Genomic DNA, 113529 nt, shown 5'->3' with positions numbered 1-113529 from the left:
CTGAATTTCTGGGCGCCGCAACTGATCCGCAGTGCCGGCACCGAGAGCCCGGTGATGATCGGCCTGCTGACGGCGATTCCGTACATCTGCGGGGCGATCAGCATGGTGGTCATCGGACGCCTGTCCGACGCAACCGGCGAGCGCCGCAAGTTTGTCGCTGGCCTGGTCGCGGTGGGCGCTTTGGGCTTCTTCTGTGCCGGGATCTTCGCCAGCCACACGACTTTCCTGATCGTCGCACTGGGGCTGCTGGGGGCGGGGATCGTTGCTTCCATCCCGAGCTTCTGGACCTTGCCGCCCAAATTGCTGGCCGGGGCGGGTGCGGGGGCCGCTGGCGGGATCGCGGTGATCAACACCCTCGGCCAGTTCGGCGGCATCGTCAGCCCGGTCATGGTCGGGCGCATCAAGGACCTGACAGGCAGCACCACGCCGGCGCTGTACGTCATCGGCGTCTGCGCGCTGATCGCCGTAGCACTGCTGTTGTGGGGGTTGCCGCAGAAGCTGCGTACGCTCGATAAGATCTAGGGCACGCATAGAACCGCTGTAGGAGCGAGCATGTCGAGGCGTCGAACCGTCGCGATGGTCGTCAACGATGACGCTGACTGCCTGACACTCAGCGGTGTCTGTGCCTCCATCGCGAGCATGCTCGCTCCTACAGGTGAAATGCGTTAACCGCAGCGAAGTTCTTCGACGAGCAGTGAGTCGGTTTTCCGTGACCTGATATAGACTTGCCGCCACTCACTGATCAGTTCAAAAGGACTCCTCCGATGACCCCCTCGCTGCTGATGGCCGTTCTCGCCTCGGGTTTCATCTATGGCATTACGCCAGGTCCCGGTGTGCTTGCGGTGTTTGGCATTGGCGCGGCACGGGGGCGACGGGCGGGGGCGGGGTTCCTGTGCGGGCATTTGCTCGGCGATGTGATCTGGTGCAGCACGGCGTTGATCGCGATTGTCGGCGCGCGGGAAATCGGCAGTACCGCTTTTGACGTGTTGGGCGTGCTCAGCGGCCTGTACCTGTTCTGGCTGGGGATGCGCGCGGTGCGGGCCAAACGCAGCAGCGTCGAGGTGCCTCAGGGGCCTGCACGGCAGCCATTCTGGCACGGCGTGCTGTTCGGCCTGACCAACCCCAAGGCGTACCCAGTGGCGGTGGCGACGTTTACAGCGCTGCTGTCGAGTCGGGCCGAGCTGCTGAACTGGGCGATGTTGCCGTGGCTGATCGTCCTGAGCTTTGTCGGAGGTCTGATCGCCTACGCTATTCTCGTGGGCATCGTTGGTGCGCGGCAGGTGCGCAGTTTGTATCAACGTCATGAGTTGCTCATCACCCGCTTGTGCGGGGTGATGTTCATCGGTTTTGCCATCAACGCTCTCCTGCACGCGCTGCCGGGGCTGATGCCGAACAAGGCTTGAAGCATGACAACCAGAAACCCGGCGCCGCAGGCGAGTTACTTCGATCTTTTGCTGGATGCCGTGTGTGCCGTCGACAAGCAAGGCCAGTTTGTTTTTGTCAGCGCGGCGTGTGAGCGCATTTTCGGATACACCCCCGACGAGCTGATCGGCCAGCCCATGATCGAATTGGTGCATCCCGCCGACCGCCAGCGCACCCTCGATGCCGCGCGGGAAATCATGGGCGGAGATCCCAAGCTCAATTTCGAGAACCGCTACGTGCGCAAGGATGGCCGCGTGGTGCATATCCTCTGGTCGGCGCGTTGGTCGCAGGTCGATCAACTGCGTATCGCCGTCGCCCGCGACATCACCGAACGCAAGCAGGCCGAGTCCCGGCAAGCGGCGTTGTACGCGATTTCCGAAGCAGCCCATGCGGCCGAGGACTTGCTGGCGCTGTTCAAACGCATCCACCTGATCATCGGTGAATGGCTGCCAGCGCTGAATTTCTCCGTTGCGCTCTATGACGAGCACTGTGCGCAGATCAACTTCCCCTATCACGTCGACGACCACGAACACCAACCCGAGCAGCCCGGGACGGTCACCGGGCAGTTGTGCGCCGAAGTGATCCGCACCGGCCAGCCGATCTTGCTGACACCGGGGCAGCAGGGTGCCCCGCAAGGCTTCGAACGACTGGTCGCAGGCCAGCAGTCGCCGTGCTGGCTGGGCGTACCGTTGAACTCGCAGAACGGCACCATCGGGGCGCTGATCGTCAAAAGCGTGGCCGGCGGCGAACGCTACACCGAGCAGGATAAGGAGATGTTGCAGTTCGTCTGCGCGCAAGTGGCGACGGCGATCGAGCGCAAGCAGTTGCACGCCCGGCTGCAACGCATGGCCCAATACGATCAGTTGACGCAATTGCCCAACCGCGAATTGCTGCGCGATCGCCTGAAAGCCTCCCTGACCCAGGCCCGTTTGGACGGTGGGCGCATGGCGTTGCTGTATGTGGATCTGGACCGCTTCAAGGAGGTCAACGACACCCACGGTCATGCGGTTGGTGACATGCTGCTGCAAGCCGTGGCCAATCGCCTCAAGGGCTGCGTGCGCGAGACGGACACCGTGGCGCGCATAGGCGGAGATGAGTTCGTGGTGTTGCTGCACAGTATCCAGGCGGCTAAAGACGCTGAGAGTGTCGCCGGCAAGATACGCCTGGTCCTGGCGCAGCCATTGCGCCTGGACGGCCACAGCCTCAACATCCAACCGAGCATCGGTGCTGCCATCTTCCCCGAGCACGGTATCGAGGAAAAGCAATTGTTCCGCCATGCCGACGAGGCCATGTACAACGCCAAACGACAACATCACCTCGATTACAAGATGTGATCGTTGCCCGCCGTTCGTCGCATCCCTCCTGTTTTTTCTAAACCTTTGTCGTGATGAAAATTCTCACATTAGGCGGGCTCCTGCTCGCCGCGATCATCACCAAGAGGTAGAGAATCATGCCTAACTCAAGAAACTCGAACTCAGGAAATTTCGCCAACGATCGAACGAAGGCGTCCGAAGCGGGTCGCAAAGGTGGGAAAACTACCACCACGACCGTCGATAAAGAACCGTCGAAACCCGAGACGGACCGCAAAGGCGGTCAGAAATCCAAGTAGTGATTGTGGGTAGTTTTGATTGAGAGACGGGAGCGAAAGCTCCCGTTTGAATGTTCACAAGAGGAGGGCGCGACCATGAGCCGGATGGCCACCCGAGTACGCAACGCCGGTTTTGCCACATTAGTGGGCCTGTGTGCCAGCAGTGCCTTTGCCCAGTCACCTGCCGAATTCATCAACGACGCATCCGCCAAAGGCATGGCCGACATCGAAACCAGTCGCATGGCGCACCAGAAGTCCGAGTCCAGAGAGGTCAAGGACTACACCATTGTCGTCATCAACGACCGCACCACGGCCAACCAGCATCTGGCGAAAATCGCCAAACAACTGGATTTGCCGGTGGCGCCACGGGAAGAAGTGGTCGACAAGGCCAAGGCCCTGATGCCAGAAGTGAAAGAGGGCGATACCTTCGACCAGGCCTACGCCGCCAGTCAGGTCCAGACCACCGAGGAAGCGATTGAGCAGCTGCAGCAGCAGGCGCAAACCACCGACATCCCGGAGATCAAGGCCTACGCCGAAGAAACCCTGCCCAAACTGCAAAACCACCTGCAGATGGCCAGGGCGCTTCAGGCGAGCCGGTAAGCCTGTAGCGCTGTCGCTTCCATCGCGGGCAAGCCCGCTTCCACAGATCTTGTGAATGCCTCAAGCCCCTGTGGGAGCGGGCTTGCCCGCGAAGGGGTCGACGCGGTCAACAATCATTCAAATCAATCTTCTTCTTACTCGTCTCAGCCAACCCTGCCAATGCATGCACCTCGCCTTCGCCCATCTTGCGATAGTGCTTGCGCAGCGCCTCGAGTTGCTCCAGATCGAGCAGCTCCAAGCCCAACATGGCGTTCTGCGCTTCCTTGTTCACCCGCAGCAGTTCATCAATCTTCAGGTGCAGGATGTCCGTATCCCGGTTCTGCGTGTTCTGGATCAGGAACACCATCAGAAACGTGATGATCGTGGTCGAGGTATTGATGATCAGTTGCCAGGTATCGTTGTAATCGAAAATCGGCCCGCTCAACCCCCACAACCCAATCAATATCAAAGCGCCCATGAATGTCTTGGGGCTGCCGGCCCACAGGGCTAGCTTTTGCGAGATTTTTGCGAATTTCATTGCCGTGTTCCTTATTGGGATGCGTCTGAAGGTGTGACAGCGCGGGCGGCATGAAAATTCTGCTTACAGTTTTGCCTACCAAAGGAATGAGGCTACGGAGGGTAAAGGTGACTTTTCACAAATTCTTGATGGGATCTTTCTTTGTCTCGGTTTGTGTCTAGTATCAATGGCAGTCAATTTGCCAGCATGGAAAAACTCGGATCGAAACTCGGAGAGGATTGCACATGGAATTTTTCGAAAAATTGGTGAGTTTGGCGGCTAAGGTGCGTTTACAGAGTGCGGCGATTCAGACGGAGGAGGCGACGAAGAATGCGTTTGTCATGCCCTTCATCAGCACAGTGCTCGGCTACGATGTTTTCGATCCGACGGAAGTTACCCCCGAATTTGTCTGCGACGTTGGAACCAAGAAAGGAGAGAAGATCGACTACGCGATCATGAAGGGGGGCGAGGTTCAAATCTTGATTGAGTGCAAGAAGATCGGCGAGCCGCTGCACATCAATCATGCTTCGCAGCTGTTTCGGTACTTCCATGTCACCAGTGCTCGCATCTCCATCCTTACCAATGGCCAGGTTTACAAGTTTTTCACCGATTTGGACGCGCCAAACAAAATGGATGAGAAGCCATTTTTGGAGCTCGATCTCCTGGACATTGACGAGTATTCCGTCCCTGAATTGGTAAAGCTCACCAAATCTGCATTTGACGTGGATTCGATAATCAGCGCTGCAGGTGAGCTGAAATACGTCAGCCAAATAAAAAAGGTCATAGCTTCACAGGTCAGTAAACCTGACGATGATTTCGTGAAGGTCTTCGCATCGCGTGTCTACGATGGAGTGATCAGAAAGTCCGTGAGCAGTTCCATGAGCTGACTAGAAAGGCCGTGGTGCAATTTCTCAACGACCAGATAAATGAACGTCTCAAGTCGGCCATGAGTGGTGCAATTCAACCGACCCTGACCTCGCTACCGGTTTCTTCCAATGATGCCGAGCCGACTGATCTTCGGGATGAATCTGAAGATAAGGTACTCACGACCTTGGAAGAGCTGGAGGGGTACCACATCGTTCGTGCCGTGGTCCGTTCAGTTGTAGACGCCAAGCGGATTGTGCAGAGAGATACCCAGAGCTATTTCGGTATCCTGCTGGACGACAACAATCGCAAACCAATCTGTCGTCTACATTTCAATCGTTCACAGAAATACATCGGTATTTTTGACGAAGAAAAGAACGAGACTCGGCATGCGATCAATTCAGTCGACGACATTTACGAGTACTCGGATCATTTGAAGAAAACGGTTGGGTTTTACAATTGATTCACCCTGTATAAAAAACCGGCCCTTAGGCCGGTTTTTGCATTTTTTAGCCTGAAAGAATCGAATCAGCGAGCCCTGATAAACTGCGCCATCGATCCAAGAGGAGAACGCCATGACCTGGTCCGCCAAACAGTACGTCGCTTTCGAAGATGAACGCACCCGCCCGGCCCGCGACCTGCTCGCGGCCATCCCGCCCCGGGAGGTGCGCAGCGCCATCGACATCGGTTGCGGCCCGGGCAATTCCACTGAGCTTATGGTCGAGCGCTTCTCCGGTGCCACGGTGCGCGGCGTAGACAGCTCACCCGACATGATCGAAGCGGCCCGCAAACGGCTGCCGCACATCCCGTTCGACACCGTCGACATCGCCAACTGGAACGACAGCACCGCCTTCGACGTCATCTTTGCGAACGCGGTGCTGCAATGGCTGCCCGACCACGCCACATTGCTGCCGTCGCTGGCCGCACGCCTGACCCCAGGCGGCAGCCTGGCCATCCAGATGCCCGACACCCTCAACCAGCCGTCCCATCGCCTGATGCGTGAAATCGCCGCTGATGGCCCATGGTCCAGCAAACTGACCGGCGCCAGCGCGCAACGCACCCAAGTGGCCGCCGCAAGCGACTACTACGCCATGCTCAAACCTCATTGCAGCCGCGTCGATGTCTGGCACACCACCTATCACCACCCCTTGGCGGGCGGTGCGGCGGGCATTGTCGAGTGGTTCAAGGGCAGCGGTTTACGGCCGTATCTGCAACCGTTGAGCGAGGCCGAGCAGGCGCAGTACCTCGAGCGCTACCTCGCCGCCATCGAGCAGGTCTATCCAACCCAGGACGATGGCTCGGTGCTGCTGCCGTTCCCACGCCTCTTTATCGTCGCGACCCGCTGAAAGCGCATCAGTCTTTCCTGCGGGTGCTCAGGAACTCAAAGAGAAACGAAGCAAAGCCGAACAGCCCGATGATTGAAACGATCATGAACCCCAACTCTGAGTTTTCCATGCTGATCTCGGTGTGGAAGGTGAGCGGGCAGGGTAGGGGAGTTTTGGGCGGGTTTGGCGTGGGGTTACGGGTTCTTTACTGGGAAGTGGGGATCTATACGCAAGCTTTATGAGGAGCAGTGAGAAAAAGCGTGTTTCGATTTTTTTGCGTCTTCTTCACGTGCTCAGACGCGGTGCAGTGTAGGTTTTCACGAATCAAAACGTTAACGCGTGATGAAATTTGATAATAAATCGGTGATTTCACTCGAAAACGTTAACGCTAACGCAGCTTTTTGAAACGACTATGGATTTGACATCAGCGACACCCTTGTTCAAAGATCACCGCAAGAGCGCGAAATCTGTTGCCTTGCAGGGCGATAGCAGACGTAGGTACCTCAGCGATGCTGCAACATCGGTATAAGGTGAGACCTCTTCATCCCATTTCCTGAGGATGCAAATATCAGGATTCAAATGTAAAAGGGCAGCCTCAAAGCTGCCCTTTTTCTTTGCTACCCAAAAGACCTAGGGGTGTCGCAGTTTCGCTGCTGACCGTCGGTCTTCATCGGCGGCCATCGGCTCAGCACTTTCTGCACATCATCGATAACCGCCTTGCTCATCGACGTTAAATGGTGCGCGGCCCAGGCGTGGCGGTCGCTGTCCCGCGAGTACGCAGCGTCGACGGTCAGCAGCCTGGCCAGGTGGAGCAGATCCGATACTTGCTCCAGGGCATCGACGATGGGCACACCGCGGTTCACTCGGAACAGCGGTTCGTTATTGCAGTAGTGGAAAGGGGTGAGGCCGATAGTCGTCAGTCTGGGGTCGTCGCTCATACGTCACCTCCTTTCGAAAAGCTGCTCAAGGTTTGAGCTGCGATTTGGGAGGGCGCGGTGGAATTGATTTCTTTGGAATGGGGTGTTGGCTTGGGCATAGATGGAACTCCGATGCTATTCGAAAGGGACCATCGCCATCTCGCTACCAAACGGAGGGTGGTGGCCATACGAAGGTTGGTAGACCGGGCATCGGAGCCGGCGCCCCGGAAGGAGCCCTGCGCATGGCCACCATAAGATGCGACCCAGAGAAGGGCCGAAACAGGTGACGCTATGCGTCGATGCGGAGGGTCTACCAAACCCCGATCACTGATTTTGTCAGTGACGGAAAAACGATAAATCCCACCCCAAAAACGCACAAGCCGGCGGATTCTCACGTACCCGTAGGCAACGACGCAAGGTGTTGTAGCTTTCACGAGGTGTCTGGAGGGTGTGCTTAAACAGAAGTGTTTGAGGCAAATTGCGGACACAAAAAAACCGGCCATTAGGGCCGGATTTCTTGACTTGAATCCCCTCGTCATAACGACGTTGGAACGTGGTCTGAGTGGCGCGGTTGAAGGAAAACTACGGAGGTATGTCAGGTAGCCGCTGCGTTCAGGTGAGTCTCGAGTTCTTCACATGCAACCATCAGGTCATCGAACTCCGGAGGGGGACTGTCGAACATTCCACCTTCGAGCATCTTGTCGTAGTCCTTCGCCAGGTTATCGCGAGCCTTTCCAACTGGCACCAGCCGAAGATTGCCGCCCACTGCATGCCGGTAGTCGATCGTTGTGCCATCTGCAGACTTTTCTACAAAGAAGCAGGACTTATGCTCTGCGACGCGTGCGGCAATGTCTCGCCGTGAAATAACCTGCTTGAACTCGTGATTTTGCACAATGGCGGTCAGGTCATGCCAATGCCGGGCAAATCGCTCGCTCTTCAAGCGCTCCTGGACGCAGTACACATGCGCCGCTGTCGCTTTCTCCCAGAACGTACGCGCTACATCCATTACAACGGGGTTTGCTTCAGGAAAGATGACGCCTTCCAAATTGGCGTGAACCATATCGCACACGACATGATTGCGGCGGTGCGGCTCCCCTGTAGATCGAGCACCAAACTCAAGCATGACCTTGGGCGTCACGTAATCATGGACCGGTGTTTTCGCAGGATAGTGCAAGTACAGTTTGTCCCCATCTTGAACAAATTCTGCCCCCGGCGCCTCCGCCGCCAGCGCATCGGCCAGAGCCGGAAAAACCGACTGTTCTATCCAGCCTGGGAGAAGATCGCGGGCCTTGCTGCTCCACTTTCTGGCTTGACTACCACTGGGGGGAATTTCGCTTTGCACCTCGGGCAAAAGCTGGCGAATGTCGTAGGTCAGATCAATGTCTTCCGAAAATCGATCAATCAGGCGGTACACCTTGGAAAGTGAGGTGCCACCCTTGAACGTCAGATGATCGCCCACGGGATCTGAGAAGATTTTCCCCAAGGTCCAAACCACCCACAAGTCTTTTTCCAACAGGTACGCAGGGCGACCAAGGTCGGAGGCTGCCTGGAGAATGACTTCCCTCTGGTCAGATGAGGACAGCGAGAAGAAATAATCAGGCAATAAGAGCCACCTTCCCAATCATCGCTCCCATCCAGGAGGGTAGAACGGCTCGAAGGCTCATCAACCGCGACCACTCATGGTCGCAAAGCCGCCGATGCAATGTCGGGATCAACTTGCTCGATTGTGACTCGCCGAGCCAGGCTAGGGCTCGAACGGCCTCACCAGCGGCTGATGGTGCAACCATCCACTTTGGCGCATGTTTGATCTGAATCTCTGCCTTGCCAATTCTCAATGTGCGGGCACGACCACTGGTGAGAAACACCTGGCGTACGGGCACCTGCTGCGTCAACCCGAGGTTGTTTGCAGCCTGCGCCCCGCTCGACGTCACCGTTTCGCTGGTTTTTTCAGCGAGAGCCTGAACAACTTTTTCCGGCTCTGGCGCACGAGTTCCGAACCGGCTCTTCACCGGCGCCACATACATGCCGCGGCAGACGCGCATCAACTTCCCCGATTTCGCCAGGCGCGAGAAAGCTTGGTCGACAGCGGCGCGACTCCCAAGGCTCAGGAATTCTCTCGGCGACAGGACTTCGCCTTCGGGCAAGGACTGGCTGCGCTGGTAAATAACTTCAGGAAGTTTCGACATGACGGCACCGCTGTGGGGGGGATACAATGTCAGAAACTTATCATTGTTTCTGACATTTGTTCAAATTTTAGCCAATTTCAGCAGGGATGGTTCGGGACAGTAATGGCGCGCTTAAAAACGTCGCGATGAGTCGTGTGAGAGACGGCTACCGGACCCGATCATTGTTTTTTCAGCGGCCGACTAACGATAAAACTCACTTCAAACACACACACAAGTCGGCGGGTTCTCATGTAACCGTAGGCAACGACGCAAGGTGTTGTAGCTTTCATGAAGTGTTTGAAGGGCGTGCTTAAACAACAGCGTGTGACGCAAATCGCAGGCACAAAAAAACCGGCCATCGGAGCCGGTTTTTTTGATTTGAACCCCCCGTCATTACGACGTGGGAACCTGATCTGAGTGGAGCGGGTAGAGGGAATCGAACCCTCAACTAAAGCTTGGGAAGCTTTCGTTTTGCCACTAAACTATACCCGCTCAGAGCGGGTGACTTTGTACCAGATGTGCGCCCGGAAATGAAGTTTTTCTTTTGTCTTGTACGTCAGAAATCGAGTCGCGGCTATCGCGAGCGAGCTCGCTCCTACAGAGGGCAGAGCTGCTCGCGATGGCGCTGGGTCAGATGGCAAATGCAGAGTGCTCCTGTACGAAGTGGTAACGCGTTCGGCTGGTTTGTGCCTCAGGCTTGAGGAAACCCAGCAACGCGTTGCGACTGTCTCGGCAGGCGGCTTTGTGTTCCATGTCGAGGAAGTGGCCGGTCGCTTCCACCGTGCTGAATGTGGCATGTCGCACGTGGTTGCCGAACAGGCGGGCGTCGCTGGCTGAGGTGTACTCGTCCCATTCGCCGTTGAGGAAAAGCACCGGCACGTCGATTTTTTTCGCCGCATTCAAGTAGCACTGCCGATCATTGTGCAGCACGTCGTTGATGTGGAAGTGCATCTGCCCGTATTCGTGCTCGGCCAGGGAGCTGACGTGGCGGTAGTTGAAGCGCTTGAACAACGATGGCAGGTGTTTGCCGATGGTGTCGTTCACCAGGTGTCCGACGCGGTCGCGGTCGCAGTTGCCCAGGTGTTTGACGCCGCGCTCCAGGTAGTCGAGCATGTGCGCGTTGATCACCGGGGAGAATGAGCTGATCACGGCTTTTTCGATGCGCCGTGGCCGCTGCGACAACGCAGTCAGGGTCGCGGCGCCTCCCCAGGAAAATGACAGCACGTGTTCGGCTGCGAAGTGGTCGATCAGTTCCAGGAGGATCTGCCCTTCGATCTCCTTGGTCAGCATTTTCTCATGCCGATTGTGGGCTTTTGACTTGCCCGCGTAGGGCTGGTCGTAGCACACCACGTTGAATTGTGGATGCAGGTTTTTCACGGTCTGTGCAAACGACGCAGTCGTGGCCATCGAGCCGTTGACCAGAATAATGGTCTTGTCTGCGGCGTCTGCGCGATAGAACTCCGTGTAAACCCGATACTGACCCTGTATATCCAGCACAGCGATTTCTGGCCTCATGTCATAAGACTCCTGGCAAGCGGGTATGCGCGCAAATGAGATTGCACGAGCTTTGTGACAGGTAGGCATATGCCTGGAATTTTGCGGGCCCATGTCGATCCATTGCAGTCCGGTCGACGGGTGTTGTTATTGGCGGGCAGTCTGCCGGTCTGAGGCGGAGCCTTGTGGCTCTCTAACCGACAAAAAGTTTCTTGGATGTACGCGGTGACTAATCGGTCACATTTCGGCCGACGTCCTGATTCAAGCAGGGGACCTGTGATCGCGCAAGTGCCGTTGGTAAATTGTTCGACAACATCTGCTGAGCGGTCGTCTGCTTAGATCAATTGAATCTCTTCGGTGCGCAGGGCGCGGTACTCGCCCGGTTTTAGCGCAGGATCGAGCACCAGCGGGCCCATGGATTCGCGGTGCAGGCGCAGCACTTTGTTGTCGAAGTGGCCGAACATGCGCTTCACCTGGTGATAACGACCTTCGACGATGCTCAGGCGCGCAGACTTCGGCCCTAGAAGCTCCAGTTGCGCCGGTTGGGTGGTGAGATCTTCGAACGCAAAGTACAAGCCCTCCGTGAATTTCAGCGCGTATTGCGGACCGATCACCTCTTCGGTCTCGACGTAGTAGACCTTGGGCAGTTTGGTCTGCGGCTGGGTCAGGCGCCGTGACCAACTGCCGTCGTTGGTGATGATCATCAGGCCGGTGGTGTTGAAGTCCAGGCGGCCGGCGATGTGCAGGTCGTTCGTGTCCTGCTCAAGGATCAGGTCAAGCACGGTGGGGTGCTGCGGGTCGCGGGTGGCGCTCACGTATCCGGCGGGTTTGTGCAGCATGAAGTAGCGCGCCGGCTTGCCGCTTTGCAGCACCTCATCATCGACTTCGACACGACTGAATTCCAGCACCTGGGCGTGCGGGTCGCTGACGATGTGTCCGTCAATGCGCACGCGCTTTTCCACCAGCAACAGGCGAACCTGCTTACGGTTGAAGCGTGGAAGGTTGCTGAGGAAACGGTCAACGCGCATGAGTGGGGACCGACAGGAAAGGGGCGCGCATCTTACGTGATTGGCCGCGCGACGGCTTAGAGCTGCGCGTCGACCTGCGCACAGCGCGGGCACAGGCAGGACTTGTCGCGCACCTCGGCCGGCAGCGCTTCGAGGACCGCAGGGTCGATGCTGACGCCATAGCACCAGCAAGGTCGATCGGCGGTGCGCGGGTCGGCCAGGGTGCAGTCGTTGGCGGCGCCGCAGGCTGGGCAGAATTCAGGTTTGTTCATGTCAGGTCATGCATAACTGGTGTGGGGCATTTCGGCGCACGTACGGTTTCGGCCCGATTGCTTGGCGCGGTACATCGCATGATCGGCCCTGGAGATCAAGGTATGCAAGGTTTCATTGGGTTGCAGGGTGCTGAGGCCGATGCTGACGGTCAGATGCAAGGAGTGGCCGTTGTAGGCATAACGCTGTTGTTCGACATGCTGGCGAATTTTCTCGGCGATCTTAAGACCTGTCTCACCGTTGGTGTCCTTGAGCAGCACGATGAATTCTTCGCCCCCCAGCGGCAAACGATGTCGGCGTGGCGCAGGCAACTTTCCAGATCCCGGGCGAAACCGGACAGTACCTGATCACCGGCCAGGTGACCGTAGGTGTCGTTCAATGCCTTGAAGTGATCCAGGTCCAGCAGCATTGCGGTGAGCGGTTGCGGTTCGCGGTGGGCTTCCTGCAGGGCTTGTGCCGCCAGCAGGTCGAAGCCACGACGGTTGGGCAACTCGGTCAGGCTGTCCAGTGTCGCCTGGGTCTGGATCCTGCCCTGATAGCGACCAATGACCCGGTTGAGCAAGGCCAGCACGCTTAGCGTCACCACCAGGCAGATCAGCAGGTTGAGATACAGCGATTTGCGGATATCACTCAGGGCACCGTCTTCGCGTTTGTCGACGAACAGGTACCAGTTCAGCTCCGGAATGAATCGCACGTTGAGGAAATGTCCCTGGCCCTGGCCGGAATATTCGTAGCTGCCGCTGTGCGGGTTGGGCAACTGGCTGACCAGGCCCTTCATGCTTTCGAGCTCGCTGAGTGTTTGGCCAATATGTGCGCCTTGCGGGCCTCCCTCGGCGCCAGTCAGTACCAGTCGCCCGAAGTTGTCGACGAAAAACACGCTGCGCTGGTAACGCTGCTGGTATTTGTCGATCAGCTTGATCACCGCATCCACCGTCAGCCCTACGCCTGCCGCGCCGATGAAACGGTTGTTGTAGTCGTAGACTTTGTAGTTGATGAAGAAGGTCAGGTTGTCGCGGTTGGCCAGGTCCGGGTCGACGTTGATTTCGTAAGGATCGGCCATGTCTCGCACGCGGAAATACCAGGCGTCGCGCGGCTCATCGACCCGGACCTGCTTGAGTACGCCTTGGGCGTGGTAGTAGGTCAGTGTGGCATTGGAGACAAAAAACGCGGTATAGGCACCGTAGTGGGTCATGACCTCGTTGAGGTAGCGGGTCATTTGCTCGGGGTTCTGTTCGCCACCCACCACCCAGTCGCGCATGAAGGTGTCGCGGGACATCATCGACGAAATCAGGATCGGTCTGACAAGGTCTTTCTGGATTTCCGAGTACACGGTGTCCGAGGTAAGCGGCAGTTCGGTGTTGACGATGCTGTCGCGTATCGAGTCGCGCGAGGCGTAGTAGCTGAGCAAGGAGGTGGCGAGGAAGCCGGCACCCAGTAGCGCGATCAGCGTGAGAACCAGCGAACGTTGCATATACAGCGGCGAGTGAAGCGGCATGGCAAATCCGTTGGCAGTGACCCCGTGAAGAGCATTCTAGTGGCACTGCGGTGAAAAAACTGCGGGATTTGCAGGGTGAATCGGCACGGATCAGGTATGAACGATCCGTGCCGACGAGTGAGTGATGCGTCCGATCGGGTTTCAATCGAGTTGCAACACCACGACTCGCTGTCCGGCCCGCACCGCCGAGCCCGGTTGCACCCGGATCTCGCGCACCACACCCGCCATCGGCGCCAATAGCGGGATTTCCATTTTCATCGACTCCAGAACCACCAGCACCTCACCGGCCTCGACACGGCTGCCAACCTGCACTTGAACCTGCCAGAGGTTACCGGCGATGTGGCTGTCGACGCTCATTTCGCCGCTGGCCAGCGTGGCCTCTTCGGTGGCGTCGGCCACCGCTTCCTCACTCTCGAAATGTGCCTGCCCACTGGCGATCCAGCGCTCGCGCTCGGCGTTGAAGGCGCCTTGTTGCTGCGCGCGAAACGCGGCGATGGTCTCGGCTTCCTTCGCCAGGAATGCCTGGTAATCGGCGAGGTTCAACTGGCTGTGTTCGATGTCCAGATCGAAACGTCCCAGGGGGAAATCTCGACGGATGCGCAGCAGTTCTTCGGCGCTCACCGGGTAGAAGCGGATCTGGTCGAAGAATCGCAGCAGCCACGGCTTGCCTTCGAAGGCTGCGACGTCGCGGTAGCGGTTCCACATCTGCAGGGTTCGACCGACGAACTGATAGCCACCGGGGCCTTCCATGCCATACACGCACATGTAGGCGCCGCCGATACCCACCGAGTTCTCTGCGGTCCAGGTCCGGGCCGGGTTGTACTTGGTGGTCACCAGGCGATGGCGTGGGTCGAGCGGGGTGGCCACCGGCGCACCGAGGTACACGTCGCCCAGCCCCATCACCAGGTAGCTGGCGTCGAACACCGTGCGCTGCACTTCATCGAGGTTCGGCAAGTCGTTGATGCGGCGGATGAACTCCAGGTTGCTCGGGCACCAGGGCGCGTCCTTGCGCACGGTGGTCATGTACTTCTCGATGGCCAACTGGCAGGCCGGGTCATCCCAGGACAGCGGCAGATGGACGATACGCGAGGGCACTTGCAGGTCCCTGGCGGCGCACACCGCGTCCCATTCACCGGCGACGATGCCCAGCAGGTCGGCCAACGGCAGTTGCTCGGGTTGGTAGTGCACTTGCAGCGAGCGGATACCCGGGGTCAGGTCGATCACGCCGTGCAGGCGTTTGCTTTCCAACGCCTGCATCAGGGCATGGGCGCGAAAGCGCAGGACGAGGTCGAGTTCGGGGGCTCCGATTTCCAGCAGCAGGTGAGTGTCGCCGGACAGCCGTGCGACGAGGCGAGTGTCGGCCTGGCCAATGTCCAGCACGATAGGCGATACCAGCTTCTCCTGTAGGAGCGAGCTTGCTCGCGATTGTGGTGTGTCATTCAACAGGTGTGTGTCTGATACACCGCCATCGCGACGGTTCGACGCCTCGACAAGCTCGCTCCTACAGGTGGTGTTCCATTTCAGGGCGAGGGCTCGCGCGGTGGCGAGATCAACCGGCAAAAACTGCACCTTGTCCCCCGCCTTGAGTTGCCCCAGCTGCCAAAGGTCCGCCTCGATCACCGTCACCGGACACACGAACCCGCCGAGGCTCGGGCCATCGGGGCCGAGGATCACCGGCATGTCTCCAGTGAAATCCACCGCGCCAATCGCGTACGGGTTGTCGTGGATGTTCGAAGGATGCAGACCCGCTTCGCCGCCATCGGCGCGCACCCACTCCGGCTTCGGCCCGATCAGGCGCACACCGGTGCGGCTGGAGTTGAAATGCACCTCCCACTGGGTGTCGAAGAAGGTGCCGATGTAATGTTCGGTGAAATATTCCGGCGCGCCGTGGGGGCCGTAGATGACGCGGATCTGCCGGACGGCCGGCAATGGCGTGATCTGTTCTGCGGCCAGTTGTTGCCCGGTGCTGCGATCGCTCAGGGCCGGCACATGCAGCACGTCGCCGGCACGCAAGGCGCGACCGCCGTGGCCGCCAAACTGGCCGAGTGTGAAGGTGCTTTTGCTCCCCAGATAGTCGGGCACTTGCAGGCCGCCGCGCAGGCACAGGTAGCTGCGCGCGCCGGCTCCGGCCAGTGTGCCGAGGCTCAGGGTGGCGCCTGCCGGGATCAATAATGCCGTGTTCATCGGCACCGTTTCACCGTTCAACGTCAGCGGGATTTCGGCGCCGGTCACCGCGACCACGGCGTCGCAATTGAAGCGCAGCAACGGCCCGCTCATGGTGATTTCCAGTGCGGCAGCGCCTTCTTCATTGCCCAGCAGCCGGTTGCCCAGACGCAGCGCGCGGCTGTCCATCGGCCCTGACGGCGGAACGCCTACGGCCCAGTAACCGAGGCGACCGGGGTAGTCCTGGACGCTGGTCTGGGTGCCGGCGCTCAGCACTTCGAAGGTGTTGGCGTGGTAGTGCAGGTTTTCAAGGCAGCGGGTCCAGGGCTGGCCGCTGGCGAACGGTGCATCGAGCACAATCTGCCGAAGGTAATCGCGGTTGGTTTCCACGCCGTAGAGCACGCTGTCGCCCAGGGCCTGATGCAGGTCGGCACTGGCTTGCTCGCGGGTCGGCGCCCAGCAGATGACCTTGGCGATCATCGGGTCGAAATACGGCGGGATCTCGCAACCGGCCTCCACCCACGTGTCGATGCGCAGTCGTTTGCCGTCGGCCGTCGGAAATTTAACGGCCGTCAGCAGACCCGGGCTCGGCTGGAAATCGCGACCTGGATCTTCGGCATACAGGCGCGCCTGAATGGCATGGCCCTCGGCCTTGAGGCCCTGGTGCAATTCGTTCAATGGCGGCAAATCACCGGCCGCCAGTTCGACCATCCAGCGCACCAGGTCAACGCCCCAGACTTGTTCGGTGACACCGTGTTCCACCTGCAACCGGGTGTTCACTTCCAGGAAGTAAAAACGCTGGTCTTCGCTGTCGAAGACGAACTCCACGGTGCCGGCGCTGCGGTAGTTCACCGCTTTCGCCAGTTTGATCGCCGCCGCGCACAGCTCATCCGCCATGCCGTCTGGCAGGTTCGGCGCCGGGGTTTCTTCGAGGACTTTCTGGTTGCGCCGCTGCACCGAACAGTCGCGCACGCCGAGGGCGATCACCTCGCCGCGACCGTCGCCGAACACCTGCACTTCGAGGTGGCGAGCGCGCTGGATGTATTTCTCGATGAACACACCGGCGTCGCTGAAATTGTTCTGGCCGAGGCGTTTGACCGCGTCGAAGGATTCGCTCAGTTCGGCGGCGTTGCGGCACACGCGCATGCCGATGCCACCACCGCCGGCAGTGCTCTTGAGCATCACCGGGTAGCCGACCTGTTCACCCGCGCTCAGCGCCGCGTCGAGGCTGTCGAGCAGTTCGGTGCCTTCGAGCATCGGTACGCCGTGCCGTTTGGCCAAGGCGCGGGCGGTGTGCTTGAGACCGAACACCCGCAGTTGTTCCGGCGTCGGTCCGATGAAGGCGACACCTGCCGCTTCGCAGGCTTCGGCGAACGCGGCGTTTTCCGAGAGGAAACCGTAGCCGGGATGGATCGCGGTGGCGCCGCTGGATTGGGCGATGGCGAGGATTTTTTCCACCGCCAGGTAAGTGCCGGCCGCCGCGCCCTCACCCAGGCTGTGGGCTTCATCTGCTTGCAGGATGTGCAGACTGGCGGCATCGGCTTCGGAATACACCGCCACGCCACCGACGTGCAAATCATGCAGGGTGCGCAGGATGCGGCAGGCAATGGCACCACGGTTGGCAATCAGGACTTTTTCGAACATGGCATAACCCCCGGAGGCGATTGCACATCAGCCTCGATCTGGGATGCGGGCCGTCCCGCAGTTTTTCGATCAGCGCCGGGGTCGTCCCCGGCGGGAAAATCACAATCTCCAGAACACCATCAATCCCTGTGGGAGCGGGCTTGCCCGCGATCAGGGTGTGTCAGGCAGAAATGAGGTATCAGATGTACCGTCATCGCGAGCAAGTCGAGCCGTCGCACCGCCGCTCCCACAGTGGAGGGTGGCGTTTTCACTTTTTGAGGCACTGCCCCGCTCGCGCCTGGCACAGCGCAAACAACCACCGCCGCAACCGCATCAATTTCAGTTCCATACCAAAAGCTCCGCAGGTGTCGGGTTGTAGGCGTTGCACGGGTTGTTCAGTTGCGGGCAGTTGGAGATCAGCACGATCACGTCCATTTCGGCACGCAGGTCGACGTACTTGCCCGGTGCAGAGATGCCGTCTTCAAAGGTCAGCCCGCCGTCGGCGGTGACCGGCACGTTCATGAAGAAGTTGATGTTCGGGCCAATGTCGCGCTTGCCCAATCGACCGTCGTGGACGCAGGCGCGCAGGTAGTTGTCGCGGCAGCTGTGCATGTAGCGCTTTTCCAGGGCGTAGCGCACGGTGTTGCTCTCTTGCGCGCAGGCGCCACCGAGGGTGTCGTGGCGCCCGCAGGTGTCGGCGACGATGGTCAGCATGGGCTTGCCGAGGTTGGAATAAAGCACGCTGCCAGTGCTCAGGTACACGCTGTTCTGCCGGCGCAAGGTGCGTTGCACGTCGTAGCGTTCCTTGGGGTTGGCCACGCTGTAGAACAGGGTGTCGACAGCCTGGTTACCTTCCAGGTCGAGGATGCGCAGGGTCTGGCCCGCCTTGACTTCCATCAGCCAAGGTTCGCCTGCCGGGATGGTGGCGCGGTAGACCGCTGTTTCCGGGAGCTTTTGAACGGTAGCGATTGCGAGTGACATGGCAGCGATCCTCAGGCGAACAGGCGGTCGGTATTGATGAAGCCGCGCTCGTTTTCCGGGCGCGAGGTGCGGCAGTGTTCGGCGACGCTGGCGTCGGCGTTCATCCAGGAAAGCTTCAAGGGTTTGGGCGCGTATTGCGGCGACGGGTCCATCGGGTGTTGCAGCGCGGTCAGCACCACCAGGGTGTCCATCGGTGCGTACAACTCGATGTAGTCGCCGGCCTTCGAGTTGCCTTCAATGAAATGAAAATGTCCGGCCTCATCGACGTCGACACGGCTGAACAGGTTGAGGGTCATCAGCAGGTCCGACAGCTCCAGGCCCCACTTGCCCAGCTCCACCAGCAGGTTGTCAGTGCCGTTGCGGAAAAAGCCGTTGCGCAGTTCCTGGTAACGACCGGCGCCGTATTTGTGCGCCACTTCTTCAGCGCACAGCACGCCGCCGAAGCTGTCGCTCCAGCCGCAGGTGTCAGCGGTGATCGCCGCCAGCACCCGGCCCATGTCCGAATACAGGCAGTGGCCGCTGGTGAGCTTGGCGGTGTGCTGGCACTTGAGGCTGTCGGGCAGGTTCAGGCGCTCGGTTTTTTCGTGGGCGTTGAGCAGCGTCAGGCTGACATTGGCGCCACCGCGCAGGTCGGTCAGGCGCAGCAGTTGGCCGCGTTTCAAGACAAAGGAGCGATGGCCGCCGCCGGGCAGGGTTTCTTCGGCGAACGGTGGGAACAGTTGAATCGAATCAGTCATGGCAAAATTCCTCTCAAGCGGTACGAAGCGCGCCTGCCAGTGATTGCGGCAAGGCGTCGACGGCGGCACGTTGGGCGCGGCGGTCGCTGTTCAAAGGGATGTCGTAGGTGATGCGTGCGCCATAGGCGCCGGGGGCGTGCGGGTCGAGGCGAACCTTGTCGAACACCAGCAGGCGTGTGCCCAGGCTGAAACCTTCGGACAGGTCATGGGTGACCATGAACACCGTGAGTTGCGTCTCGCGCCACAGCTCCAGAAGCAGGGCATGCATGTCCTTGCGGATGCCGGGGTCGAGCGCGCCAAAAGGTTCGTCGAGCAGCAACACCCGGGGTTTCATGATCAGCGCCTGGGCGATGGCCAGCCGTTGTTGCATGCCGCCAGACAACTGCGCCGGGTACTTGTCCAGCGCGTGGCCGAGGCCGACTTTGTGCAGCAACACCGAAGCCTGTTCGCGAGCGTCTTTTTTCGCACTGCCAAACAGCCGTCCGAGCAAGGGTGAGCGCGGCAGTTCGAGGCCGAGGGCGACGTTGTCCAGCACGGATAAATGCGGGAACACCGAGTAACGCTGGAACACCACGCCACGGCTCGCGTCCGGCTCGCTGGCCAGGGCCTGGCCATCGAGCAGGATCTCGCCACGACTGGCGCGTTCCTGGCCAAGCAACAGGCGCAGGAAGGTCGACTTGCCGCAACCGGAGGCGCCGACCAGGGTGCAGAACTCACCCTCGCTGACGTTCAGGTTCAAGCCTTCGAGCACCACCTGGTCGGCGTATTGCTGCCAGACATTCTTGACGGTGATAAAGCTCATGCTCGCGCTCCTTCATACCAGGGAAACGCGCGCTGGGTCAGGCGCTTCAGGCCCCAGTCCATCAGCCAGGCGAGCAGGGTGATCCACACCACGTACGGCAGGATCACATCCATCGCTAGGTAACGACGCACCAGGAAGATCCGGTAGCCCAGGCCGTCAGTCGAAGCGATAGCCTCGGCGGCGATCAGGAACAACCACGCCGAACCGAGCATCAGTCGCAACGAGATCAACAGACGCGGCAGCAATTGCGGCAGCACCACGCGCAGCATCAGGGTCCAGGTCGAGGCGCCGAGGGTCTGGGCCTTGATCAGTAACTCCACGGGGATTTCCCGCGCCCGTTGTTCCAGGTCCCGCGCGAGGGCCGGGGTGATGCCGATCACGATCAGCATCACCTTCGAGAGCTCGCCCAGCCCGAACACGATGAACAGAATCGGCAGGATCGCCAGCGGCGGCACCATCGACAGCACCGTCAGCAGAGGCGACAACGGCGCACCGAACAGCGGCAGGGTACCGGCGGCAATGCCCAGGCACAGTGCTGCCAGCGCGCTGATGCCCAGGCCAATGGCCAGGCGTTGCACACTCGAACCGGTGTCCTGCCACAACAGATATTCACCGGTGCGCGTGTCGGCGGTGAACGCCAGGCGCTTGACCGCATCGACCATTTGCACGGCGCTGGGCAGCAGCTTGTCGTTGGGGTTTTCCGTCAGCCGTTCGGCCGAGCCCATGAAGTAGGCGAACAGCACCAGGGCGAACGGCAGGATCACCAGCAACAGGCGACTGGCGCGATCCGGGTGACGATTGATCAGGCGCATGGCCAGGTCCTCTTCTTACAGCTTGGCGTCGGCGGCCATTTGCACGTAGCTGGGGTCGAAGCGCAGCTTGAGATTGCCTTTGTCACCACTCGTCACGCCGTTGGCGAAGGCCATGCCGACCGCGCTGGTGTCTTTCGCGCCTTCACCCAGCAGGCCGTGCTGGAAGGAGAACTCGGCGACCCGGCGCATGGTTTCGGGCAGTTGTTTGCTGGTGGCGAAGGCAAGCGCTTCCTGCGGAGTGGCGAACAGCTTGGTGGTGTCCAGTTGCGCCTGGAACCCCGGGAGGTCGGTGCCCGAGGCCTTGGCCATGTGCTCGAGCGCAACCTCGCTGGCGGCGTTCTTCGCGTTCATCAACTCAACCACTTCGAACCAGGCGCCGGTCAGGGCCTTGCCCAGGGCGGGGTTGTCCTTGAGGGTGGCGCTGTTGACCACCATCATGTCCATGATTTCGCCGGGTATCTGGCTGGAATTGAACACTTCGGTCACACCAGGCTTGGCCTTGATGTCCGAGAGCATCGGGTTCCAGGTGGTCACGGCGTTGACCTGATCGGTGTTGAAGGCGGCGGAAATGTCGGCGTCGGACGTGTTGACCACTTTCAGGTCTTTCTCGGTGAGGTCCACCGAGTCCAGCGCACGGGCCAACAGGTAGTGCGACACCGACAGTTCAACCAGGTTGACGTCCATGCCCTTGAGGTCGCTGACCTTCTTGCCTTCGCCCTTGAGCACGACGCCGTCGTTGCCGTTGGAGAAATCGCTGACGATCAGGGCGGTGCTGTCGACGCCACCGGCGGCCGGAATGGTCAGGGCATCCATGTTAGTCATGGTGCAGCCGTCGAACTGGCCGGCTGTGTATTGGTTGATCGATTCGACGTAGTCGTTGAGCTGCACTACATCGATCTTGATGCCGTACTTCTTCGCCCACTTATCGACGATGCCCTGGCTGCCGGCGTATTCCCATGGCATCCAGCCGGCGTAGATGGTCCAGCACACGCTGAAATGGTCTTTTTGGGCGGCTTGCGCCTGGAAACTCACGACGGCGGCGAAGGCGGCGGCAAGAAGGGCGGGTAAACGAAGCTGGGGCATGGTGGTTCTCCAGTTGATCATGGGCGGACAGGACGGCAGCGGCACCGTGAACGGTGGCTTGTCTCCCGGGCTTTTGTCCCGCCGTGTAACCTCAACTGGAGGTCGCCAACTCTCGGACCAGCCACTCGTATCAACGAGCCGGAACCCTAGTCAGCCATTTGCAAATTGTGGTGCCGCGAACCTGTGATGACTTCCTGCACGGGTTTGCTAAAGCGAGAGGCGTGCCAAGTTGTGACGGGCCTTCTGGCGCGCGGGATTGAGGCGGGCCGACACGGTGGGGGGAATGATGCTTTGCGTCGTGATGGTGCGCGCACGCACCGGCATGCAGCACGTCAGCGCGTGCCGAAGATGAAAAACCTTTCATCGGACAGATGTTTCAAGTTGTTGCCGGGCCGCACCAGATTTCGGAATCGATGTCTGATGTTTCGACAGCTCCCGAATAATGGGCTGTCGCTCGCCAGCGTCGCTGGTGTGGCTCACTCGCGGTCCAGGAGGCCGCCATGTATCGCCGACTACTTCTCATCGCTGTGCTTGGATTGTCTGTAGGTGCCTGCGTGCCTTATGCCGATGGCGGGGGGCGTTACTACAGTTCCGAGGTCTATTCATCCCCGGCGTACTATTCCGGCGGCGGGGCCTATTATTCCAACGGCGGCTACTACTCATCACCACGCCGCTACTATGCGCCGCCTGCGCGGTATTACCAGCCGACGCCGCGCTACTACACCCAACCGCGGGTCTACCAACCGGCCCCGCGTTATTACCAGCCTTCACCACGAAACGATTATCGCGCGCACCAGAGTTGGGACAACCATGGCCGCAGTGGCTGGGACAACCGCAACCGCGGTGGGTGGAGCAATGACTACCGGGGCGGTGGCCGTGATGGCCATCGGGGTGGGCGAGGTGGTCATGATGGGCGGGGCGATCATGACGGGCGGGGTGGGCGTCGGTAATTGCCTTTGACAAATGTTTGATAAAACGGCGCGATCAGCGCCGTTTTTTTGCCTGCATGAAATTTCAGGCTCCTTATCTCCTTCTCCTCGGAGCTTCGACGAACCCTCCTACATTTTCCCCTCTGCAAGTTTGTTAGCGTTCAGGCAGTCGCGTGAATACTCAGGGAGTGGAGGCATCATGCTGTCTGGATTGATGATGGGATGGCTGTTATTGGCACAGGAAATCGGCTTCGCGCCTGTTGCGGCGGATGAAGTGGTCATCGAGCACAAAAACGCTACGGGGTTCATTCGGGGGAGGCATTTATTTCCTGCTGAAAACTTCGAAAGCGGTGAGCAGGGCCGGACAAGGTTTGGTGTACGAGTCACTACGCAGACCATCAGGCACCAAGTGGTCAAAGGCGACCAAACCGGTGGCAGGGTTGACCTTGAGCCAGGCAACATCTTCCAGGGCGGATCGGGCGATGATCTGGTCGTCACTTACGGGCGCTTTCTTGCCAACGATGAAGGTCAGGCGTTCATGCCTGGGGTGTTCCTTATGGGGGAGCGGGGCGACGATATATTGCTCGGGGCGTCAGGGGCGGACTATCTGGTCAGCGGTAGCGGATACGATCGACTTTATGGTGAGCGTGGTTCGGACACCTACATCATCATTGCTCAACCTGGCGCGACGACTATTATCGCTGACAGGGTCAGCCCCCTGGCCCCGTCCCTGGAAGTGAAAGCAGCAAACGATCAGAACACCATCAGGCTTCCGGCAGGCGTCACACCTGAGCAACTGCGATTGAGTCAGGGCACTGCGTGGGTTGAGAGCGTGACTCGGCACAATCACGCTCTACCCCTCCAGCGGATGCAGTATTCAACGGTCGATCTCACCTGGGGGACTGCGCAAAAAGTCAGTATCGTACTGACCGATGCCACCGATCTGAACAGCTCTGGCATCGAGATCATTGAGTTCGTGGATGGTGCAAGCATTGGCCTTGATCAGATCATCGCTGCCAGCCAACTCAAGCCGTTGCGCAATCCTGCTCGTCCGCGATAGGCCTGATGACGGCGCTATCGCGAACAACACCCCATCAAAACTCCGAAAGATCCGCCAACGGATGCCGCCCCTCCCAGACCTTGTGGAAATGCGCCTCTACCACCGCCTCCGGCACCGTATTGATATCCGACCAATGCCAATGCGGTTTCTGATCCTTGTCGATCAACCGTGCACGCACCCCTTCGCTGAATTCCGGATGACGGCAGCAGTTGAGGCTCAAGGTGTATTCCATCTGGAAAACCTGGGCCAGTGACAGGTGTCGGGCGCGGATGATCTGTTCCCACACCAGGTGCGCGGTCAGGGGCGAACCTTCGGTCATGGTCCGGGCGGCGCGGCTGAGCAGCAGGTCGCTGCTGTCGCGATGTTGACTGATGGCCTTCCAGGCACAGCGCACGTCGCTGACGTCCAGCAGTTCGTCGATCTGCTGGCGACGAGGCAACCATTGGGCCTGGGGCATTTGCGCCGTTGCTTCCTGCTGCAAGGCCTTGAGCAAACTGTTGAGCTGCATCGCGGTCTGTTCCTGCCAGTTCAGTTGCAGCAAACCGTCAATCAACGCCTGTTGCTGCTCATCGAGCAGGAAACGATCAGCCAGGCCGAGGTCAATCGCATCGCGGCCGTTCATGTGCGCGCCGGTCAAACCCAGGAACAACCCGAGCTTGCCAGGCAGGCGTGCCAGGAACCAACTGGCACCGACGTCGGGGTACAAGCCGATGCTGATCTCGGGCATCGCCAGGCGACTGCTGGGTGTGACGATGCGAATGTTGGCGCCTTGCAGCAGGCCCATGCCGCCGCCCAGCACATAGCCATGGCCCCAGCAAATCAGGGGTTTGGGATAGGTGTGCAGGTTGAAGTCCAAGCGGTATTCTGCCGCGAAGAAGTGCGCGGCCAAGGGCGGCACTTCGCCGGGGTGTGCGCGACAGGCTTCGACCAGACTGCGCACATCACCGCCTGCGCAGAAGGCCTTGGCGCCGTGGCCGCGCAGAAGGACGCAGACGATCTGCGGATCCCTGGCCCAGGCGTCCAGTTGGTCTTGCAGGGCGTTGATCATTGGCAGTGACAGGGCGTTCAGGGATTTCTCGGCGTCCAGGCTGGCGATGCCCAGGCGTGCGCCGTCGGTGCCGGTGAGTTCTTCGAAGTGCAGATTCATCGTGACCTCGCTCGGGAATTTGAGGGTTAAGTATGATCGCTGTGTGGGGAAAGTGCCGGATCTGCGTCAGATCAATTGACAAGCGCGATGGGCTTTCCTAGGGTTCGCCCCATTGTTTTTGCCGGGTGCATCCATGACTGCTGACGACCGTATCAAACTCGAACCGAGCTGGAAGGAGGCACTGCGTGCTGAGTTCGACCAGCCTTACATGGCAGAGTTGCGCAATTTCCTGCAACAGGAGCGCGCGGCCGGCAAGGAGATCTATCCACCGGGCCCGTTGATTTTCAACGCTCTCAATTCAACGCCACTGGACAAGGTCAAGGTCGTCATCCTCGGCCAGGACCCGTACCACGGCCCGGGTCAGGCCCATGGCCTGTGCTTCTCGGTGCAGCCGGGCGTGCCGGCGCCGCCGTCGCTGGTTAACATCTATAAAGAACTCAAGCGTGACCTGAACATCGACATTCCCAGCCACGGCTATCTTCAAAGCTGGGCCGATCAGGGCGTGTTGATGCTCAACACCACCATGACCGTCGAGCGCGCCAACGCCAACGCGCACAAGGACAAGGGCTGGCAGTTTTTTACCGATCGGATCATTGAGGTGGTCAGCGAGAAACAGCCGCATCTGGTTTTCATGCTGTGGGGCTCCCATGCCCAGAGCAAACAGAAGCTGATCGATGCCACCAAGCACCTGGTGCTGACCTCGGTGCACCCCTCGCCGCTGTCCGCCTACCGAGGCTTTCTCGGTTGCGGGCATTTCAGCCGGACCAACAAGTTTCTTGAGCAGAATGGCGAGACGCCGATCGAGTGGCGGTTGCCGCCGCTGTAGGAGCGAGCATGAACTGGTCAAGTAATCTTGGACACTGATTACGGTTCACGCCGCCAACCTTTCCTTCACGACCGGCGACCTGTAGTCGTTATAGCTGTGAGGCCTGCTGATGTTGTAGCGCGAGACATAGCGCTGCACATCTGCCCGGGCCTCATGCTCCAGTTTGTAGCCCGTTTCAGGCACCCACTCGGACTTCAAACTACCAAAGAAACGCTCCATCGGGGCATTGTCCCAGCACTCGCCTTTACGGCTCATACTTTGCCTGAACCGATGTTTCACAAGCGCATTTCGGAATTTATGGCTGGTGTACTGGCAACCTTGATCAGAATGAAACAACACATCCTGGGGATGGCCGCGCAGCTCAACCGCCATGCGTAGCGCTTCGCAGGTCAGGTTGGCATCAGAAATCATCGAAAACGACCACCCTACGATCCTGCGAGCGTACAGATCCAAAACGGCGGCGAAGTACATCCACCGCTTGCCGACCTTGATGTATGTCACGTCGCCACACCACACCTGATTAACCGCCGTCACATCAAATTTTCGCTTGAGCACGTGCGGCGCCACCAAGGCCTCCACACCCGGCGACTTGTACTTATGGCGCCGGCGCTGACGACTAGCGATGCCAGCTTCGCGCATCAAACTGCGAGCCATATAACGCCCGATACGATGCCCTTTGGCTTGTAGCTCCTTGGACAAAGTACGTGCGCCGGCCGACTCTCTGGACGCCTTGTGGTGCCTGACCAGCGCGGCTTTGAGCTTGTCCCGTTCAGGATTTGCTCTGCCTTGGCGCTGGCGCCAGGCGTAAAAGCTACTGCGGTTGACCCCAAACGCCCGGCAACACTTTTTAACGCCGTACTGCTCGTCCAGCTCATCGATCAGCGTGAATGATCTTTGGCGTCCAAAAGCAGGAGAGCACTGGCCTTTTTTAGGATTTCGATATCCAGGTCTTTCTCTCTGAGCAGAGCTTTGAGTCTCTGGATTTCTCGTTGATCAGCGGTAATCGCCTTGGCCCCCACCGGAGTCGAGCCCAAGCGCTCTTTTTGCACTTGATCAACCCAACGGCGCAGGGCTGTGGGGCCGATATCCAGGCTGGCACAGACTTCGGTAACCGGCTGACCTTCATCCAACACCATGCTGGCAGCCTTGAGCTTGAACTCACTCGAATAGGATTTACGCATATCCAAACACCTCAGATTTGGGCGCTATCATAGCGCCCGATTGAAGTGTCCAAAATCATTAGGCCAGTTCAGCATGCTCGCGATGGAGGTTTAGACGCCACGGGGCATCAGATTTCCCGCGTTATCGTTGACGACCATCGCGGGCAAGCCCGCTCCCACAAGAGCACTGCTGACCCTGTAGGAGCGGGCTTGCCCGCGATTGATTCACCCAGGTTTTCAGTCCGAAGCGCTATCCCGATTCCAGTACCGAAACAACGGCTCCGCCAGAAACAGCACAAACAGCAACCGCATCACCTGCATCGCCGTCACCAGCGGCACCGACAACTGCAAGGTCTCCGCGGTCAGGCTCATCTCCGCGATTCCGCCGGGCATCATGCCCAGGGTCAGTGAGCGCAGATCCAGATGGGTCAGTGCGCTCAACCCCAATGCCGCCGCCGTGGCGATCAGCATGGTCAGTACGGTGCCAATCAGCGTCCGCCCCATGAACGACGGGGCACGGCGGAAAAACTCCCGGTTGAAGTGACAGCCCAGACCGCTGCCGATCAACCACTGGCCGATCTGGCTGCCGCCGTTCGGCAGGCTGATGTGCAGATCCCAACCGATACTGACCGCTGCACTGACCAGCAGAGGGCCAAACAACCAGGGGTTGGGCTGTCGAAGACGTTCCCACAGCCAGGCCGCTAAAGCGCCGGCCGGGAAAAGAATGGCCAGCCACCACCAGTTGACGGCGGCAGGATGCAACGCCGGTGCGCCGTCACCCAGCAAATACTTGAAGGCAGCCGGTACGCACAACACGACCACCAGCACCCGTAGGCTCTGGCCAGCCGCGACACGGCTGAGCACCGCGCCGTTGCGTGCGCCGAGGTTGACCATCTCACCGGAACCGCCCGGCATGCTGGAAAAGAATGCGGTGGCGCGATCTTCACCGGTGCGCCGCATCAGCCAGACGCCGACCACGGCGGACAGGCTGGTGATCAACGCACCGAAGAAGATCAGACCGAAGTGGCTCATGACCTGCTCGATCACCACGGGGGTGAAGTGCAGGCCAATGCCAATCCCGACCACCCACTGGCCGCACTTGCGACCGCCGGGGATTTCCGCCAACTGCCATGGCGTGAGGCACCGCACCAGGATGATCGCGAGTAACGAGCCGACCATCCAGGGCAGCGGCCAGCCCACCAGGCTGGCCAGGTAACCGCCCAGCGCGCCGACGAGCGGCGTACCCCACCAGGCGTTGAAGGACGTTCGATCAGACATCGGCTACCGCGCGACGAGCGACCACACGCTTACGCCAGATACGCAGCAGTGGCAGCGACAGCATCAACACGGTCAGTACCCAGACACCCATGGTGATCGGACTTGACCAGAGGATTTCCAGCGCACCGTTGGAAATCGACAGGGCGCGGCGCAGGTTCTGCTCCATCAGGCCGCCCAGGATGAACCCCAGCAGGACTGGCGACAGCGGGAAGTCCAGCTTGCGCAGGATGTAGCCGAAGATACCGATACCGACCATCAGGAACAGGTCGAACGTGGTCGCATGGACGGCGTAGACGCCGATCCCGGTAATGATCGCGATCACCGGCACCAGGGCCCAGTTCGGCACGGCGAGAATGCGGGTGAAGATGCGGATCATCGGGATGTTGAGGATCACCAGCATGATGTTGGCGATGAACAACGAGGCGATCAGGCCCCAGACAATGTCCGGTTGCTGTTGGAACAGCAGCGGGCCGGGCGTGATGTTGTACAGCGACAGGGCGCCGATCATCACAGCAGTGGTGCCCGAACCCGGAACGCCAAGCGTCAGCATCGGTACCAGCGCACCGCAGGCCGAAGCCCCGATGGCGGTTTCAGGTGCGGCCAGGCCACGCATGTCGCCCTGGCCGAAGGTGCCCTTGGCGCCCGCGATGCGTTTTTCGGTCATGTAGGCCACGGCGCTGGCCAGCGTTGCGCCTGCGCCGGGCAGCACGCCCATGATGAAACCGAACAGGCCGCAACGCAGGTTCACGATGAACACCGCCGACGCTTCCTTGAAGTTGAACATCATTCGCCCGGTGGCTTTCACCGCCTCTTGGCCGCGATGGGTTTTTTCCAGCAGCAGGAGGATTTCGCTGATGGAGAACAGGCCCAATACCAGCACCACGAACTGAATGCCGTCGGTGAGGTGAATGTTGTCCCCGGTGAAGCGGTACACGCCGCTGTTGGCGTCGATGCCGACCGTCGACAGGAACAGGCCGATCAACGCCGCAATGAAGGTTTTCAGCGGTCGATCACCGGCCATGCCGCCGAGGCAGACAATGGCGAATACCATCAGTACGAAATATTCCGCCGGTCCGAAGGCAATCGCCCATTTCGCCAGCAGCGGCGCAAACAGCACCATGCCGCAGGTGGCAATGAACGCACCAATGAACGAACTCCACGCCGACAGCGACAGTGCCACGCCGGCCAGGCCTTTGCGAGCCATCGGGTAGCCGTCGAGGGTGGTCATCACGGTAGACGCTTCGCCGGGAATGTTCAGCAGGATCGAGCTGATCCGCCCGCCGTATTCGCAACCCAGGTACACCGCTGCCAGCAGGATCAGTGCCGACTCCGGTGGCAGACCCAGTGCGAAGGCGATCGGGATCAGCAACGCCACACCGTTGATCGGACCCAGGCCGGGCAACAGGCCGACGACCGTACCGATCAGGGTGCCGCACAGTGCGGTCACCAGGTTGTAAGGGCTCAGCGCAACGCCGAAACCCTGGCCCAAATAGCCAAAAGTATCCATATCAGTTCTCCAGGACGTCGAGCAGGCCAAGCGGCAGCGGCACGTCCATCAACTTGTCGAACAGCAGGTAGAGACCGATTGCCATCAGCGTGGTGACCACGACGCTAGGCAACCAACGACCGCCATACAGGCGCGCCATCGGGATACCGATCAACATGCTGCTGAGAATGAAACCCAGCGGCTCGAACAGCCCGGCGAAGATCAACAGCAGCACCACGCAGATGCCGATCTTGTTCAGTGTTTCACGGTCCAATTGCGGGTCGTCTTCGCTGTGCACGATCGGTGTCGGCCGAATCACCATGTAGACCAAGGCAAGGCTCATCAGGCCGAGCATCAGCAACGGGAAGGCACGGGGTCCTACGGGTTCATAGGAAAAAGCCGCTTGATACGGCCATGCCATCAGCGCCAGGCCAACACAGACCAATAGCAGCACCGAGGCAAAAATACGTTGAAAAAGCATGGCAAGCTCCTGGGCCGCGACCCCGTCGAGCGGGGCCGCAACCGCTAGAACAGAGGCGATCACTGAATCAGGCCGAACTCTTTGGCCAGCACTTTGTAGTCCGCGACCTGCTTCTTCACGTAGGCGTCCAGTTCCGGGCCAGTCATGGCAAACGGGAACAGTTCACGCTGATCGCGCAGCTTGGCGAACTCGTCGGACGCCAGCAGTTTGTCGAAGGAGTCTTTCCACCAGGCGTAGTCTTCATCGCTGACTTTTGGCCCCAGGTAGAAGCCGCGAACCACTGGCCAGACGATGTCGTAGCCTTGCTCCTTGGCGGTTGGAATGTCTTTCATTTCCGGCTCGTCCAGGCGCTTGTCGGAGAACACGGCCAGCAGGCGCATGTCACCGCTCTGGATGTGCGGCATGGAGTCGGAGATGTCAGTACTGCCAACCTGGATGTGACCACCGAGCAATGCGGTGGCGATCTCGCCGCCGCCTTCGAGGGCGACATAACGCAGGTCGCGCGGGTTGATCCCGGCGGCCTTGGCGATCAACGCGGTTTGCATCCAGTCCTGGCTGCCCACGGTGCCACCCGAACCGATGACAACGGAGCTAGGATCTTTCTTCAGTGCCTGAACCAGATCGTCCAGGGTCTTGTAGGGTGAATCGCTCTTCACCGCGATGGCACCGTAGCTGGTGCCGACCGCTGCCAGCCAGCGCACGGCATTTTCATCGAAGCGGCCGAACTTGCCTTGGGCCAGGTTCAGCAACGAGCCGCTGGACCACGCCACCAGTGTGCCGGCATCGGCCGGACGCTGGGCAACGACCGCGTTGTACGCCACGGCGCCAACGCCACCGGGCATGTACGTCACGCGCATCGGTTTGGTCAGCAGTTTTTCGTTGACCAGCGCGCTCTGCGCCAGTTTGCAGGTCAGGTCGAAGCCGCCGCCGGGCGAAGCCGGAGCAATGCATTCCGGGCGTTTGGGTTCGGCCATCAATTGGCCGGCAAACAGCATGCAACTGGCGGCGAGGGCGAAACGGCGCAGTGAGCGATTCATGGTTATCTCCACGGGAATTGTTGTTTTTGGGGATGTTTCAGGTGCGGCGATTTCGCGAGGCGCAGCCGAGATCGGTGCTGACACGCGCAAACAATAGGGTTCGGACAAAGGAGGGCGGCGTAGAAGCCTGAAGCTGTTTTGACAGCATGGCGCGATACCTCGGTTATTGTTCTTATTGGCGAAAACGCTTCGTGGCGTTTTTCGGGCGCTGCATTCAAAAGCGAGAAGCAATCGATGATCGGAATGGTCTGGCAGAAACATTCCGTAACTTGACTCTAACCAGCGAACCTTTCGCTAACCTTTCAATTGGCTTTCACCAGCCTTTCACTGTTTTTAGGGCTTCACAGCGACGGATGCGGCGGTAAACTCCGCGCGGTCGAACATCCCTGAATGAGGTAAAAATCCATGCGTGTTCTGCTCGTCGAAGACCACTTGCAGCTTGCCGAAAGTGTCGCTCAGGCGCTCAAGAGCACGGGACTGACCGTGGACGTGCTGCATGATGGCGTGGCCGCAGACCTGGCGCTTGGCAGCGAGGACTACGCCATGGCGATTCTCGACGTCGGCTTGCCACGCATGGATGGTTTTGAAGTGTTGGCGCGTTTGCGCGCACGCGGCAAGAACCTGCCGGTGCTGATGCTGACTGCCCGCAGCGACGTCAAGGACCGGGTTCATGGCCTCAACCTCGGCGCCGACGATTATCTGGCCAAACCTTTCGAATTGACCGAGCTTGAGGCCCGGGTCAAGGCTCTGTTGCGCCGCAGCGTGCTCGGTGGCGAACGCCAGCAAACCTGCGGTGTGCTCGCTTATGACCTGGATACTCGCCGTTTCACCCTCGCCAATGAACTGCTGACGTTGACCTCCCGCGAGCAGGCAGTGCTCGAAGCGCTGATCGCCCGTCCGGGGCGGGTGATGAGCAAGGAACAGTTGGCCTCCCAGGTGTTCGGCCTGGATGAAGAAGCCAGCCCCGACGCCATCGAAATCTACGTTCACCGATTGCGCAAGAAACTCGACGGCCAGCCGGTTGCCATCGTGACCTTCCGTGGGCTGGGCTACCTGCTGGAAAGCCGTGATGCATAAGCCCAGCAGTCTGCGCTGGCGGTTATTGTGGAACCTCGCGCTGTTGCTGGTGGTGTTGATGCTGGCCAGTGGTTTGAGCGCCTATTGGAACGGGCGCGAAGCCGCTGATACGGCGTACGATCGGACCTTGCTCGCCTCGGCGCGAACCATCGCCGCCGGTGTGTCCTCGCGCGATGGCACCCTCAGTGCCGATGTCCCTTATGTGGCCCTCGATACCTTCGCCTACGACAGCGCGGGGCGGATTTTCTATCTGGTCAACGACATCAATCAGAAGCTGATTTCCGGCTATGAGAATCTGCCGCCACCACCGCCGGGTACGCCTCGCACCGATGATTATCCAGCGCTGGCACGCTTCTACAACGCGACCTACCAGGGGCAGAACGTGCGGGTGGTCAGCCTGCTCAAACCGGTCAGCGAGCCGAACATGAACGGCATGGCAGAAATCCGCGTGGCTGAAACCGATGAAGCACGTGTCAGCATGGCTCGCAGCCTGGCGGCCGATACCCTGCTGCGTTTGGGCATGCTGGCGGTCGGTGCGCTGTTGATGGTGTGGTTTGCCGTGAGTGCTGCGTTGCGTCCACTGGAACGATTGCGCACGGCGGTAGAGGAGCGGCAACCCGACGACCTGCGGCCGTTACCGCTGGTGGAAGTGCAGCACGAATTGTGGCCGCTGGTGCGAGCGCTCAATCACTTCACCGAGCGCCTGCGCGGACAGTTTGAACGCCAGGCGCAGTTCATTGCCGACGCCGCCCATGAACTGCGCACGCCACTGGCGGCGCTCAAGGCGCGGTTGGAACTGGGGCTGCGTGCTCACGACCCCGAGACCTGGCGCACCACCCTGGAAACGGCGGCCCAGGGCACGGACCGCTTGACCCACTTGGCCAACCAGTTACTTTCGTTAGCGCGGGTCGAAAACGGTGCCCGAGCGATTGCCGAGGGTGGCGCGCAGTTGCTGGACCTGAGCCAGCTGGCTCGCGAACTCGGCATGGCCATGGCGCCGCTGGCCCACGCCCGTGGCGTCGCGTTGGCGCTGGAGGCAGATGAACCGGTCTGGCTTCGCGGTGAGCCAACACTGTTGAATGAGCTGCTGAGCAATCTGGTGGACAACGCCCTGGCCCACACGCCACCGGGCGGCAATGTGATCCTGCGGGTTTCGGCGCCTGCGGTGCTGGAAGTCGAGGACGATGGGCCAGGAATCCCTCTGGAAGAGCGCGACCGAGTGTTCGAGCGCTTTTACCGGCGCAACCAGCAAGTCGCCGGTTCGGGGTTGGGGTTGGCGATTGTCGGTGAAATTTGCCGGGCGCACCTGGCGCAGATCAGCCTGCATGATGGCGAGCAGGCGGGGCTGAAGGTGCGGGTGAGTTTTATTGCCGGTTAAAGGCGCGGCAGATCAATAGAACATCGACCTCGATTCTTCGAGATCGTCGCACATGGCCTTGTTTTGTGGGTCAATCCCCAGCTTTTTGAACGCCGGCACGCTGAACGCATCGATCCGAGCGATTGGGTGATCGGTGTCCTTGTAGCAATACAGGCTGGCGACCTGCACCAGGTCCACATAATCGACGTGGCCGGACTCGCGCTTGAAATCCAGGTACAACAACGGGACCTGTACCAGCATGTCTGGAAACTCCCAGACCCGCAGCAGCTTTTCGCCCAACACCGGGTGGATATGGTCAATGACGTGGTTCAGGCTGACCGGGTCGGACAGCAGCTCGTAGTGATCTTCGGCGTAGGTCAGGATGGGCAATACGCCAATCTGATGCACCAGCCCGCCGAGTGCGGCCTGATCGGGCTTGAGTTGCGTGTAACTGCGGCACAGCGCATAGCTGACGCCGGCGATCTCCAGGCTTTTGCGCCAGACGTCGCGCATTTTTTTCTCCACCACTTCAGAACTGGCGTGAAAAATCTGCTCCATGACCAGGCCAATCGCCAGGTTGCTGCTGTAGTTGACGCCCAGGCGAGTAATGGCCGTGTGCAGGTCAGTGACTTCCTGTGTGGCGCGCAGCAGCGGGCTGTTGACCACCTTGATCAGTCGCGCAGACAGCGCGGCGTCACGGCCGATCACCTTGCTCAGGTTACTGACACTGATTTCCGGATCTTCAGCGGCCTTGCGAATTTGCATGGCCACTTCCGGTAACGTTGGCAGAACCAGGTCATCGTTATCGATGGCCTCAACCAAATCCTGTTGGATCTTATCCGCCAGCTCACTCATTTCTGTTCTCTAGGTGTTGCGACAAGTGTTGCCGTTAACGCTGGATTTCGCGATCGCGATCCAAATCGTACGGCAGGTCGAGCAAGTGCAGGGCTGGCCCATTGAGTGCGCCCAGATGGATGTCACCGCTTTCTGCCGCTTCGGCTTGCAGCACGGCCAGAAGTTCAATGCTGTTCTCGGTATTCGCGGCAATCACGACTTCGCCAATGGAACTGTTGTGGGTCGCAGAATACAACGCGACGCCAGGCTCCGGTAACTGATCGGCTGCGAGGCTCAAGCGATACAAGCGGCGCTTGAGTTTGCCCAGGTACTGCATGCGCGCGACGATTTCCTGGCCGGTGTAGCAACCCTTTTTGAAACTGACGCCACCGACCGCCTGAAGGTTGAGCATCTGCGGAATGAACAGTTCGCGTGTGCCGGCCATGACCTGGCCGATCCCTGCGCGGATCTGGCCCAGCAGCCATTGGTTGAGATCACCTTCGGCCAGCAGGGCGGTCAACTGACCCTTGATGGCGTCAGCCTGATCGGCGGCCACCCAGAGTTCGGCACGTTGCGGTGAAACGCGAATGGCGATCAATTGACCATTACGCGCCACGCTGTCGGTCTCGGCTGGCAGTTCCACGCCCAGGCCGATCAGGGCGGCATCGCCCTGGTCGAGGCCGAAGCGCACCCAGGCCGCGCTTTCATCGGTCAGCTTCGACTTGGAGAACACGGCATACTTTTTCAGGTCCGCCAGCTGTGGTTCCAGCAACTCACTGGCCATGGCCATGAGCACGCCGTCGCCTTGCAGCAGGATGCGGAAGCTCGATTGCATCCGACCCTTCTGCGTGCAACGGGCGCCGAGACTGGCCCGGGCGTCGCTCAGGTAATTGAGGTTGCAGGTCAACTGGCCTTGCAGGAACTTGGCGGCATCCGCGCCGCGGACCGCGAGAACGCCTTCGTGAGAGAGGGTGCAGAAAAAAGCAGAATCGGCCATGGGACATCGCAGGGTGAAAAGTCTGAGGGACATCATAAGGGCGCGCCCATGAAATGGATAGTTCACAAAAGGTCGAGGGAGACCGACCAAAGCCGACTGTTCGACGCAGGCCAGGCCTGTATACTTGCCGCCTATTTGAGGAGCGCTCCATGGTCGAAGATGTTGAACTCAATCGCCTCTACTGGCATAGCCGTCGCGGCATGCTTGAACTTGACGTGTTGCTGGTGCCATTCGTGAAGGAGGTCTATCCGCACCTCAACGAGGTTGATCGCGCCTGCTACGTCAGGTTGCTCGAATGCGAAGACCAGGACATGTTCGGCTGGTTCATGGAGCGCAGTGAATCCGAGGATCCGGAGCTTCAGCGCATGGTTCGCATGATCCTGGATCGTGTCCAGCCCAAGTAATACCTTCGAATGCCGCTGGCATGCCTCACGGCAGTTGCTGGCGGCGTATTTACTGGCCCAGCTGTTCGCGCTGGGTGCCTTGTCCCTTCTCGACATACCGCTCTGGGCCAGTTTGCCGGCTGCATTGTGCTGCCTGGTTCACGGAGTCTGGGTTTTGCCCAGGCAGATACTGCTGACACATGTTCGAGCCTTCTGCGGCTTGCGTCGCGATGCCGATGGCTGGCAGCTGTGGAACCAGGCGCAGGGCTGGCAGGCGGTGCAACTGCGACCCGATAGCCTAGCGTTGCCATTGATCGTGGTGCTGCGTTTTCGTCTGCGTGGTGAGCGGCGGGTGCGGGCGATTTGCGTTCCCCGGGACTCGCTGGCGTCGGATCTGCACCGACGCCTGCGAGTGCGCCTTACCTTCAGTCGACGTAGGTGGGCGGCACCAGAATAGTGTCCAGCGCCACCTGCAGCATGTTCGGATAGTCGAGGGTGTAATGCAGACCGCGGCTTTCCTTGCGTTCCATGGCTGAAAGGATCATCAGCTCGGCTACCTGGGCCAGGTTACGCAGCTCGATCAAATCGCGGCTGACCTTGTAGTTACTGTAGAACTCGTCGATTTCGTCCAGCAACAGCTGCACGCGGTGCTGCGCCCTTTGCAGGCGCTTGTTGGTGCGCACGATGCCAACGTAGTCCCACATGAAGCGCCGAAGCTCATCCCAGTTGTGGGCGATGATCACGTCTTCATCCGAGTCGGTCACCTGGCTGGCGTCCCACACGGGCAGGGCGACGGGCATGGAGATCTGCGGCAATTGCTCGAGAATGTCCGACGCCGCTGATCGCGCATAGACGAAACACTCCAGGAGCGAATTACTGGCCATGCGGTTGGCGCCATGCAGGCCTGTGAAACTGGTTTCGCCAATCGCATACAAACCCGGCACGTCGGTGCGACCCTGTTGGTCGACCATCACGCCGCCGCAGGTGTAATGCGCGGCGGGCACCACGGGGATCGGCTGTTTGGTGATGTCGATGGAGAACTCGAGGCATCGCTCGTAGACGGTCGGGAAGTGGGCCTTGATGAACGATTCCGGCTTGTGGCTGATGTCCAGATAGACACAATCGATGCCGAGCCGCTTCATCTCATGGTCGATCGCCCGGGCGACGATATCCCGTGGGGCCAGTTCTGCGCGCGAGTCGAAACGCTGCATGAAACGCTCGCCATTGGGTAGCTTCAGGTGTGCGCCTTCGCCCCGCAGCGCTTCGGTGACCAGGAAGCTCTTGGCTTGCGGGTGATACAGGCAAGTGGGGTGAAACTGGTTGAACTCCAGGTTCGCCACCCGGCAACCGGAACGCCAGGCCATGGCGATGCCATCGCCGCAGGCGCCGTCCGGGTTACTGGTATAGAGATAGACCTTGGCGGCGCCGCCAGAGGCAAGGATCACGAAGCGCGCGCCGTACGTGTCGACTTCGCCGGTGCCGCGATTGAGCACATAGGCGCCGAGGCAACGATCGCCTTCCAGGCCCAGGCGCTTCTGCGTGATCAAATCGACAGCGACCCGCTGTTCCAGCAGCTCGATGTTGGGTCGTTGCCGGGCTTTGTCGAGCAGGGTCCGAAAGATTGCCGCACCCGTCGCGTCGGCCGCATGAATGATGCGCCGGTGGCTGTGGCCGCCTTCACGGGTCAGGTGAAACTCGAAACCGCCGTCCTCGTTGCCGGCATGATCATCACGGGTGAACGGTACGCCCTGGTCGATCAGCCATTGAATCGCTTCCTTGCTGTGCTCGACGGTAAAACGCACAGCGTCTTCATGACACAGTCCGCCGCCGGCATTGAGAGTGTCATCGACGTGGGATTCGACGGTATCTGTGTCGTCCAGAACCGCAGCGACGCCGCCCTGGGCCCAGAACGTCGAACCATTGGCAAGGTCGCCTTTGCTCAATACGGCAATGCGCAAATGACCGGGCAAGGTCAGCGCAAGGCTCAAACCGGCAGCGCCGCTGCCAATGACCAGAACATCGTGTTGAAACTGTTGGCTCATTTCAGGATTCCGCTCAAAGCGACCCGGGTCGGGTAGGCGCCAGACTTGCCTGGGCGAGTCGGGCAGCCACACAGCCCACTAGTATATAGAGGGGGGAGCGGCACAATAGCCGGGCATACATGGCATTGTGAAACTACAGTGACAGGATCAGTCTGACGGTTCGTCGGACGATTTTGCGCTCCATTCGGCGGCCAGGCGACTGTATCGTGGATTTAACAGAATTTTTCCACCCAGGGTTGCACAATATCCGAGTTGCACTGTTACAAATAATTGGAACTTTTGCCAAAGGCTCAAGATCAATAGTCCGTTGCCTGAATCAAGGGACAGCGTCGGCGCCAGTGCGGGATTGCGGTTGGATCCACATTGTCGAATTCGATGACAAGATAATTCGCGCGGCCGGGGTACACCCGAGCTGCGCTTTTCGTGCGTGCCAGTTCAGAGCCCGCAGGAAACTTGCTTGGAGGGGAGAACTTTTGCGAAAAGCCCGAGTCTATGTTTGCAAGTCTGGCCGATTAGCCATGCAAGCTTCCTCCGAGCGTATCGAGGAGAGTTCATGCTAACCCAGGAAGAGGATCAGCAGCTGGTCGAACGCGTTCAGCGCGGCGACAAGCGGGCTTTCGATCTGCTAGTGCTGAAATACCAGCACAAAATTCTCGGGTTGATCGTGCGTTTTGTGCACGACACCCATGAAGCCCAGGACGTGGCGCAGGAAGCCTTCATCAAGGCATACCGTGCACTTGGAAATTTTCGCGGGGACAGCGCGTTTTATACGTGGCTTTACCGCATCGCCATTAACACGGCGAAAAACTATCTGGTTTCACGCGGCCGTCGGCCGCCGGATAGCGATGTCAGTTCCGAGGATGCAGAGTTCTACGATGGCGATCATGGCCTCAAGGATCTCGAGTCGCCAGAACGGGCTTTGCTGCGGGATGAGATCGAAGGCACCGTCCATCGGACCATTCAGCAACTGCCAGAAGATTTGCGTACGGCGTTAACTTTACGTGAATTTGATGGTCTGAGTTACGAGGACATTGCGAGCGTCATGCAATGTCCGGTGGGTACCGTGCGCTCCCGGATTTTCCGCGCTCGGGAGGCCATCGACAAAGCCCTGCAGCCGTTGTTGCAGGAAAACTAGAGACAGCGGCGACAGCCAAGAGAGGAACGCCATGAGTCGTGAAGCCCTGCAGGAATCGCTGTCCGCAGTGATGGATAACGAAGCGGACGAATTGGAATTGCGTCGGGTATTGAATGCCATTGACGATGTTGAAACCCGTGAGACCTGGGCTCGTTATCAAATCGCTCGGGCAGCGATGCACAAGGATCTGCTGCTTCCACGTCTGGACATCGCTGCGGCAGTTTCCGCTGCGCTGGCTGATGAAGCCGTGCCGGCAAAAACTTCCCGTGGTCCATGGCGCAGCCTGGGTCGTCTGGCGGTTGCAGCTTCGGTAACCGTTGCCGTTCTGGCCGGTGTCCGCCTGTACAACCAGGACGAAATTGCCGGGGTCGAGCTGGCCCAGCAGTCCACTCAGCCGGGGCTGGCCGTTCCTCAGGTCAAGGGTCCAGCTGTATTGGCAGGCTATACTGAAAGTTCGGAAGCACCTGGCCCTATGGCCAACGGCGTGTTGCAAGGTCAGCCGGGCTGGCACGACCAGCGGTTGCCTGGTTACTTGCGCCAACATGCTCAACAGGCTGCAATGAAAGGTACTGAGAGCGCGCTTCCCTACGCTCGTGCCGCAAGCCTGGAAAACCGTTAAGGAGGATCATGCGCGCCATACCTCTACTTTCGCTTCTGCTCAGTGGCTGGTTCATTGTTCCAGCCCACGCCGATGACGCTCAGGACTGGTTGACCCGTCTTGGGAAGGCCGAGCAACAGCAAAGCTTTCACGGTACTTTTGTTTACGAGCGTAACGGTAGTTTTTCTACCCATGATATCTGGCATCGCGTCCAGGATGGCAAAGTCCGCGAGCGGATCCTCCAGCTCGACGGCTCTGCCCAGGAAGTCGTACGTGTTGATGGGCATACTCAATGCGTCAGCGGTCTGATGATGGCGGGGCTTGGGGACTCTCCCAATTCCGCCGCTCGTACACTCGATTCTCAAAAGCTTAAAAACTGGTATGACCTTGCCGTCATTGGCAAATCGCGCGTGGCCGGGCGACCGGCCGTGATCGTGTCCCTCAAACCGCGTGACCAGCATCGCTACGGATTTGAGCTGCATCTGGACAAAGAAACCGGCCTTCCCCTCAAATCGTTGCTGCTCAACGACAAGGGGCAGTTGCTGGAGCGGTTCCAGTTCACCGAACTGAACACCGCCGATGTGCCTTCCGACAACGACTTGCAGGCCGGCCCGGATTGCAAAGCCGTCGCTGCCGAGAGTGACAAGGCTTCTGCGGTCAAGACCGCGCAAAGCTGGCGTTCGGATTGGTTGCCCGCAGGCTTTGAACTCACCAGCAGCACATCGCGAAAAGACCCCGAGACCAAGACTCAGGTCAGCAGCCTGATGTATGACGATGGTCTGGCGCGTTTTTCGGTGTTTCTAGAGCCTTTGAATGGCGCTGCTGTGGTTGATACTCGTACGCAGCTCGGCCCGACTGTCGCCGTCTCACGACGCCTGACCACCCCTGATGGCGACATGATGATCACGGTGGTCGGTGAGATCCCCATCGGTACCGCAGAACGGATCGCGCTCTCCATGCGCACCAACGCCACCGCGACCCAGTAGTGAGCCGGTAGCGAAATGTTTGGTGAGCATTTCCGTTTGCAAATCCCCCTGATTTTTTTTATAGGTCAGAGCCTCACGGCTCTGGCCTTGTTTGTTGTTCCCCGAACACCGGCGTATCGTTCCCGGTGTTCCTTGATCCATATCGCTTAACCATGCTCGTCTTACCGGGAGCCGTATGTCGATACCACGCTTGAAATCTTACCTCTCCATTTTCGCGACCGTGCTGGTGCTCGGTCAGGCGGTGGCAGCCCAAGCCGTCGAACTGCCTGACTTTACCCAACTGGTGGAGCAGGCCTCACCTGCCGTCGTGAACATCAGCACCACTCAGAAACTGCCTGATCGTCGAGTCAGCGAGCAGATGCCGGACCTTGAAGGTCTGCCGCCGATGCTGCGCGAGTTCTTCGAACGCGGCATGCCACAGCAGCGCTCGCCGCGCGGTGGTCGTCAGCGTGAAGCCCAGTCGCTGGGTTCGGGCTTCATCATCTCGTCTGATGGTTACATCCTCACCAACAATCATGTGATCGCGGATGCTGACGAAATCCTCGTTCGTCTCGCCGACCGCAGTGAGATGAAAGCCAAGTTGATCGGCACCGATCCACGTTCCGACGTGGCCTTGCTGAAAATCGAAGGCAAGGATCTGCCAGTGCTGAAACTGGGCAAATCCCAGGACCTGAAGGCGGGTCAGTGGGTCGTCGCCATCGGTTCACCTTTCGGATTTGACCATACCGTGACCCAAGGTATCGTCAGTGCGGTTGGCCGCAGCCTGCCGAACGAAAACTACGTGCCTTTCATCCAGACAGACGTGCCGATCAACCCGGGTAACTCCGGTGGCCCGCTGTTCAACCTGTCGGGCGAAGTGGTGGGGATCAACTCGCAGATCTACACCCGTTCCGGTGGCTTCATGGGCGTATCGTTCGCCATCCCGATCGACGTGGCGATGGACGTTTCCAACCAGCTGAAAAGCGGTGGCAAGGTCAGCCGTGGCTGGTTGGGCGTGGTGATCCAGGAAGTGAACAAGGATCTGGCCGAGTCGTTCGGTCTCGATAAACCAGCCGGTGCGCTGGTTGCACAGATTCAGGACGACGGTCCGGCGGCCAAGGGTGGCTTGCAGGTCGGCGACGTGATTCTGAGCATGAACGGCCAGCCGATTGTCATGTCTGCCGACCTGCCGCATCTGGTCGGCGCGTTGAAGGCCGGTGCCAAGGCCAATCTGGAAGTCATCCGCGAAGGCAAGCGCAAGAATGTCGAGCTGACGGTGGGTGCTATCCCGGATGAAGACTCAGAGAAAGCCACTCTGGACAAATCGAAAGCCGAGCGCAGCAGCAATCGCCTGGGCGTGTCCGTGGCCGAACTGACCGACGAGCAGAAGAAATCCTACGACCTCAAAGGCGGTGTGATGATCAAGGAAGTCCAGGACGGCCCTGCTTCGCTGATCGGCCTGCAACCAGGCGACATCATCACTCACCTGAACAATCAGGCGATTGGTTCGGCCAAGGAGTTCACCGACATCGCCAAGGCGCTGCCGAAGAACCGTTCTGTGTCGATGCGCGTCCTGCGTCAGAATCGCGCCAGCTTCATCACCTTCAAACTGGCTGAATAAACCGGTTGTTGGCTGAACGAAAAACCGCCTCGAAAGAGGCGGTTTTTTTTTGAGTTCCTGTAGGAGCGAGCTTGCTCGCGATGGTCGTGAACGATAAAGGGGGGTATCTGATATCTCTCGGTGTCTGTGATTCCATCGCGAGCAAGCTCGCTCCTACAGGGGGCGTTTAGCCCATCATGTCCTTGATCATGCGCTCCTGCTCCATCAGCTCCCGTTGGCGTGCGTCGATGCGCGACGACAACGGGAAGTTGGTGCCGGCCTTGCGTTTGGCGAAGTCCAGTTGCTGGATGGCCTGGCGGTAGTCTCCGACCAGGGCAAAGTACTCGGCGCGAGCCTGATGCAGGCCGATGATGTTTCCAGACAGGCCACGGGTTTCCGCCACCATGTACCAAATGTCCGGATCGTCGGGGCGAGTCTTCAGCAGGCCTTCCAGCGCCTTCTCGGCGTCGGGTGCACGGTTCTGCTTGAGCAACAGATCGACACGCGTCTGATTCAGCGGGTAGTTGCCGGGATACTGGGTGAGCATCCGCTCAACCCGGCTCTGGGCGTCCGGCAGGCGATTGTTGGTGATGTCCAGGTCGATCTGGGCGAGGTTGTAGATGATCTCGTTCGGCGACTTGGCCAGCAGCAGCTTGAGATTTTCCCGTGCCTCATTGAGTTGGCCGCCCTTGATCTGCGCGATGGCCAAGCCGTAGCGTGCGACATCGTTTTTCGGGTTTTCGTCCAGCTGGGCGCGGAAGCGTTTTGCGCCCAGGCCAGGAGTTTCTTCGTAGATCAACTGGACCCGTGCCCGAATCAGCTGATAGCGCATGCTGTCTTCGATGCCGCCCGGCTTGGCTTGCTCGGCACGGTTGCGGGTGTCGGCAATACGCGATTCGGTGACCGGGTGAGTCAGCAGGAATTCCGGAGGCTTGGCGTCGAAACGATACTGACGCGACAGACGCTCGAACATGGTCGGCATCGAGCGGGGGTCATAACCGGCCTTTTCCAGATTGAGGATGCCGATACGGTCGGCCTCCTGTTCATTCTGGCGCGAGAAACGGCGTTGTTCCTGGATTGCAGCGGCCTGCGTACCGGCAATGGCGGCGATGCCGGCGTCGCCAGCGCCCGCCGCCGCAATCACGATGCCGGCCAGTAGCGCCGCCATCATCGGCACTTGCATGCGTTGCTGGGCTTCGACGCCCCGAGCGAAGTGGCGTTGTGACAAGTGCGCCAGTTCGTGGGCGAGTACCGAGGCGTATTCGCCTTCAGTCTGGGCATTGAGGAATAGACCGCCGTTGACGCCGACAATCCCGCCTGGCGCGGCGAAGGCGTTGAGTTGCGGACTGTTGATCAGGATGAACTCCAGGCGCCGGTCGTTGAGCTGGCTGGTTTCCGCCAGGCGGTAGACGCTGGTTTCGACGTAATCCTTGAGCTGCGGATCGTTGAGTTGGGCTACTTGGCTGCGCAGCAGTGCGAGCCAGGCACGACCCAGCTGGTGTTCCTGTTGTGGCGAGACAATGGCAGAGCTGGCGTCACCGAGTGACGGCAGGTCGTCGGCGAAGCCCGGTGAGGCGAGCAGGCAAGCGAGCGTCAGCAGGGTAGGGCGCAAAAAAGTCATGCACAAAGCCTTAGTCGACAAAGTCCTTACTGTAGCCGGACAGGCCGCTTCGGACCAGATATTCTAAGCCGCTCGACCACTGTCCCCGGAATAGCGCAATGACCGATGCTGTAGCCCATGATGCCGAACTGGATGCCAGCGGCCTTAATTGCCCGTTGCCGCTGCTCAAGGCCAAGCTGGAACTCAATCGCATGGCCAGCGGTGCGGTGCTCAAGGTGATCGCCACTGACGCGGGGTCACAGCGTGACTTTCGCACCTTTGCCCGATTGGCCGGTCACACCCTGCTGCGTGAAGAAGATGAAGCGGGCGTTTACCGTTACTGGTTGAAAAAAGCCTGAAAACCGCTGCGTTCCTTGTTAAGGATTATTGATGTTCAAAGTGTTGCGCGACTGGATTCAGCGTTACTTCTCCGATGAAGAGGCGGTGGTGCTGGCGGTCCTGCTGTTTCTGGCGTTCACCGCCGTACTTACCCTGGGCGGCATGCTGGCGCCGGTGCTCGCAGGGATGGTGCTGGCGTATCTGATGCAGGGGTTGGTGGTCGCGCTGGAGCGGCTGCGCGTGCCGGGTGGCGTGGCCGTAGGCTTGGTATTCGCGCTGTTCATGGGCGTATTGCTGGTGTTCATCGTGGTGGTGGTTCCGTTGCTTTGGCATCAGTTGATCACGCTGTTCAACGAGTTGCCGGGGATGCTCGCTAAATGGCAGTCGCTGCTGTTACTGCTGCCTGAGCGATATCCGCACCTGGTGTCTGACGAGCAAGTGTTGCAGGCCATCGAGGTGGCGCGGGGCGAGATCGGCAAGTTCGGTCAATGGGCGCTGACGTTCTCGCTGTCGAGCCTGCCGCTGCTGGTCAACATCATGATCTACTTGGTGCTGGTGCCGATCCTGGTGTTCTTCTTTCTCAAAGACCGGGAAATGATTGGCCACTGGGTCCGTGGCTATCTGCCCCGCGAGCGCACGTTGATCACCCGGGTCGCGCATGTCATGAATCGCCAGATTGCCAACTATATTCGCGGCAAGGTCATCGAGATCCTCATCTGCGGCGGCGTGACTTACATTGGTTTCGTCGTGTTGGGGCTCAACTACGCGGCGTTGTTGGCGCTGCTGGTGGGCATTTCGGTCGTGGTGCCTTACGTGGGCGCCGTAGTGGTGACCGTGCCGGTGCTGCTGATCGCCTTGTTCCAATGGGGGTGGAGCGATCAGTTCATCTATCTGATGGCGGTCTACGGGATCATTCAGACGCTGGACGGCAACGTGCTCGTGCCATTGCTGTTTTCCGAAGCGGTCAACCTGCACCCGGTGGCGATCATCTGCGCGGTGTTGTTGTTTGGCGGGCTTTGGGGGTTCTGGGGGGTGTTCTTTGCGATTCCCCTGGCGACCTTGTTCAAGGCTGTGCTGGATGCCTGGCCGAGGAAGGAGCCGGCGGTGGCGCCGTTGCTTTGATTCTGCGGTGAGGCTGTTGGCCTCATCGCGAGCAAGCTCGCTCCTACAGGGGAATGCGATCAACTGTAGGAGCGAGCTTGCTCGCGATAGCGGTGTCCGCAGGACGCCGCTAAATCAGGCTTTGTTCAAAGCCTGCGCCGCCGCCAAAACAGCATCCACATGCCCCGGCACCTTCACGCCACGCCATTCCTGGCGCAACACACCGTTCTTGTCGATCAGAAAGGTGCTGCGATCCACGCCCAGGTATTCCTTGCCATACAGCTTTTTCAGTTTGATCACATCAAACAGCTGGCACAGCGCCTCTTCCTTGTCACTGATCAGTTCGAAGGTGAAGCCCTGCTTGGCCTTGAAGTTCTCGTGGGATTTGAGGCTGTCGCGGGACACGCCGAACACTTCGGTGTTGGCGGCTTTAAAGGCCTCGAGCTGGTCGCGAAAGCCCTGGCCCTGGGTCGTGCAGCCTGGTGTGCTGTCCTTGGGGTAGAAATAGATCACCACCTGCTTGCCCTTGAGGCTGGCCAGGTTGATGGTCTGCCCGCCGGTGGCAGGTGCTTCGAAGTCGGCAACCGGTTGGTCGATGGCTACGGCCATAAAAGCTTCCTTACATTGGATTCTGTGGGCGCCATGGTTCGATCAGGGCATCCAGGTTCAGCGCATCGGCGAAATCCAGGAACTGGTCGCGCAACCAGCTGATTTGCACCCCGGCCGGCAGCGTCACGGTAAAAGTGGCGTTGAGCATGGTACCGCCAGTCTGTGGCGCCTGGTACGTGTCGCAGGTCAGGTTTTCCAGCTCGACGTTGTGGTCCATGAAGAACTGGCACAGCTCGTTGATGATGTCCGGCCGATAGGCCGAGCTGACGTAGGCGACGTAAGGCAGGGCCTGGGGACGGTTTTCCAGGGCGGCACTGCGCACCACGTTGACGGTGAAGGCGTGCCGTTTGGACAGCACAGGAAGCAGGCCTTCCAGGCGTGCCAGGGCGTCCCAGCTACCGGAAACTTCAAGGACCAGCGCACTGCATTCGCCGTGGCGGGTGAGACGCGAGGTGACCACGGCGCAGCGGTTTTCATGGCTGGCGCGGCACAGGACGTTCGTCAGCTCCATGGGGTTGGCGCCGAGGGCACTGATGACAAGGAATTGTTCGCGAACTGTGGGGGTGGACATGCAGCGTTCCTAAAACGATGAGCGGTCGGGACTTCCAAAGGCTTTTTTGACCGGGGCGAGCCTGTATATGCAAACTCGGAAAAACCGAGCCCCAGGGTTGCAACGTGCTCCGGTATGGCGGGAGCGGGGGCTGGCAACGCTGGATCGGGGCTGGAAATGCCGAAAATGGAGGCTGGAACCCGGCGTGCGAGCTTGTCAGTAACGATCAAAGTCTGAAGGGTAGCGAAAAGCGGCGCCAAGGGGAATGGCGGCAGCGCAGTACTTCGCTTGTGCAAGCATCTTGGCGCCAGTACCATTACGGCTCTCTTTTTCCGGCAGGAGCGGTTGCATGATTGCGGGCAGTATGGTGGCACTGGTCACACCAATGGATGCACAGGGTCGTCTCGACTGGGACAGCCTGAGCAAACTGGTGGACTTTCACCTGCAAAACGGCACCCACGCCATCGTGGCGGTCGGCACCACAGGTGAATCGGCGACGCTCGACGTCAACGAACACATCGAAGTGATCCGCTACGTGGTCAAGCAGGTGGCAGGGCGCATTCCGGTCATTGCCGGCACTGGCGCCAACTCGACCCGCGAAGCCATCGAACTGACCACCAACGCCAAGACCGCTGGCGCCGATGCCTGCCTGCTCGTAACACCGTACTACAACAAGCCGACCCAGGAAGGCCTGTACCAGCACTTCAAGGCTATTGCCGAAGCCGTCGACATCCCGCAGATCCTCTATAACGTGCCTGGCCGTACCGCGTGCGACATGCAGGCCGAGACGGTCATCCGCCTGTCGACCGTGAAAAACATCATCGGTATCAAGGAAGCCACCGGCGACCTGGACCGCGCCAAAGCCATCATCGACGGCGTCAGCAAAGATTTCATCGTGCTGTCGGGTGACGATGCCACGGCGGTGGAACTGATCCTGCTGGGCGGCAAGGGCAACATCTCGGTCACCGCGAACGTCGCCCCACGCGACATGGCGGACCTGTGCAACGCGGCACTGAAAGGCGATGCCGTGACTGCCCGGGCGATCCATGAAAAGCTGATGCCGCTCAATAAAACCCTGTTTATCGAATCCAACCCTATCCCCGTGAAATGGGCGCTGCATGAGATGGGCCTGATGCCGGACGGTATCCGTCTGCCGCTCACCTGGCTCAGCGCGGCCTGTCACGAACCGCTGCGGCAGGCCATGCGCCAGTCCGGCGTCCTGGTTTAATTGAGGAAGCATTACGCATGAAGCGATTGGCCGGACTTTCCGCACTTGCCTTGATTATCTCCAGCACCAGTGGCTGTGGATGGATCTGGGGCCCGGAAGGTTATTTCCGCGACCGTGGTAGCGACTACCTGGAAGCGCAACAGACTGCACCTATGCAATTGCCACCGGACGTGACGACCGCCAAGCGCCTGGATCCGCTGTTGCCGATCCCGCGCAACGTGGCCGACGACACCGCCAAGGGCGAGTACATCGTCCCTCGTCCGCAGCCGCTGTCCGCCGCGGCTGATGCCAGTGCCTACTCGCTGCAGAAAACCGGCGACTCTCGCTGGATCGTGGCTCAGAACCCACCGGCCGAAGCCTGGCCAGTGGCTGTTCAGTTCTTTCAGGACAACGGTTTCCGCCTGGATGAACAGCGTCCGCAAACCGGTGAATTCACCACCACCTGGCAGCGTTCCGATGAGCTGTCCGCGGCTATCGGCAAACGCTTGAGCGCCGCCGGTGTCGCTGCTGACAGCGAAACCCGCGTGCGGGTGCGCATCGAGCCGGGCGTGCAGCGCAACACCAGCGAAATCTATGTGGTGAGCGCCGAACGTCCCGCCGGCAGCACCGCTGATGTGGAATTCACCAACCGTTCGGTCAACACCGGCCTGGACGCAGCCTTGGTCGACGACATGTTGGCGAGCATGAGCCGTATCTCCGAGAAGGGCGGTTCGGTGTCCATGCTGGCTTCCCGTGATTTTGACGCACCAAGCCGTGTCAGCCTGACCGAAGACGGTAGCGGCAACCCTGTCCTGAACGTGGGCAACGACCTGGATCGTGCCTGGTCGAGCGTGGGTCGTGCACTGGAGCAAGGCGAATGGCGCGTTGAAGACATCAACCGCAGCCTGGGCCTGTACTACATCAACTTGTCCGAAAAGGCCGAGAAGAAAGACGACAAGCCTGGTTTCTTCAGCAGTCTGTTTGGCAGTGGTCCAAGCAAGGAAGAGATCGAAGCCCGTGCCGAGCGTTATCAGGTTCGCCTGAGCAAGGTCGGCGAAAACGTCGAAGTCACCGTCGAGAAAAACATCAACACCGTGGCGCCGGCTGACGTGGCGCGCAAAGTGTTGAGCGTGATTCAGGACAACTTGGGCTGATCACATGCGTTTTGCCGTTCTCGGCAGCGGTAGCCAAGGGAACGGCACGCTGATAGCCAGCGCTGAAACCTATGTGCTGGTCGATTGTGGTTTCTCCCTGCGGGAAACCGAAAAACGCCTGTTGCGCCTGGGTGTAAATCCGGCGCAACTGAGCGCGATACTCGTGACCCACGAGCATGCCGACCACGTGCATGGCGTGGGTTTGCTGTCTCGGCGCTACAATCTGCCTGTCTACCTCAGTCGCGGGACCTTGCGCGGGATGCGCAAACCCATTGAGCCTGCGGGCTTGCTGGCAGGTGGCGAGCAACTGCAGATCGGTCACCTGAACGTCGATGTCATTGCCGTGGCTCACGATGCACAGGAACCGACGCAATATGTGTTCAGCGATGGTGAGCGCCGCTTCGGCCTGCTGACCGACCTGGGCTCCTACTGCAACAAGGTGCTGGACGGCTATAGCGACCTCGATGCGTTGATGATCGAGGCCAACCATTGCCGGGACATGCTGGCTCGCGGTCACTACCCCTACTTTCTCAAGCAGCGGGTGGGCGGCGAACTGGGACATTTGAACAACCACCAGGCGGCATTCCTGGTGGCCGAGTTGGGCTGGCAAGGCCTGCAACACCTGGTCCTGGCCCATCTGAGCAGCAAGAACAACCTGCCGCAGCTGGCCCGGCAATGTTTTGTCGACACCCTCGGGTGCGACCCCGACTGGCTGCAACTGGCCGATCAAGATTCAGGGCTCGACTGGCGACACATCGCCTAGCCCATCTACTTAGCAAGCGGAGCCCATCATGGAAAAACGTGAAGAACTCTACCGCGGCAAAGCCAAATCGGTTTACAAGACCGACGACGCTGACCGTCTGATCCTGCTGTTTCGCAACGACACCTCGGCGTTCGACGGCAAGCGCATCGAACAGCTCGACCGCAAGGGCATGGTGAACAACAAGTTCAACGCCTTCATCATGCAAAAGCTCGAAGCTGCCGGCGTGCCGACCCAGTTCGACAAGCTGCTGGGCGACAACGAGTGCCTGGTCAAGAAGCTGGACATGATTCCGGTCGAGTGCGTCGTGCGTAACTACGCCGCCGGCAGCCTGGTCAAGCGCCTGGGCGTCGAAGAGGGCATGAAGCTCAACCCTTACACCTTCGAGCTGTTCCTGAAGGACGACGCCAAGGGCGACCCGTTCATCAACGAATCCCACGTCGTGGCCTTCGGCTGGGGCACCGCCGAGCAACTGGCACGCATGAAAGAACTGTCGCTCAAGGTCAACGAGATTCTGAGCAAACTGTTCGACGACGCCGGCCTGCTGCTGGTCGACTTCAAGCTTGAATTCGGCGTGTTCAGCGACGGTTCCATCGTCCTGGGCGACGAATTTAGCCCGGACGGCTGCCGCCTGTGGGACAAGGACACCAAGAAGAAGATGGACAAGGACCGCTTCCGTCAGGGCCTCGGTGACGTTATCGAAGCCTACGAAGAAGTCGCCAACCGTCTGGGCGTACCGCTTTAATCGACGCAAGCATCTGATAGCACGGAAAAATTTCGCTTGGGGGGTTCGCTTCCGACGAAAGTGTTGTTATGATGCGCGCCGTTGGAGAGATGCCAGAGTGGCCGAATGGGACGGATTCGAAATCCGTTGTACCTTCGCGGGTACCTAGGGTTCGAATCCCTATCTCTCCGCCATTACATAGAAAAAGCCCCGTAGCTGAGAAGTTACGGGGCTTTTTTGTTTTTGGTGTTTTTTCGGTTTGACCACTCCGATAGGGATCCCTGTCGGCGGGAGCTATAACACAACGTTAATACTGATATTACCGACCACCGACTAGCGTATACGACATCATTGCGCGCATATCGTGGAGCATCTCTGCCGCCTGCCTGAGGATGGCAATGACTTCCTTGTTTTGTGTATCGTCGTGGGAATATGCCTGGACTACTTCACCATCATTATTGAGCATCAGCATGGCTTTTACCGCCGGGCCATCGCTGTGCATTCGCTCCACCAAAGATTCGACTTCATCGCGTCGAATTGTGGATTTCTGACTGTCTCGCTCAGTATCTTTCGTAACCGGGTAGCGGAAGAACGTGCTCGACGAGTCGGTCTGTTCGATCGCTGCTATCCATTCATCTAACTCCGTAGGTAGCGTCCAATATTCAGGGAGTGTCCCTGGAATAAGTGATAGCGGCTCGGCTAAGGCAGCAAGAAGCGTGTGAAACTCGGTGTACAGGGGGGCAAGATTATGAACGTTATACAAGGGCTTTCGCTTCTGTCCTACCAAGACACTTGGCTCGCCATCGGGTGGGGTGTCCCCGTAAGGAATGGCGTATTTCCGATGTAGAAGGATTATTCCTGACTTCAAATACAACTCGATAGCGTGTCTGTACAGGAAGCTAATGGGGAGATGTGAGTTCAGGCCCGCGTCCTGTGGGTTGTCATCGAGTGCGTCAGCGGAGTACCTAAAGGAATCCGCCACGGCACCAAATCCTGAATCAAAGTGCTGATCAAACGGCATAAACATATGGAGCATCGGCAATCCCTTGCAGTGGTTGAGTAGGATGGAACAAAGCATCGCCATGCCCATCGTGGCAGAAAGAAATATCGCCCCGTAACATGGTGGTTTCACTCGGAAGCAGTTGATCATGAAGGCACGGATAGCGGCAATAATTGTACTGTTTGGAATGCTGAGCGGCGGTGCCGCCATGGCGGTCATTTTTGCGGATGGGCTTGATCCTGAGTACGAAACGCTCTCGCAATCTGCATATTGCATGAATCACTTCTATTCCCACACTTCCGGTCACCTCTCTCATAAAGCTGGCTCGGCAGCACAGACGGTTTTCGCAACCCAGTTGAACGCGTTGCACGATGGGGCGAGAGTTGCCGAGGCAATCAGAGTGGCGTTCTACGCTGCAAACATTCCTCGAAAGGATGACAGTGTTCCGGTTCATTGCTGGCAGTTCATCCCCAAAGAACACGGCATGACCGAAGAACAAATGAAATACTTTCTTTTACATAGTGACGACCAAAAATAACCAAGGCCGGTTTCTGGCATCTCCCAAGTCATCCCACCTGAAATTTGGTTCTTCACGTAATCCCGGGAAACACAGAAACTAGAACGCCGATTTGATTGATGATGTTCGTGCGAGCAAACACATCTAACAAACCGGCGTTTTTATGCGCGATATTATTACTTTCCTTCCGTTTTGGGAGGGCTTTTCTGTCGTCTCCATTAAGCCTGATGGTGACGTGCTACAGATCGATCTCATCCCCCAGGTCAGCCGATTTCCTACCTGCAGCGGCTGCAACGAGCCCAGCACAACCACCCATGAATACTGGCAGCGGCTCATTCGTGACCTGCCCATCCTTGGACGGCTGGTGCGGCTGAACGTCGAACTCGGACGAGTTGGATGTGACGCTTGCGGCAAACGCATGGAGGCTGTCAGTTGGCTTGATCGTTACTCCCGGATGACGCGCCGCTTGACTGAAGCCGTCATCCAAACCTGCCGACGGCTGCCTACCTTGCATGTGGCTCAACTATTCGGATTGCACTGGGATAGCGTGCGATTACTAGAGCGAAGGGCTTTACAGGCGGAACTGGATAAGCTGCCTGTAGCCGCCTCAGGCGATTGGTCATGGGCGAGTTTGCCCTGTTCAAAGGGCATCGATACGCCAGCGTTGTGCTGGATGCCGATACCCGTCGGGTGCTGTGGGTCGGCGAAGGTCGCAGCCGAGCCGCAATCAGGCCCTTCTTCGAAGAGCTGGGGCCTGAAGGCTGTTCGCAAATTGAGGCGGTGGCCATGGACATGAATACTGCATTTTACCTTGAGGTGCGCCAGCACTGCCCACTAGCACGAGTGGTCTATGACCTGTTTCCTGTGGTGGCCAAATACGGCCGAGAAGTGATTGACCGTGTACGAGTCGATGAGGCCAACTGCCTGCGCCATGACAAACCTGCCCGCAAGGTCATCAAGCACGCTCGGTGGTTACTGCTGCGCAATCCGGAAAACCTCAAGAGCGATGATTAGCAGGTGCATCTGCAGGATCTGCTGGCTGCGAACCAATCACCGATGACGGTTTACTTGATGAAGGCAGAGCTCAAAGCACTCCCTCGCCCCTTACCGCTTGGGGCTGGAGATCGACCTGGAAGCACTGGTTACGTCTGGCGAATGAAAGCGAATACCGGCTTTGAAGCAGTTCGCTAAACGCTTGAAGGGTTACTGGCGGGGTATTTTGAGCAGGGTTCGCTGGCCGATGCACACCGGTCAACTGGAGGGGATCAACAACCGCATCAAGGTGATTCAGCGTATGACCTACGGCTACCGGGGCAGCGAATTCTTTTTCATAAAGATCAAGAGCGACTTTCCCGGCAATCCGTGAAGGACCATAAAAAAACCCGGCTATAACGCCGGGTTTTTTTATGCAGCAGCTATTCGTCGTTTCATAGCAACTGCAATAGGTCGTAGCACGCTGTCAGCAGCGTTAACTATACGGAGGTGCTTCGTTACGTATTCCAGCCCGCGCTGAAGTACCAGAACCCCAAACAGCTCATCGGCGTAGGATTCAGAAATCGAAGACACTTTAGCTAGGTCGACCTTCACGGTGTCGTTTGTCGAGAGCAAGCTTTCGATAGTGGCTCTTTCCTTAGCCGCCAACGACCGAGACGCAAGGTCAGTACGTTCGAAAGTATACGCTTCCATGATTTAGCCTCGTAGTACATTCATTAATTCAAAAATATCAACCGAATCAACATCCTGCATAGGCTGTCCACCAGCGACAAAACTCGATTCCTTGATAGCCAAGGAAATTGCTACCCCTTGCCAGGAATGGGACAGCTCGTGGTACGAAAGGTTTCCATTCTGAAGCTCTAGGTAGTGATCTCCAGAAGCTAAATATAGAAGGCCATCGTACTGTTTAGCAAGGCTGAAGAGTTTTGCTAACCCCAAGCCTTGATGGTGGTTTCCAGTGTTCTGGTACGTGGCAACGCCAGCCTGAAACGGAGACGCGCCCAAAAAGTCATCAGGCACACTTTGAGCCCATGGATCTAGCTTAGCTGCCAGTTTGCTACTATTGCCTTTCTCAAGGCACCACTCTATAGCTTCCCGATGAGTGGTAATGCCTGGGATGCGCGCCCTCTGCAGTTCGTTACGAAACCCCATTCCACAGTCTGCAAGGGAAAACTCGATCAGGACTCCGTCTTTGGGGCATTTACGCCGCTGAGCGGTAGAAAACCCGCTGTTCATACCATGTGACCAGACGTTATCGTGGAGTTCGCCAACTACGGCTTGCAGCTCCGTGAACACAGGGCTCTGAGTGTAATTAACTGACGCAGAATTCGCCATTGCGCGTAGGCAGCTGTTTATCTGTCCTGTGCCCGAGTCGACCGCATCTCGTGAGTCAAGATGCGTCAGCGGCGCGTAGGTTGCACCAGCATTAATTCGTTTCTGTTTGTAATCATCGATACCCCAGACTGACTTCGACAGCCCGATTGCTCTGAGGTATCCGGCGTTGTACTCGTGATGGCAAGAAAACTGCTCAGGGGTCAGGCTCTTGCTGCGTAAGAACGCGGCGAGTACCGCAACGAAACCCGAACTGTAGTACTGCTTCGGCAAAGCGAGGTTGCTGCCGCCATTGAAAGCGAAACGGGTAGGCAACATATTAAGCGCCGCAATAAGTCCGGCCAACGGAACCTCCATGTAGAGCAAATCCAATCGAAGGCAGATTTTGATTCACTCGGTTACAAAATGCCAGTGCCGCTTGCAGGCTTCCCCTGAGCACGAAAAATGCCGAAAAAGTACGCGGTGCCTTGCCGAGCGAAAGGCTAGTGAAAGCTTATGGGATAACTAGGACTGATTCTGGTCCGTCATGGAGAGCACGATGCCAGTGGCAAAGGATGGTACCCATGTCTTTTCTGGGCTGAAGTGGCCCAGAGGCGCTTGTACAAGGGTTCGAGTTTTCATCTCACCTCCATAGCCTAGAAAAACTCGTAACTGAGAAGTTACGAGGCATTTTTTGGTATCTGGCTCTGCGTTCGTAGCCAATTCCATCCCTTTGCCGTAGACAAGCGACGGACAGTAACGAGTAAAGCGTCCTTCCCTCCCGCTTCATCAATTTCATCAAGGGCTACTGAAAGGTATTCGATGGCAAATGCTTCATCGTCTCGAAGCATTACCAGAACGCTATGTTCGTGAGATCGAGCGCTAATGGCCATTTTTTCTCCTTGTATCTGGCATGAGGCTTTGGCCTCATTGATGTCGATGAGTTCTTATCCCTCGATCGATCACGAGGAGGCGTCGGTACCGGACTGCGATGAAATAGCCCCGTAGCTGAATAGTTACGGGGCTATTCGATGCATTGATCATCAATGGCTTAAGCGTCGGTCTTCATCGGTGGCCATCGGGTCAGTACCTTGTGCACGTCGTCGATGACGGCTTTGCCCATGGCCGTCAGATAATGCGCAGCCCAGGTGTGGCGGTCGCTGTCTTTGGTGTAGGCGGCATCAATTGCCAGTAGTTTGGCCAGAAAGAGCAGGTCCGAGGCTTGCGACAGGGCGTCATTGATGGGGACGCCTGGGTTCACTCGGAAGAGTGCTTCATTGTTGGTGTAGCAAAAGGGTGTGAGGCCGATGGTGGTCAGTTCAGTCTTGTCGCTCATTGGGCACCTCCTGCGAGGATGAGCTTAAAGAGACTGAGTGGCACGGGACTACGTTGAGTGAAACGACTGGCTTTGCTGGGGTTTGCAGTGTGCATGTCTAGCTCCTTGACATAGGGAGCTGCCGATTCGTTACCAAGCGAATTGGGTGGCAGCTGTGCGCAGGTTGGTAAACCGGGAGTCAAGGAGACCGGCACGCTCGAGAGCGTCCCGCGCACAACCGCCATAACAGAGTTTGCAAGCTCGAAAGCAGCTCGCAAAAGATGTCAGTGGCGCTGTTGTGTAACTCGTCGGGTTACCAAGCCCGTTCGCTGTGTTTGCAGCGACGTCTTGAGCCTATCCCGTCGAGGAAAAGAACGACAAGGCGGCAAAGTGTCTAAAAACACAGTTTGCGTATCGCCTTACTCAACGCCCGGAGTTTGCCTACAAAATAGACCGGAGTCACCCGATAGTCGGGATGGCTTGAGGCGCGAGATAGTGTCTGGAAAGGGATCGAAGCCAAAATTTGAGGACTATCCAGATGCCAGACCGTGAGAGTCGAAATCAAGAAATTGAACAACTGCGCCTCGAAATCGCATCTCTAGCGACGGAGATGCGCCGCCAATCGCCAAATCCGCTTCGGGCAGCCATGATTCCATTCGCCCTCGGCGCGGCGTCAGCCCTGATCACCTTTGTAGCCATCTGGCTGTTGGCAAAGCTGATCTGATCCCGGCCACTGAACAGGCGCTGCCATCCAACGCAACAAATCCCTCCCAACCGCGTCCAAACTCCAGCAGGCCCAGCAATCAGCCCGGCAGGAGAACCCTCCCATGTGCGGACGCCTTTCCCAGTACCACGGCATTCATGATTTTGTTGCCGCGCTGAGCATGCCCAATCCGCTGGTGAACAATGTGGGCGACCAACCGCTTGATCGCTACAACGCGGCGCCGACTACCCAGCTGGCGCTCTTCCATCAGGAGAGCGGCTACCTGCACGCGGATAGGGTGCGCTGGGGATGGCGGCCACATTGGGCCAGGGAACGAGCTGCGCCGATCAATGCCCGAGTGGAGAAGGTTGCTCATGGGCCTTTTTTTCGGGCGATATGGCCGCATCGCGCGATCATTGCAATCAATAGCTGGTTTGAATGGGTGGATGAGGGAGGGCCGAAGAAGCAGCCCTACCTGATTCGGCGTCGGGACCGGGGGACCATCCTTTGTGCCGCCATTGGTCAGTACCCGAATGCCGAGCACGGGCCCAGCGAGGACGACGGTTTTGTGATCATCACCGCCGACAGTGAAGGCGGAATGGTGGATGTTCACGATCGGCGGCCAGTGTCGTTGTCCCCGCAATTGGCCAGGGAATGGCTGGACCCCGCCACGCCGAGGGAGCGGGCGGAGCAGATGGCGTTGCTGCAGGGCGAGCCGACTGAGGTTTTTGAGTGGTATCAGGTGGATCGCGCGGTCGGGAATGTGCGCAATCAGGGCCCGCATTTGATAAGGCCGGTGGAGGAAGGCCCTATAAACGGCAGTCTGTTTTAACTTGTATCAGAGGGTGTGCGAGCTTGGCGCATGTTTGCTGATAGTCGGTGACGGCCTCTTCGAATGCAGCTCGCAGCTCGCTGACCGACTCTCCGTGAAAGCCTACAACGTCGCTGATTCCCTCGAGGTGGCCGACGAATAACCCGTCTTCGTCACTGTATTCGATACGCGCTGCGTAACCGTTGTAATTCATCACGTTCACGGGGCACTCCTATCTGTTCAAGAAAAGTCCGGGCGCTGCACAGTTGGCTTCCGCGTTGTCGGAATCAGCACCTTTATTGGCGGCACTCAGAATATCGAGCGAGGCTATTGCGAGGGTGTAGGCAAAGTCTGGAAGCTACGTGAGGTACGTCTGTTGAGTTGGCCAGCGGAGGGATGCGGCAGGTGGGCCGGTAAAGAGCACCGGACAGCCACACTCCATTGTAAGAAAAGGAAGCTGATCACTTCGTATGAATTACGCAATCAAGTAGCCGAAATGACGACCGCCCCGATTCACTGGGCGCCACGCAAATCACTGCGCTTTCAGCGAAATATCCCCTGACACTCAATCCCTCCACCATCCACCCACCTCATCTACTCTGGTTTCGCATCACAGGTCTCAACCATCGCAAGGAGCGAACCATGTATTTCGAGATTTACCGGCAAACCCGTGGCATTCCCCAGACGGGCAGGGGCCAGTGGCGGTGGCGCTTGAGGGCGGCGAACCATGAGACGATTGCCAGTGGCGAGTCGTACGTGAACAAGGCCGATTGCGTGCATGCCATCAACCTGATCAAAGGGACGCACGATCAGACGCCGCTGAAGGAAATCTAGAGAGCTGTCGACGAAGCTGTTCAACCGGAGCAGCTTCAATTCAACCTGCAAATTGCTTCAGTCGCATAGACGCCACTTGCACCCGCTACCTAAACTGTCGGCAGACGGGAGATCGGGGGCAGTGGATGAATCGTAATGAGCTACGCAAGGCCGACATCAACCTCATGGTGGTGTTCGAAACCTTGATGCATGAGCGCAATGTCACTCGGGTGGCGGAGAAGCTGTTTCTGGGTCAGCCGACGATCAGTTCGGCGCTCAATCGCTTGCGCACGATGTTCAATGATCCGTTGTTCATCCGGGTAGGCCATCGCATGGAGCCCACGGCCAGGGCCGAGGAGCTGATCCAGTACCTGTCGCCGGCTCTGGATTCGCTGTCGGTAGCCTTGAGCCTGACCCATGATTTCGACCCTGCCAGCAGCACCATGACTTTCCGTATCGGCCTGTCCGACGATGTCGAGTTCGGCCTTTTGCCACCCTTGCTGCGCGCCCTGCGCCAGGAAGCGCCGAAGGTGGTGTTTGTGGTGCAGCATGTCGATTACTGGCGGATTCCCGATTTGCTGGCCTCCGGTGACATCACCGTTGGCATCAGCCAGACGCGTGGCCTGCCGGCCAATGCCAAGCGCAAGCTGCTGCGGCACATCCAGCCCAGTATCCTGCGCGCCGATGCGTCCGACACGCCGTTGACCCTCGACGAGTATTGCTCACGCCCACACGTTCTGGTTTCCCACACGGCCAACGTCAGTGGTTACGCTGACGAGTGGCTGGCAGAGATCGGTCGTACGCGTCAGGTGGTGCTCTCTGTGCCGCAATACAGCTCGTTGCCGGCCCTGCTCGCCGGGACGGACCTGATTGCCAGCCTGCCGGATTACACGGCGACAGCCATGGCTGCTTCCGGTCATTTGTTCGTCGAGCCGTTTCCCTTCAAGACACCCACCCTCGATCTTTCGATGGTCTGGCTGAGCCATGTCGATACCGACCCGGCCGAGCGTTGGTTGCGGTCCCGACTGGAGGCGTTCATGAGTGAGCGCTTTGAGTCAGCGATCCCTCAGTAAGCCAGACAACTCTGTGATATATGTACGACCTTTCTCAATAAGATCAGGAACCACGACATGCCTCACCTGCACATGGAATACACCGCCAACCTGCCCGAGCTGAATGCCGATGTGGCGCTGCTGCGGTTCAATAATGCGCTGGTGGCTTCCGGTCAGTTTGGCGCCGAGTCCGATATCAAGAGCCGTGCGGTGAAAGTCGAAACGTTCAAGGTCGGCACCGCGTTGAATGAGCGGGCGTTCGTGTATGTGAATCTTGCGCTGTTGAGCGGCCGCTCGCCGCAGATCAAGAAGCAGTTGTCGGAAGCCCTGCTGGCGGTGGCTCAGGACCTGGGGCCTTGGCCAGCGGGTGTGGAAGTCCAGTTGGCGGTGGAAATCGTCGATATGGATCGAGAGACCTACAGCAAAGTCCTCATCAGTCACTGAGTTCAGCCGAGGTCCAGTTCGGCGCAGGCCTGCAACACCTGTTCACGCAGCCACGTGTTGGCTGCGTTCTGCTCGACATGAAGGCTCCACTGCATGTCGAGGGTGAAACCCGGCAAATCTTCGGGGGCTTCGCAGTGAATGAACGTGTCGTCGTTGGCCAGCAATTGCTGGATGCGGCGGGGCATGGCCAGGATGTAGTCGGTGCCGACGATCAGTTTCAGTGCCGCCCCATAACTGTTGGCGCGTGCTACGACGTGCCGTGTGTGCGCCTGCTGGGCCAACCAGCCGTCGACCATGTTGGTGGTGGAGATCCAGGGTGTCGGAAACACATGCCGGTACCCGGCGAAAGCCTGCAGGCTCAAGCGCGGCGCCAGCGGCTTGATGCTGCTATCGAAGACACACACCAGTTCATCCTCCAGCAACGTTCGCACGTTCAGGTCGGTGTGATGCCGGTGAAAGTTCGGACCAAAGCCAATCACCAGGTCGAGACTGCCTTTGCGTAATGCATCGGCGGGGATGTCGCTTTCAAGCTTCTGCATGTTGATCACCACGGGGAGATCGGCAAAAGCAAAACGCTTCAACAGGCGCGGCAGAATCAACTGTTCGAAGTATTCCGGTGCGCAGATATTGAAGGTGACCGGTTGCCGCGCGGGATCGAAGGCTTCTGTACCGGTATGACATAAATTGATGCTTTCGAGGATTTTCAACACGTGGGCATACATGCCGCTGGCTTTGCCGGTGGGCTGCATGCCTGTGCGGGTGTTGATGAACAGCTCGTCCGCGAAGCCAGTGCGCAGCTTTTTCAGGCAGTAACTCACGGTGGACTGGCTGACGCAGAGCGTTTCGGATGCATCGGTGACGCTGTTTTGCTCATACAGGGCGACAAACACCATGAGGTCTTGCATGTCGAGCTTTCTGAGCTGGTTACTGTTAAGCATCCATTCGTCTCGCTGTGGTCCATGCGCTGGATCCTAGCGGAACGAGGATGTCGAGAGAATGCCCTGTAGGTGTTTTCACCGCCGTATCAATGAATATGGCGGGCGTAGTGCCTTGGGTTGAATCGCACGGCCATGAGTATCATCAGCGACACGACGCCAGTGAGTGACCACCAGGCCCATTCGAAGCTACCCAGTTGATCGCGGATCACGCCCGCAATCAGCGGTGAGACACCGGCGATCAGATAACCGATGCCCTGGACGAAGGCCGTCAGTGCGCCGGCCTGTTGCGGGTTGTCCAGGTGATCCATCGACACGATCAGGCTCATGGGAAACAGCCCACCGATGCCCAGCCCCAGCAGGCAAGGCCACAACAGGCTCAGGTGCTGAGGACTGAGAATCAGGCCTATGAACCCTGCAATGATCAGCGCCAACAATGCCATCAGCACCCCGCGTCGGTCTCGGCTGCGATTGGCGATGACGGGCGCCAACAGGCCCGACACCACCTCCATGGCGGTCAGGAAGCCCAGCAGCAGCCCAGCGTTCTGCTCGCTCCAGCCTTTTTCTACGTAGTACGGTGCCAACCAGGCCAGTACACAGGTGTAGGACGCCGTCCCCAGGCCAAAAAAGATGGCGAGCAGCCACGCGCGGGAATTGGCGAAGCATGAACCGTTTTGTCGCGCGGGAGCGGGCAGCGCAGGCACTGTCGAGCGTTGACCCAACCAGAACACCAACGCCAATAGCGCCAACACGGCCCAAATCGCCAGTCCCATGCGCCAGCTATCGAAACGCATCATCACCAGCGGGGAAAAAGACGCCGCAATGGCTGCACCGCCCATGATTGACGTGACGTACAGGCCCATGCAGACGGCAACGTTGTCACTGAATCGCGACTTGATCAGTGCCGGCATCAACGCCTGGATCAACGCGATGCCGACGCCGGCCATTATGGCGCTGATGATGAGTTCGAGTGCGGAATCGAGAAAAAGTCGAGATGCCGTCGCCAGGCCAATGATCAGCAGCGACACCACTACGGTACGTTGCTCGCCAAAACGTTGGCTGATGCGCAGACCAAGAAACATCGCCAACCCCATGGCCATGACCGGCAGCATGGTCAGCAGCGAGGCGAGGCTGAAGCTCAGGGCGATGTCGCCGCGAATCGTCGAGAGCAGCGGGCCGACAGCGGCCATGGAGGGGCGCAAGTTAAGCGCGACGAGCATGATGGTGACCATCAGGAGGAGGGCGGGGCGAGAGGTGGCGCGGATGTTTTCCATGGTCGAACCTTGATGGGCGAGAACGGAATTACATGCGCCAGGGGCTTGGGCCGCAAATCAGAAAGTCCGGGGTGGTATTTAGAAATTAAATACCGTCCCTGTGGGAGTGGGCTTGCTCGCGCCATCTTCGGTGTATCCGGAATGTTTAGCCATCTGACAACCAAGGTTCTTCAAATCCCGATTTAACTGCTTATCCCGGCATGTGACGCTGCTGAGCATCTGTTTACTGCGGTCTTCCCTATGGACGGTTGTCCGGACGCACTCCCTTCCGAACTCGCCTTCTGGGCGTTGTGGCATTGTCGTCACGCGCGCCCGCCGGACTCCTGCCTTTCCCGTTAGAAAATCCTACAGGTCCCGTGTGATGCACCGGGATCAAATCGGCAGCGCGTGTGCGTCTGCCTGACGCGGAAACAAGAGAATGCCCATGAGTTGTGCCCGAACCTCCTTCGCCGCCCCGGAAGAAGCCCTGACTTTTCTGCAACAGAACCCGGATATCGAGATGTTCGAGTTGTTCATCCTCGACAACAACGGGGTGCCGCGGGGCAAGTTGCTGCATCGCGATGAATTACTGCCGATTTACGAAAGCGGACGTCCCTTGCCCAGCACGATCCTGGGACTGACCATCAACGGCGAAGACGTGGAAAACTCCGGGTTGGTCTGGGATGTCGGCGATATCGACTGCCGGGCCTACCCGATCAGTGGCAGCCTGACGCGCATGCCGTGGCGCTTGATGCCGACGGCGGCGGTGCAGGTCAGCATGCACCCGACCGAGGGCATGCCGGCGACTATCGCCGACCCCAGGCACTTGCTGGCGAAGGTGATTGAAGGCCTGCAAGCCGACGGCTATTACCCGGTGATGGCTGCGGAACTGGAGTTTTATCTGCTGGACCAACAGCGTGACAGCCACGGTCGGCCGCAACCGGCGCGAGATGTCGATGGCGGGCGGCCGCGAGGCACGCAAGTCTACGGGTTGCGTGAGTTGGAGCAGATCGAGCCGTTCCTGGCCGATTTGTACAGCGCCTGCAAACTCCAGGGCATCCCGGCACGCACGGCGATTTCCGAGTACGCGCCGGGGCAAGTTGAAATCACCCTTGAGCATCGAAGCGATGCGTTGCAGGCGATGGATGAAGCTGTGCGCTACAAGCGCCTGGTCAAGGGGGTGGCGCACAAGCACGGGATGACAGCATGCTTTATGGCCAAGCCCTTCGATGATCTGGCGGGCACCGGCATGCACATGCACGTCAGCCTGGCGGATCGCGAGGGCAGGAACCTGTTTGCCAGTGAAGCTGCAGACGGGACACCGCTGCTCAGGCATGCGGTGGGCGGCATGCTTGCGACTTTGCTGGACTCTTTATTGCTGTTCTGCCCTAACGCCAACTCCTACCGCCGCTTCCAGACCAACAGCTACGCGCCGCTCGCCGCCACTTGGGGCGTCGACAATCGCACGGTAAGCCTGCGGGTCCCGGGAGGCCCGGCGTTCTCGCGACACATCGAGCATCGCATTTGCGGCGCCGATGCCAATCCGTACCTAGCCGCTGCGGCGATCCTGGCAGGTATCCATCGCGGCCTCCGTGAACAGTTGGACCCGGGCGCGCCAGTGGAAGGCAATGGCTACGCCCAGGCGACGAAACTGCTGCCCACCGACTGGCTCACCACCCTTCGCGCGCTGGAAGGCTCGAGCTGGGCGCAGGGGGCGTTGGGCAGCGAATTTCTCGGCGTTTACCTGGCCGTGAAACGGGCCGAGTACCGACAGTTCATGGGAGAAGTTGGCGAACAGGATTGGCGTTGGTATCTGAACCAGGCCTGAATCATTCTCAAATACCACCAGAGTTCATTGCAAATTATTGAGGCCAACTAATCGTTGGCTTCTTTTTCACAAAAAATTGATGGATGGCTGCCCAAAATTGAAGCCGTCGCGATAAATGAAATTTTCACATTTATCGACGGCATCTCTTTCAAGGAAATAGTCGATCATCATGTTGAAGTTCAAAGCCGTGCGCCCTGAATGGGTGACACTGATTGCCAGCGCCTTTCTGTTATTGGGTTTCAACTCTGTACTCTGGCAGCACCTGTTTGAAATCACCGCGACCGACGCTCAGGGCCTGGCGATGCGGGCGGCGTTTGGCGTGATGATCCTGGCGGCCTTCAACATTGTGCTGACGTTGTTGGCGTTCCGGCCAGTTCTTAAACCGCTGTTGACGTTTTTGTTCATGGTCAGCGCGGGCGTGGCTTATTTTATGGCGCAATACGGGGTCATGATCGACACCGGCATGTTGCGCAACTTTGCTCAAACCAATGCAACGGAAGTGCGTGATTTACTCTCGTTAAAGATGGCTGTTTATATTGTTTTGCTGGGTATATTGCCGTCGTGGTTGCTCTGGAAGACACCGGTTAGTTATCGCCGCTGGCATCGGGAGTTGCTGAGCAAGGTCTTGGTCAGTGTGGCCTCGATAGCGGTGATTGGCGGCATTGCACTGGTCAACTATCAGGGGCTTTCTTCGCTGTTTCGCAATCACCACGAATTGCGCTTGATGGTGGTGCCCAGCAACTATGTGGGCGCTTCGATCAGCTATTTGCGCGAACAGGTCGCCTCGGCCCAGCAACCCTTCGTGAAGATCGGGGAGGATGCGCAGAAAAACCCGGTCTGGCAGACCCATGGCCGAAAGTCCCTGACTGTATTGGTTGTGGGCGAAAGTGCCCGTGCCGAGAATTTTGGCGTGCTGGGGTACAAACGTGATACCACGCCTCAACTGGACAAGCAGGCAGGCCTGATCGCGTTTACTGATGTGCATTCCTGCGGCACGGAGACAGCGGTATCGGTGCCGTGCATGTTTTCCAACATGGGTCGCAAGGATTACAACGCCAGCAAGGCAAAAAACGAAGAAGGCCTGTTGGATGTGCTCAAGCGCGCGGGTCTGGATGTGATCTGGCGTGACAATCAGTCGGGCTGCAAAGGCACGTGTGATCGAGTCACGCTCGAGGATGTCAGCAATTTGAAAGACCCGGCACTGTGCGCCAACAGCGAATGCCGCGATGAAATTCTCTTGCAGGGTTTGCAGCACTTCATCGACACCCTGGATAAAGACACCGTGCTGGTGTTGCACCAGATGGGCAGTCACGGGCCGGAATATTTCAAGCGTTATCCAAAAGAGTACGAACGGTTTACCCCGGTTTGCGAAAGCAATGCCCTGAACAATTGCAGTCGCGAGAGCATCGTCAATGGCTATGACAATACGCTGGTGTACACCGATCATGTGCTCTCGACCCTGATCGACCTGTTGCGCAAGAATCAGGACAAAGTCGATACGGCCATGCTGTACCTGTCAGACCACGGCGAATCGTTGGGCGAATACAACTTGTTCCTCCACGGCACGCCCTACATGATGGCACCCGAACAACAGAAACACGTGGCCATGTTGGCCTGGTTTTCCGACAGCTATCAAAAATCGTTCTCGGTCGACACCCATTGCTTGCAACTGAGCCGTGACAAGCCGTTGAGCCAGGACAACCTGTTCCACTCAATGCTGGGCCTGCTGGAGGTCAGCAGCAAGGTCTACAACCACGACCTGGATATGTTCTCCGGCTGCCGTGGGGCTGTGATCGATGGCGTTCTGGCCAAAGAGTGACCTTCCTACAACGCAGGTGACGTCCCTCCATCAGGCAATTCTTGCCATTAGGTAGGCTTTTTCGCTAAAGCTCTTGTTCAGTGGATGCGCGGAAATCGCCGGGGGCGATATATACTGCGCGCCATTCTTCAAGGGAGAGCCGTGTGGCCATCGATATTCACTGGATTCGCGACAACGATAGCCTCGCCCGGTTTTGCGCCGAGTGGCAGCAGCTGCCCTACGTTGCACTCGACACCGAATTCATGCGGGTCGACACCTTTTATCCGATCGCCGGCCTGCTGCAGGTCGGCGATGGCGTACGCGCTTATCTGATCGATCCGTTGACCGTCGACAACTGGAAACCCCTGGCCGCATTGCTGGAAAACCCGGCGGTGGTCAAGGTGTTGCACGCCTGCAGCGAAGATCTCGAAGTGCTGTTGCGCCTGACCCGCAGCTTGCCGGCCCCGCTGTTCGACACGCAGTTGGCCGCCGGTTACCTGAACCTCGGGTTTTCCATGGGATATTCGCGGCTGGTGCAGGAAGTGCTCGGTATCGAGTTGCCCAAAGGTGAAACCCGTTCCGACTGGTTGCAGCGTCCGCTGTCCGAGACCCAAATCAGCTATGCCGCTGAAGACGCCTTGCACTTGGCCGAGGTATTCGTACAACTACGTCCAAAACTGTCTGACGAGAAATTTGCCTGGGTTCTGGAGGATGGCGCCGAGCTGGTGGCCAATCTACGTCGGGAGATCGATCCGTACGAGGTCTATCGCGATGCCAAGCTGGCGTGGAAGCTTTCCCGCGCTCAGCTCGCCGTGCTGCGTGAGCTATGCGCCTGGCGCGAGCGTGAAGCCCGTGCCCGTGACCTGCCGCGCAACCGAATCATCCGTGAACACTCGCTGTGGCCCCTGGCGCGCACGCAACCGGACAACCTGGGGGCTCTGGCGAAAATCGAAGACATGCACCCGCGTACCGTACGCCAGGACGGTGAGTTTCTGCTTGATTTGATCAAGCGCGCTGGCAGTGTAGCGCCCGATCAGTGGCCGCCTGCCGTGCCGGAGCCCCTGCCGGTGGAGGCCGCCGCGCTGCTCAAACAGTTGAAGGCCATCGGCCAGGCCGAGGCTGAGCGTCTGGCCATCGTGCCAGAGTTGATGTTGCGCAAGAAAACCCTGGAAGCCTTGCTCAAGAGCGGCTTTCCCAACGGTCCTTATCAATTGCCTGATTCGCTGCGTGGCTGGCGCCGCGAATTGATGGGCCAGGCGCTGCTCGACAGCCTGGACAACGCCGGAGAACAGCCTTGAAACGTATTTGTTCCATCTACCGCAGTTCGAAAAGAAACGAAATGTACCTGTATGTGCTCAAGAGCGATGCCCTTGAGCGCGTACCGGAACCTTTGTTGGCCGCGTTCGGCAAGGCCATCCACGCGTTCGATCTGGTGCTGAGCCCCGAGCGCAAGCTGTCGCGCGAGGACATCGGCGTGGTCCTGGAAAACCTCGACAAGCAGGGCTACCACCTGCAAATGCCTCCGGCCGAAGACGAGTACATCGAGCATTTGCCCGAAGAATTGTTGCGACGCAACGACCCGGTGTGACCGGCAGACAGGCTCTGTTCAGAGTCGGCGTGAAATACTGGAATGATTTTGGCGATGGCCAGGCCAGGGGACGAGGCTTCCTTGGCGGCCGTCTGCACTGCTTTTGAAAGGTTTGAAACATGCGCGTTCTGATTGCCGAACACGACCACGCTATATATGCCCAATTGTTGCGCCAGGCCGCACCCGATCTCGAAGTGCTGACCAGCGGCGATTCGGCCGAGCTGGCGCGTCAGGCCGCCGAATGCCCGATCTGGCTGGGGCAGCCTGATCTGCTGGCCACCCTGTTACGCCAAGGGCACAAGCCGCAATGGCTGCAGTCGACCTGGGCTGGTATTACGCCACTGCTGGCCGACGGCCTTTCACGGCACTATCGCCTGACCCGCGCGGTAGGCATTTTCGGTCAGGTCATGGCCGAATATGTACTCACCTACATGCTCGGCCACGAACGTGAAGTGCTGCCGCGCCTGGTCAGTCAGGTCGAGCGTAAGTGGGACAGCCGCCAGGGCCAGAGCCTGGCAGGGCGCAAAGTGTTGATCGTTGGCACCGGCGACATCGGCCAAACGGTCGCAGAGTTTCTGCTGCCGTTTGGCGTCGAGTTGTATGGTATCGCCAGCGAAGCACGGGAGCAGGCACCCTTTATCGAAGTGGGCGCGCTGGGCGACTTGCCACGTCTTGTCGGTGAAGTGGACTACGTGATCAACCTGCTGCCTAACACGCCGAACACCCATGATCTGTACGATGCCGCTCTGTTCAAGCGATTCAAGTCGACCGGTTTGTTCATCAACGTCGGACGCGGTGTGGCGGTGGTCGACGCAGACCTGGTGGAAGCGTTGAAGGAAGGACATCTGGCGGGCGCGGTGATCGACGTCTGCCGTCAGGAGCCGCTGCCGCAGCGTCACCCGTTCTGGACGGCCTGGGGCTTGCTGCTGACCGGCCACAGCTCAGCGCCAACGTCACCGACGATGATGGTCAAGCTGTTCATCGAGAACCTGCGCGCGTATCACGCGGGCGAGGCGCTGCGCGGGGAAGTGGATTTCAATCGCGGATACTGACACCCCGCCCCCCTGTAGGAGCGAGCTTGTCGAGGCGTCGAACCGTCGCGATGGTCGCAAGAACAGCGCCGGGTGTCAGATGCCCAGCGTTATCGTTGACATCCATCGCGAGCGTGCTCGCTCCTACAGGGGAGGGTGGTGTTTGTTAGAGGGTGAAATCGCCTTCAGCTACCGTTTCACTCAACGGCCGGCGCGGGCTGGGCACTTCACGCGCTTGCAGGTACTCCGCCAGCGTCGCCTTGTCGCCCAGCTTGCCCACGGCCACCGCCGCGTGCAGCGCGTAACCTTCAGGAATGTTCAGCTCCTTGCGGGTCAGCTCCTGATCGAAACCGGCCATGCCGTGGGTGTGCCAGCCGCTGATGCTCGCTTGCAGTGCCAGGTGGCCCCAGGCGGAACCGGTGTCGAAGGTGTGCCACAGGGCCGGGGTTTCTTCGCTGGCGCCGGGTGCGACGAAGGTGGTCTTCGAGATCACGATCACCAGCGCTGAAGCGTGTTGTGCCCACGCTCGGTTGAATTCGTTGAGCAGGCCCAGGTAACGCTCCCAGTTCGGCGTATCGCGACGGGCGTAGAGAAAACGCCATGGCTGCGAGTTGTAGGCCGATGGCGCCCAGCGTGCGGCTTCGAAAAAGCTCAGCAGGGTTTCTTCCGGGATGGCTTCGCCGGTGAAGGCGCGAGGCGACCAGCGATCGGTGAATTGCGGGTGAATGGCATAATCGGCAACGCGTGGAGTGGCACTCATGCAGGGTTTCCTTGGGATCGAAGCGACAGGCTAAGCTACTTGCCGACGCACTCACTGACAAGTCCCGTTGTACCGGTAGTCGCCAATGCTTGGCCCGCACGGCGCCGGGCACTAGACTGGCGGCCTTTTCACCACCTGATGTTGATGCTTGAGCCATGGCCGCCAAAGTCGAACCGTTCTGGATACGTAAAACCCTCGATCAGCTCGATCAGCAGGAATGGGAATCGCTGTGCGACGGTTGTGGGCTGTGCTGCCTGCAAAAGCTCGAAGATGAAGACGACAACAGCGTTTATTACACGCGTATCGCCTGCAAATTACTGGATCTGAAAACCTGCCAGTGCAGCGATTATCCCAATCGCCGCAAATCCGTCCCCGACTGCATTCAACTCACGCCGGGCAAGGCCGATGAATTCAAGTGGCTGCCGCCCACTTGCGGTTATCGCCTGGTCAGTGAAGGCAAGGATCTGCCGCTGTGGCACCACCTGGTGTGTGGCGATCGCGACGCCGTGCACCACGAACGCATTTCCCAGTCCGGGCGCATGCTCGCCGAAGGCAGCGTGGCTGAAGAGGATTGGGAAGATCATCTGATTTTCCGCGCAGGTTAGTGTGAACAAGGAGGGTGTATGGCTGTGGGATTGCGCCTGGCGCTGGCCGTCGGGCTGGTGGCCCTGAGTTCGTCGGTGTGGGCGGCGAAGAAGGTGGATCTGGATTACCACGTGCGCCTGCTCCCGCAAAGCGATCAAGCGGAAGTTCGCCTGACTCTGGCCCAGGGCTCGACGGTGCGCAGCCTGGATTTTGATCTCGGCGACGGCAGTCACTACAGCGACTTCAAGGCCGACGGCCAATGGCAGCTCACGCCTGGCCAGCAAGCGCGCGGTGTCTGGCGTCCGGCTGCCGACAAGGCCAGCCTGACCTACCGCGTACGCATCAGCCACAGCCGCAAGAATGGCAGTTTCGACACCCGCATGACGCCAACCTGGGCGCTGATGCGTGGCGATGATCTGGTACCTGCCGCCCGGCTCGATCAGCAGGACGGCATCGAGTTGGTATCACGCCTCGAATTCGAATTGCCCAGCGGTTGGAAAAGCATCGAAACCGCGTGGCCGCGCATTGGCAAGAACAAATTCCGCATCGACAACGTCTCGCGCCTGTTCGACCGACCCACGGGCTGGATGCTCGCCGGCCACCTGGGCAGCCGTCGAACTCGGCTGGGGGAGACCGAAGTCACCGTCGCTTCGCCCCAGGGCCAGGGTATGCGCCGAATGGACGTGCTGACGCTGCTCACCTTCGTTTGGCCGCAAGTGCAGGCGGTGTTCCCGCGCCACCCGAGCAAACTGCTGATAGTCGGCGCCAATGACCCCCTGTGGCGCGGCAGCCTGGCAGCCCGTGAATCGATCTACCTTAATACGCGTCTGCCGCTGGTCAGTGAAAGCGGGAGCAGCGCGCTCGTGCGCGAATTGGTCCAGGTGTTCGGACGGGTCAACGATACCCATCGCAGCGACTGGATCAGCGAGGGGCTGGCCGAGTATTACGCGATCGAGCTTGTGCGGCGAGCGGGCGGGATCAGTGATGAGCGCTACGAAACCCTGCATGCCCGGCTGGTCAAGGACAGCCAGAAAGTCACCACGTTGCGCGATGCCCAGGCCAGCCCGGCGCAAGTGGCGAAGGCGGTGTTGCTGCTGCAGGAGCTGGATCGCGAAATTCGCCTGAAAACGCGCAACAAGCGTTCGCTGGATGATGTGATGCGCGGGGCGATGCGCCTGGAGAGTGTGGACACCAAAGCGTTCGTGCAATTGTCCGAGAGCGTGATGGGTGAGTCGTCGAGGGTGCTCAATACCGAATTACTTCAATAACCCTGTCTCCCGGCCCCCCCGTCCCCTGTAGGAGCGAGCTTGTCGAGGCGTCGAACCGTCGCGATGGTCGTCAACGATGACGCGGGCAGTCTGAATGCCAGCGGTGTCTGAGCCACCATCGCGACGGTTCGACGCCTCGACAAGCTCGCTCCTACAGGGGAGTGGGGGAACGCTGGGTCAGACCCCAGCTTTAGGCGACTTCAGCGAATCATTGCCCGTCACGGTCGCCGTGCTGGTCGCCGCCTCGGCATTGGCTTTCAGCCGGCCCAACTCTTCTCCGGCCCGCTCGATCTTCGCCCGCACGTTGTTCATGTCCTGACGACTTTTTTCCAACAGGCTCTTGGCAGAACTGTGCCCTGTGATGCCACGTGCCAACGCCACGCCGCCGATGGCCACCTGGATCAGGCCGAGGATACCGCCGCGACGCAGGCCCTTGCCGACCATCACCGCCCCACCCGCCAACGACCCAACACGTTCCCAACCGTGAACGTTTTTATCGGAGGGGCTCTGGAACGGGGTGGATTCGATGCGCTCAACGCGTTTGAGTTCGCTCATGATCTGTCTCCTGGCAGGTTTGACTGTTTCAGATAACTAAGCTGACTGCCTGGGCGGGCGGCTTGTTCCATCGGATATGCAGCGGTTCAGCGAAATTTCGGACCCGAGCGGGTATTCAGGCCTTTGGCCATGCGGTCGTAGAGCACGACGTTGACCGTGGCCGCAAGATTCATGCAACCGGTGGTCGGGATGTAGACCACGTCTTCGCACCAGTCACGGATCTCTTTATCCAGTGAGCCGTCTTCCGGACCAAAGATGTAGAGGGCACGATCCGGATGGGTGTATTCCGGCAACGAGCGAGCCCCTTCCACCAGTTCCACGGCAACCGGTACACAGCCCAGCGGCAGAATTTTTTTCAAATCGTCGATGCCGATCAACGGAATGTCGTAATGCACACGCTTGGTGTCGGTGACGAAGTCGGCGGCGCGCTCGTAACGCTTTCCGGTATAGAACACGGACGCCACGCCATAGCAGCCGGCGGCGCGCATGACCGAACCGACGTTTTCCGGTGATTTGGGGTTATACAAACCAATGCAGCTGTACCGTTTGTCTGCCACGAGCGCGGTGCCTTCGGGAAAAAACGGCGATTATACGGGGATTGGGGGAGGGGTGTCGGTTTGAGATTTGCGGTGAGTTTGCCGGCCTCATCGCGAGCAAGCTCGCTCTTACAGGGGGCTTGTCGTTCACAAATCCACTGCAGGAGCGGGCTTGCCCGCGATGAGGCCAGATCGGCCAGCGAAAACCTTCAGTCTTCCTTCTTCATCAATCCAGCCAACGCCGCAAACGGGTTGTGCGTCGCTTTGGCGATCTTCGGCGTGCTCAGCGAGCCTTCGTCGAAATACTGCTGGTCGGTGTAGCGCGAGTGCTCATTGTCGTGGCAGTACAGGCACAACAGCTCCCAGTTCGAGCCGTCCTGCGGGTTGTTGTCATGATTGTGGTCACGGTGGTGCACGGTCAGTTCGCTCAGGCGCTTGCCGGAAAACTCACGGGCGCAGCGGCCGCACACATGCGGGTACATCTTCAGGGCCTTGTCGCGGTAACCCATTTCCTTGTCGCGCTGGTTGTCGGCGAGGATGCGGTCCAGTTTCGACGTGTTGGCAGGGGTGGACGAACTCATGGGTTCACCTTTGTAAAAAGACTAATGACGGTTATGGATGCAGTTTAGCTCAGCCCTTGAGCTTCTCGGCAACCCAGATGGTATGGCGGGTGCCCTTGTTACCGTGGGCGAAGACCTGCACTTCCTCGGCTTTGAAACCGGCTTTCCTGAGCTTGTCGGAAAACAGCCGGTCGGCGCTGGCCGACCACACCGCCAGCACGCCCTTGGGCCGCAGGGCCTTGGCGCAGGCACTCAGGCCACTGGCGGAGTAGAGCCAGCTGTTGGCACGCTGGGTCAGGCCTTCCGGGCCGTTGTCGACGTCGAGCATGATGGCGTCGAACCCTTGGGGCTCGGCTTGCAGCACCTTGGCAACGTCCTCCATGCGGATCACCGTGCGAGGATCTTGCAGGGGGTTGCCGGCCTTTTCGCCCAGCGGCCCGCGGTTCCACTCCACCACGCCAGGCACCAGTTCGGCGACCACCACTTCGGCATTTTTGCCCAGGTGCTTGAGCGCCGAAGCAAGGGTGAACCCCATGCCCAGGCCACCGATCAGCACTCGCGAATTCGGACGTCCGGCGACTTTGCGGCAGGGAATCTCGGCCAGCGCATCTTCGGAGCCGTGCATGCGCGTGTTCATCAGTTGCCCGCCATCCCCGCCCTGGATCTTGATGACAAAGTCCTCGCCGTATTCGAACAGGCAAAGGGCTCCGCCGTTGCCAGGAATGGGGGCGGTGTCGAGCAGGACGAAACGTTTCATGGGGTTCTCTTGAGAAGAATGGGCATTGGTGAAAGCAAACGAGCGCAGTTGGGAGTAGCCTGCAAGCAGACAACAAGGTTAACGGAGCCCTTGATGAAGCGCATCATTCTAACGATCATCGCACTGGCTGCGCTCTCGATAACTGCAGTGTCCGCTCAGGAACTGCAAGCCATTCCGACCACGCCTGCGCCACTGCCTGGGTCGCCCGGCACTGCGACGCCGACACCGTATCCGCAAATTACCCCCAACAGCATTCCCAAGTCGGGGCCCGGCAGCGGCGGGGCGCCATTGCTGCCGCCGATCCTCCCGCCGACTCCACCCGCCAGGGATCAGCCGGTGCCGGGGATCGAGCCAAACGTACCCAAGGTTAAATCGCCGGGGGTTAGACCTGTTGCGAAAGTAGCTGACCGTCGGCCATGCGCAGGCGCTTGGACAGGGAAACGGCCAAGGCGCGGATGATCTTGGCGGCGATCTTCGGCGCGTCATTGAGCATTTTTTCCAGTGAATCCTTGCCAAGGTTGAGCAGTTGGCAGTTGCTCGCGGCCACGCAACTGGCGGAGCGGCGTTCGCCATCGAGCACGGCCATTTCGCCGAAGGCCCGACCGCTGCGCAGGGTGGCCATGGTCACTCGCTGCCCGTCGCTGTTGGTTTTCTGCACTGCCACCTGGCCGGTGTGGATGATGCACATGAAACTGCCGGCATCGCCTTCCTGGAAAATCACTTCGCCCTCGGCCACCGTGCTGATGCTGAAATAGCCGGATGCCGCCGCAAAGTCGGCGGGCAGCAATTGAGCGAACAAGCCACAGTCCATCAGCCAATCGCGGATTTCATTGTTCAACAAGGTCGGTTCTGACATGTGATCACGGTCTTTTTATTGTTGCTGATATCGATTCCACGCCCCCTGTAGGAGCGAGCTTGCTCGCGATGACGGTATACCAGTCAATATTTATAGTGACTGACACACCGCTATCGCGAGCAAGCTCGCTCCTACAGGGATCTTCGTAGCCACGGGATTTCGTTTATGACCCGTCCTGGCGGCCAAGTTCCTCAAGCAATGCCCAAAACCGCGAAAACAAATGCGTATTCGAGTGCTACGTCACGCAATCCCTGGTATCGGCCGCTCATCCCGCCATGGCCCGCGCCCAGCTCAGTCTTGAGCAGCAAAAGGTTGTCGTCGGTTTTGGTGGCGCGCAGTTTGGCCACCCACTTGGCGGCTTCCCAGTATTGAACGCGGCTGTCGTTGTAGCCGGCGATCACCAGCGTTGCCGGATACGCCTGTGCGGTGACGTTTTCGTACGGTGCGTAAGCCTTGATCCGATCATAGACTTGTGGCTCCTGAGGATTGCCCCACTCGTCGTATTCCGTGACGGTCAATGGCAAGTCCGGGTCGAGCATTGTGTTGAGCACGTCGACGAACGGCACTTCGGCAATCGCTGCGCCAAACAGGTCGGGGCGCATATTGAGCACCGCGCCGATCAGCAAACCGCCCGCGCTGCCGCCGCTGATTGCCAGTTGAGGCGAGGTGGTGTAGCCATTGGCAATCAAGTGCTCGGCACAGGCGATGAAGTCGTCAAAGGTGTTGTGCTTGTGTTCCTGCTTGCCGGCGCGATACCAGGCTTCACCCAATTCCCCACCGCCGCGCACGTGGGCAATGGCAAACGCTACGCCGCGATCGAGCAGGCTCAGGCGTGCGTGGGAGAACCACGGGTCGAGGCTCTGGCCGTAGGCACCGTAGGCGTAGAGGTACAGCGGCGTAGGTTTGCCCAAAGCGTCGCGTTTGACCACCAGGCTGATCGGCACTTGCGTGCCATCCGGCGCGGTCGCCCACAGTCGCTGGCTGACGTAGGCGTCGGCATCGAACGGACCGAGTACCGGGGTTTCTTTCAAAACGGTCTGGTCGCCGTTGACCAGGTCCAGTTGGCGAATCTGCGCCGGGCGATTCAGCGCCTCGTAGCGCAGGCGGATGCGCTCGCTTTCAAATTCCAGGCTGTTTTGCACGTGCAGGCTGTAGGCAGCATCCGGCAATTGAACCCGATAACTCGGCAAATCCTGTGGGTGCACTTCGATGATCGGCAGGCCACCTTCGCGCAGGCTCAGGGTCATGGCCCCGACATTGAGGCTCATGCCTTCGATCATGGTGCTGTCGCGATGCGCGATGAGCAGGCGCCAGTCGGCTTCGGTGGGTGCCACGCCGGTATCGACAGCGGTGTACAGGGCGTAGTTGATGCCGTCGCGGTTGCTTCGAATGAACCAGGTCCATTGACCGTCGAGCACACCATGATCGACGTCGTACTCATGGTCTTCAACCCGTGGTGCGATGCAGCTGAACGGCTGCTGCGGCTGACAGGCGTCGAGCACCCAGATTTCGCTGGTGGTCTTGCTGCCCAGGGCCAGGAACAATTGCTGTTCGGAGCTTGCGCGGTAGCAATGCAAGAAGAAGCGGCCGTCGGGCTCATGGAACACTTCTTCAGCCGCTGTGCCATCCAGTCGATAACGATACAGCTTGTGCGGTCGGTGCGTGTCGTCCAGTTCGCCAAAAAACAGCGTCAGGCTGTCGTTGGCCCAGGTCATGCTGCCGTCGCAGTCCTGGAACTCCAGTTCGCTGACACGACCGTCGGATAATTCCTTGACGAACAGGGTGTAAATCTCATCGCCTGTAGCATCGACGCTGTAGGCCAGGCGCTGGTGATCCGGGCTGATGCTGAAGGTGCCGAGGGAAAAGAACCCACCGTTGGCCAGCTCGTTCGGATCCAGCAGCAGTTGTTCGCGGCTTTCGTCCAGTTGCAGGCTATCGTCGTCCGGGCGCGGGCACCGATAATGGCGAGCGTACTCGTCGCCGGCGGTGGTGCGTGTGTAATACAGGTACGGGCCCCACGGTGACGGCAACGACAGGTCCGTTTCCAGGATCCGGCCCTTGATCTCTTCGAACAGGGTCTCGCGCAACCCGGCCTGATTGGCGGTTTGCGCTTCCTGATAGCTGTTTTCCGCTTTCAGGTAGTCGAGGACCGCGTCGGTGTCGCGTTCCTGCAGCCAGGCATACGGGTCAGAGCCTGGGGCTGTGTGGGCGATGGGGGCGGATTGAGACATGAATGGTTCTCGAAGAGTGCACGAAATAGGGTTTTGCAACCTGTGGGAGCGCGTATGGCCTGGTATTGGGACAAGCCGGACGTGCAAAAAGTCGTTACTATAAGCCCCTATTTGCTTGCCTTGCCATGGACACCATGACCGAGAACGACTATCTGATCGCTTGGGGCCTTTACGCCTTCGCCGCTTTGGGCTGCCTGTTGGTGTGGATGCGCATTACCCGTTGGATGTGGCGCTGGCTACGCGAGCCGCTGCGGGTGTTGGGCGCAGTGCTGTTGTTCAGCCCGACGATCATCGACCCGGTGAAGGAAAAAGTTGCCCCGGCCATCGCCATTACCACTCTGGACCTCGCGTTCAAGGTCGGTAACAACGCTTGGCGCGCCATCTCCGACCTGCTCATGTACGGCATGATTGCCTTCGGTATCTATCTGGTATTCGTTGCGATCCGCTTCCCCATCGAGCGTAACGCCCGCGCTCGCAAGGAGCGGGCGGAGGCCGCGAAGGCGGCAGCCCGCGTCGACGAGCCGGACGACGACCAACCGTTCGGCGGTGCCGGGGATGACCGTTATGGCCGTCCGCCAGTCCCGAGCAACCCGCAGCGTATGCGGGTCGAACCGCGTTTGTAACCTTGCCCCTGCCTTACAGAGAGTCCGAGCATGTGTGAGTTATTGGGCATGAGCGCCAATGTCCCGACCGATATCGTGTTCAGCTTCACCGGATTGATGCAGCGCGGCGGGCGTACCGGCCCTCATCGTGATGGCTGGGGCATCGCATTCTACGAGGGGCGCGGCCTTCGCCTGTTCCAGGATCCGGCGGCAAGCAGCGAATCGGAAGTCGCCAATCTGGTGCAGCGTTATCCGATCAAGAGCGAAGTGGTGATCGGGCATATCCGCCAGGCCAACGTCGGCAAGGTCTGCCTGTCCAACACCCACCCGTTCGTGCGAGAGCTGTGGGGGCGAAATTGGTGTTTTGCGCACAACGGCCAGTTGGCGGATTTTCAACCGACCACCAGCTTCTACCGCCCTGTTGGCGATACCGACAGCGAAGCGGCGTTCTGCGATTTGCTCAACCGCGTACGCGCCGGGTTCCCCGAGCCGGTGGACGTCCAAGCGTTGCTGCCGGACCTGGTGGCCGCTTGCGCCGAATACCGCAGCAAAGGCGTGTTCAATTGCCTGCTCAGCGACGGCGATTGGCTGTTCTGCTACTGCTCCACGAAATTGGCGCAGATTACCCGTCGCGCACCGTTCGGCCCGGCGCGCCTGAAAGATGTCGATGTGATCGTCGACTTCCAGGCCGAGACGACGCCCAACGACGTGGTGACGGTGATCGCCACCGAACCTTTGACCGAAAACGAAACCTGGACCCGCTACGAGCCGGGCCAATGGAGCCTGTGGCGACGTGGTGAATGCGTCAGCCAAGGCAAGACCGAATAAAGGACGCTCTCATGTTGCTCAGTTATCTACGGCTGGTGTTGTTCGCGGCGGGCCTGTTGATTGGTGTCCAGGTGCCAGGCTTTATCAACGACTACACCAAGCGTATTGAAGCGCACCTGATTGAGGCGCAGACCAGCCTCAGCGGTTTTCAGAACACCGCCAACCAGTTCTTCAAGGGCGACATGCAGGCGCTGGTCGCCCATTACCGCGCCAGCGAAGACCCGATATTTCGCAGTGACGCCGACAGCCTGAGCCACCTGCTGACCCGCCAGGTGGCGCTTGATAAACAGTTCCAGGCCATGCAGGGGCCCTGGTACGTGCGTTTCCTGCAAGTGGTGCTCGCCGCCGACCCGGATATCCGCAAGGAAACCTGGAACGGCTACAGCTATCAGATCCTGCTGACGCCCGAAGCGATGATCTGGGGCATGAGCGGTGCTTTGCTGTTGTCGTTCGGCATCGAGTGCCTGTTCCGCCTGATCGATTGGGTGGTGCTGGGCGGCCGACGTCTGCGCCAGAGCCGGCCGATCGAAGACCGGGATGTGCGTGGGTTGCAGTGAAGTAGTCCCTGTAGGAGCGAGCTTGCTCGCGATAGCGGTCAACCAGCCACACCATGGGTGACTGACAAACCGCTATCGCGAGCAAGCTCGCTCCTACAGGGGAGGGTCACTTCAGCGTGCCAGCACGACGTAGTTATCCCCCACCCGACTCGCGTAGTCCGTCAGCACCCGCTGACACAACGCCACAATCTCCTCGACCCACTCCACCCCGGTGCGCCACGACACCACCACCTGCAAATCCGGCGGCCGTTGGTCGATGGCCAGCAGGGTCAACTCCCCGCTCGCCAGCTCTTCGGCTACCAGCACGGGTGGCAACGCCGCGATGCCAAAACCGTCCCGCAGCAGCCGGGTGATCGCCGACACCGAGTTCACGCAGTTCAGCTTGGGCGTCATCACACCGTTGGCCTGCATCAACGCGAGCACTTGTTGATGCGGGTGGGAGTTTTTCGAGTAGGTGATGATGCGTTCGTTGCCGAGGTCGGCGACACCTGAATACGCTCGGTTGTACAGGGAATTGCTGGCGGCGATCCAGTCCATCGGGTGGCTGGCCAATTCCAGGCTGCGCACGCTTTCCTGTCGCAACAGATCGGTTTGCAAGGCCACATCGAGAAAGCCTTTTTGCAACTGATCGCAGAGGTTCAGCGAGGTATCGGCCACCAGTTCGATTTCCACCAGCGGGTACAGCTCGGTCATCTGCGCGACCAGGGGGCTCAGCCAGGTGTGGATGACGGTGTCCATCACGCCGATGCGCACCCGGCCGACCTTGCTGGAGCGCGTCTCGATCGACTGTTTCAGCGCCTGCATGGTGTCCATCATCTGCTCGGCGTGCTCAAGTACCTTCAAGCCTTCAGGCGTCAGGCTCACGCCGCGCGAATCACGCAGGAACAGCTTCACGCCCAGCTCACTCTCGAGTACGGCAATGCGACTGGAAATCGAGGCCTGGGTGGTGAACAGCTTGTCTGCAGTCAGGCGAAAACTCTTGAGTCTGGCGACCCAGACGAAGGTCTCGAGAAACTTCAGGTTCATGGGGGTTGCTCGGGGGGGATAAATTTTTCTTATGTCTGGAACAGGATTTAATTAGTTGGACGCGACAGGGCAGTGCGCCCAAAAATCACCGCATCCGGTTCTCACGATAGGCGTCGTCGGGGCTCAGGACAATACCCGTAAAATCAGCGCGAAGATTTGCCCGCCGTTGAAAAGAACAAAGCCAACAGGAGTGTTCACCGTGAGCCGTCTGCTATTGAACTGCGATATTGGCGAGAGTTTCGGTAACTGGACCATGGGTCTGGACGCCGATGTCATGCCCTTCATCGATTGCGCCAACATTGCCTGCGGGTTCCACGCAGGGGACCCGAGCATCATGCGCAAGACCGTCAGCCTGGCGCTGAGTAACGGCGTGCAGATTGGCGCGCATCCTGCCTATCAGGATTTGGTGGGGTTCGGCCGGCGTTCCATGGTGTACACCGCGCAAGAACTGCAAGACATCCTGCATTACCAGATCGGCGCTCTCGATGGTCTGTGCCGGGCGCAGGGTGGACGGGTGAGCTACGTCAAACCCCACGGCGCGATGTACAACGACATGATGGCCAACCCTGCGCAATTGCGTGCGGTGCTACAGGCTGTTGCAGCCTACGACTCGACATTGCCGTTGATGCTGATGGCCACCCGCGACAACAGCGCCGCGCAGCAATTGGGCGATGAATACGGTGTGACCCTTTGGTTTGAAGCCTTCGCCGACCGCGCCTACGACAGTGCCGGCCGGTTGGTTTCGCGGCAACTGCCGGGTGCCGTGCACCACGATCCGGAAACGATCATCACCCAGGCCTTGAAGATTGCCCGTGGCGAGCCGCTTACCGCCAGCGACGGCAGCGCCTTGCACTTGAGGGCCAACACCCTGTGCGTCCACGGCGACAACGCCAGTTCGGTGGCGGCGGTGCAACGGATTCGTGAAGCCCTTGATCAGCTGGGGGGCATCATGAAGCTGCGCATCGAAGGCGTTGCACTGGATTGCCTGATGGTGCGCCTGTTCGACGAAATCGCCGAAAGCAACATGCCGTGGATGCTCGCTGCCAGCGACAACCTGCGTGCAGCATTTGCCGGACAGCTCATCGACCTGGTGCCGTCCTACACGACGCTGATGGTGCATTACGATCTCAATGCCTTGAGTCCTGCGCAGGCTCGAGAGCTGATCGCCGAGGCGTTGATCGATCTGTCACCCAATACCCGCAGCAGCGGCCAATGCCATGTGTTGCCGGTGTGGTACGACCTGAGTGTCGGTCCGGAGTTGAGCCTGTTGGCCAAGCGCAGCGGTTTGACAGTCGAGGAAGTGATCCGCCGTCATAGCGAGCGTGAGTACCAGGTGTTCGCGCTGGGTTTCGCACCAGGCTTCGCTTTCATGGGGCTGGTGGAGGAAGCGCTGGCCGCGCCGCGCCTGAATACCCCGCGCAAGAAGGTCGCGGCGGGGAGCGTCGGGATCGCCGAACGGCAGACTGCCGCTTATCCGGCTGTCTCTCCAGGTGGCTGGAACCTGATCGGTCGCACACCGGCCCGATTGTTCGACCGCGATCGCGAGGGGTACAGCCTGATGCAGCCGGGTGACACCGCGCGGTTCGCCCCCATCAGCCATGCCGAGTTCATCAACCTGGGCGGTGACGACACGCCGTTGGAGGTTCAAGCATGAGCCGGCTCTCAATCGAAGCGAGCACGCCATTGTGCCTGTTGCAGGACGCCGGTCGATTCGGTGTACGCCACCTGGGCGTGACCCAAGGCGGCGGGTTGGATTGGCGTTCGATGTCGTGGGCCAACTGGTTGTTGGGCAATGCTTTGGGTGCCGCCGTCATCGAAATCACCCTGGGCGGATTTACCGTGGGAGCCGAAGAAGATTGCCTGCTGGCTTTGGCGGGGGCGGATCTGGGCGCACAACTGGACGGTCAGGCGCTGATGCCTTGGCGCAGTTTCAAGATGCGCAAAGGCCAACGTTTGCTGTTCACCCAGCTGCTATTGGGCGCGCGGGCTTATCTCGCCGCGCCGGGCGGATTTGAGGCGCCGCGGGTGCTGGGCAGTTGTGCCACCGTAGTGCGTGAAGAGCTGGGCGGGCTGGATGGCAGAGGGCATGCGTTGGTCAAGGGCGCGTCGTTGAGCTATCACGCCGATGCGCCGTTGCTGGTACGGGAGGTGCCAACCGAACAGGTGCCGGATTTCAAACTCGATGCGCCACTGGATGTGATCGTGGGGGCGCAGATCGGTGAGTTCAGTGGCCAAAGTCTGTTCGATGCATTCAACAGCCCCTGGACACTCGACAGCCGTGCCGATCGCATGGGCATGCGCCTGCTGGGTCCGGCGTTGGCTTATCAGGGGAAACCGATGATTTCCGAAGGTATTCCGCTGGGCGCGGTGCAGGTGCCGCCAGACGGTCAGCCAATCGTGTTGCTCAACGATCGCCAGACCATCGGGGGGTATCCACGCCTTGGGGCGTTGACGCCGCTGGCGTTGGCGCGGCTGGCGCAGAGTCTGCCGGGAGCGCAGGTGCGGTTACGGCCGGTGGTGCAGGAGGTTGCGCATCGGGAGCAGGTTGAATACCTGCGGCGTTTTTCCGATAGCTAAAAGCATCGCGGGCAAGCCCGCTCCTACAGAGGTTTGCTGAGCATCTGTAGGAGCGGGCTTGCCCGCGATGGCGCCACATCAGGCACCACAAACTACTTGGAAAGAAACCGCATTCCTTCCTCCAGCCCCCGCAACGTCAGCGGGTACATCTGGTCCTCGATCAAGTCCCGCACGATATTGGTCGAGGACGTATAACCCCAGGTATCTTTTGGATACGGGTTGATCCAGATGAGTTTTTTGTACTTCTCCATGAACCGCTGCATCCACACGTAACCGGCTTCTTCGTTCCAGTGCTCGACGCTGCCGCCGGGCTGGGTAATTTCGTACGGCGCCATGGCAGCGTCACCGATGAAGATCACTTTGTAGTCGGCCCCGTACTTGTGCAGCAGGTCCATGGTCGAGGTGCGCTCGGAAGTGCGGCGCATGTTGTTCTTCCACACCGATTCATAAATGAAGTTGTGAAAGTAGAAGTACTCCAGGTGCTTGAACTCGGTCTTGCAGGCCGAGAACAGTTCCTCGCAGGTTTTCACGTGTGCATCCATCGATCCGCCAATGTCGAACAGCAGCAACAGCTTGACCGTGTTGCGGCGCTCCGGACGCATCTGGATGTTCAAAAGGCCCGCATCCTTGGCGGTGTGATCGATGGTGCCATCGATGTCGAGTTCTTCCGCTGCGCCCTGACGGGCGAATTTGCGCAGGCGGCGCAGGGCGACCTTGATGTTGCGGGTGCCCAGTTCCACCGAGTCGTCGAGGTTCTTGTACTCGCGCTGGTCCCAGACCTTGACCGCCTTGCCCTGGCGCTTGCCGGCATCGCCAACCCGGATACCTTCCGGGTTGAAGCCGCCTGAGCCGAACGGGCTGGTGCCACCGGTGCCGATCCATTTGTTGCCGCCGGCGTGGCGTTCCTTCTGTTCTTCCAGGCGTTTCTTGAATTCTTCGATGAGTTTGTCCAGGCCGCCCAGCGACTGGATCGCCGCCCGCTCCTCATCGGTCAGCGAGCGCTCGAATTCCTTGCGTAACCAGTCTTCCGGGATCAGCGCCTGGAGGTGGTCGTCGAGTTTCTCCAGGCCGTTGAAGTAGGCGCCGAAGGCGCGGTCGAACTTGTCGAAATGCCGTTCGTCCTTCACCAGGATCGCCCGGGCCAGGTAATAGAACTCGTCCATGTCGGCGAAGGTCACGCGCTGTTTAAGCGCGTTGATCAGGTCCAGCAGTTCGCGAACCGAGACCGGCACCTTGGCGGCGCGCATTTCATTGAACAGGTTGAGCAACATGGCGTCGGCCCCTTTTACACGTGCTTAGCGAGTGCCGCGACGGCTCATGAAGGCCAGACGCTCCAGCAATTGCACGTCCTGTTCGTTCTTCACCAGGGCTCCAGCCAGCGGCGGAATGGCTTTGGTTGGATCACGCTCGCGCAGTACCGCTTCGCCGATGTTGTCGGCCATCAGCAGCTTCAGCCAGTCCACCAGTTCGGAGGTCGACGGTTTTTTCTTCAGGCCCGGCACTTTGCGCACATCGAAGAACACGTCCAGCGCTTCGCTGACCAGGTCTTTCTTGATGTCCGGGTAGTGCACGTCGACGATCTTTTGCAGGGTGGCGCGATCCGGGAAGGCGATGTAGTGGAAGAAGCAGCGGCGCAGGAAAGCGTCCGGCAGCTCTTTTTCGTTGTTGGAGGTAATGATGATGATCGGCCGCTGCTTCGCCTTGATCGTCTCGTCGATCTCGTAAACGTAGAACTCCATCTTGTCGAGTTCTTGCAGCAGGTCGTTGGGGAACTCGATGTCGGCCTTGTCGATTTCATCAATCAGCAGGATCACCCGCTCCTCGGATTCGAACGCCTCCCAGAGCTTGCCTTTTTTCAGATAGTTACGAACATCGTGGACCTTTTCGTTGCCCAACTGCGAATCACGCAAGCGGCTGACTGCATCGTATTCGTAGAGGCCCTGATGCGCCTTGGTGGTCGACTTGATGTGCCAGGTGATCAGCCTGGCGCCAAACGATTCTGCCAGTTGTTCGGCCAGCATGGTTTTGCCGGTGCCCGGCTCGCCCTTGACCAGCAGCGGGCGCTCCAGGGTGATGGCGGCGTTCACCGCCAGCTTCAGGTCATCGGTGGCGACGTAGGCCTGGGTGCCTTCGAACTTCATCTGCTAATCCTCGAACGGTAAAGCCGGCCTGACGGGCAGGGGCGGGGCGCAATAATCAAGTCCCCGACTATAACGCGCAGGCCGGTCGACTGGGAACGCAGACGGCTTATTCAGTCTCTGAATGGAGCGTCACATCTTGACTCAGTCTCGGCGGCTTGCCAGATATTGAGCTATCGCCATTTTGGCGATAGCTTGCGCCTCATGTCTACTCAATATCGATTTCGAGATACATACCGTATTCAACTGCGCGAACGAGACCATCCGCCACCCCATGTCCACCTCGTCGGTGGCGGGCTGGATGGCGTGCTCAGCCTTGAACCCGTCAAAGTCACGATGGGCCTGGCACCGCCTCTGATTATAAAAGAAGCCCTGGATTGGGTCCGCGCCCATCAGGCGCAACTGCTGGAGGAGTGGAAACGATGTTACCCATGAAACGGCCACGGTTGTCTGCCGTGAAGGCTTTGCTCGACAACCGCCTGGCGCTGACGTTTATCGATGGACAGCAACTGACTCTCGACCTGAACCGTGATCTGCTGGCCTTTCCAGGGTTGCAGCCGCTATTGGCGCCGGGGGCATTCGAAGGGGCTGCCCTTGGCGATGATGGCTGGAGTGTGGAATGGCCCGAACAGGACATCCAGATCGGCGCAGACACGCTGTATCTGGATGCGCTGGCGCAGAACGCCACGGACGAAAATACCCGAATTTTCATCGACTGGCGTGCCCGCACGGGCCTGCCGCTCAATCAGGCGGCGCAGGCGCTGGGGGTAAGCGCCCGCAGCATCAGTCGCTACAGCAGCGGTCGTGAGTCGGTGCCTCGATCCTTGGCGCTGGCATGCCTGGGCTGGGATTTTCTACAACAGCAGGCAAACGCAGCGCGCGTGGCCGAGGACTCCGGTCGTTATACCGTGAGGCCCAAACCTTAACCCGCATCAGGCTTGGGGCGCTCATAGCGGGCATTGAAGGCCTGGATGAAACCATTGCGCAGAATCTGCAGAAACGCCTGTAATGCGCTGATATCTTGCCGGTGCACGTTGCCACTCAATTCGACGCGCGTTGCAAACTGATTTTTGCCCTGATTTTTCAGTACCGTCTCCGAGCCGCCGACAATGGCTTCCCAAATGGAGCGGAATAAACCCTTGTCCTTGTTCTCCACGTCCTGCTGCCAGTTGAACACATCAACGTCCTTCAGAAGAGGTTTGATGTACCCGGTCAATTGAGCCTTTTTCGCTTGCGCCTCGATCACTACATCACCGTGGCCGGCGTTGAAATCGAACTTGCCGTAGGCTGATGCAAAATCGTTCATGCGTTTGAGTTCGATGTCCTTGGCGCGCAGACGGAATTCGAAGTTTTCAAAGTTGCTCAGGGGATCGAACGTGGCGGTTGCTTCCAGCGGTGCATGTCCCAACAGCAACGCTTTGCCTTCGAAACTCGCGTCGCGCCTGCCTTCCTTGTCGACCACATTGGTCAGGTTGTAGAAACTCGCATTCACCTGTGTCGCGTTCATGTTGACGGGCGGCTTGGAATTGAAATTGCGGAAGCTGATCTTGCCGTCGTAGATGCGCACTTCATCCAGCGTGATGGGCAGAAGCTTGCCCAGTTGCTCACGCCAATCGGTGCCTTCACCTGTCTGGGAGTTCTGTTTGTTGGGCCCGCCATCGACGAAGTTGACTTGCGGGTTGAAGAACTGCACCTGCGCGACCACCGCATGCTCATAGATCAGCGAATGCCAGCTGACGGCAAGGTCAATCAATGGTGCATCGACGAAGGGCACCGGGACCTTGCCATCGACCTTGACGATTTTCAGGCCGTTGATCTTGTAGGCGCCGCGCCACCACGCGAGGTCCACATCAGTCACCTGGCCACGGTAATCGCCCATGTCGGCGAGTTTTCCATTGAGATAGTCGCGCACCATGTAGGGCAGCGCGATGTGCAAGGTAATCAGACACACAATGAGGCCAACAAGTATCCACAAGGGCCAGCTGTAGCGACGTTTCATGATGGTAAATCCCTGGCGATGTAATGCATTGACTCCGATGGCCGGCGGACGTTCGACCTGACTGGACGAGCACCGGCAACAGGCATACCGTGATGGGCTAATCAACGCTGCATCAAGGACCCGGTCATGAGTCGTATTTTTGCTGACAACGCCCACTCCATCGGCAACACGCCGCTGGTGCAAATCAACCGCATCGCGCCGCGCGGCGTGACCATCCTGGCCAAGATCGAGGGGCGCAACCCGGGTTACTCGGTCAAGTGCCGGATCGGCGCGAACATGATCTGGGACGCTGAAGGCTCCGGCAAACTGAAACCGGGCATGACCATCGTCGAGCCGACTTCCGGCAACACTGGCATTGGTTTGGCGTTTGTCGCGGCAGCACGAGGCTACAAGCTGATCCTGACGATGCCATCCTCCATGAGCATCGAACGTCGCAAGGTGCTCAAGGCACTGGGCGCCGAACTGGTGTTGACCGAGCCGGCCAAAGGTATGAAAGGCGCCATCGAAAAGGCGACTGAAATCGTCGCTGCCGACCCGTCCCGGCACTTTATGCCCGCGCAGTTTGAAAACCCTGCCAACCCGGCCATTCATGAGAAAACCACGGGTCCGGAAATCTGGAACGACACCGACGGCGCTGTCGATGTGCTCGTGGCCGGCGTCGGCACCGGTGGAACCATCACCGGGGTTTCGCGGTATATCAAGAACACTCAGGGTAAACCGATTCTGTCGGTGGCGGTCGAGCCAGTGGTATCGCCTGTGATCACCCAGGCATTGGCGGGCGATGAAATCAAGCCGAGCCCGCACAAAATCCAGGGGATCGGTGCAGGGTTTGTGCCGAAGAACCTCGACCTGTCGATCGTTGACCGGGTCGAGTTGGTCAGCGACGAAGAGTCCAAGGCCATGGCCCTGCGTTTGATGCAAGAGGAAGGGATTCTGTGTGGCATCTCCTGCGGTGCAGCGATGGCCGTGGCAGCGCGTTTGGCCGAAACCCCGGAAATGCAGGGCAAGACCATCGTGGTGATTTTCCCTGACTCCGGCGAGCGTTATCTGTCGAGCATGCTCTTCAGTGACCTGTTCACCGAGCAGGAAACCCAGGCCTAAGCGCTGCCGTCGCCTGTAGGGCAGGGGCTGATCACCGTCAGCCCCTGTTCAGGAGGTTTATGTTAACCAGGGTTTGTTACGCAATCCTCAACACTGAATGTTGAATCAGTCGGGTTTTTTCAAAGGTCTTTAGCGCTTATCATGGCTGGCTGCCACGTCGGGTACATGGCGTTGCGCAAAGTTGCTTATTTTCAAGGAGTTGTCGATGACCTTTTCCTTTGCCGTGAAAGCGTCGCTGTTATTGCTGTTTCTGGGCAGCACGCTATATGTGCACCTGCGCGGCAAGGCGCGCTTGCCGGTCTTGCGCCAATTCGTCAACCATTCGGCGCTGTTTGCGCCTTACAACGCCTTGATGTATCTGTTTTCCGCCGTGCCTTCGCGGCCTTATCTGGATCGCAGCAAATTCCCTGAACTGGACGTGCTCAAGGACAACTGGCAGGTGATCCGCGATGAAGCGATGCACCTGTTCGACGAGGGGTACATCCGCGCCGCCGAAAAGAACAACGACGCGGGCTTCGGTTCGTTCTTCAAGAAAGGCTGGAAGCGTTTTTACCTCAAGTGGTACGACAAACCCTTGCCGTCGGCCGAAACCCTCTGCCCGAAAACCGTGGCGCTGGTCAGTAGCATCCCCAACGTCAAGGGCGCCATGTTCGCGTTGCTGCCAGGCGGTAGTCATCTGAACCCGCACCGCGATCCATTTGCCGGCTCCCTTCGTTACCACCTGGGCCTGTCGACGCCAAACTCCGACGACTGTCGCATCTTTGTCGATGGCCAGGTGTACGCCTGGCGCGATGGCGATGACGTGATGTTCGACGAGACCTATGTGCATTGGGTGAAGAACGAAACCGAGCAGACTCGGGTCATCCTGTTCTGCGACATCGAACGCCCCTTGAGCAACCGCCTGATGACCAGCGTCAACCGACGGGTTAGCGCTTTCCTTGGACGCGCCACGGCGCCGCAGAATCTTGACGATGAGCGCGTGGGTGGCATCAACCAGGCGTATGCCTGGAGCAAGCGTTCCAGCGACAAGATCAGTGGTGTGGTCAAGCAGTTCAAGCGCCGCCACCCCAAAGCCTACCGTGTACTGCGGCCGGTGTTGGCCGTCGTGGTGTTGACGTTGCTGGGGTACTGGCTGTTCGGATGAATGCGCCCGTGCAATGAAAAAACCGTTCCCTGGGAGCGGTTTTTTTGCCCATTTTCAGGGGCGGCCGGCGAGCAGATTGGGTTCTTCGCCTACGATGCCCGTGACGAGTAGTTGAAGAAGGCGGCGTTGGCTCGCCGTCAGTTCTCCCGCCATTGCTTTGCTTTGCGCAACATGAGCGCTTTTCCTTGTGGAAGATTTTTTGATTGTTCTGCGCATATTCCCTCCACCGCTGGTCATCAATTGAACAGTCTTCAAAATACAAGGTTCTCCAAAGTTTTGACAAGTCGGCCTTCTCGATCGTACTCAAAGCCAAGCTGCTGATAGATTGAAACCGCTCCTGCTCGTGGCTCCTGAATTTCAAGCAAACGAGCACCCATGACCTGCGCGTATTGCTCAACGACTATCATGGCGAGAGTTGCAACACGTCCCTTCAAAGGGTGTGCGCTCCTCGGACTCCCTTCCAATCTCACGATACGGATTCGTTGCCGGCTGTTATTTGGGTTCGCGAAACAAAGCCCACACAGCTCGGCGTTGAACCAGATGGCAAGGTCCAGAGCCAGTGGCTCCCGTGCCTTCCACTCGATGACCTCATACCATGAGAAATGTGGATCCTCCCACCGTTCAAAAGCACTTAATGCTTGCCTGTCAATTGGCTCAAAACGCACATTCGATAAGTCCACAGCCGCAGAGCCAGCTCTGACGTGGAGAAGTTGAACAACGCTCGAAACAGCCTGTTTTCTCGCCTGTGATTTGTACAGCTGATACCGAAGATAAGCCCGTTCCCTTGGCATGTGATCCTGTGCATTCCCTGTCCTCGCTGGACGCTGCCGTGAATCCCAAGCCTAGGTAACTGTGCGCGTTACGTCTTTACTGGCCATTTGTCCAAGTCATTGCAATTGTTGTCAGCCGCTGGATCGTCGGCTTGGCGCATGGCGCCAGGCCTTTTTTTATTTGCTCAGGGCATGCTCGGCCCGCACCGAATTCATGAACGCCTGCATGGCCGACGATTGAATGCGATGGCGCCGGGTGATCAAGCCATACGGCGGCAGTCGTGCTTCGAATTTGATCGGCAGCACGGCCAGCAGATCCCGGCCGGGGTAGTCCTCGACCACTGAAACCGGCGTGACGCCAAGCATGTCGGTCTGCTGGATCAATGACAGCAAGGTCATGATCGAGGTGGTTTCGACGATGCTGCTGGGTATGTCGACTCGCGCATTGTGAAACACTTGATTGATGATCGCGCGCATGGGGCTCGGTTGCTGTTGCAGCACCCAGGTCATGTTCTGCAGCTCCGCCCAGCTCAGGTGTTTTTCTTTGGCCAACGGGTTCTGCGCACTGGCAATCACGCACAGTGCCTCTTCGCCAAGGCTGTCGAACAACAACTCCTCGGCCCGCGCACCGGCGGGGATGCGCCCGAGGACGATGTCGAGCTGGTCCTGCAACAGGGCCTGGACCAGCACGTCGCTGGTGTCGACCTGAATGCTCATCGACAGTCGCGGATGGCTCTGTTTCAAGGTGGCGATGGTGCGGGTCAGCAAGCCCGAGGCCAGTGCCGGAATGGCCCCGACGGCCACTCGTCCCAGGTTGCCGGATTCGAGGGCGACCAGTTCTTCGCGCATGCCGCTCAGCTCCGCAAAAACCATGCGCGCGTAATAAATCACGGTCTCGCCGAACGGGGTGGACCGCATGCCCCGGGGCAGACGCTCGAACAGCTCGACGCCCAACAGGTCCTCGGCCTCGTGCAGCATTTTGGTCGCTGCCGGTTGAGTCATGCCGATGTGATCGGCGGCGCGGCGCAATGAACCGAATTCCTGCAACGCCAGCATCAGCCGCAATTGGCGAAGTCGCAGTCGGCTGTGGATCACATTGGCTTCAGGAATTCTTGTCATGGACGACACTCGCAGAAAAGACTGCGGCAAGCCTGACAATAAATGTCAGGCATTGCCAGCATCACTACACCGATTTGGTCTTGCCGACAGGGGATTTACGCAGCCCGAGCACGCTGGCCAGTGCCTTGGAAATCAGTGGCCAGAACAGCATCAGCAGGGCGGCGGTGGTCAGGCTGCCCACCAGTGGGTTGGACCAGAAGATACCAATGTGACCGTCGGAGAACAGCATCGACTGGCGGAATGCATCTTCCGCCTTGTCGCCCAGCACAGCGGCCAGAATCAGGGGTGCAATCGGATAGCCCAGCTTTTTGAACAGATACCCGAGTGCGCCAAAGCCCAGCATCAGCACCACGTCGAAGAACGAGTTGTGCACCGTGTAGGCACCGATGGCGCAAACCATGATGATGATCGGTGCAATCACCGAGAACGGGATACGCAGGATCGAAGCGAACAGCGGCACCGTAGCCAGCACCACGATGAGGCTTACCACGTTGCCCAGGTACATGCTCGCGATCAGGCCCCAGACAAAATCATGCTGTTCGACGAACAGCGTCGGGCCAGGGTGCAGGCCCCAGATCATCAAGCCGCCGAGCATCACCGCCGCCGTGGCCGAACCTGGAATGCCCAGGGTCAACATCGGCAGCAGGGCGCTGGTGCCCGCCGCGTGGTCGGCGGTTTCCGGGGCGATCACCCCTTCGACTTCCCCTTTACCGAAGTTTTCGCGATTTTTCGAGAAGCGCCGCGCCATGCTGTAACTCATGAACGACGCGGCAGTCGGGCCGCCGGGGGTGATACCCATCCAGCAACCCACCAGCGTGCTGCGCACAATCGTCCACCAGTAGCGCGGCAGTTTCGCCCAGGTCCGCAGGATGACCATGGGTGTAATCCGGGCACGTTCGCCACGGAACACCTGACCTTCTTCGACTGTGCAGAGGATTTCGCCGATGCCGAACAAGCCGATCACCGCCACTTCGAAACTGATGCCAGTCATCAGGATCGGCTGGTCGAAGGTCAGGCGCAGGTTGCCGGAGACGGTGTCCATGCCGACGGCCGCCATGGCGAAACCGATCATCATCGCCACCACGGTTTTCAGCGGCGGGTTTTTGCTCATGCCAATAAAGGTACAGAACGCCAGCAGGTACACCGCGAAGAACTCCGGTGAACTGAAGGTCATGGCAAACGCGGCGATCTTGGTCGACAGGAAGGTCAGCAGCAACACCCCGGCCAGTGCGCCGATCAGCGCCGAGCTGAACGCGGCGGTCAGGGCTTCGGCGGCACGACCTTCACGGGCCATGGGGTAGCCGTCGAACGTCGTCGCCACCGATGAGGGCTCGCCGGGTATGTTGAACAGGATCGAGGTGATCGAGCCGCCAAACAGCGCGCCCCAATACATGCACGACAGCAGGATGATCGCCGACACCGGCGACATGGTGAACGTCAGCGGCAGCAGCAACGCGACGCCGTTGGGGGCGCCGAGGCCGGGCAACACGCCGACCAGAATGCCCAACAGTACGCCGACCACCATCAGGCCGATGTGGCCCGGTGTGAGGATCAGGTTCATGCCTTGCAACAGGGAATCGAATTCGCTCATTTGAAGTGTCTCCAGGCCATGGCAATCCAGTCGCCCAGGGGACCTGCATCCAGCGGGACCTTGAACCACAACGCGAAAATCAGATAACTGGCCAATGCAGCGCCGAGGGACACGCAGGCAATCATCCACTTGCCGTAAGGCTTGGCGCGGACCTTGTCACGAGACATGAACCAGGCAATAAAGCAGGCCGAAGCCACATAGATGCCGGTAAACGGCATGGCGGCGACGAACAGGGCAATGGGGATGAACACCGACAGCACTTGCTTGAACGCGCTGCGGCTGACGAAGGCAATGTTCAGTGCTTGCCAGCGCACCAGGGTCAACACGCCGTTGGCCACGCTGGCGGCGCACAGCATCAGGCCGATGTAGAAAGGAAAATACCCCGGTTCAGGGCCGGCATCACCCCAGCCGATACCTTGTTCGACGCTGCCATACATCACCACCGCGCCGATCAGCGCAGTGAAGAGGGCCAGGCCGAGCTCGACCCAGCGGGTCCCGACCAGTGCCGGTGAATCCGAAGAATGGGACATGAAGACACCTCCAGAGGCGACGGCCGTGCCCGGGGGTACGGCCGTCACAGACTCAGTTTTTCAGCCAGCCGGCTTCCTTGAACACCGGGGTGACGCGGGCGGTGTCTTTTTCGATATAGGCGGTCAGTGGCTCGCCCTCCAGAAAGGTCGGCACCAAAGCGTTTTGCTTCACGTAAGCCTTGAACTCGGGCGTCTCGGTGACCTTACGCATCAGCTCGACATAGAACGTGCGCTGCTCGGCAGTCACTTCGCCGGGCATGAACACGGTGCGCGGGAAACGATACTGGTCGATGCCCAAGCCCTGTTCGTGACAAGTCGGAACGTCGGCCCACGACTTGTCGCCGGCGACCTTCTCGGTGTAGTTCATGCGTTCCCGGCTGAACACGCAGAGCGGCTCGACCTGATCGCCACGCCATTGGCTGATGCTTTCAGCGGGGTTGTTGACGTTAGCGGCGATGTGTTTGCCCGCCAACTGCGTCGCGGCTTCGCTGCCACTCTTGAACGGGATGTACACCAGCTTGCTGTTGTTGGTCTGGTTCAGGAGCAGGGTCAGGGTCTGGTCGACGTCCTTGGACTGGCTGCCCCCCATCCGCATCTTCGATGGATCGGCCTTGGCCGCTTCGTAGAAACCCTTGGCGTCCTTCCACGGCGCGCCCTTGTAGCTCCAGAGAATGAAGTCATCCTCGGCCACGGCGGCGACTGGGGTCAGCTCCTGCCATTGGTAGCCAAGCTTGGACACCAGTGGCAACAGGTAGATGTTGTTGGTGCCGATCACCAGTTTTTCCGCATCACCCTTGTTCATTTTCAGGTCGAGGAAAGCCTCGGCTCCGTTTCCACCGCCCTTGTTAAGGACGATGGTGTTCACATCGAGCAGCTTGTGAGTGGTGATGATCGACTGGATCAGACGGCCGAGTTGATCGGTGCCGCCACCGGGGCCGCCGGCCACGACGATCTCGACGTTCTTGTCCGGTTGCCAGGCGGCATGGGCGAGGGCGGGCAGGGCGCCTGCAGCCACCAGCGTACAGCCAAGGAACAGACGGGAGGTGCGACGGACGAATGCATTTCGCATTGGAAGGGCCTCGTTTTTGTAGTTGTTATGAGTGACTTGTCGGTGCTCGAGAGCTGCAAGCCTGGCCCGAGTGTGGGAAGGCGCCGCTCTCGCGTCTAGTCAAAACAATACATATACCGATAGCCTGGGGTTATCGCTCGCTTGGACACGAATTGTGACAGTTATCGAATGTGCCGTTCCAGAGCGGTTTAAGGGTATTTTGTCGGTAACGTGACCGGGTTGAAAGGTCGTTGAAAGCGGGATCTGCCATAACCCGTGGCTATCGCCGTATTTCCAGGTTTGATTAGACGGTTATCGCTGAGCCTTCGATAGTGCTCACCGAGCCGTCCTGAAGCGGCACGCTGTACCACAAAAATAATAAGTCGAGGTAAGCACCATGGCTCGTCCCAGTGCGTCCCTGCATCTGCCCGAAGCCGATGCCCAAACCGCCGTATCAGCCGCACCGCTGGCAGGTACCACCAAGGCCAGCAACGTACGCTGGAAGATCTTCGCGATCATCTTCGCGTTGACGATGGTCAACCTGATCGACCGGGTTTCGCTGTCGATTGCGATGCCGACCATCGCCGCCGAGTTTTCACTGTCACCGAGCACACAAGGGCTGATTCTCAGCAGCTTCTTCTGGGCCTACGCGCTGTTGCAGATTCCCGGCGGCTGGATGATCGATCGTTTCGGGCCGCACCGGGTGATCAGTTGGTCTACGGGCCTGTGGGGGACCTTCCAGGTGCTCGCGGCGTTTGCCACCGGCGGATTGTCCTTGCTGTTCGCCAGGGTTGCACTGGGTGCCGCCGAGGCGCCGTTGTTCCCGTCGGGCGGCAAGCTGATTTCGCTGTGGCTGGCACCGAGTGAGCGCAGTCGCGGTGCGGTGCTGATGGACAGCGGCAGTCCGTTGGGTGTTGCGCTTGGCGGGCTGATCATCGCCTACCTGATTGCCACTCTGGACTCCTGGCGCCTGGCCTTCCTGATTGCCGGTATCGCCACGCTGGTGCTGGGCTGGGTGGCGTGGCGCTATTTACGCGACAACCCGGCCACTCACCCGCAGGTGAATGCGCAGGAGCTGGAGAAGATCAATGCAGGGCGCGCGACACCGGCCGCCGAAGCTGCGCAGATGTCGGTCAAGGGTCTTGGGATCGCTGCACGTTCCCTCAGTGGTCTGCTGGTCGGTCGCGCCAGTTGGGCGATGGTGTATTTCGGTTTGCTGACCTGGGGGCCGAGCTACCTGGCTCAGGCCCGTGGTTTTGATATCAAGGGTATTGGCGCGGCGACGTTCGTCATTTTCATCTGCGGTGCGTTGGGCTCTTTGACGGGTGGTTTTCTCTGCGACGCGCTCATCCGCAAAGGCGTTCGTCGAGGCGTGGCGGTCAGGGGGCTGCTGGCATTTTCCGGTTTGATCGCGCTCGGCGCGTTCCTGTTGCTGCCGACCTTGAGCGATCCTTTTGCGGCGGTGGCGCTGTTGGCCATGACCGCATTTTTCCTGATGTGGGGCAGCCTCTACTGGAGCTTCCCGGCGTTGCTGGCAGCGCCAGCGCGTGTCGGCCTGATTGGCGGCGTAATGAACATGGCCGGCAGCGTTGGTGGTATCGCGGTGCCGATCCTGGTGGGTGTGATTCTGCAAATGGCCGGCGGTTTCGCGCCGGTGCTGGCTTTCTTCGCGGTATGTTCGGCGGTGTTTGTACTGGCAACGCTGTTCATCAGTCTCGACGAGGTGCGCCATGGTTAAGATGTACGACGGCCTGATCATCGATGCCCATCATCATTTCTGGGACCCGACGATCAACCCGCATCCGTGGCTCGCCCCCGAGGCCAACATTGCGTTTCGCTACGGGGACTACAGCGCGATCAAGCGGCGCTATTTTCCCGACGATTACTTCGCCGATGCCGGTGCACACAAGGTCGTGCAAACGGTGTACATCGAAACCGAGTGGGACCCGCAGGACCCGATTGGCGAGACCCGTTTCATCGAGCAACTGGCGGCCCGTTACGGCGTGCCGAATGCGGTGGTGGCGCAAGCCTGGCTCGATCACCCGGATGCCCTCGCCGTGCTCGCCGAGCAAGCGTCGTTCAAGTGTGTGCGCAGCGTGCGCCACAAGCCCGGTGGGCCGACATCCCCCGCGCAGGTCGGCCATGTGCGCAGCCTGATGAGTGATGAACATTGGCGCCGCAGCTACGCCGCCTTGCAAGGCCTGGGGCTGCACTTCGATTTGCAGACGCCCTGGTGGAACCTGCACGAAGCCGAGCGCCTGGCCCGGGACTTTCCCGGCACTACGCTGATCCTCAATCACGCCGGTTTGCCCAGCGACCGCAGCGCTGAAGGCCTGGCCGGCTGGCGTCGGGCGATGGCGCGGCTGGCCGAGTGGCCGAACGTGCAGGTGAAGGTCTCTGGCCTCGGCCTCAAGGGCCAGGCGTGGCGGGCGAAGGACAACGCGTGGATCGTGCGCGAAGTGATCGCCATGTTTGGCACTGGTCGCGTGATGTTCGCCAGCAACTTCCCGGTGGACAGCCTGTGTGGCTCGTTCGATGACATTTACAGCGGTTTCAAATCCATCGTTGCTGACCTGCCCTGGGCCGATCAGGAGCGACTGTTCTACAGCAACGCGCAGCGGGTGTATCGCTGCGAGCCGTGCGCCATCGACCGCACGCGACCTGAATCCTTGAGGAGTGAAGCATGAGAAAGACAACCATCGCCATGGTCCTGGGTGATCCTGCCGGCATCGGCCCGGAGCTGATCGCACGCCTGCTCGCAGAACCCCAGGTGCGCAGCCAGGCCAATGTGATCCTGATTGCCGACGAAGCGGAAATGCGTCGTGGCATGCGCCTTGCCGGCCAGGAATTTCCCTACCGTCGCGTGGAGTCGCTGGAGCAACTGGCGTTCACCGACGACACGCCGCTGTTTTATGATTTTCGTGGTGACACCCTCGGCGAATTCCCACGCAGCGAAGCCAGTGTCATCGGCGGTCGCTACAGCCTCGATACCCTGGAAAAGGCCCTGCGCCTGACCGAAGCCGGCACCACCGACGCGGTCTTGTTCGGGCCGCTGAACAAGACGTCATTGCACATGGCCGGGATGGCGCACAATGACGAACTGCACTGGTTCGCCGAGCTGCTGGATTTCCACGGGCCGTTCTGCGAGTTCAACGTGCTCGACAATCTGTGGACCTCGCGGGTGACCTCGCACGTGGCGTTGGCCGAAGTGCCGGGGATGCTCACGCAGCAGCGAGTGGTGGAGGCGATCCAGTTGATTGACACCGCGCTCAAGCGCAGTGGCCTGGAAAAACCGCGTATCGGCGTCTGTGGACTGAACCCGCACAATGGTGACAACGGCTCGTTCGGCCGTGAAGAACTGGACATCATCGGCCCGGCCGTTTGCACCGCACAGGCCTTGGGTATTGCCGCCGAAGGGCCGTACCCGGGCGACACGATTTTTCTCAAGGTCCAGGGCGATGCCAGTGCCTTCGATGCCGTGGTGACCATGTATCACGACCAGGGCCAGATCGCGATCAAGCTAATGGGCTTCTCCCGTGGCGTGACCGTGCAGGGCGGCTTGCCGATCCCGATCACCACCCCGGCCCACGGCACCGCCTTCGATATCGCAGGCCAGGGCAAGGCCAACCCCGGCGCCATTCGGCAGGCCTTCGAGATTGCGTGCCGGATGGGCAGTAACCGCCACTGATGACGGTTTTCATCTCAAGTTAAATTCCTGTGGGAGCGAGCCTGCTCGCGATGATGGCTGTACAGGCACCTTTATGGTGACTGGCAGTCCGCTATCGCGAGCAGGCTCGCCCCCATAGTTTTTTATCCTGGCACCTGATAACCCGATCCACGCAATAACCACTGGTACCTATTTCCCCAGGTTATCGATGGATGCGCATAAGTGATTATCCGCGCTCCCCGGCGGCTGGCTAAAGTCGCTCCATCGAATGCCTGGAAGCCGCCACACGAGCGGTTTCGTGCACGCGACTCAACAATTACAAGAAGCGCCAGCAAGGAACTGAATTCATGAAAATCAAAGCGATCCGTACCCGCGTATTCGAGTGGAAAGGCAAAGTCGTTCCTCCTCAGGCGCACTTCTGCACCAATGCCAGCGACATCCTGTTCGAGCGTGGCGACGCCATGGGCTCGTTCCGGTTCCACGGCTGGCTGGTGGTGGAAGTCGAGACTGACACCGGTCTCGTCGGGATCGGCAACTGCGCCCTTGCGCCGCGTGTGGCCAAGGAAATCATCGACACCTATCTGGCTCCCATCGCCATCGGCGAAGACCCCTTCGACAATGAGTACATCTGGCAGAAAATGTATCGCCAGAGCCACGCGTGGGGCCGCAAGGGTATCGGGATGGCGGCGATCTCGGCGATCGACATCGCGATCTGGGACATCATGGGCAAGGCCGTCAACAAGCCGGTATTCAAGCTGCTGGGCGGACGTACCAAGGAAAAGATCTGGACTTACGCCTCCAAACTCTACGCCAACGACAACCTCGACCTGTTCCTCGAAGAGGCCCAGGGCTATCTGAACCAGGGTTTCACCGCGTTGAAAATGCGCTTCGGCTATGGCCCGAAAGACGGTCCGGCGGGCATGCGCAAGAACATTGAACAAGTGCGCGCCCTGCGTGAACTGGCAGGTCCCGATGTGGACATCATGCTTGAGTGCTACATGGGCTGGACCCTGGAATACGCACGCCGCATGCTGCCCAAACTCGCCGAATTCGAACCGCGCTGGTTGGAAGAACCGGTGATTGCCGATGACATCGAAGGTTATATCGAGCTGAAGAAGATGGGCATCATGCCGATCTCCGGCGGCGAGCACGAGTTCACCTCCTACGGCTTCAAGGACCTGCTGGAACGTCGCGCCGTCGACGTGATCCAGTACGACACCAACCGCGTCGGTGGCATTACCGCCGCGCGCAAGATCAACGCCATGGCCGAAGCATGGTCCGTGCCGGTGATCCCGCACGCCGGGCAGATGCACAACTACCACCTGACCATGTCCACCACCGCCTCGCCGATGGCCGAGTTCTTCCCGGTGTTCGACGTCGAGGTTGGCAACGAACTCTTCTACTACGTGTTCAAGGGCGAGCCGCAGCCGGTCAACGGCTACATCCAGCTCGACGACAACAAGCCGGGCCTGGGCCTGGAAATCTCCGATGAGTACCTGAGCGACTTCAACATCATCGAGTGACCTTCAGGCGTCGCTCACGGGCGGCGCCGTCCCTGACCCAGAGGAGAAAGACATGCGCCTGATTCAATTCGAAAACACCCAGGGAGCGCGCCAGGTCGGCGTGATCGAAGGTTCCCGGGTGCTGGTGTTGAACGACACCCGCAGCACCCGTGAACTGGCACTCGCGGCCATCCGCGGCCAACGAAGCCTGCAGGAGGAAGTGGCCCAACGTGGTACCCAACCGGGCCCCGACTACGCCCAGTTGTTGCAGCAGGGCAAGGTCCTGTCGCCGCTGGACCACGAAGACCCGGCCCACTGCCTGATCAGTGGCACCGGCCTGACCCACCTGGGCAGCGCTTCAGCGCGGGACAAGATGCACCAGCATGACGGCGCGGTGGAAGCGGGTATGACCGACACGATGCGCATCTTCAAATGGGGCCTGGAGGGTGGCAAGCCGGCAGACGGGCAGATCGGTGCGCAACCCGAATGGTTCTACAAGGGTGACGGCAGCATCGTCGTGCGCCCCGGCGCGGACTTTCCGGTGCCGCCGTTTGCCGAGGATGCCGGTGAAGAGCCCGAGCTGACGGGTCTCTATGTGATTGGCGATGACGGCCTGCCATACCGCGTCGGTTTCGCGCTGGGCAACGAGTTCTCCGATCACGTCATGGAGCGCCGCAACTACCTGTATCTCGCACATTCGAAACTGCGCAGTTGCTCCTACGGTCCCGAGTTGCGCGTCGGCGAATTGCCTCGGCATCTGGCCGGCACCAGCCGCATTGTGCGCAATGGCGAAACCCTGTGGGAAAAGGAGTTTCTCAGTGGTGAAGACAACATGTGCCACAGCCTCGCCAACCTCGAATTCCATCACTTCAAGTACGCGCAGTTCCTGCGTCCCGGCGATGTTCACGTGCACTATTTCGGCACCGCCACGCTGTCGTTTGCCGACGGGGTCAAAACCCAGCCGGGTGACTATTTCCAGATCAGCCTCGACGAGTTTGGCGCGCCACTGGTCAACGGTATCGGTGAATCTGCCCAGCCTCTGCCGATCGGGCAGGTGCGCACGCTTTAAGTCGGCTGCCCAAGGAAATCTTCATGACCTCAATACTCGGACACAACTACATCGGCGGGCGTCGCAGCGCCAACGGCAACGTGCAGTTGCAAAGCCTCGACGCCACCACCGGTGAGCCGCTGCCCGCCCGATTCTTCCAGGCCAGCGAGGCGGAGGTGGATGCTGCCGCCAAAGCGGCTGCGGCGGCCTATCCGACCTATCGCAACCTGAGTGCGCAAAAGCGCGCGACGTTCATCGACGCTATCGCCGATGAAATCGATGCGCTGGGTGATGAGTTCGTCGCCACCGTGTGCCGCGAAACCGCGCTGCCCGCTGGGCGTATCCAGGGCGAGCGTGGCCGTACCAGCGGTCAGTTGCGCCTGTTCGCCAAGGTGCTGCGTCGCGGTGATTTTTATGGGGCGCGGATCGACCGTGCCTTGCCGGATCGCCAACCATTACCGCGCCCAGACCTGCGTCAGTACCGCATCGCCCTGGGGCCAGTGGCGGTGTTTGGCGCGAGCAACTTTCCGCTGGCCTTTTCCACGGCTGGGGGTGACACCGCTTCAGCCTTGGCCGCCGGTTGCCCGGTGGTGTTCAAGGCCCACAGCGGGCATATGGCGACCGCAGAGTGGGTCGCCGACGCGATCACCCGCGCCGCCGAACGCACCCGTATGCCCGCCGGCGTGTTCAACATGATCTTCGGCGCGGGTGTCGGCGAGTGGCTGGTCAAGCACCCGTCTATCCAAGCTGTGGGTTTTACCGGGTCGCTCAAAGGCGGCAATGCGCTGAGCCACATGGCCGCGACTCGGCCGCAGCCGATCCCGGTGTTCGCCGAGATGTCGAGTATCAACCCGGTGTTCCTGTTGCCCGAGGCGCTTAAGGTGCGCGGCGAACAGATCGCCGCACAACTGGCAGGTTCGGTGACGTTGGGCTGCGGTCAATTCTGTACCAATCCGGGGTTGGTCATTGGCCTGCGCTCGCCGCAGTTCAGCGATTTCCTCGCAGCGTTTTGCGCGCAGATGAATGAGCAACCGGCGCAGACCATGCTCAATGCCGGCGCGCTGGCCAGCTACAACCGTGGTGTGGGCGAACTGCACGAACATCCGGGGCTGACACACCTGGCAGGCCAACCGCAGCAGGGCAATCAGGCGCATCCACAGGTGTTCAAGGCCGATGTCAGCCTGTTGCTCAAGGGCGACGAGCTGCTTCAGGAAGAAGTGTTCGGGCCGACCACCATCGTCATCGAAGTCGACGATCAGGCGCAGCTCGCGGCGGCATTGCATGGCTTGCGTGGGCAACTGACGGCGACGCTGATTGGCGAGGCCGATGAGTTGCTGGAGCACCGCTGGCTGGCCGAAGTGTTGCAGGAAAAGGTCGGGCGGATCCTGTTCAATGGGTATCCGACCGGGGTCGAAGTCTGTGATGCGATGGTGCATGGCGGTCCGTATCCCGCGACCTCCGATGCCCGAGGGACATCGGTGGGGACACTGGCAATCGATCGTTTCCTGCGCCCGGTGTGCTTCCAGAATTACCCGGATGCGATGTTGCCCGAGGCGTTGCAGGACAGTAATCCGCTGGGGATTCGACGGTTGGTGGATGGAGAGGTCAGTAGTCAGGCTTTGTAGCGTCTGAGCGGGCTTCATCGCGGGCAAGCCCGCTCCCACAGGGTTTGGTGTTGAACACAGATTTTCTGTACACACCGAACCTTGTGGGAGCGGGCTTGCCCGCGAAGGCGTCAGCAGCTTCAACAAAAATCACCTGGCGGGAGCAGGCTTCAACACCAACCACAACGCCGCTGCAATCAACAGCCCGCCATACACATGTGCCATCGACAGCGGCTCATCGAGAAACATCGCCCCCCATAACACACCAAACGGCGGGATCGCGAAGGTCACGGTGGACGATTTCACCGGGCCGATCGAGCTGAGCAAGCGAAAGTAAATGATGTAGGCAAACGCCGTGCACACCAGCCCCAGTCCCAGCAGCGACAGCCAGACATTCCAGCCGCCCCAGCTTGCGGGTGGCTGGCTGAGTGCGCTGTAGCCGAACAGTGGTAGCAGGAACAAGGTTGCCCCGAGCATGCTACCCAATGCAGACAGACGACTGTCGAGCCCACCGGCCTGATCGAGCCAGCGCCGCGCGAGGAACCCGGCGAAGCCGTAGCAGGTGGTCGCGAGCAGGCAGGCGATGGCGCCCATCAGCAGCGGCAAGTCGAACGCCACCGGGCCGGCGCGGGTCAGCACGCCCACACCGAACAGGCCGAGGAAGACCCCACCCAGTTTGGCGGCGCTGAGTCGCTCACTGAAAAACAGCCCGCCGATCAACACCCCCATCAATGGCGTGGTGGCGTTGAAAATCGCCGAGTAACCGGCGGGCAGCACCTGAGCAGCCACCGAATACAGCGTCGCCGGAATGCCGGAGTTGATCACCCCGAGCAGCATCACGGTTTTCAGCTTGCCCTTGAAGTCCCAGCGCACGCGCAACAGGCCGAGGATCACCAACAAGCCGACCGCGGCAATCGACACACGGAAAAAAGCCGTGGGGATCGTGCCGATCACCGGGGCGATGATGCGCATGAACAGAAAGCTTGCACCCCAGATGGCCGCCAGCAACAGCAGACGTACAAGATCGACAGGGCTCACGGTGCACTCCTTCCATTGATGGGGGCGAGAGTGTTGCCGAGAGCCCTGTCGATGGCAACCGAAAAACCGGCATCAAATTACAAAGCGCGTCACCAGACCGTTGAGGTCTATGGCCAGGCGCGAGAGCTCCTGGCTGGCAGCCGAAGTCTGGGTGGCGCCCGCGGCGGTCTGGGTCGACAGGTCGCGGATGGTCACCAGGTTCTGGTCGACTTCCCGGGCCACCAGTGCCTGTTGTTCGGCGGCGCTGGCGATGACCAGATTGCGTTCGTTGATCTGCGAAATCGACGCGGTGATTTTCTCCAGTGCATTGCCCGCGCTGTTGGCCCTACGCAAGGTTTGGTTTGCATGCTCGGCACTGCTTTGCAAGGCACCGACCGTGGCCCCGGTGCCTTGCTGGATGTTGGTGATCATCTGCTCGATTTCTTCCGTGGAGTTCTGCGTACGTTGCGCCAGGGAACGCACCTCGTCGGCGACCACGGCAAACCCACGTCCTGCTTCCCCTGCCCGTGCCGCTTCGATGGCCGCATTGAGGGCCAGCAGGTTGGTCTGTCCGGCAATGCCGCGAATCACTTCCAGCACCTTGCTGATGTCCTGCGCCTGTACCGCCAGCCCCTGTGCCTGTTCCGAGGCGCCCAGCACTTCGCTGACCAGTCCCTGGATGGCGGTGATGGTTTCGCTCACCTGTACGTGCCCGTGCTTGCTGTCCTCGTTCGACGCCTGGGACGCCTGGGCACTGGACACGGCGTTGGCGGCCACTTCGTCCACGGCGGTGCTCATTTCGGTAACGGCGGTGGCAGCCATTTCGATCTGGTCGTTCTGCTGTTGCAGGCCACGGGTGCTTTCCTCCATCACCGAGCTCATTTCCTCAGCGGCGGATGCCAGTTGCCTGGCCGAATCGCTGATGCCGCGAATGGTCAAGCGCAAGCTGTCCTGCATGTCGGACAGGGCCGAAAGCAGCAACGCGGCTTCGTCCTTGCCGTCGCTGACGATCTGGCCGCTGAGGTCGCCGTCCGCAATTCGGCGTGCGGCACTCAGTGCATGGTTGATCGGCGTGGTGATGCTGCGAGTCAGTGCCCAGGCCAGTAGCAGGGTGGCGAGCAGGGCGATGACGATGATCGAACCAACGATCCATTGGGCGCGCTCGTACAAGGATTGCGCGGCATCGGCGGCGGCATCGGCACCCTGCTGATTGAAGCTGATTATCGACTCGAGCGTTTTATCCACCAGACTGCCTTGCGCGCTCAGCTCTGCATTCAGGTGTTCGAACGTCTGGCTCTCGTGGCCGGCGTCCAGTCTGGCGACGATTTGATCGACGAGCGACAGGTACTTGGCCACGCCTTGCTTCAGGTTGTCGAGCATGGCGCGTTCCTGATCGCTTGAGAGCAGGGCGGCCTGTTCATCAAAGCGCTTGAGCAAGGCCTGGCGCTTGTCATTGATGATGCTTTTGCTTTTTAGCTTCACTTCATTGAAGGCGCTGGTCCTCATCCGCAATGACTCCAGGCGGATGGCGGCAATGTCGGCCGCGCTGTCGTGGACGCTTTCGCTGCTTGGCATCCAGGTCTCTTCAATCACCCTGGCGCTTTCGCGCAGGGTGGCCATCTGACCAATCCCGAACAGTCCGACCAATACCAGAAGGGTGGCCAGAACGGCAAAACTCAAACTCGCACGCAAACCGATGCGCAGGTTCCTTAACGACATAAGGTGCTCCTTGGGCTGATAAAAAGAGGATGTCCTCGTAGCCCGAGGATCTTGTTTTAGGCAGGTAACGGCGGCGTATATATCAAAGTGCCATCATTTTGGTAAGGCCAATCAGGGCAGGTGTCGAGACCTCCTACGCGGGTGAGCGAAACCTGCAAAGGTGTGCGTCCATGAAGACGGGAGCGTTGGATTGGATCCGAAAGCCACGTCGCTCGCGGCTTGCAGATGAATCGTTTCATCTTGTGGAAATGACGCGCGGGTCATTTTTCTGACCAAACGGTCGAGTTAAATAAATCCGAAAAACATCGGCCAGCCGATTGATGGCGTGGCAGTCATCGCAAAAATTACGCTTCTCCTGCACCGGGTTCACTGGCTAAGCTCAGGTCTTCCGAATTCCCGTAGAGGTCTCATCATGGTGCAGCAATGGCCCGCCGCCGATATCGCCCGAACCGTCCTCGATGGGTTCGACGATTACCGCGAGCATTTTCGCCAGATAACCGACGGCGCCAGGGCGCGGTTCGAGCAGGCGCAGTGGCAGGCGACCCAGGAGGCTTCGGCGGCGCGGATCAACCTTTACGAGGAAAAGGTCGCCGAGACGGTCAAGCGTTTGCGCACCGCCTTCGACAGCGAAACCCTGGATGTGAGCTGCTGGCCGCTGGTCAAGAACGCCTACATCAGCCTGATCGACCTGCGCTTCGACGATGAGCTTTCGGAGACCTGGTACAACTCGATCTTCTGCGGACTCTTCAGCCATGACCTGATCAGCGACGGTTGCATGTTCATCCACACCACCCGGCCGAGCCTGCGCCGGGCCCGCGCGGCGCAAACCCGAATCTACAAACCCCAGGGGCATCTGTCAGAAATGCTCGCGAGCATTTTTGCCGACTACCGTTTCAGCGAGAATTACGCCGACCTGCCGGGGGACCTGCGCCGTCTCGAAGCGCAATTGCGCGAAAACCTGCCGGATTGGGTGTGCAAGGACCCTGACCTGAGCGTCGAGCTGTTTTCCTCGGTGCTGTACCGCAACAAGGGCGCGTACCTGGTAGGGCGCATCTTCACCGCCGATGAGCAGTGGCCGCTGGCGATTCCGCTGCTGCACCTGGAAGGGCGTGGCATCCAGATCGATGCGCTGATCACCGACGAAGCCGATGTGTCGATCATCTTCTCTTTCACCCGTTCGTATTTCATGGTCGACGTGCCGGTGCCGGCGGAGTTCATCGGTTTTCTCAAGCGTATCCTGCCGGGCAAGCACATTGCCGAGCTGTACACCTCGATCGGTTTCTACAAGCACGGCAAGTCGGAATTTTACCGGGCACTGATCAATCACCTGGCCAATACCGACGACCAGTTCATCATGGCCCCCGGCGTGCGTGGCATGGTGATGAGCGTGTTCACCCTGCCGGGTTTCAACACCGTGTTCAAAATCATCAAGGACCGGTTCTCTCCCTCGAAAAACGTCGACCGCGCCACGGTGATCGAGAAGTACCGTCTGGTGAAAAGCGTCGACCGCGTCGGGCGCATGGCCGACACCCAGGAGTTCGCCGACTTCCGTTTCCCGCTGAGCAAGTTCGAACCGGCGTGCCTGGAAGAATTGCTGGAAGTGGCGCCGTCGACGGTGTCGGTGGAAGGTGACACCGTGCTGATCCGCCACTGCTGGACCGAGCGGCGCATGACCCCGCTGAACCTGTACCTGGATAACGCCAACGAAGCACAGGTGCGCGAAGCGCTGGAAGACTACGGCCTGGCCATCAAGCAACTGGCGGCGGCCAACATCTTCCCCGGTGACATGCTGCTGAAGAACTTTGGCGTCACCCGCCATGGCCGCGTGGTGTTTTATGACTACGACGAGATCTGTTTCCTGACCGAAGCCAACTTCCGCCACATCCCGGCGCCGCGCACCCCCGAGGACGAGATGGCCTCGGAACCCTGGTATTCGATCGGGCCGCTGGATGTATTCCCGGAAGAGTTTCCACCGTTCCTGTTCGCCGATTCAGGGCAACGCAAGCTGTTCGATCAATTGCATGGCGAGTTGTACAACGCCGATTACTGGAAGAGCTTGCAGGAGGCGATTCGGGCGGGGAAGGTGATTGATGTGTTTCCGTATCGTAGACAAGCAGCGGCAAGCGATTAGCTGCAAGCTGCAAGCCGTTTGAAGCTTGCAGCTGCATCTCTGTTACCCTTGCAGCTTTTAGCTTATCGCTTGCGGCTGCATTAATGACCATCGACAAACTGCTGAAAAACCTCGATCACGCCATGCTCGCCGACCGTCACCGGCTGCGGCGGCAGTTGCTTGAGCTGCGCAAGAAACCCGATGAGGCCAAGCTGGCTCAGTGGGTGACACGCCTGCAGGCGTCCTGTGATCAGGTGCTGGCGCGCAAGGCCAGCCTGCCGGTGATTCGTTACGACGACAGCCTGCCGATTGCCGCCAAGCGCGATGAGATCAAGAAGGCCCTGGAACAACACCAGGTGCTGATCATCGCCGGCGAAACCGGCTCGGGCAAAACCACCCAGTTGCCGAAGATCTGCCTGGAAATCGGGCGCGGGCAACACGGGCTGATTGGCCACACCCAGCCGCGCCGGATCGCTGCGCGCAGCGTCGCCAGCCGGGTTGCCGAGGAACTGGGTACACCGTTGGGCGCGCTGGTCGGTTATCAGGTGCGTTTCGAAGACCAGAGCGACGCCAATACGCTGATCAAGCTGATGACCGACGGCATCCTGCTGGCGGAAACCCAGAACGATCGCTATCTGGAACGCTACGACACGATCATCGTCGACGAAGCCCACGAACGCAGCCTCAACATCGATTTCCTGCTGGGCTACCTCAAGACCCTGCTGCCGCGTCGCCCGGACCTGAAAGTCATCATCACCTCGGCCACCATCGACCTGGAGCGCTTCTCCAAGCACTTCGACGATGCACCCATTGTCGAAGTCTCGGGCCGTACGTTCCCGGTGGACACCTGGTACCGCCCGCTGACCCTGGAACAGGACGAAGAGGGCAATCGCGTCGAGGACGACCTGACTGTGGATCAGGCGATCCTCGCCACCCTCGACGAAATTGCCGCGTATGAGCGCAGCGAGCGCCGCAGCCCTGGCGACGTGCTGGTGTTCCTGCCCGGCGAGCGGGAGATTCGCGACGCCGCCGACATGCTGCGCAAGGCCCAGCTCAAGCACACCGAAATCCTGCCGTTGTACGCACGGCTGTCGCCAGCGGAGCAGCAGCGGATATTCCAGTCGCACCCAGGTCGTCGCGTGGTGCTGGCAACCAACGTCGCGGAAACCTCCCTGACGGTGCCGGGCATTCGCTACGTGATCGACAGCGGCACCGCGCGCATCAGCCGCTACAGTTACCGCGCCAAGGTTCAGCGCCTGCCCATCGAGGCGATTTCCCAGGCCAGCGCCAACCAGCGTAAAGGGCGGTGCGGGCGGGTCGAGCCAGGGATCTGCGTGCGCCTTTACAGCGAAGAAGATTTTCTGGGTCGCCCGGAATTCACCGACCCGGAAATCCTGCGCACCAACCTCGCGGCGGTGATCCTGCAGATGCTGCATCTGCGCCTCGGTGAAATCACGGCATTCCCGTTTATCGAACCGCCGGATGGCAAGGCCATCAGTGACGGTTTCAACTTGCTGCAAGAACTCTCGGCAGTGGACCGCAACAGTCAGTTGACGCCGCTGGGTCGCCAGTTGGCGCGCCTGCCGGTGGACCCGCGCATGGGTCGCATGCTGCTGGAAGCGGCGAAGCTGGGCAGTTTGCAGGAAGTGCTGATCGTCGCCAGCGCCATGTCGATCCAGGACCCGCGCGAGCGTCCGCCAGAACGTCAACAAGCGGCGGACCAGGCTCACGCGCAATGGAAGGATCCCGATTCGGACTTCGCCGCGCTGGTCAATCTTTGGCGTGGATTCGAAGAGCAGCGCCAGGCATTGACGGCCAGCCCGCTGCGCAACTGGTGCCGCAAGAATTTTCTCAACTACTTGCGCCTGCGCGAGTGGCGCGACTCCCACCGTCAGTTGAGCCTCATTTGCCGCGACCTGCAATTGAGCCTTAACAAAGAACCGGCGGATTACCCGAAATTGCACAAGGCGGTATTGGTCGGCCTGCTCAGCCAGATAGGCCAGAAAACCGAGGACGGCGATTACCTCGGCGCCCGTCAGCGGCGTTTCTGGATTCACCCGTCGTCAGGCATCGGCAAGAAGCGCCCGCAATGGCTGATGACAGCTGAACTGGTGGAGACCACCAAGCTCTACGCGCGCATGGTGGCCAAGATCGACGCCGACTGGATCGAGCCGCTCGCCGGGCACCTGATCAAGAAAAACCACTTCGAACCGCATTGGGAGAAGAAGCGCGGGCAGGTCGTAGCCTACGAGCAGATCACGCTGTTCGGGCTGATCGTGGTCGGTCGTCGGCCGGTGCATTTCGGCCCTGTGGACCCGGTGGTGTCCCGCGAGTTGTTCATCCGCGAAGGCCTGGTGCGCGGCGAAATCCAGTCCAAGGCCAAGTGCCTGGCGGCGAATGCGCGCCTGCTCGAACAGCTCGACGAACTGGAAGCCAAGGCCCGTCGGCGTGACATCCTCGCCGACGAGGAAACCCTGTACGCGTTCTACGATGCGCGGCTGCCGGCGGAGATCCACCAGACCGCGACCTTTGACAGTTGGTACCGGGTCAACAGCCAGAAAGACCCACAGCTGTTGATCATGCGCGAAGAGGATGTGCTGGCCCGCGAAGCCAGTGAAGTCACCGCGATGCAATACCCCGACACCCTGCACATCGGTGATCTGGAACTGGCGCTCAGTTACCACTTCGAACCCAATCACCCACGCGATGGCGTGACCTTGCGCGTGCCGGCGCCGCTGTTGCCGATGCTGCCGCCGGAACGCCTGGAATGGCTCGTGCCAGGGTTGATCGAAGCCAAGTGCATTGCCCTGGTGCGTAACCTGCCCAAGGCCTTGCGCAAGAACTTCGTACCGGTGCCGGACTTCGTCAAGGCGGCGTTGCAGCGCATGACCTTTGCCGAGGGCTCGCTGCCCCAGTCGCTGGGGCGCGAGCTGCTGCGCATGACCGGCGCACGGGTCAGCGATGAAGCCTGGGCGGAAGCGGCGCAGCAGGTCGAAAGTCATCTGCGCATGAACCTGGAAATTGTCGATGGCCAGGGCCAGTTCCTCGGCGAAGGACGGGATCTGGCGGAACTGACGGCGCGTTTTGCCGAAGCCAGTCAGGCCGCTCTGGCGGTGCCACAGACCGCGAAAAGCCAGCAGCCGGTGGAGGCGAAAGTGTTCGCTGCGGTGGCGGAAAAAACCCAGCAGAAGATCGCCGGACTGTCGATGACGGTCTATCCGGCGTTGGTGGAAGAGGGCGGTACGGTCAAGGAAGGGCGTTTCTCGACGCCGGCCGAAGCCGAGTTCCAACACCGCCGCGCCTTGCAGCGTTTGCTGATGCAGCAACTGGCGGAACCGGCGAAGTTCCTGCGCGGCAAGTTGCCGGGGCTGACCGAGCTGGGCCTGCTGTACCGCGACATGGGGCGTGTCGATGCACTGGTCGAAGACATCCTGCTGGCCAGCCTCGACAGTTGCATCCTCGACGGCGAAGACCCGTTGCCCCGGGACGGTGCGGGATTGGCGGCGCTGGCCGAACGCAAGCGTGGCGCCTGGACCGAGCATGCCGAGCGCGTGGCCAGGTTGACCCTGGACATTCTCAAGCTCTGGCACGGCCTGCAAAAGCGCTTCAAGGGCAAGATCGACCTGGCGCAAGCCGTGGCCCTGAACGACATCAAGCAGCAGCTCAGCCAACTGGTGTACCCGGGCTTTGTCCGCGAAACACCGATGCAGTGGCTCAAGGAGCTGCCGCGTTACCTCAAGGCCATCGAGCAGCGCTTCGAGAAGCTGGGCGCCCAGGTGCAGAAAGATCGGGTCTGGAGTGGTGAGCTCTCGGCCCTGTGGAGCCAGTACCAGACCCGTGCCGCTAAACACGCCCAGGAAGGCAAGCGTGATCCGCAGCTTGAGTTGTATCGCTGGTGGCTGGAGGAATACCGGGTGTCGTTGTTCGCCCAGCAGTTGGGGACCAAGGTGCCGATCTCCGATAAGCGCCTGAATAAACAGTGGACGCAAGTCGAAGCGTAACCGCCGCCCTCTGTAGGAGCGAGCTTGCTCGCGATGGACGTCAACGATGACACGGGAAGCCTGACACCCCGCGGTGTTCTCACGCCCATCGCGAGCAAGCTCGCTCCTACAGGGCCGGTGTTTGGCGGGTTACCGGCAAAACACGCCAAAACCTGCCATTTATGGCAAACTTCGCGACCATAAACGCCGGTTTCGTGACCCAGTGCCTTCGCACGGGTCGGATGTCGGAATAAAGCGATGCCAGGTTTGCGTCCCCTGGAGGGGAATAGACCCTTTATGTATTGGTACGTCGGTGCCAATGCTTTCTGCCTGAATCAATTTCGAGAAACGACCATGCATAACGTCGTCATCAGCGGCACCGGCCTGTACACCCCGGCCAACAGCATTTCCAACGAAGAGCTGGTGCAGTCTTTCAATGCTTACGTCGCGCAATTCAACGCCGACAACGCAGACGCCATCGCCCGCGGCGAAATCCAGGCGTTGACCGAATCCAGCGCCGCCTTCATCGAAAAAGCCTCCGGGATCAAAAGCCGCTTTGTCATGGACAAGGAAGGCATTCTCGACCCGCAACGCATGACGCCCCGTCTGCCGGAACGCTCGAATGACGAGTGGTCGGTGCTGTGCCAGATGGCGATCGGTGCTGCCGAGCAAGCCTTGCAACGCGCCGGCAAGACTGCTGCCGACATTGACGGCGTGATCGTCGCCTGCTCCAACCTGCAACGGGCCTATCCGGCCATCGCCATCGAAGTTCAGGAAGCGCTGGGCATCGAAGGTTTCGGTTTCGACATGAACGTGGCCTGTTCCTCGGCCACTTTTGGTATCCAGGCCGCTGCCAACAGCATCCAGTTGGGCCAGGCCCGGGCGATCCTGATGGTCAACCCGGAAGTGTGCACCGGTCACCTGAACTTCCGTGACCGCGACAGCCACTTCATCTTCGGCGACGCCGCCACCGCAGTGATCATCGAACGGGCTGACCTGGCTACGTCCCCGTATCAGTTCGACATCGTCAGCACCAAGCTGCTGACCAAGTTCTCCAACAATATTCGCAACAACTTCGGCTTCCTTAACCGCGCCGCCGAAGAGGGCATCGGCACCCGGGACAAACTGTTCGTGCAGGAAGGTCGCAAGGTGTTCAAGGAAGTCTGCCCGATGGTGGCCGAGCTGATTGGCCAGCACCTTGCCGAGAACCAGCTCAATGTCGCGGATGTGAAGCGCTTCTGGCTGCACCAGGCCAACCTGAGCATGAACCACCTGATCGTCAAGAAGCTGCTGGGCCGCGACGCCACCGAACAGGAAGCTCCGGTGATCCTCGACACCTATGCCAACACCAGTTCCGCAGGTTCGGTGATTTCGTTCCACAAAAACCAGGACGACCTGGCCTCCGGCTCGCTGGCAGTGCTCAGCTCGTTTGGTGCCGGTTATTCGATTGGTAGTGTGATTTTGCGCAAGCTGTGATCGTTTGGGCCAAACGCAAAAAACCTGGCGCTGCTGTATCGGACGGATGATGGGGACCGATACGGCAACGCCAGGTTGTAAGATGCGCCTCGGGCTTCCTTGCCCGAGTCGTGGAGCGGGTATCAGAACTTCGCTTCAGCATCCAGTTGCAGGGTGTTGATCTTCGAGTCCCGCAGCGTGGCGTTGGTGTAGTCCGAATCAGCCATGAAGTACGTCGCGCCCAGGGCAAAGTTCTTGTCCAGGTCGTAGCTCACTTTCAGCTTGCTGCCGCGCGAACCGGTGAAACCGTTGGCGAAGTCCGAGTCGGTGAAAGCACCCACCACGGCGTTACGCTGTACGTCGCGGTAGTTGTAGTCGATACCGAAGCCGTAGACCTTGGTCTTGGCGCCGACCAGCCAGCCCATGTCCTGATCGTTGCTGGCGTCTTTGTTGTTGACCACCTGGCCGTACAGCGACAGTGGCATTGGCAGACCGCCGATGTCCAGTTGGCCGAAGCCTTCGTACAACTTGAACTGTTCGTTGGCGGTGTTGCCGTTGATGGCCAGGCGGCAGCTGTTGGCAGTACAGGTGTTGCTGATGTCGTTGTCGTTGTCGTAGGCGTAGATACTGCCGCCCAGGGTCATTTTCAGGTTGTCGGTGATCGCAAAGCGTGCACCCAACTGGCCGGCGTACAGGCGCAGGTCGTGACGGAACTGTTTGCCGTCGCCGTCGACGTTGTCCTTGAGGGTGTAGTGACCGGCGCTGCCGAACAGCTCGGTGCTGCCGCCCAGCGGGTATTTGTAGGAAGCCGACAGGCCTTCCGGGCTGATGTCGCTATCCCAGATGATGTCGCCCATGCTCACCCATTGCTGCGGCATCTTGCCCGCTACGAGGTGCAGGTTCTTGATGGCGTCCGGGTGGTAGTCGACGTAACCCTGGTCCAGCCAGATGTCTTTCTTGGTGAAGTTGTTGTCCAGACTCTGGTTGGTCGAGCGTGGATCGTTGTCGCTACCGGTGGCGATACGGATACCGGTATCGACTTGCGGGTTGATCTCGGTGTAGGCACCCAGGCGTACACGGATACGCTGACGGTCCTGGTCACCGGAGTTGGAAACGCCGTCGTTCTTCACGGTTTCCTGACGGAAACGTACGTCACCCTTGAACTGGGTCTTGGCTGCCCACGCCAGTTTCTGGTCGAAGGAGCTCAGCTCGTTGGTTTTCTTTGCGGTCGCGGCGATCTGCTCGTTGGTCTCTTGCTGAGCCTGGCGAGCGATCTGCTGTTCTTTCTGATCACGGGCCAGTTCGGCTTGCAATTCGCTGTACTGGGCATTGGTAATCGAACCGTTAGCCTTGAGCATGTCCAGCAGTTTGGCGTCGACTGCGGCGCTGGCCGGTACACTCATGGCCAACAGCAGGCCGCCACACAGGGCTGCCGCAGTTTTCGTGGAAGCAAGACGCATATCAATCTCCGAAGGGTGAGAGAGGATGACCGGGTCATCCAGGGCACAACCGACCGTTGAAGGACGGAAAACAGTGACCGGGTTAGAACCCGGCGCTCTAAAAACTGGCGCCAGTATCGCGATGGTTTATGACAAAGCAGTGGCAATGTGATGGCGTCTCGATGACGTTTTGTGGGTTTTTTGAACTTTGCTTCAGCACCTTTGTCGCGCGATCGCGAGGTGTGGAATGAGTGCCGATAAGCAATACTTGCGAGGCTCTGGCCCGCGAAGTGGAGAGGATTCGATGCCGTTGAAACGTCTGCAAAAACTGTCTGAAATAGACCCGCCTACCTGGGACGCCCTGGTGCCGGAGAGTCAGCCGTTTCTGCGCCATGCCTTTCTCAGCTCACTGGAGGACAGTGGCAGTGTCGGTCCTCATTCGGGATGGCAGCCCGAGCATTTGCTGCACATGGACGGTGAGCGGCTGATTGCCGCATTGCCCAGTTATCGCAAGTGGCATTCCTACGGCGAGTACGTGTTCGATCACGCCTGGGCGGACGCTTGCGAGCGGGCCGGCATCGACTATTACCCGAAGTTGTTGACCGCTGTGCCCTTCAGCCCGGTCAGCGGTCCGCGCCTGCTGGCGGGGTCGGTCGAAGACGGTTTTGAGTTGCTCAAGAGCCTGCCCGGTTACCTGGAAATCGAAGGGCTTGGCAGTGCGCACATCAATTTCACCGACCCGTTCACCGACGCCGCACTGGCCGAGCAATCCGGGTGGTTGCAACGCATTGGCTGCCAGTATCACTGGCAGAATCGCGGTTATGGCGATTTCCAGGACTTCCTCGACGTGCTCAGTTCGCGCAAGCGCAAGCAGATGCGCAAGGAGCGCGAACAAGTGGCAGGGCAGGGTTTCGACTTCGAGTGGCTGGAAGGTCGGGAGCTGGATGAGGTGCAGTGGGATTTCATCTATGCCTGCTACGCCAACACCTACGCGGTGCGTAGGCAAAGGCCTTATCTGACCCGGGAATTTTTCAGTCTGCTGGCCGAGCGCATGCCGGAGGCGATTCGCGTGGTGTTGGCCAAACAGGGCTCACGGCCGGTGGCCATGGCCTTCAGCCTGGTGGGGGGGGACAGTTTTTACGGGCGTTATTGGGGCTGCCTGGCGGAGTTCGACCGCC

The 113529-nt window shown here is 59.6% G+C and carries 105 protein-coding genes, 2 tRNA genes, 7 pseudogenes and 1 riboswitch (2 of these 115 only partly in view); of the genes and pseudogenes, 60 read left to right on the top strand and 54 right to left on the bottom strand.

The annotated features are described in order from the left end of the window. The 5 genes from AB4N33_RS15320 to AB4N33_RS15300 form a co-directional block, all read left to right on the top strand. On the top strand, window positions 1–522 hold the end of the coding sequence (locus AB4N33_RS15320) for an MFS transporter (protein WP_476457675.1). 810 nt of this gene lie to the left of the window's left edge; only the last 522 of its 1332 coding nucleotides appear in the window; its start codon lies beyond the left edge, outside the window; its stop codon occupies window positions 520–522. 242 nt (window positions 523–764) lie between these two features. Next, window positions 765–1403, top strand: a complete 639-nt coding sequence (locus tag AB4N33_RS15315) for a LysE family translocator (protein WP_476457674.1) — start codon at window positions 765–767, stop codon at window positions 1401–1403. Window positions 1404–1406: 3 nt separating this feature from the next. Further along, the gene (locus AB4N33_RS15310) at window positions 1407–2756 is read left to right on the top strand and encodes a sensor domain-containing protein (RefSeq protein WP_460140070.1); all 1350 of its coding nucleotides are present in this window, start codon (window positions 1407–1409) and stop codon (window positions 2754–2756) included. A 116-nt stretch (window positions 2757–2872) separates the two neighbouring features. Further along, a complete protein-coding gene (locus AB4N33_RS15305) occupies window positions 2873–3031 on the top strand; it encodes a KGG domain-containing protein (protein ID WP_460117338.1) in 159 nt (52 codons plus the stop codon). Between the two features lie 75 nt (window positions 3032–3106). Continuing rightward, window positions 3107–3610, top strand: a complete 504-nt coding sequence (locus tag AB4N33_RS15300) for a DUF4142 domain-containing protein (protein ID WP_460117337.1) — start codon at window positions 3107–3109, stop codon at window positions 3608–3610. A 106-nt stretch (window positions 3611–3716) separates the two neighbouring features. On the opposite strand, the gene AB4N33_RS15295 is transcribed toward AB4N33_RS15300, so the two are convergent. Next, window positions 3717–4127: a low affinity iron permease family protein gene (locus AB4N33_RS15295; protein ID WP_460117336.1), complete on the bottom strand. Its 411-nt coding sequence runs from the start codon at window positions 4125–4127 to the stop codon at window positions 3717–3719. Window positions 4128–4351: 224 nt separating this feature from the next. Between AB4N33_RS15295 and AB4N33_RS15290 the strand changes: the two are divergent. Together AB4N33_RS15290 and tam are read left to right on the top strand one after the other, a co-directional pair. Further along, a pseudogene (locus tag AB4N33_RS15290) lies at window positions 4352–5433 on the top strand (type I restriction endonuclease). A 112-nt stretch (window positions 5434–5545) separates the two neighbouring features. Further along, window positions 5546–6316 (top strand): trans-aconitate 2-methyltransferase, encoded by a 771-nt coding sequence (gene tam / locus AB4N33_RS15285; protein WP_476457673.1) that lies wholly within the window; start codon window positions 5546–5548, stop codon window positions 6314–6316. Between the two features lie 596 nt (window positions 6317–6912). On the opposite strand, the gene AB4N33_RS15280 is transcribed toward tam, so the two are convergent. The 14 genes and pseudogenes from AB4N33_RS15280 to AB4N33_RS15215 all read right to left on the bottom strand — a co-directional run bounded on the left by AB4N33_RS15280 (window position 6913) and on the right by AB4N33_RS15215 (window position 21844). Beyond that, window positions 6913–7233, bottom strand: coding sequence for a DUF3077 domain-containing protein (locus AB4N33_RS15280; RefSeq protein ID WP_460140067.1), 321 nt, complete (start codon window positions 7231–7233; stop codon window positions 6913–6915). 574 nt (window positions 7234–7807) lie between these two features. Beyond that, window positions 7808–8815, bottom strand: coding sequence for a nucleotidyl transferase AbiEii/AbiGii toxin family protein (locus AB4N33_RS15275; RefSeq protein ID WP_460140066.1), 1008 nt, complete (start codon window positions 8813–8815; stop codon window positions 7808–7810). Then, window positions 8808–9398: a DUF6088 family protein gene (locus AB4N33_RS15270; protein ID WP_460140065.1), complete on the bottom strand. Its 591-nt coding sequence runs from the start codon at window positions 9396–9398 to the stop codon at window positions 8808–8810. The genes AB4N33_RS15275 and AB4N33_RS15270 overlap by 8 nt, the downstream gene beginning before the upstream one ends. Window positions 9399–9795: 397 nt before the next feature. Continuing rightward, window positions 9796–9869, bottom strand: a tRNA-Gly gene (locus AB4N33_RS15265). 138 nt (window positions 9870–10007) lie between these two features. Beyond that, on the bottom strand, window positions 10008–10892 hold the full coding sequence (locus tag AB4N33_RS15260; protein ID WP_476457672.1) for an alpha/beta fold hydrolase: 885 nt from the start codon (window positions 10890–10892) through the stop codon (window positions 10008–10010). Between the two features lie 314 nt (window positions 10893–11206). Continuing rightward, entirely contained in the window at window positions 11207–11899 is a 693-nt protein-coding gene (locus AB4N33_RS15255) for a pseudouridine synthase (protein ID WP_476457671.1), read from the bottom strand. 56 nt (window positions 11900–11955) lie between these two features. Then, window positions 11956–12150 carry a cysteine-rich CWC family protein gene (locus tag AB4N33_RS15250; protein WP_460117331.1) on the bottom strand — a complete coding sequence of 65 codons (195 nt, stop codon included), beginning with the start codon at window positions 12148–12150 and terminating at the stop codon, window positions 11956–11958. A gap of 6 nt (window positions 12151–12156) precedes the next feature. Beyond that, window positions 12157–13643, bottom strand: a pseudogene (locus AB4N33_RS15245) (sensor domain-containing diguanylate cyclase). A 141-nt stretch (window positions 13644–13784) separates the two neighbouring features. After that, complete coding sequence (gene uca, locus AB4N33_RS15240; RefSeq protein ID WP_476457670.1) at window positions 13785–17450, bottom strand: urea carboxylase; 3666 nt, start codon at window positions 17448–17450, stop codon at window positions 13785–13787. 318 nt (window positions 17451–17768) lie between these two features. After that, window positions 17769–18410: an urea amidolyase associated protein UAAP2 gene (locus AB4N33_RS15235; RefSeq protein ID WP_476457669.1), complete on the bottom strand. Its 642-nt coding sequence runs from the start codon at window positions 18408–18410 to the stop codon at window positions 17769–17771. Between the two features lie 11 nt (window positions 18411–18421). Next, window positions 18422–19147, bottom strand: coding sequence for an urea amidolyase associated protein UAAP1 (locus AB4N33_RS15230; RefSeq protein WP_476457668.1), 726 nt, complete (start codon window positions 19145–19147; stop codon window positions 18422–18424). 13 nt (window positions 19148–19160) lie between these two features. Continuing rightward, the gene (locus tag AB4N33_RS15225) at window positions 19161–19949 is read right to left on the bottom strand and encodes an ABC transporter ATP-binding protein (RefSeq protein WP_476457667.1); all 789 of its coding nucleotides are present in this window, start codon (window positions 19947–19949) and stop codon (window positions 19161–19163) included. After that, window positions 19946–20761, bottom strand: coding sequence for an ABC transporter permease (locus tag AB4N33_RS15220; protein WP_460117325.1), 816 nt, complete (start codon window positions 20759–20761; stop codon window positions 19946–19948). Before AB4N33_RS15220 ends, AB4N33_RS15225 begins: the two co-directional genes overlap by 4 nt. 15 nt (window positions 20762–20776) lie before the next feature. Further along, window positions 20777–21844, bottom strand: a complete 1068-nt coding sequence (locus AB4N33_RS15215; RefSeq protein WP_476457666.1) for a putative urea ABC transporter substrate-binding protein — start codon at window positions 21842–21844, stop codon at window positions 20777–20779. A gap of 60 nt (window positions 21845–21904) precedes the next feature. Continuing rightward, window positions 21905–22005, bottom strand: a riboswitch (guanidine-I (ykkC/yxkD leader). Between the two features lie 339 nt (window positions 22006–22344). Between AB4N33_RS15215 and AB4N33_RS15210 the strand changes: the two genes are divergently transcribed. Together AB4N33_RS15210 and AB4N33_RS15205 are read left to right on the top strand one after the other, a co-directional pair. Beyond that, a complete protein-coding gene (locus tag AB4N33_RS15210) occupies window positions 22345–22794 on the top strand; it encodes a hypothetical protein (protein WP_476457665.1) in 450 nt (149 codons plus the stop codon). 178 nt (window positions 22795–22972) lie between these two features. After that, window positions 22973–23833 carry a hypothetical protein gene (locus tag AB4N33_RS15205; RefSeq protein ID WP_476457664.1) on the top strand — a complete coding sequence of 287 codons (861 nt, stop codon included), beginning with the start codon at window positions 22973–22975 and terminating at the stop codon, window positions 23831–23833. 34 nt (window positions 23834–23867) lie between these two features. Here AB4N33_RS15205 and AB4N33_RS15200 read toward each other — a convergent pair whose 3' ends face one another. Further along, the gene (locus AB4N33_RS15200; protein WP_476457663.1) at window positions 23868–24980 is read right to left on the bottom strand and encodes an enoyl-CoA hydratase/isomerase family protein; all 1113 of its coding nucleotides are present in this window, start codon (window positions 24978–24980) and stop codon (window positions 23868–23870) included. A 133-nt stretch (window positions 24981–25113) separates the two neighbouring features. Here AB4N33_RS15200 and ung point away from each other — a divergent pair, with 133 nt between their 5' ends. Then, entirely contained in the window at window positions 25114–25806 is a 693-nt protein-coding gene (gene ung, locus AB4N33_RS15195) for a uracil-DNA glycosylase (protein WP_476457662.1), read from the top strand. A 45-nt stretch (window positions 25807–25851) separates the two neighbouring features. Here the strand turns inward: ung and AB4N33_RS15190 are convergent, their stop codons facing one another. From AB4N33_RS15190 to AB4N33_RS15165, 6 genes are all read right to left on the bottom strand, one after another. Next, on the bottom strand, window positions 25852–26676 hold the full coding sequence (locus tag AB4N33_RS15190; RefSeq protein ID WP_476458827.1) for an IS3 family transposase: 825 nt from the start codon (window positions 26674–26676) through the stop codon (window positions 25852–25854). An 8-nt stretch (window positions 26677–26684) separates the two neighbouring features. Beyond that, window positions 26685–26987 carry a transposase gene (locus AB4N33_RS15185; protein WP_014717988.1) on the bottom strand — a complete coding sequence of 101 codons (303 nt, stop codon included), beginning with the start codon at window positions 26985–26987 and terminating at the stop codon, window positions 26685–26687. A 216-nt stretch (window positions 26988–27203) separates the two neighbouring features. Continuing rightward, the gene (locus AB4N33_RS15180) at window positions 27204–28244 is read right to left on the bottom strand and encodes an AbrB family transcriptional regulator (RefSeq protein ID WP_476457661.1); all 1041 of its coding nucleotides are present in this window, start codon (window positions 28242–28244) and stop codon (window positions 27204–27206) included. Continuing rightward, on the bottom strand, window positions 28237–29751 hold the full coding sequence (locus AB4N33_RS15175; protein ID WP_460117318.1) for a tripartite tricarboxylate transporter permease: 1515 nt from the start codon (window positions 29749–29751) through the stop codon (window positions 28237–28239). The genes AB4N33_RS15180 and AB4N33_RS15175 overlap by 8 nt, the downstream gene beginning before the upstream one ends. A gap of 1 nt (window position 29752) precedes the next feature. Beyond that, a complete protein-coding gene (locus AB4N33_RS15170) occupies window positions 29753–30211 on the bottom strand; it encodes a tripartite tricarboxylate transporter TctB family protein (RefSeq protein WP_460117317.1) in 459 nt (152 codons plus the stop codon). Window positions 30212–30270: 59 nt separating this feature from the next. Next, on the bottom strand, window positions 30271–31248 hold the full coding sequence (locus AB4N33_RS15165; protein ID WP_460117316.1) for a Bug family tripartite tricarboxylate transporter substrate binding protein: 978 nt from the start codon (window positions 31246–31248) through the stop codon (window positions 30271–30273). A 405-nt stretch (window positions 31249–31653) separates the two neighbouring features. Here AB4N33_RS15165 and AB4N33_RS15160 point away from each other — a divergent pair, with 405 nt between their 5' ends. Then, window positions 31654–32325, top strand: a complete 672-nt coding sequence (locus AB4N33_RS15160) for a response regulator (protein WP_460140058.1) — start codon at window positions 31654–31656, stop codon at window positions 32323–32325. Continuing rightward, window positions 32318–33703: a sensor histidine kinase gene (locus AB4N33_RS15155; protein WP_460117314.1), complete on the top strand. Its 1386-nt coding sequence runs from the start codon at window positions 32318–32320 to the stop codon at window positions 33701–33703. Before AB4N33_RS15160 ends, AB4N33_RS15155 begins: the two co-directional genes overlap by 8 nt. Before the next feature lie 12 nt (window positions 33704–33715). On the opposite strand, the gene AB4N33_RS15150 is transcribed toward AB4N33_RS15155, so the two are convergent. Both AB4N33_RS15150 and ygfZ read right to left on the bottom strand, forming a co-directional pair. Then, window positions 33716–34537, bottom strand: a complete 822-nt coding sequence (locus AB4N33_RS15150) for an HDOD domain-containing protein (protein ID WP_460140057.1) — start codon at window positions 34535–34537, stop codon at window positions 33716–33718. Between the two features lie 34 nt (window positions 34538–34571). Further along, on the bottom strand, window positions 34572–35513 hold the full coding sequence (gene ygfZ, locus AB4N33_RS15145; protein ID WP_476457660.1) for a CAF17-like 4Fe-4S cluster assembly/insertion protein YgfZ: 942 nt from the start codon (window positions 35511–35513) through the stop codon (window positions 34572–34574). Between the two features lie 149 nt (window positions 35514–35662). Between ygfZ and AB4N33_RS15140 the strand changes: the two genes are divergently transcribed. Further along, window positions 35663–35917, top strand: coding sequence for an FAD assembly factor SdhE (locus AB4N33_RS15140; protein WP_003184348.1), 255 nt, complete (start codon window positions 35663–35665; stop codon window positions 35915–35917). Then, window positions 35901–36353 (top strand): protein YgfX, encoded by a 453-nt coding sequence (locus AB4N33_RS15135; RefSeq protein ID WP_476457659.1) that lies wholly within the window; start codon window positions 35901–35903, stop codon window positions 36351–36353. Before AB4N33_RS15140 ends, AB4N33_RS15135 begins: the two co-directional genes overlap by 17 nt. Here the strand turns inward: AB4N33_RS15135 and nadB are convergent. Further along, the gene (gene nadB / locus AB4N33_RS15130; RefSeq protein ID WP_476457658.1) at window positions 36322–37938 is read right to left on the bottom strand and encodes an L-aspartate oxidase; all 1617 of its coding nucleotides are present in this window, start codon (window positions 37936–37938) and stop codon (window positions 36322–36324) included. The two genes, AB4N33_RS15135 and nadB, sit on opposite strands and share 32 nt — an antisense overlap. Window positions 37939–38491: 553 nt before the next feature. Here nadB and rpoE point away from each other — a divergent pair. The 4 genes from rpoE to AB4N33_RS15110 all read left to right on the top strand — a co-directional run bounded on the left by rpoE (window position 38492) and on the right by AB4N33_RS15110 (window position 42257). After that, on the top strand, window positions 38492–39073 hold the full coding sequence (gene rpoE / locus AB4N33_RS15125) for an RNA polymerase sigma factor RpoE/AlgU (protein WP_003172477.1): 582 nt from the start codon (window positions 38492–38494) through the stop codon (window positions 39071–39073). Between the two features lie 31 nt (window positions 39074–39104). After that, window positions 39105–39692: a sigma-E factor negative regulatory protein gene (locus AB4N33_RS15120; protein ID WP_460117309.1), complete on the top strand. Its 588-nt coding sequence runs from the start codon at window positions 39105–39107 to the stop codon at window positions 39690–39692. 8 nt (window positions 39693–39700) lie between these two features. Next, complete coding sequence (locus AB4N33_RS15115; protein WP_476457657.1) at window positions 39701–40657, top strand: MucB/RseB C-terminal domain-containing protein; 957 nt, start codon at window positions 39701–39703, stop codon at window positions 40655–40657. A gap of 175 nt (window positions 40658–40832) precedes the next feature. Continuing rightward, window positions 40833–42257 (top strand): DegQ family serine endoprotease, encoded by a 1425-nt coding sequence (locus tag AB4N33_RS15110; RefSeq protein WP_460117307.1) that lies wholly within the window; start codon window positions 40833–40835, stop codon window positions 42255–42257. Window positions 42258–42423: 166 nt separating this feature from the next. On the opposite strand, the gene AB4N33_RS15105 is transcribed toward AB4N33_RS15110, so the two are convergent. Then, window positions 42424–43857 (bottom strand): M48 family metalloprotease, encoded by a 1434-nt coding sequence (locus tag AB4N33_RS15105; protein ID WP_460117306.1) that lies wholly within the window; start codon window positions 43855–43857, stop codon window positions 42424–42426. A gap of 98 nt (window positions 43858–43955) precedes the next feature. On the opposite strand from AB4N33_RS15105, the gene AB4N33_RS15100 reads away from it, so the two are divergent. Together AB4N33_RS15100 and AB4N33_RS15095 are read left to right on the top strand one after the other, a co-directional pair. Continuing rightward, window positions 43956–44195: a sulfurtransferase TusA family protein gene (locus AB4N33_RS15100; RefSeq protein ID WP_028621876.1), complete on the top strand. Its 240-nt coding sequence runs from the start codon at window positions 43956–43958 to the stop codon at window positions 44193–44195. Window positions 44196–44226: 31 nt separating this feature from the next. Beyond that, window positions 44227–45297 carry an AI-2E family transporter gene (locus tag AB4N33_RS15095; protein ID WP_460117305.1) on the top strand — a complete coding sequence of 357 codons (1071 nt, stop codon included), beginning with the start codon at window positions 44227–44229 and terminating at the stop codon, window positions 45295–45297. A 114-nt stretch (window positions 45298–45411) separates the two neighbouring features. Here AB4N33_RS15095 and AB4N33_RS15090 read toward each other — a convergent pair whose 3' ends face one another. Beyond that, window positions 45412–45885: a peroxiredoxin gene (locus tag AB4N33_RS15090; protein WP_476457656.1), complete on the bottom strand. Its 474-nt coding sequence runs from the start codon at window positions 45883–45885 to the stop codon at window positions 45412–45414. A 10-nt stretch (window positions 45886–45895) separates the two neighbouring features. After that, entirely contained in the window at window positions 45896–46456 is a 561-nt protein-coding gene (locus tag AB4N33_RS15085) for a glycine cleavage system transcriptional repressor (RefSeq protein WP_460117303.1), read from the bottom strand. Between the two features lie 328 nt (window positions 46457–46784). Between AB4N33_RS15085 and dapA the strand changes: the two genes are divergently transcribed. From dapA to AB4N33_RS15060, 5 genes are all read left to right on the top strand, one after another. After that, window positions 46785–47663 carry a 4-hydroxy-tetrahydrodipicolinate synthase gene (dapA, locus tag AB4N33_RS15080; RefSeq protein ID WP_460117302.1) on the top strand — a complete coding sequence of 293 codons (879 nt, stop codon included), beginning with the start codon at window positions 46785–46787 and terminating at the stop codon, window positions 47661–47663. A gap of 17 nt (window positions 47664–47680) precedes the next feature. Then, window positions 47681–48796, top strand: a complete 1116-nt coding sequence (gene bamC, locus AB4N33_RS15075; protein ID WP_460117301.1) for an outer membrane protein assembly factor BamC — start codon at window positions 47681–47683, stop codon at window positions 48794–48796. Between the two features lie 4 nt (window positions 48797–48800). Beyond that, a complete protein-coding gene (locus AB4N33_RS15070) occupies window positions 48801–49559 on the top strand; it encodes an MBL fold metallo-hydrolase (RefSeq protein WP_460117300.1) in 759 nt (252 codons plus the stop codon). 28 nt (window positions 49560–49587) lie between these two features. Beyond that, the gene (gene purC, locus AB4N33_RS15065; protein ID WP_110966859.1) at window positions 49588–50301 is read left to right on the top strand and encodes a phosphoribosylaminoimidazolesuccinocarboxamide synthase; all 714 of its coding nucleotides are present in this window, start codon (window positions 49588–49590) and stop codon (window positions 50299–50301) included. 83 nt (window positions 50302–50384) lie between these two features. Beyond that, window positions 50385–50474: transfer RNA gene (locus AB4N33_RS15060), tRNA-Ser, on the top strand. Between the two features lie 125 nt (window positions 50475–50599). On the opposite strand, the gene AB4N33_RS15055 is transcribed toward AB4N33_RS15060, so the two are convergent. Further along, window positions 50600–51490, bottom strand: a complete 891-nt coding sequence (locus AB4N33_RS15055) for a hypothetical protein (protein ID WP_476457655.1) — start codon at window positions 51488–51490, stop codon at window positions 50600–50602. Here AB4N33_RS15055 and AB4N33_RS15050 point away from each other — a divergent pair. Further along, window positions 51489–51818 carry a hypothetical protein gene (locus AB4N33_RS15050; protein ID WP_476457654.1) on the top strand — a complete coding sequence of 110 codons (330 nt, stop codon included), beginning with the start codon at window positions 51489–51491 and terminating at the stop codon, window positions 51816–51818. The two genes, AB4N33_RS15055 and AB4N33_RS15050, sit on opposite strands and share 2 nt — an antisense overlap. Before the next feature lie 142 nt (window positions 51819–51960). After that, window positions 51961–53163 (top strand): annotated as a pseudogene (locus AB4N33_RS15045) (ISL3 family transposase). 38 nt (window positions 53164–53201) lie between these two features. On the opposite strand, the gene AB4N33_RS15040 reads toward AB4N33_RS15045, so the two are convergent. From AB4N33_RS15040 to AB4N33_RS15025, 4 genes and pseudogenes are all read right to left on the bottom strand, one after another. Further along, complete coding sequence (locus AB4N33_RS15040) at window positions 53202–53483, bottom strand: STAS-like domain-containing protein (RefSeq protein WP_476457653.1); 282 nt, start codon at window positions 53481–53483, stop codon at window positions 53202–53204. Between the two features lie 3 nt (window positions 53484–53486). After that, window positions 53487–54467, bottom strand: a complete 981-nt coding sequence (locus tag AB4N33_RS15035; RefSeq protein WP_476457652.1) for a hypothetical protein — start codon at window positions 54465–54467, stop codon at window positions 53487–53489. Window positions 54468–54829: 362 nt separating this feature from the next. Then, window positions 54830–54994: pseudogene (locus AB4N33_RS15030) on the bottom strand (DNA-binding protein); the annotation flags it as partial. 158 nt (window positions 54995–55152) lie between these two features. Continuing rightward, entirely contained in the window at window positions 55153–55437 is a 285-nt protein-coding gene (locus AB4N33_RS15025; protein WP_476457651.1) for a DUF3077 domain-containing protein, read from the bottom strand. A gap of 517 nt (window positions 55438–55954) precedes the next feature. Here AB4N33_RS15025 and AB4N33_RS15020 point away from each other — a divergent pair. Continuing rightward, window positions 55955–56140: a hypothetical protein gene (locus AB4N33_RS15020; RefSeq protein ID WP_476457650.1), complete on the top strand. Its 186-nt coding sequence runs from the start codon at window positions 55955–55957 to the stop codon at window positions 56138–56140. A 103-nt stretch (window positions 56141–56243) separates the two neighbouring features. Then, window positions 56244–56951, top strand: a complete 708-nt coding sequence (locus AB4N33_RS15015) for an SOS response-associated peptidase family protein (RefSeq protein ID WP_476457649.1) — start codon at window positions 56244–56246, stop codon at window positions 56949–56951. A gap of 19 nt (window positions 56952–56970) precedes the next feature. On the opposite strand, the pseudogene AB4N33_RS15010 reads toward AB4N33_RS15015, so the two are convergent. Further along, a pseudogene (locus tag AB4N33_RS15010) lies at window positions 56971–57153 on the bottom strand (type II toxin-antitoxin system HicB family antitoxin); the annotation flags it as partial. A 419-nt stretch (window positions 57154–57572) separates the two neighbouring features. Between AB4N33_RS15010 and AB4N33_RS15005 the strand changes: the two are divergent. The 3 genes from AB4N33_RS15005 to AB4N33_RS14995 all read left to right on the top strand — a co-directional run bounded on the left by AB4N33_RS15005 (window position 57573) and on the right by AB4N33_RS14995 (window position 59239). Beyond that, complete coding sequence (locus AB4N33_RS15005; protein ID WP_368557531.1) at window positions 57573–57764, top strand: YegP family protein; 192 nt, start codon at window positions 57573–57575, stop codon at window positions 57762–57764. A 125-nt stretch (window positions 57765–57889) separates the two neighbouring features. Continuing rightward, complete coding sequence (locus tag AB4N33_RS15000) at window positions 57890–58816, top strand: LysR substrate-binding domain-containing protein (RefSeq protein ID WP_460117295.1); 927 nt, start codon at window positions 57890–57892, stop codon at window positions 58814–58816. Window positions 58817–58873: 57 nt separating this feature from the next. Next, window positions 58874–59239, top strand: coding sequence for a 5-carboxymethyl-2-hydroxymuconate Delta-isomerase (locus AB4N33_RS14995; protein WP_460117294.1), 366 nt, complete (start codon window positions 58874–58876; stop codon window positions 59237–59239). 2 nt (window positions 59240–59241) lie between these two features. Here AB4N33_RS14995 and AB4N33_RS14990 read toward each other — a convergent pair whose 3' ends face one another. Next, a complete protein-coding gene (locus tag AB4N33_RS14990) occupies window positions 59242–60177 on the bottom strand; it encodes a LysR family transcriptional regulator (protein ID WP_476457648.1) in 936 nt (311 codons plus the stop codon). Window positions 60178–60263: 86 nt separating this feature from the next. After that, window positions 60264–61448, bottom strand: coding sequence for a cyanate transporter (locus tag AB4N33_RS14985; protein WP_460117292.1), 1185 nt, complete (start codon window positions 61446–61448; stop codon window positions 60264–60266). Window positions 61449–61872: 424 nt separating this feature from the next. Here AB4N33_RS14985 and AB4N33_RS14980 point away from each other — a divergent pair, with 424 nt between their 5' ends. The 5 genes from AB4N33_RS14980 to AB4N33_RS14960 all read left to right on the top strand — a co-directional run bounded on the left by AB4N33_RS14980 (window position 61873) and on the right by AB4N33_RS14960 (window position 67693). Further along, entirely contained in the window at window positions 61873–63255 is a 1383-nt protein-coding gene (locus AB4N33_RS14980) for a glutamine synthetase family protein (protein ID WP_476457647.1), read from the top strand. 169 nt (window positions 63256–63424) lie between these two features. Beyond that, a complete protein-coding gene (locus AB4N33_RS14975; RefSeq protein WP_460117289.1) occupies window positions 63425–65074 on the top strand; it encodes a phosphoethanolamine transferase in 1650 nt (549 codons plus the stop codon). A gap of 143 nt (window positions 65075–65217) precedes the next feature. Continuing rightward, complete coding sequence (rnd, locus tag AB4N33_RS14970; protein WP_460117288.1) at window positions 65218–66351, top strand: ribonuclease D; 1134 nt, start codon at window positions 65218–65220, stop codon at window positions 66349–66351. Then, complete coding sequence (locus AB4N33_RS14965; protein ID WP_460140046.1) at window positions 66348–66641, top strand: YcgL domain-containing protein; 294 nt, start codon at window positions 66348–66350, stop codon at window positions 66639–66641. Before rnd ends, AB4N33_RS14965 begins: the two co-directional genes overlap by 4 nt. A gap of 119 nt (window positions 66642–66760) precedes the next feature. Next, on the top strand, window positions 66761–67693 hold the full coding sequence (locus AB4N33_RS14960; RefSeq protein ID WP_460117286.1) for a D-2-hydroxyacid dehydrogenase: 933 nt from the start codon (window positions 66761–66763) through the stop codon (window positions 67691–67693). A gap of 145 nt (window positions 67694–67838) precedes the next feature. Here the strand turns inward: AB4N33_RS14960 and AB4N33_RS14955 are convergent, their stop codons facing one another. After that, window positions 67839–68432, bottom strand: coding sequence for a nitroreductase family protein (locus AB4N33_RS14955; RefSeq protein ID WP_460117285.1), 594 nt, complete (start codon window positions 68430–68432; stop codon window positions 67839–67841). Between the two features lie 155 nt (window positions 68433–68587). On the opposite strand from AB4N33_RS14955, the gene AB4N33_RS14950 reads away from it, so the two are divergent. Next, a complete protein-coding gene (locus tag AB4N33_RS14950) occupies window positions 68588–69037 on the top strand; it encodes a YcgN family cysteine cluster protein (RefSeq protein ID WP_460117284.1) in 450 nt (149 codons plus the stop codon). A gap of 18 nt (window positions 69038–69055) precedes the next feature. Further along, a complete protein-coding gene (locus AB4N33_RS14945; protein WP_460117283.1) occupies window positions 69056–70285 on the top strand; it encodes a hypothetical protein in 1230 nt (409 codons plus the stop codon). Window positions 70286–70462: 177 nt separating this feature from the next. Here the strand turns inward: AB4N33_RS14945 and AB4N33_RS14940 are convergent, their stop codons facing one another. From AB4N33_RS14940 to AB4N33_RS14925, 4 genes are all read right to left on the bottom strand, one after another. Next, window positions 70463–70840: a YgaP family membrane protein gene (locus tag AB4N33_RS14940; RefSeq protein ID WP_460140043.1), complete on the bottom strand. Its 378-nt coding sequence runs from the start codon at window positions 70838–70840 to the stop codon at window positions 70463–70465. Window positions 70841–70926: 86 nt separating this feature from the next. Further along, a complete protein-coding gene (locus tag AB4N33_RS14935; RefSeq protein ID WP_095171660.1) occupies window positions 70927–71397 on the bottom strand; it encodes an RNA methyltransferase in 471 nt (156 codons plus the stop codon). Window positions 71398–71585: 188 nt separating this feature from the next. Further along, a complete protein-coding gene (locus tag AB4N33_RS14930; RefSeq protein WP_476457646.1) occupies window positions 71586–71957 on the bottom strand; it encodes a YajD family HNH nuclease in 372 nt (123 codons plus the stop codon). Window positions 71958–72006: 49 nt separating this feature from the next. Next, the gene (locus tag AB4N33_RS14925; protein ID WP_460117282.1) at window positions 72007–72693 is read right to left on the bottom strand and encodes a spermidine synthase; all 687 of its coding nucleotides are present in this window, start codon (window positions 72691–72693) and stop codon (window positions 72007–72009) included. Between the two features lie 93 nt (window positions 72694–72786). Here AB4N33_RS14925 and AB4N33_RS14920 point away from each other — a divergent pair. Beyond that, window positions 72787–73074: pseudogene (locus tag AB4N33_RS14920) on the top strand (hypothetical protein); the annotation flags it as partial. 1 nt (window position 73075) lies between these two features. Here AB4N33_RS14920 and AB4N33_RS14915 read toward each other — a convergent pair. Beyond that, complete coding sequence (locus tag AB4N33_RS14915) at window positions 73076–73549, bottom strand: Crp/Fnr family transcriptional regulator (protein ID WP_460117280.1); 474 nt, start codon at window positions 73547–73549, stop codon at window positions 73076–73078. 191 nt (window positions 73550–73740) lie between these two features. After that, window positions 73741–75780 carry a S9 family peptidase gene (locus tag AB4N33_RS14910; RefSeq protein ID WP_460117279.1) on the bottom strand — a complete coding sequence of 680 codons (2040 nt, stop codon included), beginning with the start codon at window positions 75778–75780 and terminating at the stop codon, window positions 73741–73743. Between the two features lie 125 nt (window positions 75781–75905). Between AB4N33_RS14910 and AB4N33_RS14905 the strand changes: the two genes are divergently transcribed. The 3 genes from AB4N33_RS14905 to AB4N33_RS14895 are packed head-to-tail and all read left to right on the top strand — an operon-like array spanning window position 75906 to window position 77767. Further along, window positions 75906–76403, top strand: a complete 498-nt coding sequence (locus tag AB4N33_RS14905) for an MFS transporter (RefSeq protein WP_460117278.1) — start codon at window positions 75906–75908, stop codon at window positions 76401–76403. 30 nt (window positions 76404–76433) lie between these two features. Beyond that, entirely contained in the window at window positions 76434–77210 is a 777-nt protein-coding gene (locus AB4N33_RS14900; protein WP_460140041.1) for a class II glutamine amidotransferase, read from the top strand. A gap of 11 nt (window positions 77211–77221) precedes the next feature. After that, entirely contained in the window at window positions 77222–77767 is a 546-nt protein-coding gene (locus tag AB4N33_RS14895; protein WP_460117276.1) for a DUF2937 family protein, read from the top strand. Between the two features lie 111 nt (window positions 77768–77878). Here the strand turns inward: AB4N33_RS14895 and AB4N33_RS14890 are convergent, their stop codons facing one another. Then, complete coding sequence (locus AB4N33_RS14890) at window positions 77879–78793, bottom strand: LysR family transcriptional regulator (RefSeq protein WP_476457645.1); 915 nt, start codon at window positions 78791–78793, stop codon at window positions 77879–77881. A 199-nt stretch (window positions 78794–78992) separates the two neighbouring features. On the opposite strand from AB4N33_RS14890, the pseudogene AB4N33_RS14885 reads away from it, so the two are divergent. The 3 genes and pseudogenes from AB4N33_RS14885 to AB4N33_RS14875 all read left to right on the top strand — a co-directional run. Beyond that, window positions 78993–79730, top strand: a pseudogene (locus AB4N33_RS14885) (5-oxoprolinase subunit PxpA); the annotation flags it as partial. Between the two features lie 12 nt (window positions 79731–79742). Beyond that, window positions 79743–80447: a 5-oxoprolinase subunit B family protein gene (locus tag AB4N33_RS14880; protein ID WP_460142161.1), complete on the top strand. Its 705-nt coding sequence runs from the start codon at window positions 79743–79745 to the stop codon at window positions 80445–80447. Then, entirely contained in the window at window positions 80444–81370 is a 927-nt protein-coding gene (locus AB4N33_RS14875; protein ID WP_476457644.1) for a 5-oxoprolinase subunit C family protein, read from the top strand. Before AB4N33_RS14880 ends, AB4N33_RS14875 begins: the two co-directional genes overlap by 4 nt. A gap of 92 nt (window positions 81371–81462) precedes the next feature. On the opposite strand, the gene AB4N33_RS14870 is transcribed toward AB4N33_RS14875, so the two are convergent. Continuing rightward, window positions 81463–82641: a vWA domain-containing protein gene (locus tag AB4N33_RS14870; RefSeq protein ID WP_460117271.1), complete on the bottom strand. Its 1179-nt coding sequence runs from the start codon at window positions 82639–82641 to the stop codon at window positions 81463–81465. 24 nt (window positions 82642–82665) lie between these two features. Continuing rightward, window positions 82666–83511, bottom strand: a complete 846-nt coding sequence (locus AB4N33_RS14865) for an AAA family ATPase (RefSeq protein ID WP_192302253.1) — start codon at window positions 83509–83511, stop codon at window positions 82666–82668. 201 nt (window positions 83512–83712) lie between these two features. Between AB4N33_RS14865 and AB4N33_RS14860 the strand changes: the two genes are divergently transcribed. Together AB4N33_RS14860 and AB4N33_RS14855 are read left to right on the top strand one after the other, a co-directional pair. Beyond that, entirely contained in the window at window positions 83713–83943 is a 231-nt protein-coding gene (locus tag AB4N33_RS14860; protein WP_476457643.1) for a DUF4160 domain-containing protein, read from the top strand. Next, window positions 83931–84434 (top strand): DUF2442 domain-containing protein, encoded by a 504-nt coding sequence (locus tag AB4N33_RS14855; RefSeq protein WP_476457642.1) that lies wholly within the window; start codon window positions 83931–83933, stop codon window positions 84432–84434. The genes AB4N33_RS14860 and AB4N33_RS14855 overlap by 13 nt, the downstream gene beginning before the upstream one ends. On the opposite strand, the gene AB4N33_RS14850 is transcribed toward AB4N33_RS14855, so the two are convergent. Beyond that, complete coding sequence (locus AB4N33_RS14850) at window positions 84431–85507, bottom strand: AsmA family protein (protein WP_476457641.1); 1077 nt, start codon at window positions 85505–85507, stop codon at window positions 84431–84433. The genes AB4N33_RS14855 and AB4N33_RS14850 overlap by 4 nt on opposite strands. 126 nt (window positions 85508–85633) lie before the next feature. Here AB4N33_RS14850 and cysK point away from each other — a divergent pair, with 126 nt between their 5' ends. Further along, window positions 85634–86608 carry a cysteine synthase A gene (cysK, locus tag AB4N33_RS14845; protein ID WP_460117268.1) on the top strand — a complete coding sequence of 325 codons (975 nt, stop codon included), beginning with the start codon at window positions 85634–85636 and terminating at the stop codon, window positions 86606–86608. Window positions 86609–86813: 205 nt separating this feature from the next. Beyond that, a complete protein-coding gene (locus AB4N33_RS14840; protein WP_460140035.1) occupies window positions 86814–87752 on the top strand; it encodes an aspartyl/asparaginyl beta-hydroxylase domain-containing protein in 939 nt (312 codons plus the stop codon). Between the two features lie 947 nt (window positions 87753–88699). Here the strand turns inward: AB4N33_RS14840 and AB4N33_RS14835 are convergent. The 4 genes from AB4N33_RS14835 to AB4N33_RS14820 all read right to left on the bottom strand — a co-directional run bounded on the left by AB4N33_RS14835 (window position 88700) and on the right by AB4N33_RS14820 (window position 92831). Further along, on the bottom strand, window positions 88700–89641 hold the full coding sequence (locus AB4N33_RS14835; protein WP_460140034.1) for a LysR family transcriptional regulator: 942 nt from the start codon (window positions 89639–89641) through the stop codon (window positions 88700–88702). A gap of 64 nt (window positions 89642–89705) precedes the next feature. Beyond that, complete coding sequence (locus AB4N33_RS14830) at window positions 89706–91232, bottom strand: tripartite tricarboxylate transporter permease (RefSeq protein WP_460117264.1); 1527 nt, start codon at window positions 91230–91232, stop codon at window positions 89706–89708. Further along, window positions 91229–91762: a tripartite tricarboxylate transporter TctB family protein gene (locus tag AB4N33_RS14825; RefSeq protein WP_460117263.1), complete on the bottom strand. Its 534-nt coding sequence runs from the start codon at window positions 91760–91762 to the stop codon at window positions 91229–91231. The genes AB4N33_RS14830 and AB4N33_RS14825 overlap by 4 nt, the downstream gene beginning before the upstream one ends. 52 nt (window positions 91763–91814) lie before the next feature. Next, window positions 91815–92831 carry a Bug family tripartite tricarboxylate transporter substrate binding protein gene (locus AB4N33_RS14820; RefSeq protein ID WP_476457640.1) on the bottom strand — a complete coding sequence of 339 codons (1017 nt, stop codon included), beginning with the start codon at window positions 92829–92831 and terminating at the stop codon, window positions 91815–91817. 376 nt (window positions 92832–93207) lie between these two features. On the opposite strand from AB4N33_RS14820, the gene AB4N33_RS14815 reads away from it, so the two are divergent. The 6 genes from AB4N33_RS14815 (at window position 93208) to AB4N33_RS14790 (ending at window position 100652) form a co-directional block, all read left to right on the top strand. After that, on the top strand, window positions 93208–94548 hold the full coding sequence (locus tag AB4N33_RS14815) for an MFS transporter (protein ID WP_476457639.1): 1341 nt from the start codon (window positions 93208–93210) through the stop codon (window positions 94546–94548). Then, window positions 94541–95497 carry an amidohydrolase family protein gene (locus AB4N33_RS14810; protein ID WP_460117260.1) on the top strand — a complete coding sequence of 319 codons (957 nt, stop codon included), beginning with the start codon at window positions 94541–94543 and terminating at the stop codon, window positions 95495–95497. The genes AB4N33_RS14815 and AB4N33_RS14810 overlap by 8 nt, the downstream gene beginning before the upstream one ends. Continuing rightward, window positions 95494–96498, top strand: a complete 1005-nt coding sequence (locus AB4N33_RS14805; RefSeq protein WP_476457638.1) for a 4-hydroxythreonine-4-phosphate dehydrogenase PdxA — start codon at window positions 95494–95496, stop codon at window positions 96496–96498. The genes AB4N33_RS14810 and AB4N33_RS14805 overlap by 4 nt, the downstream gene beginning before the upstream one ends. A 326-nt stretch (window positions 96499–96824) precedes the next feature. Beyond that, window positions 96825–98000: an L-rhamnonate dehydratase gene (locus tag AB4N33_RS14800; protein WP_431756532.1), complete on the top strand. Its 1176-nt coding sequence runs from the start codon at window positions 96825–96827 to the stop codon at window positions 97998–98000. Between the two features lie 52 nt (window positions 98001–98052). Beyond that, window positions 98053–99048 carry an AraD1 family protein gene (gene araD1, locus AB4N33_RS14795; RefSeq protein ID WP_476457637.1) on the top strand — a complete coding sequence of 332 codons (996 nt, stop codon included), beginning with the start codon at window positions 98053–98055 and terminating at the stop codon, window positions 99046–99048. A gap of 23 nt (window positions 99049–99071) precedes the next feature. After that, entirely contained in the window at window positions 99072–100652 is a 1581-nt protein-coding gene (locus AB4N33_RS14790; protein ID WP_476457636.1) for an aldehyde dehydrogenase (NADP(+)), read from the top strand. 129 nt (window positions 100653–100781) lie between these two features. On the opposite strand, the gene AB4N33_RS14785 is transcribed toward AB4N33_RS14790, so the two are convergent. Both AB4N33_RS14785 and AB4N33_RS14780 read right to left on the bottom strand, forming a co-directional pair. Next, complete coding sequence (locus AB4N33_RS14785; protein WP_476457635.1) at window positions 100782–101669, bottom strand: DMT family transporter; 888 nt, start codon at window positions 101667–101669, stop codon at window positions 100782–100784. 72 nt (window positions 101670–101741) lie between these two features. Beyond that, on the bottom strand, window positions 101742–103367 hold the full coding sequence (locus AB4N33_RS14780) for a methyl-accepting chemotaxis protein (RefSeq protein ID WP_476457634.1): 1626 nt from the start codon (window positions 103365–103367) through the stop codon (window positions 101742–101744). A gap of 412 nt (window positions 103368–103779) precedes the next feature. Here AB4N33_RS14780 and aceK point away from each other — a divergent pair, with 412 nt between their 5' ends. The 3 genes from aceK to AB4N33_RS14765 all read left to right on the top strand — a co-directional run bounded on the left by aceK (window position 103780) and on the right by AB4N33_RS14765 (window position 110933). After that, window positions 103780–105498 carry a bifunctional isocitrate dehydrogenase kinase/phosphatase gene (gene aceK / locus AB4N33_RS14775; protein ID WP_476457633.1) on the top strand — a complete coding sequence of 573 codons (1719 nt, stop codon included), beginning with the start codon at window positions 103780–103782 and terminating at the stop codon, window positions 105496–105498. 83 nt (window positions 105499–105581) lie between these two features. Next, the gene (gene hrpA, locus AB4N33_RS14770) at window positions 105582–109478 is read left to right on the top strand and encodes an ATP-dependent RNA helicase HrpA (protein WP_476457632.1); all 3897 of its coding nucleotides are present in this window, start codon (window positions 105582–105584) and stop codon (window positions 109476–109478) included. A gap of 333 nt (window positions 109479–109811) precedes the next feature. Further along, the gene (locus AB4N33_RS14765) at window positions 109812–110933 is read left to right on the top strand and encodes a beta-ketoacyl-ACP synthase III (RefSeq protein WP_460117252.1); all 1122 of its coding nucleotides are present in this window, start codon (window positions 109812–109814) and stop codon (window positions 110931–110933) included. Window positions 110934–111055: 122 nt separating this feature from the next. Here the strand turns inward: AB4N33_RS14765 and AB4N33_RS14760 are convergent, their stop codons facing one another. Continuing rightward, a complete protein-coding gene (locus tag AB4N33_RS14760; protein ID WP_460140029.1) occupies window positions 111056–112372 on the bottom strand; it encodes a putative porin in 1317 nt (438 codons plus the stop codon). Window positions 112373–112655: 283 nt separating this feature from the next. Between AB4N33_RS14760 and AB4N33_RS14755 the strand changes: the two genes are divergently transcribed. Further along, window positions 112656–113529 carry the 5' portion of a GNAT family N-acetyltransferase gene (locus AB4N33_RS14755; protein WP_476457631.1) on the top strand. 251 nt of this gene lie beyond the right edge of the window, so 874 of the gene's 1125 nt are visible here — the first part of the coding sequence; the start codon lies at window positions 112656–112658; the stop codon falls past the right edge of the window.

This window comes from Pseudomonas sp. S1_E05 (assembly GCF_056337105.1).
This window is presented reverse-complemented; position numbering and strand designations above follow the sequence as displayed.

Coding starts and splice junctions, on each gene's coding strand:
- AB4N33_RS15315 (WP_476457674.1), top strand. CDS start 765: ATGACCCCCTCGCTGCTGATGGCCGTTCTCGCCTCGGGTTTCATCTAT.
- AB4N33_RS15310 (WP_460140070.1), top strand. CDS start 1,407: ATGACAACCAGAAACCCGGCGCCGCAGGCGAGTTACTTCGATCTTTTG.
- AB4N33_RS15305 (WP_460117338.1), top strand. CDS start 2,873: ATGCCTAACTCAAGAAACTCGAACTCAGGAAATTTCGCCAACGATCGA.
- AB4N33_RS15300 (WP_460117337.1), top strand. CDS start 3,107: ATGAGCCGGATGGCCACCCGAGTACGCAACGCCGGTTTTGCCACATTA.
- AB4N33_RS15295 (WP_460117336.1), bottom strand. CDS start 4,127: ATGAAATTCGCAAAAATCTCGCAAAAGCTAGCCCTGTGGGCCGGCAGC.
- tam (WP_476457673.1), top strand. CDS start 5,546: ATGACCTGGTCCGCCAAACAGTACGTCGCTTTCGAAGATGAACGCACC.
- AB4N33_RS15280 (WP_460140067.1), bottom strand. CDS start 7,233: ATGAGCGACGACCCCAGACTGACGACTATCGGCCTCACCCCTTTCCAC.
- AB4N33_RS15270 (WP_460140065.1), bottom strand. CDS start 9,398: ATGTCGAAACTTCCTGAAGTTATTTACCAGCGCAGCCAGTCCTTGCCC.
- AB4N33_RS15260 (WP_476457672.1), bottom strand. CDS start 10,892: ATGAGGCCAGAAATCGCTGTGCTGGATATACAGGGTCAGTATCGGGTT.
- AB4N33_RS15255 (WP_476457671.1), bottom strand. CDS start 11,899: ATGCGCGTTGACCGTTTCCTCAGCAACCTTCCACGCTTCAACCGTAAG.
- AB4N33_RS15250 (WP_460117331.1), bottom strand. CDS start 12,150: ATGAACAAACCTGAATTCTGCCCAGCCTGCGGCGCCGCCAACGACTGC.
- uca (WP_476457670.1), bottom strand. CDS start 17,450: ATGTTCGAAAAAGTCCTGATTGCCAACCGTGGTGCCATTGCCTGCCGC.
- AB4N33_RS15235 (WP_476457669.1), bottom strand. CDS start 18,410: ATGTCACTCGCAATCGCTACCGTTCAAAAGCTCCCGGAAACAGCGGTC.
- AB4N33_RS15230 (WP_476457668.1), bottom strand. CDS start 19,147: ATGACTGATTCGATTCAACTGTTCCCACCGTTCGCCGAAGAAACCCTG.
- AB4N33_RS15225 (WP_476457667.1), bottom strand. CDS start 19,949: ATGAGCTTTATCACCGTCAAGAATGTCTGGCAGCAATACGCCGACCAG.
- AB4N33_RS15220 (WP_460117325.1), bottom strand. CDS start 20,761: ATGCGCCTGATCAATCGTCACCCGGATCGCGCCAGTCGCCTGTTGCTG.
- AB4N33_RS15215 (WP_476457666.1), bottom strand. CDS start 21,844: ATGCCCCAGCTTCGTTTACCCGCCCTTCTTGCCGCCGCCTTCGCCGCC.
- AB4N33_RS15210 (WP_476457665.1), top strand. CDS start 22,345: ATGTATCGCCGACTACTTCTCATCGCTGTGCTTGGATTGTCTGTAGGT.
- AB4N33_RS15205 (WP_476457664.1), top strand. CDS start 22,973: ATGCTGTCTGGATTGATGATGGGATGGCTGTTATTGGCACAGGAAATC.
- AB4N33_RS15200 (WP_476457663.1), bottom strand. CDS start 24,980: ATGAATCTGCACTTCGAAGAACTCACCGGCACCGACGGCGCACGCCTG.
- ung (WP_476457662.1), top strand. CDS start 25,114: ATGACTGCTGACGACCGTATCAAACTCGAACCGAGCTGGAAGGAGGCA.
- AB4N33_RS15185 (WP_014717988.1), bottom strand. CDS start 26,987: ATGCGTAAATCCTATTCGAGTGAGTTCAAGCTCAAGGCTGCCAGCATG.
- AB4N33_RS15180 (WP_476457661.1), bottom strand. CDS start 28,244: ATGTCTGATCGAACGTCCTTCAACGCCTGGTGGGGTACGCCGCTCGTC.
- AB4N33_RS15175 (WP_460117318.1), bottom strand. CDS start 29,751: ATGGATACTTTTGGCTATTTGGGCCAGGGTTTCGGCGTTGCGCTGAGC.
- AB4N33_RS15170 (WP_460117317.1), bottom strand. CDS start 30,211: ATGCTTTTTCAACGTATTTTTGCCTCGGTGCTGCTATTGGTCTGTGTT.
- AB4N33_RS15165 (WP_460117316.1), bottom strand. CDS start 31,248: ATGAATCGCTCACTGCGCCGTTTCGCCCTCGCCGCCAGTTGCATGCTG.
- AB4N33_RS15160 (WP_460140058.1), top strand. CDS start 31,654: ATGCGTGTTCTGCTCGTCGAAGACCACTTGCAGCTTGCCGAAAGTGTC.
- AB4N33_RS15155 (WP_460117314.1), top strand. CDS start 32,318: ATGCATAAGCCCAGCAGTCTGCGCTGGCGGTTATTGTGGAACCTCGCG.
- AB4N33_RS15150 (WP_460140057.1), bottom strand. CDS start 34,537: ATGAGTGAGCTGGCGGATAAGATCCAACAGGATTTGGTTGAGGCCATC.
- ygfZ (WP_476457660.1), bottom strand. CDS start 35,513: ATGGCCGATTCTGCTTTTTTCTGCACCCTCTCTCACGAAGGCGTTCTC.
- AB4N33_RS15140 (WP_003184348.1), top strand. CDS start 35,663: ATGGTCGAAGATGTTGAACTCAATCGCCTCTACTGGCATAGCCGTCGC.
- nadB (WP_476457658.1), bottom strand. CDS start 37,938: ATGAGCCAACAGTTTCAACACGATGTTCTGGTCATTGGCAGCGGCGCT.
- rpoE (WP_003172477.1), top strand. CDS start 38,492: ATGCTAACCCAGGAAGAGGATCAGCAGCTGGTCGAACGCGTTCAGCGC.
- AB4N33_RS15120 (WP_460117309.1), top strand. CDS start 39,105: ATGAGTCGTGAAGCCCTGCAGGAATCGCTGTCCGCAGTGATGGATAAC.
- AB4N33_RS15115 (WP_476457657.1), top strand. CDS start 39,701: ATGCGCGCCATACCTCTACTTTCGCTTCTGCTCAGTGGCTGGTTCATT.
- AB4N33_RS15110 (WP_460117307.1), top strand. CDS start 40,833: ATGTCGATACCACGCTTGAAATCTTACCTCTCCATTTTCGCGACCGTG.
- AB4N33_RS15105 (WP_460117306.1), bottom strand. CDS start 43,857: ATGACTTTTTTGCGCCCTACCCTGCTGACGCTCGCTTGCCTGCTCGCC.
- AB4N33_RS15100 (WP_028621876.1), top strand. CDS start 43,956: ATGACCGATGCTGTAGCCCATGATGCCGAACTGGATGCCAGCGGCCTT.
- AB4N33_RS15095 (WP_460117305.1), top strand. CDS start 44,227: ATGTTCAAAGTGTTGCGCGACTGGATTCAGCGTTACTTCTCCGATGAA.
- AB4N33_RS15090 (WP_476457656.1), bottom strand. CDS start 45,885: ATGGCCGTAGCCATCGACCAACCGGTTGCCGACTTCGAAGCACCTGCC.
- AB4N33_RS15085 (WP_460117303.1), bottom strand. CDS start 46,456: ATGTCCACCCCCACAGTTCGCGAACAATTCCTTGTCATCAGTGCCCTC.
- dapA (WP_460117302.1), top strand. CDS start 46,785: ATGATTGCGGGCAGTATGGTGGCACTGGTCACACCAATGGATGCACAG.
- bamC (WP_460117301.1), top strand. CDS start 47,681: ATGAAGCGATTGGCCGGACTTTCCGCACTTGCCTTGATTATCTCCAGC.
- AB4N33_RS15070 (WP_460117300.1), top strand. CDS start 48,801: ATGCGTTTTGCCGTTCTCGGCAGCGGTAGCCAAGGGAACGGCACGCTG.
- purC (WP_110966859.1), top strand. CDS start 49,588: ATGGAAAAACGTGAAGAACTCTACCGCGGCAAAGCCAAATCGGTTTAC.
- AB4N33_RS15050 (WP_476457654.1), top strand. CDS start 51,489: ATGGCGGTCATTTTTGCGGATGGGCTTGATCCTGAGTACGAAACGCTC.
- AB4N33_RS15055 (WP_476457655.1), bottom strand. CDS start 51,490: ATGGCGGCACCGCCGCTCAGCATTCCAAACAGTACAATTATTGCCGCT.
- AB4N33_RS15040 (WP_476457653.1), bottom strand. CDS start 53,483: ATGGAAGCGTATACTTTCGAACGTACTGACCTTGCGTCTCGGTCGTTG.
- AB4N33_RS15025 (WP_476457651.1), bottom strand. CDS start 55,437: ATGAGCGACAAGACTGAACTGACCACCATCGGCCTCACACCCTTTTGC.
- AB4N33_RS15020 (WP_476457650.1), top strand. CDS start 55,955: ATGCCAGACCGTGAGAGTCGAAATCAAGAAATTGAACAACTGCGCCTC.
- AB4N33_RS15015 (WP_476457649.1), top strand. CDS start 56,244: ATGTGCGGACGCCTTTCCCAGTACCACGGCATTCATGATTTTGTTGCC.
- AB4N33_RS15005 (WP_368557531.1), top strand. CDS start 57,573: ATGTATTTCGAGATTTACCGGCAAACCCGTGGCATTCCCCAGACGGGC.
- AB4N33_RS15000 (WP_460117295.1), top strand. CDS start 57,890: ATGAATCGTAATGAGCTACGCAAGGCCGACATCAACCTCATGGTGGTG.
- AB4N33_RS14995 (WP_460117294.1), top strand. CDS start 58,874: ATGCCTCACCTGCACATGGAATACACCGCCAACCTGCCCGAGCTGAAT.
- AB4N33_RS14990 (WP_476457648.1), bottom strand. CDS start 60,177: ATGCTTAACAGTAACCAGCTCAGAAAGCTCGACATGCAAGACCTCATG.
- AB4N33_RS14985 (WP_460117292.1), bottom strand. CDS start 61,448: ATGGAAAACATCCGCGCCACCTCTCGCCCCGCCCTCCTCCTGATGGTC.
- AB4N33_RS14980 (WP_476457647.1), top strand. CDS start 61,873: ATGAGTTGTGCCCGAACCTCCTTCGCCGCCCCGGAAGAAGCCCTGACT.
- AB4N33_RS14975 (WP_460117289.1), top strand. CDS start 63,425: ATGTTGAAGTTCAAAGCCGTGCGCCCTGAATGGGTGACACTGATTGCC.
- AB4N33_RS14960 (WP_460117286.1), top strand. CDS start 66,761: ATGCGCGTTCTGATTGCCGAACACGACCACGCTATATATGCCCAATTG.
- AB4N33_RS14955 (WP_460117285.1), bottom strand. CDS start 68,432: ATGAGTGCCACTCCACGCGTTGCCGATTATGCCATTCACCCGCAATTC.
- AB4N33_RS14950 (WP_460117284.1), top strand. CDS start 68,588: ATGGCCGCCAAAGTCGAACCGTTCTGGATACGTAAAACCCTCGATCAG.
- AB4N33_RS14945 (WP_460117283.1), top strand. CDS start 69,056: ATGGCTGTGGGATTGCGCCTGGCGCTGGCCGTCGGGCTGGTGGCCCTG.
- AB4N33_RS14940 (WP_460140043.1), bottom strand. CDS start 70,840: ATGAGCGAACTCAAACGCGTTGAGCGCATCGAATCCACCCCGTTCCAG.
- AB4N33_RS14930 (WP_476457646.1), bottom strand. CDS start 71,957: ATGAGTTCGTCCACCCCTGCCAACACGTCGAAACTGGACCGCATCCTC.
- AB4N33_RS14925 (WP_460117282.1), bottom strand. CDS start 72,693: ATGAAACGTTTCGTCCTGCTCGACACCGCCCCCATTCCTGGCAACGGC.
- AB4N33_RS14915 (WP_460117280.1), bottom strand. CDS start 73,549: ATGTCAGAACCGACCTTGTTGAACAATGAAATCCGCGATTGGCTGATG.
- AB4N33_RS14910 (WP_460117279.1), bottom strand. CDS start 75,780: ATGTCTCAATCCGCCCCCATCGCCCACACAGCCCCAGGCTCTGACCCG.
- AB4N33_RS14905 (WP_460117278.1), top strand. CDS start 75,906: ATGGACACCATGACCGAGAACGACTATCTGATCGCTTGGGGCCTTTAC.
- AB4N33_RS14900 (WP_460140041.1), top strand. CDS start 76,434: ATGTGTGAGTTATTGGGCATGAGCGCCAATGTCCCGACCGATATCGTG.
- AB4N33_RS14895 (WP_460117276.1), top strand. CDS start 77,222: ATGTTGCTCAGTTATCTACGGCTGGTGTTGTTCGCGGCGGGCCTGTTG.
- AB4N33_RS14890 (WP_476457645.1), bottom strand. CDS start 78,793: ATGAACCTGAAGTTTCTCGAGACCTTCGTCTGGGTCGCCAGACTCAAG.
- AB4N33_RS14880 (WP_460142161.1), top strand. CDS start 79,743: ATGAAGCTGCGCATCGAAGGCGTTGCACTGGATTGCCTGATGGTGCGC.
- AB4N33_RS14875 (WP_476457644.1), top strand. CDS start 80,444: ATGAGCCGGCTCTCAATCGAAGCGAGCACGCCATTGTGCCTGTTGCAG.
- AB4N33_RS14870 (WP_460117271.1), bottom strand. CDS start 82,641: ATGTTGCTCAACCTGTTCAATGAAATGCGCGCCGCCAAGGTGCCGGTC.
- AB4N33_RS14865 (WP_192302253.1), bottom strand. CDS start 83,511: ATGAAGTTCGAAGGCACCCAGGCCTACGTCGCCACCGATGACCTGAAG.
- AB4N33_RS14860 (WP_476457643.1), top strand. CDS start 83,713: ATGTCTACTCAATATCGATTTCGAGATACATACCGTATTCAACTGCGC.
- AB4N33_RS14855 (WP_476457642.1), top strand. CDS start 83,931: ATGTTACCCATGAAACGGCCACGGTTGTCTGCCGTGAAGGCTTTGCTC.
- AB4N33_RS14850 (WP_476457641.1), bottom strand. CDS start 85,507: ATGAAACGTCGCTACAGCTGGCCCTTGTGGATACTTGTTGGCCTCATT.
- cysK (WP_460117268.1), top strand. CDS start 85,634: ATGAGTCGTATTTTTGCTGACAACGCCCACTCCATCGGCAACACGCCG.
- AB4N33_RS14840 (WP_460140035.1), top strand. CDS start 86,814: ATGACCTTTTCCTTTGCCGTGAAAGCGTCGCTGTTATTGCTGTTTCTG.
- AB4N33_RS14835 (WP_460140034.1), bottom strand. CDS start 89,641: ATGACAAGAATTCCTGAAGCCAATGTGATCCACAGCCGACTGCGACTT.
- AB4N33_RS14830 (WP_460117264.1), bottom strand. CDS start 91,232: ATGAGCGAATTCGATTCCCTGTTGCAAGGCATGAACCTGATCCTCACA.
- AB4N33_RS14825 (WP_460117263.1), bottom strand. CDS start 91,762: ATGTCCCATTCTTCGGATTCACCGGCACTGGTCGGGACCCGCTGGGTC.
- AB4N33_RS14820 (WP_476457640.1), bottom strand. CDS start 92,831: ATGCGAAATGCATTCGTCCGTCGCACCTCCCGTCTGTTCCTTGGCTGT.
- AB4N33_RS14815 (WP_476457639.1), top strand. CDS start 93,208: ATGGCTCGTCCCAGTGCGTCCCTGCATCTGCCCGAAGCCGATGCCCAA.
- AB4N33_RS14810 (WP_460117260.1), top strand. CDS start 94,541: ATGGTTAAGATGTACGACGGCCTGATCATCGATGCCCATCATCATTTC.
- AB4N33_RS14805 (WP_476457638.1), top strand. CDS start 95,494: ATGAGAAAGACAACCATCGCCATGGTCCTGGGTGATCCTGCCGGCATC.
- AB4N33_RS14800 (WP_431756532.1), top strand. CDS start 96,825: ATGAAAATCAAAGCGATCCGTACCCGCGTATTCGAGTGGAAAGGCAAA.
- araD1 (WP_476457637.1), top strand. CDS start 98,053: ATGCGCCTGATTCAATTCGAAAACACCCAGGGAGCGCGCCAGGTCGGC.
- AB4N33_RS14790 (WP_476457636.1), top strand. CDS start 99,072: ATGACCTCAATACTCGGACACAACTACATCGGCGGGCGTCGCAGCGCC.
- AB4N33_RS14780 (WP_476457634.1), bottom strand. CDS start 103,367: ATGTCGTTAAGGAACCTGCGCATCGGTTTGCGTGCGAGTTTGAGTTTT.
- aceK (WP_476457633.1), top strand. CDS start 103,780: ATGGTGCAGCAATGGCCCGCCGCCGATATCGCCCGAACCGTCCTCGAT.
- hrpA (WP_476457632.1), top strand. CDS start 105,582: ATGACCATCGACAAACTGCTGAAAAACCTCGATCACGCCATGCTCGCC.
- AB4N33_RS14765 (WP_460117252.1), top strand. CDS start 109,812: ATGCATAACGTCGTCATCAGCGGCACCGGCCTGTACACCCCGGCCAAC.
- AB4N33_RS14760 (WP_460140029.1), bottom strand. CDS start 112,372: ATGCGTCTTGCTTCCACGAAAACTGCGGCAGCCCTGTGTGGCGGCCTG.